Raw genomic sequence first — 115343 nt, 5'->3', positions numbered from 1 at the left:
GTATATACATATTTGGAAATACCTTCTTCGTTTACCTGCTTGGTAAGCTTAAGTTTCCTGATATCTCTTGAGACAGTAGCCTGCGTAACCTTGTATCCCTCCTGATTTAAAAGAGATACCAGCTGTTCCTGCGTCTCTACCACGTTTTTAGCAATGACTTCGATAATCTTATCTTGTCTGTTCTTTTTCATCGTCGGACAATCATCCCCCAATCTCTTTTTTATTACATACTGAATTTTTTACCCAGAACTTCCAAAAAGCTTACTCTGTTAAATTTAACAATCTTGGTTATCTTCTTTGATTTATTGATCACCATCTTATCTCCGGCATTAAGCTCGATTGCTCCGCTGCCGTCATAAGCAGCGACCACCTTGGGATTGCGTTTGCCGCGTCCCGGAAGGAGTTCAACTTCAATCTTTGCATCTGCCGAAAGCACCATACTTCTCGAATTGAGCGTATGCGGACATATTGGTGTTAAAAGAATCATATTAGCCGAGGGCTCCACAATAGGGCCTCCTGCTGACATATTATATCCTGTAGAACCGGTCGGAGTCGAGATGATAATTCCATCGGCATGGTAGCTGTAAAGCAAAAGGTCATTTACATAAATATTGTAATCTATGGCCTGTATATCCGAAGCCCTGCTTATTACAATGTCATTCAGAGCATAATCTTTTCTGTCTCCTATGACACCACGAAGCATCATCCTGTCTTCAACATAATAATCGCCTGCCAAAAAACGTGACATAGCCTCGTCAATGCCGCTCTTTTCAACTTCGGCAAGATATCCCAAAGTTCCGAGATTGACACCCAGAAGCGGTATATCCTGAAACGCAACGCTTCTTGCCGCCTGGAGCATGGTTCCGTCTCCTCCGAGAACAATACAGCAATCCGTATCTTCAGGAATATAACTCATAAATTCTCTGCCGATGGCATTTGATTCTTTTGAAAGCCCGGTGGCACAATCCGCTACAACGCACTGTTTACCGTGACTAATAAGATAGTCCTTGATATGACCGGTAACTTCAAGGTTCAGGTCTTTACTCTTATTCGTAACAATACAAAACCGTTCCATATCTTCTCCCGCCGCATAACTTGATGACTTAATTGTCTAATTTGCCATGCGCCCTCATGACAGTCTCGGAAATAAGCTTCTCCATCTCAGGAGTATGTGAGAATCCATCTCCTCTTACTTCTGTCTCTTTTAAGATTTTTTCACCCTCTGCCTCCGTAAGTTCCATAACTCTCTCATCGGCATCGGGATTTTTTCTTATATGTATAAGATACTCAATATTTCCCTCAGGTCCCTTTATAGGGGAAAAATCAAGATGCAAAACTTCAAATCCCGCTATATCCACAAAATCCGTGATCCTGTGAACCACTTCTTCGTGTACCTTAGGCTCTCTTACAACACCTTTTTTACCGACTTTTTCCTTGCCTGCTTCAAACTGGGGCTTAATAAGGCATACCATTTCGCCCCCGTCTTTCAGAAGCTTTCTGGCAGGAAGAAGTATTTTCGTAAGTGAGATAAAAGAAACATCACATGACGCAAAATCAAGATCGTCATCAATATCGTTTCTTACCATATATCTGAAATTGGTCTTCTCCATGCAAACGACTCTGTCATCGCTTCTAAGCTTCCAGTCAAGCTGTCCGTGTCCGACATCTACGGAATACACCTTGCTGGCGCCGTTCTGGAGCATACAATCCGTAAAGCCGCCTGTAGAAGCACCTATATCCATGCAGATCTTCTTTTCCAAAGAAAATCCGAAATTATTGACTGCTTTCTCAAGCTTCAGTCCACCTCTGCTGACGTAAGGAAGAGTATCACCCTTTACTTCAAGAGTCTTTATCTTGCTCTCCTCAAAGGTGGTTCCGGGCTTATCCTCCCTCTGTCCGTTTACAAAAACGTCACCTGCCATTATAAGTGTTTTTGCTTTTTCTCTGGAAACTGCAAGTCCTCTGTTTACAAGAAGGACATCCAGTCTTTCCTTTTCTTTTGCCATATATCATTACCTGTGCAATTCATTCATAATTCTTTCTGCGATAGAATCTGCATCTATCTTAAGCTCACTTCTGAGCTTGTCGACACTTCCGTGTGTAACGAACTGATCGGGGATCGCAATATTAAGCACACTCGCATCAATTCTGTTTGTATCGACATATTCTCTGACTTTCTCACCAAAGCCGCCTGTAAGGACATTCTCCTCCATTGTGACAAAGAGCTTGTGGCTGTGTGAAGCCGCCTTGATGTAATCAGTATCTATAGGCTTGTAAAAGCGTGCATTTACAAGACTGCAGTTAAGCCCTCTGTCTTTAAGGATCTTACGCACTTCCTCGCCTATCTTTACCATAGATCCGAGTGCAAGAAGACAGATGTCTTTCTCTTCATAAAGTGGTTCGCACTTACCAAGCTTTACGGGTGCCCTGAAATCTTTGAGCCCGTCGTAAGCATTTCCTCTCGGATATCTGACTGCGATCGGCATATCAAAATCTACCGCAAACTTAAGCATATCCGAAAGCTCCCATTTATTCTTGGGCGCCATTATGTGCATATTCGGCATCGATGAAAGGAATGCGACATCAAAAATACCCTGGTGGGTCTCTCCGTCGCTTCCGACAAGTCCCGCTCTGTCAATTGCAAAGACAACCGGGAGTTTCTGAAGACATACATCCTCAAGTATCTGGTCATACGCTCTCTGAAGGAATGATGAATAAACCGCAAATACAGGCTTATATCCTCCTGCTGCCATTCCTGCCGCAAATGTTACCGCATGTTCCTCTGCAATTCCCGCATCGATAAATCTGTCGGGATACATATTTCTGAATCTCTTAAGTCCGGTTCCGTCCGCCATTGCCGCAGTGATCGCTGCAACCTTGGCATTTCTCGCACCGAGCTTACACATTACAGTGCTGAAAATGTCCTGATAATTGGCTGTGGTTCTGGGATTTCTCGGAAGTCCGTTCTCAACGATAAACGGCTCGGTTCCGTGGAATCTTGCAGGATGTCTCTCTGCAGGGCCGTATCCCATACCTTTCTTGGTCATAACGTGTATCATAACCGCTTTCTTGACCTTTTTAGCCTCTTTTATGGTCTTCTCAAGGCTTGCGACGTTATGTCCGTCTACGGGGCCCAGATAAGTAATTCCAAGATTCTCAAATACCATTCCCGGTACAAAGAGCTGTTTGAAACTGTTCTTAGCCCTTCTGATACCGTTTACAACCTTGTGATTACTGCTAAGCTGTGCATAAATATCCTCTTTGAGGTTAAGATATCCGTCTGCCGTACGAACGCTGTTGAGGTATTTCTTCATTCCTCCGACGCTCTCCGAAATGGACATCTCATTGTCATTTAAGATAATGATAAAGTTTGTCTCAAGTTTTGATGCGTTATTGAGCGCTTCATAGGCAAGTCCGCCCGTAAGCGATCCATCGCCGATAACAGACACAACGGTATAATCCTCTCCCATAAGGTCTCTTGCCTTTACCATACCAAGTCCGGCCGATATGGAAGTCGAACTGTGTCCCGTATCAAAACAATCTGTGCTGCTCTCACATCTTTTGGGAAATCCGCTGAGTCCCCCAAACTGCCTGAGTGTATCAAATTTATCTTTTCTACCGGTAAGAATCTTATGTGTATATGCCTGATGGCCTACATCCCATATAATCTTGTCCTTTGGAAGGTCAAGTGCCAAATGAAGTGCCATTGTAAGTTCGACCGCACCCAGATTGGACGCAAGATGTCCACCTGTTTTTGAGATGCTTTCGATCAAAAAATGGCGTATTTCCCCTGCTAGTTCCTGATATCTCTGCTGGGGTATTTTCTTTATATCACCGGTTTTATTTATTAGTTCAAGTAACATAACATATCATTTCCTTCTGTGGATCAGAGAATCAAACAGATTACCCAAAAAAGAATCCTCAAATCCCTGTTTTTTCAAAATCTCCTCTGCCATTTCAGACAGTTCTTTTACCTTTGCCGATGCAGCCTCCATGCCGTTAAGGCTTACATACGTGCTCTTATTGTTCTTCTCATCGGAGCCCACAGGCTTTCCAATCTCTTCCTGATCTCCGATTATATCAAGAATATCATCCTGAATCTGGAATGCTATTCCGACGCAGCTTCCGGCTTTCTCCATAGCTGCAACGGAATCCTTTGAGGCTCCGCCCAGGATCGCGCCGACCATAAGACTGCTCTCAATAAGCGCTGCAGTTTTATTTTCGTCTATATATGAAAGTATATCACTCATCTCGTCTTTTGGAACACCGGTCGCATTCTCAGCCATTATATCCGCACACTGACCGCCGACCATTCCATATATTCCGGCCTTTTTTGACAAGACTTTAAGCGCCGCAAAATATCTGTTGTCTGTATCTCCGTCATAAGAGGATAGCTTTTCCCCTGCAACTGCGCCGTTTATCGCTGTCTCAAAAGCAAAGTTGAGCAGCGCATCGCCCGCAAGCGTTGCCATTCCCGCGCCATATACGGCGTGTGTTGTCTTTCTTCCCCTTCTGTATTCATCGTTATCCATTGCAGGAAGATCGTCATGTACAAGAGAATACGTATGTATCATCTCCATTGCCGCCATGAAAGGCTCTACCACCGCCTCATCGGCATCTTCACCTGCAAAAAGTTTATATGATTCAAGCATCATGACAGGTCTGAGTCTCTTTCCGCCTGCCAAAAGACTGTAATTCATAGCCTCGATTACTTTCTTTGCATATCCTTCTTCTTTCGGAAGAAACTTCTTTAATATCTCTTCCACATGCTCAGCTCTCTTTGAAAGCTCGGCATTAAAATCATTTTGTGACATTAATCAAAATCCTCCAGACTGCCATCCGTTGCAATTTTCTGTACTTTTTTCTCTACGCTCTCGATCATCTCATGGCACTGCTTTATAAGTGTCATTCCTTCCTGATATTCTTTAAAAGAATCATCAAGAGATATATCATCTTTTTCAAGCGCCTGTATCTTTTCTTCTATCTTGGAAAAAGCCTCCTCGACAGATATGTTGTTTTTTTCTTTCTGTTCCTTTTTGGCAGCCATAAAACATCTCCCTGTTATATGTTACTTCTGTCTATAGCGGTAGTTTCTGTAGCCTCCGCCTTTATAACTCCGTCGGTTACATATATTGATAATTCATCGCCTTTCTTTACCTGATTAATGCTGCGAACATTCTTACCGTTTTCATCCGCTGTGTACGAATATCCTCCCATAAGCCTTTCAAGCGGCGACAAACCCTTTAATTTCTGTGCATCGACCATGAATCTGTTACGCGCTTCCATGATCTTTCTGTCCATGAGAGTCTGAATCGCATCCTGCAACTTATCCATTCTGAGAAGCTTTTCCTTTATTCTGCCCATCGGACTTAAGTGCCTTAAACTGTCGGCGTACTTTGCCTCTTTTAGCTTAAGTGTACCGATTACCCTGTTCATACTCTTTTGCAGCGTATAAGAATAGTCTTCGAGATCCTGCACAAATCTTCTATACTCAAACACTGCAATCTCAGCTGCCGCTGAAGGTGTAGGTGCTCTTCTGTCCGCCACGTAATCGGCTATTGTTGTATCAGTTTCATGTCCGACTGCTGAAATGATTGGAACAGGGCAATTAAATATTGCTTCCGCAACAATTTCCTCATTAAAAGCCCATAAATCTTCGATAGAACCTCCGCCACGTCCGACAATGATAACATCAGTCTGCATTTCCGATAAAGTCTCGATTCCTCTGACTATGCTCTCGGCAGCCTGATCTCCCTGTACGATGGCAGGATAAAGAATAATCTGAATATGTGGATTTCTGCGGGTGGCAACATTGATAATATCCCGCACAGCCGCTCCCGTAGAAGCAGTAACTACGCCAAGAGTTTTTATATATGTCGGAATGGGCTGCTTGTATTCATCAGCAAACATTCCGGATTCCGCCAATCTCTTCTTTAACTCTTCATATTTCTCAAAAAGAGCTCCTTCGCCGTCAAGTTCGATATTTCTGGCATAGAGCTGATATTTGCCATCTCTTTCATATACATCAACAGTTCCGGAAACTTTGACCTGCTGCCCTTCCTTCATCTGAAACTTAAGGCCGCCCCTGTCTCTGTCTCCGCGAAACATTACACAAGAAATGGCACCACCCGAATCCTTCATCGTAAAATAGATGTGTCCCGAAGAGTGGTACCTGCAATTACTGATCTCCCCTTTGACTGTGATTGATCTCAAAAGGAAATCCTGAGTAAACATGTTCTTTATATAGGCATTAACTTGTGTGACTGTATATTCACTCCGCAAATTTAGCTAACACTCCATTCACAAAGGCGGGTGAACCGTCCTGTCCAAACTTCTTTGCAAGTTCAACTGCCTCATTGATAGCAACTCCGGTAGGAACAGAATCATCGTGCTTAATCTCGTATACGGCAAGCCTTATTATTGTAAGCTCAACCTTGGCCATACGATCTGTGTCCCAGCCCTTTGTCTTCTCATTGATAGCCTTGTCGATATCATCGAGTTTCTCGGCTATCTTCTCATATTTTTCTCTGATATAATCAGCATCTTGTTTGGAAAAATCGTCGTCACTTGTTGAGGTAAAAAGCTCCTCCTGTTCAGGCATTTCTTCCATAGGGTTAAATTCAACACGAAAGAGCAGTTTAAATACCTGCTCTCTCAGTAAGCTTCTGTTCATCATTCTTCTCTCACTCTGATATTTTTTATGCTTTTGGCATTGTAATGCCGGCAATCCTAACATTTACGTCAGTAACTTCAAGACCTGTCATGTTCTCAATAGCTGTCTGAACACGAGTCTGAGCCTGCTGACATGTAGCAGGAATATTGTATCCGTAAGACATCATAAGGGAAAGATCAACTTTCACCTGAGTCTGTCCCACTACAACCTTGGCTCCCTTCGCAAGATTTTTGCGACTTACCTTTTCAAGTACATCGCTTGTATAATTACCTGCCATGGCGGATACACCGTCAACTTCAAGAGCTGCAAGGGCTGCTATTCTGGCTAAAACGTCATCGGCAATCTTTACTGCTCCGATTTCCGCAAGTTCTTTTCCCATATTACTTTCACCTCATATTAAGTCTTTCTACATAGTATACCACACTTCTCAGTTAAATAAATAATTTCCTACGATATTAAAGCACAGAAAAACATTGTTGGCATTAACGATATTACCGCTAATACCAACAATGTTATAGTTTACCTGTCACAACCAGAAAATAATTGTCTTGGTTTCTTCAAATGTCGTATAACGAACATTTTTCTTGTTATCTTTGTCGTAACCGCCTCTGAGATAATCAAATACGGCTCCTTTAGATACCAATTTATCCAATAACAGATTATATACATCTTCCGTTGCGCATTTTATCGTAACATTTTCGCTTCCTTCACTGTAGCGTCTGTCAAACAGTTCTCTGACATGTTCAAGATCGTCATTATTAAAATAGGCGCCTTCTCTCACATAGTAGTTGTCCTCCATGCTATTACATTCAGGAAGTGCAATAACATCCGAAAACTTATGATTGCTCAATATATTCTCTGTTGTAACACAAAGATATTCGTAATTTACTCTCGGAAGGTTTGTAACATTTTCACTATCGCTACTTACCGTCTGATATGAAGAATCACCCCATGTAGTGTCAATATAATAATATTTTCCATTACATTGCACCAGATTCCACGAGTGTTTTGCATCTGAAGTTGTTCTTGTATCTACCGTTCCGGAAACAGTTATGCACTCAATACCAAGCTTATTCAGCAAATACTGCGTAGCCTTGGCATATCCGCTACATACACTCTCTCCTCCGATAAATACAGAGCAAATATTCTGGTTATCAGGCGCTCCGGACACATAGTCCGTTTTCGCGATAATATACTCATAAATATACTTGATCTTTAAATAATCATCGTCGGATGAAGGTGCACCCGAAATGCACTCATTCACGTATTTATCAATCTTTTTCTTTCTTTGGGCAACTTCCTTAAGGTCATAGGTATATTGACCCGAAAAAGCCATTTTCTCAGTGACATCACCAACAGTATACCTTTTAAAAGAATAGCCTTCCACCCAGAATATTTCAGGATGGTCGATCATCAGATAATTAAAAACTATATCTATTGCCTGTTCACTTGTTGTGGAAACATATACCTCTTCGGACTCTTTTGTAAGAACCAGATACAGTTCGGCATAAAGAGTTCTGCCCGCCTCGGTAAGCTTGTCATAAGCATAGTTTCCTTCCTGCTCTTTCATAACCTTTTTTAAATTTTCATCGGTAAGTCCCGCTGCTTCACGAACTTTTTTTACATCACCGTCCGTGTCCGTATCAAAGAACTTTTTGTAGAATGATGAAAAGTCGAAGTTTTCAGGGTCTTTTATCTTACTGGATATCCCTGAATCCAAAGAATCACTACCTTCTTCCGCTGCTTCGTCGGCGGCCTCTTTATCCTCTGAAGCAGTTTCATCTGACTCTAGAAATGTCGAATCGTCATAATCGTAATCCGACAGATCAAATGTTTTCAGTAATTCATCAATGTCAAAATACTCACAACCACACAAAAATGTAGATGCTATAGCAACCGTGGCAATAACCACAACCATTTTTGCATGTATGCCTTTAAACTTTATCTTATTAACCAAGATATTTTTCAAAATGTCCCCTCACCTACGCCATATTATTCTGCTTTAATTAAGCCAGATGGCAATAGTATTACTATCTTCGAAAAGCGTATATGAAAGCTTCTTATCACCCTGAAGGTAATCATATACAGCTCCATCTTTTATAAGCTGTTCATACAGTGAATTATATGTATCCTTAGATTCACATTTTACTGTAACATTATCGCTTCCCGATTCATATTCCTGTGCGAAAATTTCTTCCACCTGAGTGAGATTCGGGCTTTCCATGTAACGGTTTTCCCTTACATAGTAGCTATCCTTTGTACTTGTACAATCAGGATAATCAATTCTGTCAGAAAGCTTGTGATTGACACTCATTGCTGCTTCTGTAGCGCACAGATAATCATAATTGATTCTGGGCTTTCCATCGCGTGAAGTTATTCCTGTATCTCCCCAGGTTGTATCCATGTAATAATAATCACCGTTACATCTTACAAGGTTCCACGCATGAAGTCCAGAACTTCCGGATCCGTTATCAGCCATTCCTGTAACGTATGTACACTTAATTCCAAGTTTATTAAGCAAATACTGCGAAGCTCTTGCATATCCGCTACAAACTGTCTTTCCGTTAAGGAATACAGAGCAAATATTCTGATTGTCAGGAGCTCTGAGATCATACTCAGTATTAGCTATTAGATAGTCATAAATATATTTTACGACAAAATATTCATCTTCAGTTGAAGGTGCACCTGCAAGACATGTATCGATATATCCCTGCATCTTTGCCTGCCTATTTGCAACTTCATTTAAATCATATGTATAAACTCCTGTAAAAGCAAGCTTATCAATTCCTCCGTTATTTGTAAAATGTTTTACATAACGGTAGCCGTTCACCCAGAATATCTCCGGATGATCCATCATTAGATAATCAAAAGCGAGCTGTATTGCATTTGGATCTCTTGTAGAAACAAATATTTCATTTGCCTCTTTATTGATAATCTGAAGAAGTTCAACATAAAGAGTCTTTCCCGCATCACTTAATCTGCTGTATGCGTAATAACCTTCCTGCTGCTTCTTAAGCTCGTCAATGCTTGCATCGGTAATTCCTGCAGCTTCACGATTCTTTCTTGTATAATCATCGTCAAAGCCTCTGTATGAAGCTTCATACGCTGCATCCATCTTAGGTCTTCCGTCATCCGGAAGCGGTTCGCCACCATTCTGGTCGCTGACATTGCCCTTGGAATCGTCAGGCTTATCTGAGCTATGCTCATTGTTTGCACTGTCAGTGTCTTCTTTATTGGCCTCATCATTATTATCAGTGTCTTGTTCACTGTCAGTGTTTTCTGTAGAATCTTTGTTCGGATCGCAATCCTTATTTTTATCGGTATCTTTCTTCCTATCGTCACCGGTATCTTTTTCTTTGTCTTTGTCACATTCTGTGCTCTGATCACCGGCATCATCCTTGTTACAATCTTTGTCTTTGTTACAATCTTTGTCTTTGTTACAGTCGCTGTCTTTATCACAGGTACTGCCGTCATTGCAATCATTGTTATTGCAATCTTTGTCTTTGTTGCAGTCAAAATTAAGATCTAAATCGGAAAACTTATCATCATCAGAATCATCTTTCTTCCCCTCGTCAGAATTATCTTTAGATGAATCATCGAGCTGATTCAGGAGATCACTTATATCTTCCAGATCATCCGTAGATATATCATTCTCGTCAAGAATCTTTGAAATATCAATGTCTTTATCTGTGTCGATATCTTCAAGCAGGTCATAATATGCTTCCATATCACTGTAATCACATCCACATAAAGACATTGATGTTGCTACTACAATTCCGAACACTGTTGCGTATCTTAATAATTTGCAACTTATTTCTTTCGTCCATATTAAGTTTTTCTTAACTATTAAATCATAATTTTCCTCATTTTTTCTCTTTCCTCTTAAGCGTATCCTCAATAAATTACCCCCGTTGCGTTGCTTGTACTACTTAGTTTCTCTTAAATTCTGAAAGTTTTAATCCCTCATTTCTTTCCATTGTCATTCCAACACTCCATTCGTTAACAAATAAAAGGAGTGGTCTGTCATGCATATCTTTTATCTTTTTCATGTCAGAAGTGCCGATAATAGAGGCCATATCTATGTTATCGTTGTCCACCCATCTGATGTGTTCGTATGGAAGATTTTCTAGAATGATATCTACATTGTACTCGCTTTGTAACCTAAATTTCAAGACATCAAATTGAAGAATTCCTACAACTCCAACAATTATTTCTTCCAAACCCGTGTTAAACTCTTGAAATATCTGGATTGCACCCTCTTGAGCAATTTGTGAAATTCCTTTAACAAATTGTTTACGTTTCATTGTGTCGACCTGACGAACTCGTGCAAAATGTTCCGGAGCGAATGTTGGGATACCCTGATAAACAACATTATCCTTAGGCATGCAAACAGTATCTCCGATAGCAAATATACCCGGATCGAATACGCCCATGATATCTCCGGCATATGCCTCGCTAAGAATTTTTCTCTCGTCAGCCATAAGCTGCTGAGGCTGTGAAAGGCGCATAACCTTTCCACTCTGGACATGCTTAACTTCCTTATTTGCATCATATCTTCCCGAACAGATTCTCATAAATGCCACTCTGTCTCTGTGAGCTTTATTCATATTGGCCTGAATCTTAAATACAAATGCAGTAAAGTCTCTTTCAAGCGGATCGATCATTTCGCCGTCTGCAGACGAACGTCCCATAGGAGGAGTAGCCATCTTAAGGAAATGATGCAAAAAGAGTTCAACACCGAAGTTCTGAAGAGCAGATCCGAAGAATACGGGGGTAAGTTCTCCCTTTCTGACTCTCTCAAGGTCATATTCAGCTCCTGCCCCATCCAAAAGCTCAATCTCACCCTGAAGTTTCTCAAATGCATCGTTTCCGACAAGTGATTCTATTCCTGCCTTATCGGTAAGATCTATAATTGTCTCCTTGCCTTCTTTGGTACCCTTCTGGGTATCTGAGAAAGTAACGATATGTCCTTCTCTTCTGTCATATATTCCCTTGAAGTTCTTACCTGAACCGATTGGCCAGTTCATAGGGCAAGTTGCGATTCCAAGGTTATTCTCGATATCATCGAGAAGATCGAATGTATCCATTGCATCACGGTCAAGCTTGTTGATAAAAGTAAAGATCGGAATATGGCTCATAGCGCAGACTTTGAAGAGTTTTCTTGTCTGTGCCTCAACGCCCTTACTTGCATCAATTACCATGACAGCAGAATCCGCAGCCATAAGTGTTCTGTATGTATCCTCAGAGAAATCCTGGTGGCCCGGTGTATCAAGAATGTTTATGCAACATCCCTCATAATTAAACTGAAGTACGGAAGAAGTAACAGAAATACCACGCTGTTTCTCGATTTCCATCCAGTCAGATACGGCATGTCTGGCAGTTGCTTTTCCCTTAACGCTTCCCGCCATATTGATCGCACCACCGTAGAGAAGGAATTTCTCCGTAAGTGTTGTCTTACCTGCGTCAGGGTGAGAAATAATCGCAAATGTACGTCTCTTGTTTATCTCATTGATTGTTTCTTTTGTATTGCTCATCTTTTCCTCTACTCAACATGAGGTCGGCATGAATTAACATCCCGACCTCATAAATCTGTTTATTCTATAGTTTCTTTTTACAAGGACATAAGGAGGTTCTGCTCTCGCACGAAGTGCTCGCCAGAACAAGCTTCACACTAGACTCGATAATACCTTGTCAAGTGTTCAGTCTTTAGCGTCCTTGATCGAGAAGCTGATTCTTCCCATCTTATCCTTGCCAAGGCATACAACCTTAACTGTATCACCAAGTGTAAGAACATCCTCTACGCGGTCGATTCTCTCCTTTGAAATCTTGCTGATATGGACCATACCCTCTTTTCCGGGAGCGAACTCAACGAATGCACCAAACTCTTTAATGCTGATTACCTTTCCTGTAAAGGTCTGGCCTTTCTCGAAGTCAGTAACAATGATATTTACCATATCGATTGCCTGCTGAAGCTTCTCCTGATCCTCTCCGCATACAGAAACCTTACCGTCATCGGTAATATCGATCTTAACGCCTGTACGAGCGATGATCTCGTTGATTGTCTTTCCTCTCTGTCCGACAACATCACCGATCTTCTCGGGATCGATCTGAATAGATACGATCTTGGGAGCATACTTTGATACTTCCTTACGAGGCTCAGCAATAGCCTTGCTCATGCACTCGTCCATGATGAAGAATCTTGCCTCGCGGCACTGCTCGATAGCTGTCTCAACGATAGGCTTTGTAAGACCGTGAATCTTGATATCCATCTGGATAGCTGTGATACCGTCTTTTGTACCTGTTACCTTGAAGTCCATATCTCCGAAGAAGTCTTCAAGTCCCTGGATATCTGTAAGTACGATGAAATCATCGTCTGTATCGCCTGTTACAAGACCGCAACTGATACCTGCAACCATCTTCTTGATGGGAACACCTGCAGCCATAAGTGACATACATGATGCGCAAGTTGAAGCCATTGATGTAGATCCGTTTGACTCAAATGTCTCTGATACGCAACGGATTGCATAAGGGAACTCTTCAGGACTTGGAAGAACGGGAAGAAGTGCTCTCTCTGCAAGTGCACCGTGTCCGATCTCTCTACGTCCGGGTCCTCTTGAAACCTTTGTCTCACCTACTGAATAAGCAGGGAAATTGTACTGGTGTACATATCTCTTATCTGAAGCGAACTCATCAAGTCCCTCAACCTTCTGTGCCTCTGAAAGAGGTGCAAGTGTTGTAACGTCACAGATCTGTGTCTGTCCACGAGTGAACATAGCACTTCCGTGTACCCTGGGAATGATGTCAACCTCAGCTGCAAGAGGTCTGATCTGCTTGATATCACGTCCGTCAGGTCTCTTGTGATCCTTAAGGATCATCTTACGAACTGTCTTCTTCTCATACTGGTAAATAGCCTCACCGAGAATTGCAAGCCATTCTTCGTTCTCTGCAAACTTCTCTGTAAGCTTATCTGTAATCTCTGCGATATTGTTCTCTCTTGTCTGCTTATCGTCTGTAAATACAGCCTTTTCCATCTCCTCGGGAGGAACAACCTCTTTGATTGCGGCAAAGAGCTCTTCGGGAACAGCACAGCTTGTATACTCATGCTTGGGCTTACCGATCTCTGCTACGATTCCCTTGAAGAATTCGATAATCTGAAGGTTTACATCATGAGCCTTGTAGATGGCTTCCTTCATCTTCTCTTCAGGAATCTCGTTTGCTCCGGCCTCGATCATGATAACCTTCTGTCCTACTGATGCAACAGTAAGCTTAAGATCACCTGTATTCCACTGCTCCTGTGTAGGGTTGATGATAAGCTCACCGTCAACCATACCAACCTGCGTCATAGCACAAGGGCCGTCGAAAGGAATATCCGAAATTGATACAGATACAGATGCACCGAGCATAGCTACAAGCTCAGGTCTGCACTGATTGTCAACTGCCATTACCATAGTCTCGATCGTAACGTCGTTTCTGTAATCCTTAGGGAAAAGAGGACGCATAGGACGGTCGATAACACGGCTTGTAAGGATAGCATTCTCAGAAGGCTTACCCTCTCTCTTGTTATATCCGCCGGGGAACTTGCCCACTGCATAGAATTTCTCACTGTATTCAACACTCAGAGGGAAGAAATCGATTCCTTCTCTGGGCTTTGCAGATGCTGTAGCTGTACAAAGAACTGTTGTGTCACCATACTGCATAAATGCGCATCCATTAGCTTGTTTACCTACTTTGCCGATCTCTACTTTAAGAGTACGTCCGGCAAGATCCATTGTGTAAGTCTTAACCATTTTAATCTCCTTCACTCACATTAAATAATAATATGATACGTGGGTTTCAAGGTCATAATATGCGCCTCGCAAGAATCGAACCGTATATTATAACTTTGAAAGCCCTAGATCATATTACAACGCATGTACCAAACATTAATAAAGACGGAATAAGCCGATTTGCATCAGCCTCATCCCGCCTTTCTGTTTTACAGATTACTTTCTCAAACCAAGATCTGCGATAAGCTTACGGTAAGCTTCGATGTCCTTCTTCTTAAGGTATCCAAGAAGGCTACGTCTCTGACCAACCATCTTAAGAAGACCTCTTCTTGAGTGGTGATCCTTAGGGTTCTTCTGAAGGTGAGCGTTGAGCTCCTGAATTCTCTCTGTAAGAATTGCAACCTGAACTTCCGGTGAACCTGTATCTCCGGCTTTTCTCGCAAACTTGTTGATAACTTCTGTTTTCTTCTCTTTTGTGATCATTTTTTCACTCCTTAAAATATTTTATGAATCCGCCCGATACACAGACAAGGGTTGGAGTATCCCATATCCGAGTATAGGTAGTTCTGTTGATGTGCCTAAGATTGGTAGGCAACTAAGTTATATTAGCATATATATTCTTTTATGTAAAGTCATTATCGGATTACAGACGAGTTGTCCACTTTGAACAGTCTAAAACCTCCGTGGCAAGCCCATCGTAAAAATCAGGCTCATGGCATACCATCAGAATGCTGCCCTTGTACTCCGAAAGTGCTCTCTTAAGCTCTGTCTTTGCATCAACGTCAAGATGGTTCGTAGGCTCATCAAGAACAAGAAGATTTGATTCCCTGTTTATGAGCTTACAAAGTCTTACTTTCGCCTGCTCTCCTCCGGAAAGCACCTTACACTTGCTTTCTATGTGCTTGGTCGTAAGTCCGCATTTTGCAAGAGCCGAGCGAACCTCATACTGCGAAAATCCCGGAAATTCGTTCCAGATTTCCTGCATACATGTAGTTTCGATATCAGGTGACATCTCCTGCTCAAAATAGCCTATCTCAACGTTTTCTCCAAGTTCTACGGAGCCTTCAAGCGCAGGAATAAGACCGAGAATACTCTTTAAAAGAGTTGTCTTTCCGATTCCGTTTGCACCCGTAAGAACAATCTTTGAATTGCGCTCCATAGTTATGTTAAGAGGCGATGAAAGAGGATCGTCATAGCCTATAACAAGGTCTTTTGTCTCAAATATAACTTTACCCGGAGTCCTTGCAACCTTGAAATTAAACTCAGGCTTCGGCTTTTCTTTTACCATCTCGATTATATCCATATTATCGAGCTTCTTCTGCCTTGCCATCGCCATATTTCTGGTAGCGACTCTTGCTTTGTTTCTCGCAACAAAGTCCTTGAGGTCGGCAATCTCCTGCTGCTGTCTGTTATATGCAGCTTCTCTCTGAGCTTTTTTCATCTCATAGACTTCCATGAACTTGTCGTAATCGCCCACGTATCTGTCAAGAGAATGTGTCTGACCGTCCATGTGGTAAATGATGTTTACCACGCTGTTAAGGAACGGTATGTCATGGGATATGAGGATAAAAGCGTTCTCATAATCCTGAAGATATCTTGTAAGCCATACGATGTGCTCCGCATCAAGATAGTTCGTAGGCTCGTCAAGAAGAAGAATATCGGGCTTTTCAAGAAGGAGCTTGGCAAGAAGAATCTTTGTCCTCTGTCCTCCCGAAAGTTCCGTTACATCCCTGTCAAGGCCAAGGTCAAGAAAGCCCAGTGCCCTTGATACCTCTTCTATCTTGGAATCTATCAGGTAAAAATCATGATTTGTAAGAAGATCCTGAATTGTTCCAAGCTCTTCCATATACTCTTCAAGTGTCTTTTCATCCGCTTCAGCCATTGCATCGCAGATCTCATTCATTCTGCGCTCCATCTCATAAAGCGGCTCATATGCGGAAGCGAGAACGTCGCGTATGGTCATTCCCTGCTTTAGCTCCGCGTGCTGGTCAAGATAACCTACTTTCACATTTTTTGCCCAATCTATCTTTCCGGCATCAGGCATAAGTTTTCCGATAATAATATTCATAAAGGTGGACTTTCCCTCGCCGTTTGCTCCGACAAGTCCAATGTGCTCACCCTTTAACAATCTGAAAGACACATCATCAAAAATGGCTCTGTCTCCGAAGCCATGTGTGAGATGCTCAACATTTAAAATACTCACTTAAAAACTCCTCACTGCATTTTTTATATCTTGCTGAATCTGTAATTTCAGCTGCTCCATATTTTCAAACTTTATCTCGGGTCTTACAAAGCTGTGGAGCACAACTTCTATATATTCCCCGTACACATCGCGGTCAAAATCATATATATATGTCTCGACGCCAACCTTTTCTTTTTCCGAAACCGTTGGCTTGCGCCCTATATTTGTCATTCCTTTGAACTCATTCTTCCCTATCTTGACCGTACTTGAATACACTCCGTAGGGAGGAAGAAGTTTCATTGAAGGAGGAAGGATATTCACCGTAGGCACGCCAATCGTATGTCCCAGATGATTTCCGTGTTCAACGATTCCGGAAATCGAATACTTCGTTCCAAGAAGCCTTTCGGTGAGATCCATATCCCCGTCAGATACGGCATTTCTGACTCTTGTAGAGCTCACTTCTTCGCCGTCGACCTTCACCTTATCGATAATGCAAAGTTCATACGAAAGCTCTTTTCCAAGTCGCTCAAGGAGCTTACTGTCGCCTTTTCCCTTATTGCCAAAAGAAACATCACTTCCCGCCGCGATAAAACCGGCATTAAGTTCATCCACAAGTATTCTTCTGACAAACTCCTCAGGATCCGTCGCAGCAGTCGCATCATTTAGCGGAAACATCACAAGGATGTCCACTCCAAGCTCCTGAAACGCCTTAAGCTTTTCTTCACGTGTAAAAAGCTGCGGTACGGAGTGTCCTACAAAAAACTCCTCAGGAGAAGGATCGAACGTAAACACAGTTGCCTTAAGTCCATCCTTCTTCTTTTCAAGAATCCTGGAAAGAAGTTCCTTATGTCCCACATGTATACCGTCAAATTTTCCTATTGCTACCGCAGTTTTTTCGCGGATATTCAATTTATCAAGTTCAGTTATTATCTTCATTTCGATCCGATATCCGTTCCGATTATTTTTCAAAAAAGAATTTATCTACGTTAAACATACCCGTCTTGGCACTGAATGTATATATCCCAAAGAAAACATCATCCTCCGAATATACTCTGAACTTATTGCCCTCGGAAAACATCTCTTTTTCAAATTCCTTGTCATTTACGCCCTCGGGATCTTCATTTACGATATTATTCCTCCTGAAGCTGTTTCCGTTCTCTAAAAGCGTTCTGGCGGCGTTTTTCACATGTATTTTATCAAGATCCCTGAAAATATATTCAGGCGACTGTATGATCTCGGGAAGCGTTCCCGCATCCCTCATATTCTCAATCTGAGAAAGGGTCACAGCGGTATCAAGAGTAAATGCTCCTACTCTCGTTCTTGTAAGATGCTGCATTGCCGCACCGCATCCGAGTCTGAGGCCGATGTCATGGCAAAGAGTCCTTATATATGTTCCCTTGCTGCACTTAACTTCTATTGTGAAAAGGCCGTCCGAATCAATATGCGAATCATCAAGAACCGATATCGCGGATATGTGGACTTTTCTAGGTTTACGTTCAACCTCAATGCCTTCTCTCGCAAGCTCATAAAGCTTTCTTCCGTCTTTCTTGATAGCGGAATACATGGGGGGAATCTGATCGTAATCGCCGATAAATGCTTGCACCGCTTCGTGTACCTTTTCTTTTGTAACTTTGACGTCCAATGTCTCCAAGATGTTCCCTGACATATCCTGGGTATCAGTGGTTACTCCGAGCCTGCAGACGGCAATGTACTCCTTGTCATGATCTGTAAGCATCTCGACAAGCTTGGTGCCCGTTCCGAGGCATACAACAAGAACGCCCACCGCATCAGGATCAAGAGTCCCCGTATGGCCGATCTTTTTTTGCTTAAGTATTCCTCTTAACTTTGCAACCACGTCATTTGAAGTAAATCCGGGTTCTTTATAGATATTTATAAGTCCGTTGTAATTACTTTTCATATTCTCCCGTGCTCTCAAAAAGGTACCCCTAAATGTAATCTTTATGGGTACCTTTTTCGTTTAATACAATATGTTCTCACTCTTCAAGCTGATGCTGAACATATTTCATTATATTGTTTATTACATCATGATAAGTTCCGTTTACGCTGCATCCTGCCGCTCTCTGATGACCACCGCCACCAAATATCGCTGCAACCTTGGCTACATCGACAGCGCCGTTACTGCGAAGGCTGACCTTATATTCCAAAGGAGCCAGCTCATAAGCAAAAATCGAACAATCAACTCCGATGGTGAGAAGCATCTGACTTACTATACCATCAAGATCGCTTGATTCAGCGCCGTAGAAATCCATTGTCTGCTTAGAGATAACAGATACGATACATCTTCCGTCAAGAAGACGAATGCTCTCTAAAAGCGCTCTTCCAAGTATCTGGTTCTGAAGATAAGTCTTTTCATAAAAAACATGGTCGATAAGACTTCCGAAATCAAAACCGTAAGCTATGAGTTTTGCCGCAATCTCCATTGTCTTCGGAGATGTGTTTGAATATTTGAAGACTCCAGTGTCAGTAACCATTCCGGTATAAATAGCCTTAGCTATCTCAACATCCATGCGCTCTTTATCAAGAACGTCATAAACAAGCTCACAAGCAGAACTTGCTGTAGGAACAACGTAATTTGCATCACCTGTTCCGGGATTACTGATGTGATGATCTATATTTACCGTCTTTTTTGCATAATCAAAAAACTTCTCCGCGCCGCCTGTGCGCTCTTTTCCGCAATCAAGCGCAATAAACAGATCGTAGCTTTCAACTTCCGAAACAAAATCATTGTTTATCTTGTCGGAATCTTTGATAAATGTAAGCTCCTGAGGTATTTTTTCAAGAAAAACATCCACCTTGATATTCGGATAATTCTTTCTGAGGTAAAGATACATACTCATACATGACCCAACACAGTCTCCGTCAGGTCTCACATGTCCGCTGATTCCAACTGTACCGACATTAGTCAAATAATCATCAATCCTCATCGATTTCCTCTCCGCGAGCAATCTTTGCTTCATTATCCTTTGCTGTTACTTCATCAATCTTCTTGGACATATTGATTGCATATTCAATGGAGTCATCCATGATAAAGCGAAGCTCGGGCGTATATCTCATATTGAGCTCTTTTGCCAGAGTACTTCTGATATATCCCGCTGCGCTCTTAAGTCCGGCTTCGGTTCTCTCCCTATCCTCATCATTTCCCATTACAGTGACCCAGACCTTACATGTCTTAAGGTCCGGAGCAAGTTCAACATCCATTACGGATGTCATGGGACTGATTCTGGGATCTTTGCTATATCTGATAGCTTCGGATATAACTTTCTGAACCTCACCGTTTATTCTTTTATTTTTATTGCTGTTCTTTCGCATTTTTACCTTTCTTAGGTTCTGGGTACTTCCACCATCTCGTAAGCTTCTACAAGATCACCTTCGTGAATCTGATCAAAGCCGTCAAATACAAGACCGCACTCGAAGCCTTCCTTAACTTCCTTGACATCGTCCTTGAATCTCTTAAGGGATGCAAGATCACCTTCGAAGATTTGCTCACCATCTCTGGAAATACGAACCTTGCAATTTTTCTTAATGATACCGTCCTTAACGAAGGAACCTGCGATATTTCCGACCTTAGAAGCCTTGAATATCTGTCTGACTTCGGCATGTCCGGTAACTCTCTCTTCGAAGATAGGAGCAAGCATACCCTTCATGGCAAATTCGATTTCTTCGATTGCCTGGTAGATAACCTTGTAAAGCTTGATCTCTACGCCTTCGTGCTCTGCCATGCTCTTTGCTGTCGCATCGGGACGAACGTCAAATCCGATGATGATAGCACTTGAAGCTGCGGCAAGAGTTACGTCAGACTCATTGATGGCACCAACACCGCCGTGAATAACCTTAACAACAACTTCCTCGTTTGAAAGCTTAAGGAGGCTCTGCTTAAGTGCCTCTACGCTACCCTGAACGTCTGCCTTGATAATAATATTGAGTTCCTGAAGTCTTCCTTCCTCAATCTTGGAGTACAGATCGTCAAGTGACATCTTAGCCTTTGTCTCTTCGATAAGGTCTTTCTTATGCTGCTGAAGGTATGTGTTGGCATACTGCTTAGCCTGCTTGTCAGTCTCATGTCCGAGGAATACTTCACCTGCGTTTGGAACATCTGAAAGGCCAAGAATCTCAACAGGCTGTGAAGGAAGTGCTTCCTTGAGCTTGTTGCCCTTATCGTCAACCATCGCTCTAACCTTACCTGAGCTTGCACCGGCTGAAATGAAGTCACCAACGTGAAGTGTACCCTTCTGAACAAGTACGTTTGCAACAGGTCCGCGACCCTTATCAAGTCTTGCCTCAAGTACGAGACCTCTTGCTTCTCTGTCAGGATTAGCCTTGAGCTCGAGAATATCAGCTGTAAGAATGATAGTCTCAAGAAGCGTCTCAATTCCCTCTCCGGACTTAGCTGAAACGGGAACAAATTCTGTTGTTCCGCCCCAATCTGTTGAAATAAGGCCATATTCAGTCATTTCCTGCTTAACCTTATCGATATTTGCATTAGGCTTATCTATCTTATTAACTGCTACGATAATCTCAACTTCAGCTGCCTTGGCATGGTTGATAGCCTCAACAGTCTGTGGCATTACACCATCATCGGCAGCAACAACAAGAACTGCGATATCTGTTGATGTAGCACCTCTCATACGCATTGCAGTGAATGCTTCGTGACCGGGAGTATCAAGGAATGTGATCTTCTGGTCATTTACAGATACAGTGTAAGCACCGATTCTCTGTGTGATACCGCCTGCCTCTCTGTCTGTAACGCTTGTCTTACGAATAGCATCAAGAAGTGAAGTCTTACCATGGTCAACGTGACCCATTACGCAGACAACAGGAGGTCTCTTCTTAAGTGTCTCTTCTGCGTCCTCATCCTCTTTAAGAAGCTCCTCGATAATATCAACGGGAATCTCCTTCTCACAGATGATGTCATATTCGATAGCTATATTCTCGGCCTCTTCATAAGTAAGCTCTGTATTAACGGTAGAAATCTGACCTGCCATAAAGAGCTTCTTGATGATTACTGAAGGCTGCATCTTCATCTTCTCAGCAAGTTCCTTGATGGAAACCTTCTCAGGAATTGAGATAACCTTGATCTGCTCTTCGGGTTCTTCAACCTTCTTAACTTCAGGCTTGATGAATCTGCCGACTCTCTTACTTCTCGGCATCATCTCTTCCTGCTCGTATGCAAGATCCTTCTTGTTTCTCTTATCCTTTTCCTGACCGATTCTTCTTCTCTCGTCGTCTCTGCGACCTGAGTTTTCTTTCTGAGGTGCATCGGCAAATCCGCCTCTTGCGCCCTTATCAAACTTATTTCCGGCAAACTTATTGTTGTCGCCCTTGCCCCTGAACTTACCGTTCTGAGCATTGTTTCCGTTATTGTTGTCCCTGCGTGGACCGTTACCCTGAGCATTGTTGTTTCTGGGTCCGCCCTGTGCACCGTTTCTGTTCTGGAATGAATTTCTGTCTCCGTTCTGACGAGGACCTCTGTTATCTCTTCTATCGGCACCGTTTCTGTTATTGTTCTGTGCAGGAGCCGCATTTCTCTCTGCGGGTCTTTCTGTTTTCTCCTTAACGGGTGCCTTTACCGGCTGCTTATTCTCAACAGCAGTCTCCTTAGGCTTAACAGCCTGTGTCTCCTGTTTTGCGGGAGCTTCCTGCTTGGCAGGTGCCTGCTTCTGAACCGGAGTCTTGGGAATAGAACTGTTTCCGTAGCTCTCAAGCTGAGAAGGTGCAGTTAAAGGCTTAATGGGATGATAAACATTCTGTGACTGAGCAAAAGTTCCTCTTCTGTTGTTCTGATTACCGGAATTTCTGTTGTCACGTCTCTGGTTGTTATTTCCCGCATTATTGTTATTCTGGTTCTGATAGCCGCCCATCTTGGAATTTCCGGCATTTGTAACCATTATGATCTTTTTCTTTTTCTTAGGTGCATCACCTGAAGCACTCTGATCAGACGCGCCTTTTGCAGATGCGTCTGTCTTAGCAGGCTTAGCTTCCTTATTGGCATTGGAGGGTGCATCATTTGCACTCTTTTTGCCGAAATGCTTTCTTGCAATTTCCGCCTCATTGTCATCAATCGAGCTGTTCGAACGCTTCGCCTCTATTCCCTTTTCCTGCAAAAAGCTAAGCAGTGCTTTTCCTTCACACCCAAGCTCTGTTGCAAGTTCAGATATCTTAATTTTTGCCATTCACATTTCCTCCAACTAATCTTCTTGTAGTAAGTTCTTTAAAAGCGATTGCGCCAGCCCTTTGTCGGTGATGACAAGGCTTGTTCGAACTCCTTTACCAACTGCATGCCCGAGGCTCTCCATGTCTCCAAAAAAAGCAATAGGCACATTATAATAACTACATTTATCTTTGAACTGCTTCTTTGTATTATCAGAAGCATCTTCACTCACTATCACGACACATGCTTTGCCGCTGCGGATCGCATCCAATACGGAAAACTCTCCGCTCTTTAATTTCCCGGCCCTTGCACTAAGGCCAAGCAAAGAATAAATCTTTTTACTATCCAATTTACTCTCCGAGCTCCTTATTCATCTGCTCAAGTATGTCTCCGGGAATCTGAGCTTTCAAAGATTTCTCAAGTCCCCTGTTCTTAACTGCTTTTTTTAGACATTCGGCACTGTTACATATATATGCGCCTCTTCCATTCGCCCTGCCTGTGACATCAAGACATATCTCACCTTCGGGAGTCTTGATAACTCTTATCATGTCCTTCTTGTCACGCATCTCTCCGCAGCCTACACACTTTCTTGTTGGAATTTTCTTCTGCATCTTATTCCTCTGCGTCAGTGTCCTCTTCCACTTCAATTTCAACATCTTCTGCTTCTTCGATCTCAGCGTCGTCTACTTCAACTTCTTCTACTTCTTCGATCTCAGCGTCGTCTACTTCAACTTCTTCTACTTCTTCGATCTCGCCTTCTTCATACTCCTCATCGTAATCTTCTTCATCATCAAGATAATCTTCCATACGGAATCCGGGAGCATCCTTAGCCTGTGTTTCGCTCTTTATATCGATCTTGTAACCTGTAAGTCTTGCTGCAAGTCTTGCATTCTGACCTTCCTTGCCGATTGCAAGTGAAAGCTGATAATCGGGAACGACTACCTTAGCACTCTTCTCATCGGGATCAGCAAATACGGCAACGATCTTTGCGGGTGAAAGAGCATTCTGAATGAGGTTACCGGGGTTCTCATCCCAGTTGATAACATCGATCTTCTCACCGTTAAGCTCATCTACAATAAGATTAACTCTTGCTCCGTTGACACCTACGCAAGCACCTACAGCATCAACATTCGGATTGTTTGAGTATACGGCGATCTTTGTACGGCTTCCTGCTTCTCTCGCGATACTCTTGATCTCTACTGTTCCGTCCTGAATCTCCGCAACTTCCTGCTCAAAAAGTCTCTTTACAAGATCGGGATGAGTTCTTGAAACAAGAATTCTGGGTCCCTTCGAACCGTTCTTTACTTCGAGGACATAAAGTCTGATTCTTGATGTAGGTTTGTAGAAACCTGATTTTGCCTCGCTCTCAACCTGCTCGTTCTCATTGAGAATAGCATCTGCACGACCGAGGTTGATGCTGATATTCTTTCCGACATATCTCTGAATAACACCGGTAACGATATCATGCTCTTTCTTGTAATACTCGTTATATATAGCTCCGCGCTCTTCCTCACGGATCTTCTGAAGAATTACGTTCTTGGCATTCTGAGTAGCAATACGGCCGAACTCTTTGGAATTGAGGGGAACATTGACAATATCATCAACCTTGCTCTTCTTGCTGATCTTCTTGGCATCATCAAGAGAGATTTCAAGCATAGGATCCATAACATCATCTGCGGTTTCAACAACTGTTTTCTCAGCATAGCACTTGAAATCACAGTTCTCTCTGTCAACTTCTACCCTGATGTTCTCAGCCTTTCCGAAATTATTCTTGCAGGCTGTGACAAGAGAATTCTCAATAGCATCAAACAGAGAATCCTTGCTGATGTTCTTCTCCTTCTCCAAGAGGTCAAGGGCATCCATTAATTCTTTACTCATCGTAGTCTCCTTCTTTTTCGCCCGGATTAAAAATCCAGAGCAAGCTTAATAACTGATATTTCTTTTCTCAAAAAAGTTTCGTCTTTGTCATTTATAGTTACGGTAACCGAAGTGCTATCGTAGCTCTTAAGTGTACCGGCAAACTCTTTTATTCCGTCAATTGCCTTGTATAGCTTAAGCTCAACTTCCTTACCGAGACTGTTCTCAAAATGTCTGTCCTTCTTAAGCTGCCTTCCCAGTCCCGGACTGCTGACTTCAAGTGTATATGCATCCTCAATGAAGTCATCCACGTCGAGGGCATCGGATAAAGCATGATTTACATTGACGCAATCGTTGATATTAACCCCTTCGTCCTTGTCAATATATGCTCTGAGGTACCACTCTCCGGCTTCCTTCACATATTCGACATCATAAATCCTTACACCGTTTGCCTCCGCAATAGGTGCGAGCAGTTCTTCTGTTTTCTTCTCGATATCTTCTTTCCTGGACATTCAATCTCCTTAAATTCAGATATTTCAAATTTCACTTCTTTATTTTTGCCGTCAATGAAATATGAAAAAAATCCGAAACATGCAAAAAGTGGACTCGCGAAAGTCCACTCCTAAAATCAACTACATTATAACTTGCGTCGCGCTGTTTGTAAACAGCTACTTCAAAGAAAAAATCAAGTCACAAAGGACTTGATCTCGGGTTGGGCTGTTAAAAACAGTCTTGCGTACCTCGTAGCGGAATCGAACCGCTGATTCTGCCGTGAGAGGGCAGCGTCTTAACCGCTTGACCAACGAGGCTTAGTAGCTTTGTGTCAGCCGCTGTATCGCGGCGACTTGTTTATATTATCTCATAGTTTGAAATAATGCAAGCACTTTTTTAAATTTTTTTCAAAAAATTTTAAAAAAGTAGCCGTCACTGCCCTTTTTGCGCTGTATATATATGGAAAAAGCCGCATGGAAAGCGGTTTTCTCTTGAACACATCATCCTCTATCATGGTGAAAACGATTGATGCTGTATAACATCACAATCTACAAGAAATCTTAAGATTTTTCGTAGGTATTTCTTAAGATTTATATGATATCCTATCTAAGTCAGCAGGTTTTTCAACAACCATTCTTTGCTGAATTCATGGCTTATCGCCAAATCTATACAATTGAAAGGTGCATATGGGAAAGAAAGATATTGCAGAAAAGCATTTTGAAGAAATCAATAAAATCTTCGCAGACATTGTAAACGGAACATTATTTGGAGGAAATCAAACCATCAAAGAGGACGAACTAATCGACCTCCCACATAAATCACAGTATAAAGCTGATGACGGCAAGTTACACGAACAAGAACGTGATATTGTAAAACGATGGTCAAAAGAAAATGTCATATTTTCCATAATAGGAATTGAAAATCAGACCACAATAGATAAAGACATGGTCTTACGCGTGATCGGTTATGACGGAGCATCATACAGAAGCCAGCTTCTGGAAAAAAATCAATCCAAGCGATATCCGGTTATAACTATTGTGTTATACTATGGAAAAGAGGCATGGAATGCTCCCAGAAATCTCAAAGAAAGATTAGACATTCCAAAATGTCTTGATAAATATGTAAGTGATTATCATATCAATGTATTTGATATCTCTCACATGACCAATAACGAAATCAACACTTTGTTTCATAGCGATTTTAAAATACTTGCCAAATACATGAGTGGGATTACCGACACAGCTGATTATAATGAACAAATCGAGTTTCCTGATCCACTACTAAAAATAATATCTGTCTTAACAGGTAATAACCATTTTGAAATATTACGAGAACGCTTTCCAAAAGGAGGTACTACAATGAATTACTTACTTGATGATGCAATAAACAAAGGTCTGCTTGAAGGAAAAAATGAAGCCAACCGTCAAACAGCAATCAATCTTATAAAAAACGGAGTTTCTTTAGATACAATCATTGCTTCAATTCCGGATCTTCCAAAAGATGAAATTCAAAAGATTTTTGATAGCATCACCCAAAATGAAGCCAAATAATTTCAGGCACCATCCCTAATTGTGGATGGTGCCTGTTTTCTGCTTATTTACTGAGTTCTGCAAGCAGCGTCTCATAATCCATATCGCCGCACAGCTCTTTGTAATCATACTTGCTGTATTTTGTGGTTATTTTTTTAATTTCTTTTTCGGACATTTTCTTGTCAGTATTGTTATGATATTCGACAAAGCAATCATCTCCATCGGACGCAGCAAGTTCTTCTTCAGAGGGATTTCCGTCACCGTCAAGATCTTTGAAATAGATATATTTTATATAATAATCCGTCGCAATCTCACCTTTATCGCGCTTTGACATAAATGAAGTGTAATGAACGTTATAATCGGAATTATCATTGATGAAAACATTTTTTCTTTCGGCATAGTAATATCCGGAATTAGCGCCTGCTCCATATGCCCAACCATCAATAAGCCTGTGAATATGGCCGTCTTCATATGCAAAAAGCGACACCCAATATCCGGGCCGTCCGATTACAAATTCAGGAATATCGTCATCATCAGTATATGCAAGATCAAACTTATAGCCGTCATCTGCCACATGATAGATCTTTGCCATTTGAGCATATACCTCTTTATAGTTGTTATACACTCCGTTTTCATTGTCACCAAGAAGATATTTTTTTGCTCCTGCTATTGTTAGATTGCCTTTTAGCTCAGGTACATTTTCTTCATCCAGCTCTGCAATTCCACAGAAACCATTTGATTCATAATCATATTCATGCAAAATAATCTTTTTTCCGCAATATGAAATACACAAAACAGCAATATCCTGATAGCCGTCTGCGTTAAAATCAAAAAAGCCTATATCGTCAATAATTACCGGATATTGTGCATCATCAGATGCTTTGACATAATACCGAATGGTTGTAAGATATTTCCCATCTTTTACGATTTCTAATTCCGTCTCTTCAGGATCAACATTATATGTATAAAAACGCAGAGGACTGTCAAACTGTGTCAAATTCGCATCGAATGTTTTGTCTTTGACGCAAAGATCGTCCCACTGAATCTCATTTGATATCATTACAAGTTCATCATTTTCTTTAGTGAATTTCAAAACTCTGTCGGCGTCTTTTCCATAATGATCATCTGTAGCCATCTTGAATCTGATAGTATATACGTTTCCTTCTTTTTCTCCTGAAACACAACTGCAGTATTTTAGTTCCTTCCAACATACATTCATAAAATAATATGAATCATACTTCTCCAGATAGATCCAATGATTATAATCGTCTCCCCATGTATCCAGATCATCTTTATCGGGAGCATACTCATATCCTGCATGTTTTTTCGTGAAATTCATCATATCAGTCTTTCTAATAACTATAAAAGTGTCAATATCGTAAAGACAATCTTGATGTGTTGCCTCCAGATAGGCTTCTTTCTCGTCCTCACTTATATTTTCTACATTTATTCCTGCACCGTTTTGAAAAACATCTTCCCACTCAATATCCTTGGGGCTGTTAAATCCGTCATCTAAAAAACCGCTATATTCACAAGTCCAGAACAACTGAGCAAATTCAGCCAGTTCTTCATTTGTCAAAGCGTTTTCCACAACCTCGCTTTGGGCTTCGGATGCCGAATCAGCTTCAGATCCGCTTTCCACCGCAGCTGTAGACTGCGCATCACCGTTCGATGACTTGGCACATCCTGCAAGCAGAAATGCCAGCGCAGCTAACGCAAATATTTTTTTCTTCATTGATTGTCCTTTCGTTGCCCATTACCTAACCCAAAGCATATTATACATAGGTGCAGGCATTTGAACTGTGAAATGTTTGTGTAGTTTGCACCGGCGCCAGGCTGACGGCATACAGCTGTATCTGCTGGTGTTCGGCTGTGCGCGGATTTTATTAATTTCAAAAAGCCCGAAAATGCTTCCTTCGACGTTGCTCATAGAAGTCAGCATTTTCGAGCTTTTTTCTATCATTTCATCAGATCGAAAATACTGATCTGATTGGAGTCGGGAATATCGCCAAGGAGCCCCATGTCTGCCATCTTGTCGATAACTGCCTGAGGGCACTTTGTTCTTTGTTTAAAATCGTCCTTTGAAAGGAACGGACCGTCTTTGGCCGCTTCAACAATCTGATCTGCGGCTTTTTCACCCATTCCGTCTATACTGTTAAGGGCAGGCATAATCTTGTCGCCTATAACCTGAAATTCTCTGGACTTAGCCTTAAAGATGTCGATGGGAAGAAATTCAATTCCTCTCTCATACATCTCCTCAACAAGTCTCATATCGCCGTACTCAGCCTGCTGGGCATTTGAAAGCTCATCCTTCCTGTTTTTGTAATCATTCATAATGGCATGAAGGTGATTCTCTCCCTGGCACATATGCTCGTAGTTAAAGGCTTTCGCTCTTATACTGAACCACGCAGCATAGAATGCCTGTGGAACATAAACTTTAAAATACGCGATTCTCCACGCCATCATAACGTATGCGGCCGCGTGAGCCTTAGGGAACATGTACTTGATCTTTTTACAGGACCAAATATACCAATCGGGCACTCCCGCCGCTATCATCGCTTCTTCCATCTCAGGCTTAAGGCCTTTTCCCTTACGTACGGACTCCATGGTTTTGAAGGAAAGAGACTTATCCATGCCCTTCTGAATGAGATAGATCATGATATCGTCTCGACAGCAGATACATGTATCGATTGTCGCCTTGCCTTCCTGAATAAGCGTCTGCGCATTTCCGAGCCAAACGTCCGTACCGTGTGAAAGTCCCGAAATCCTTATAAGATGGGATAATGACGTAGGTTTGGCATCGATAACCATCTGCATGGCAAAGTCTGTACCGAACTCGGGAAGTCCAAGGCATCCCAGCTTTGTTCCTCCGAGCTGCTCAGGAGTAACGCCAAGAGCGGTCGTATTCATAAACAGACTCATTACATTTTTATCATCCAAAGGAACCAGCTTAGGATCAAGTCCCGTACAATCCTGCAAGAACCTTATCATCGTAGGATCATCGTGTCCCAGAATATCGAGCTTAAGCAGGTTGTGGTCGATCGAGTGATAGTCGTAATGTGTCGTTATCGTTGCGGTTGTCATATCGTTCGCGGGATGCTGAACAGGACAGAATGAGTTAATATCCTCTCCCACCGGCAAAACTATGATTCCGCCGGGGTGCTGACCTGTACCTCTTCTGATACCCGTACATCCCTGGACAATTCTGTTAATCTCGCATTTTCTCTTGCTTGAACCGATACCGTCGTAATATTTCTTTACGAAACCGTAAGCCGTCTTATCCGCAAGAGACGCGATTGTTCCGGCTCTGAAAGTCTGTCCGTAGCCAAAGATAACCTCTGTGTACTTGTGGGCCTTTGACTGATACTCACCTGAGAAGTTAAGGTCGATATCGGGCTCCTTGTCTCCCTTGAATCCAAGGAATGTCTCAAACGGGATGTCAAATCCATCTTTGTACAAAAGAGCTCCGCACTTGGGACACCTTTTATCAGGCATATCACATCCCGAATTACCGCCGTACTTAAGCACTTCTTCCGAGTCAAAATCGCTATATTTGCACTTAGGGCACACATAGTGCGGGCTAAGCGAATTAACTTCCGTAATTCCCGAAGTAAAGGCAACGAAAGAAGATCCTACAGATCCACGCGATCCAACGAGATATCCGTCCTCATTTGACTTCCAAACGAGCTTCTGCGCGATAATATACATAACCGCGAAACCATTCTTGATAATGGAATTAAGCTCTCTTTCAAGACGCTCCTGAACTATCTCGGGAAGATCGTCTCCATAAATCTCATGAGCCTTGTCATAACAGATCTTGGTAAGTATCTCATCACTGTTTTCAATAACAGGCGCGCACTTATCGGGTCGTACCGGCGATATGCTGTCACACATATCAAGGATCATCCTGGTATTGTCTATTACTATCTCTTTTGCCTTGTCACCGCCAAGATAATCAAACTCAGCCATCATCTCATCTGTCGTTCTTAGGAAAAGAGGCGATTCTTCCTCGTCATTCATTCCCTTTCCGGCCATGATGATGGTTCTGTATATCTCATCCTCGGGATTAAGAAAGTGCGCATCACAAGTAGCGACAACAGGCTTATTAAACTGTTCTCCGAGTCTTACTATCTCTTTATTTATATTCTTGATATCATCTTCACTGTTTATATCTTCATATCTCTCGGAGTCAATCATAAAGCGGTTGTTTGCGACAGGCTGAATCTCAAGATAGTCATAGAAATCAACAAGTCTTGCGATCTCTTCGGGAGGTCTTCCTTCTACAACCGCGCCATAAAGTTCTCCCGCACAGCAGGCACTTCCGATGATAAGACCCTCCCTGTGCTTTATAAGTTCGCTCTTTGGCACAAGCGGAAATCTTCTGAAATAGTCTACATGCGACTCACTTACAAGTGTATAAAGATTAACCCTTCCAAGCGTATTCTTCGCAAGGATAATACAATGATTCGGGCGAAGGTGCCTGATCATCTCCTTTGTGGGCTTTCCGAGTATGTTTACATCCGTAAGTGTCTCTGCCTTCTGTTCTTTTAGCATGGGCACAAATTTATTGAATATAAGCGCCGTACACTCCGCATCATCGACCGCTCTATGGTGATGTTCAAGAACAACTCCCAGAGTCTTTGCGACAGCATCAAGCGTATGCTTTGCCTGAAGCGGGAAAAAATATCTTGAAAGCCACAAAGTATCGACTGTCGTGTAATCTACGTCTATTCCCAGCTCTTTGCAATTCTGATTGATGAAGCTTATATCAAACCCTACATTATGTCCTACAAGTACCGCATCCTTACAAAATTCAACGAATCGCGGTATTATGACCTCTCTTGTAGGGGCATCGATGACCATGTCATCTGTGATACTTGTAAGCTTGGTGATCCTGTACGGAATCGGAACCTCCGGATTTATAAACTCAGAGAATCTCTCAAGTATCTCGCCGTTTCTTACCTTTACGGCACCGATCTCGATTATCTTATTCTTAATGGGTGAAAAACCTGTCGTCTCAATATCAAATACAACAAAGGTTGTATCCTCGATAGGCTGTCCCTTATCATTTACAACTATCTCCTTAAGGTCATCAACAACATAAGCCTCAACGCCAAGGATCAGTTTAAAGAAATCTTGTCTCTCGATAGGAGGCTCTCCTGCCTCTTTTCTTCTCTTTTTCTCGGCAGAATAAAGATCTTCCCAGACATGATTTGCATCCGTAAGCGCCTGAACAACGCCGTGGTCTGTGATGGCAATTCCGGGCATTCCCCATTTATAGGCCTGTTTAACTATATCTTTAACTTCGGAAACACCGTCCATATCACTCATCTTGGTATGGCAATGAAGTTCAACTCTCTTTACATCCGCTCTGTCGACACGTTTACTTGTAAAATCGGGAATCTTCTTAACTCCCGCAACAGACTGGATAGAAAGTTCATGGTCAAACTTATCGACCGCCGCGATTCCCTTAAGTTTAAGGAATGCGCCCATCTTGATATCTTTGGTTATCTCGGGAACATCCTCCGTCCTTACGAACATCTTTACAGTGATCGAATCAGTAAAGTCGGTTATATCAAAGATAAGAATACTCTTCTCGTTTCTGATATCTCTCTTATCAAAAAGAATTACCTTACCGTGAACACAGACTTCTCCAAGTTCTCCGACAAGATCCGAAAGTTTCATCGTCTCATCGTCAAAGTCTCTTCCGAAAATAACATCAGGATTATCCGACCTCTTGAAGCTTCCGCCAAAATCTCTTTTTCCGCTCCATTTGCCTTTGGAGAATCCGCCTTCTTTTCCGGCAGGCTTTCCTGCGGGCTTTTCGGCGGCACCCTTCTTTGCAGAAGCCGCAGCCTCTTTTGCCGCCTCCTGCTCTTCTCTCTGCTTTTTCTTTTCCTCAGATTTTTGCTCAGCCGCCTCAAGTTTCTTGGCCATCTTAGCAGATTCCGCAGAGTAATCCGGTTCCTCGGTTTCTTTTACAACCTCTATGAATTCGGGAGTTATGGACGCAGAAAGTCCGCATCTTTCATTGATGATCTTAGAAAGAACTCTTACAAGATCGGGCGCTTTCTTCTGTCCAACGACGCTGTCTTCAAGCTGAATAACGATATTTCCGTCCTCAGGATAAAGAAACTGCGCAGAACGAAAAAGACTATATTCCATATGGTCATAGTCTTTTAACTCAAGCTCGATACTGTCTTTGTAAATATCGATAAGATTCTTTGGCGTATACTGCGCCGAAAGAGAAAACTTCTCGTAAATCTTGACCGTAAGATCCTGATTTCCGAAAAACTGCTTCTTAATTCCGGTCTCGGCCTTTAAAATATCCGCCTTATCTATCAGATTTTTGCTTGATATATATACTCTTATAAAATCCTGCTTCCTTGTTGTCGAGACCTTATCGACCACGGTCTGTTCCATGATCTCTTTGGTCTTGGCATCAAGTTTAAGCGTAGGAAAAACCTCAAAAAAACTTTTTGACATCTACTCCCTCACACGGTTATTACCGGTTCCCCAAAAACTTCTTTTACTTCGGATTACTTCCAGTTATCAAGTTCTTCCTTGAGAACGGCAAGAAGTTCATCTTCTTTGACTTTCTTAATGATCTCGCCCTTCTTTATAAGGAGTCCCTCTCCTATTCCGCCGGCAATTCCAAGATCGGCTTCTTTAGCTTCTCCGGGGCCGTTTACAGGGCATCCCATAACAGCAACCTTGATATTAAGGTTGGGATAGTTCTGAACAAGAGTCTCTGTCTGATTTGCAAGAGAAATAAGATCAATCTTTGTTCTTCCGCATGTAGGGCATGAAATAACTTCTATTCCGCCCTCTCTTATGCCGAGCGTTCTGAGAATTGCCTTTGCCGTCTTGATCTCTTCCACGGGATTACCCGAAAGAGATACTCTTATGGTATCTCCGATTCCCTGATTAAGGATTATTCCAAGTCCCACTGAAGACTTGATATTTCCGCCCCACAAAGTTCCGGCTTCAGTAATTCCCACATGAAGAGGATATCTGCATCTTTCAGCAAGGAGCTCATGTGCCTTTGCACACAGCATGACGTTTGATGACTTGATACTTACAACCATGTTGTCATAACCAAGTTCTTCGATTATACCGATCTTATCAAGAGCGCTCTCTACAAGGCCTTCTGCTGTTACACCATGATATTTTTCCACAAGATCTTTTTCCAAAGAACCGCTGTTAACACCTACTCTTATGGGAATATTTCTCTCTTTTGCACAGGAAACGACTGCAGCGATACGGTCTTTTGAGCCGATATTTCCGGGATTGATCCTTATCTTGTCAGCTCCGTTTTCCATGGCCGCAATAGCCATCTTGTAGTCAAAATGAATATCTGCGACAAGAGGAATGCTTATCTGCTTCTTGATCTCTTTTACAGCATCTGCGGCTTCCTGTGTGGGAACGGTACATCTTATGATGTCGCATCCCGCAGCTTCAAGCTCATGAATCTGGGCAACGGTCGCCTTTACATCCTCTGTTCTTGTATTTGTCATTGACTGAATGAGAATAGGATTTCCTCCTCCTATTACTCTGTCGCCTATTTTTATTACTTTAGTATTATCTCTGTATGCCATAATAAGTCTCCTAACAATCATTATCTGGTGAACTTAGCTATATCGTTAAATAACACAAATACCATAAGTGCAATAAGAAGCATCATTCCCACCATGTGAACAATACCTTCTTTCTCGGGCGGAACGGGCTTTCCGAATATAACCTCGATAAACTGGAATACAAGTCTTCCGCCGTCAAGTGCAGGGAAAGGAAGAAGATTCATTACTCCGAGGTTTACGGAAAGAAGTACCGTAAGCGACAGCATCACGACAAAAACGGCCGAAACGCCGTATGGCTTAACTTCTTCATAAGTTTCGTCGACTATCTTGACCATTCCGACAGGTCCCGAAACATCGTCCTTTGAAAGCTTGCCCCTAATCAAAAGTGCAAGACTTCTGTAAGTCGCCTTAAAATTATATCTTACCGTGTACCATGCATACTTAAGCGACTCAGGCCCCTTAACGTCTTTATAATCACCGAGATACACGCCCATATAATAGCGCTTATTTTCATCGCTGTACTTAGGAGTGAGCACGGTCTTCTTAACTTCACCGTTTCTGTCATATACAATGTCCATCGGTGAACCTTCGGCAAACTGGGAGATAAGCATTACTTCAGATGACATATAAACTTTCTCGCCATCAATGCTTATAATCCTGTCACCCGCTTCCATTCCGGCTTCCTGAGCAGCAGAATCTTCAGTAAGTGCCTTTACCGTAGGCAGATCCCACGGAGATAAGTTAACCAGAACAACCGCCAGAATATATGCAATTACAAAGTTTGCAACAGGTCCCCCGAACAAAGTTGCAATCCTGCGCCACACAGGTGCATGTAAAAAAGAATGTTCGTCATATCCTTCTTTTTCTTCTTCAACGGGATCCATACCGTCAAAAACGCACGCCCCGCCTATAGGAAGAAGCTTTATACTGTATAGAGTTTCTCCTTTTTGTTTCTTCCAAATTGTCGGCCCCATCCCGATAAAGAATTCATTTACACGAATTCCTCCGGACTTAGCGATTATAAAATGTCCGAACTCGTGAGATGCTACCAAAACTCCGAATATTATAAAAAATATTATTATACTTGCTATCATTATCTATCCTCAAATTCCGTATTTTGTACCGAGGAAGTCATATGTTTCTTTCTCGGCATCAAGTATTGCCGCCACATCGGGATTCTCGATCTTATTGTGATGTGTCATGGCTTCTTCTATCATATCGTATATTTCAAGGTATCTGATATCACCCTTTAAAAATCTGCGAACTGCCATCTCATTTGCCGCATTAAATACAGTCGGCATGCTACCTCCCGCATATGCGGAATCAAACGCAAGCTTAAGCCCCCTGAAAGTATCCGTATCGGGCTTTTCAAAAGTAAGGCTACCAAGTTCAAATAGATCAAGCCTCTTTTCCGCCATAGGACGTCTGTCCGGGTAAAAAAGCGCATACTGAATCGGGAGTTTCATATCAGGAACTCCGAGCTGCGCGATAACAGCGCCGTCTACATACTGAACAGCACTGTGAACTATACTCTGAGGATGAACCAGAACTTCGATATTATCAAGACTCACATCAAAAAGCCATCTTGCTTCCATAACTTCAAGCCCCTTATTTACAAGAGACGATGAATCTATTGTTACCTTGGGTCCCATATCCCAGTTGGGATGTTTCAAGGCATCCGCTGCAGTCATTGCTGCAAGTTTTTCTCTCTTCTTTCCTCTGAAAGGCCCTCCGCTTGCGGTAAGAAGAATCTTCTCAACCTTATCTTTCGGCTGTCCCACAAGAGACTGGAATATAGCGCTGTGCTCGCTGTCTACGGGAAGAATCTGTACATTCTTCTCCTTGGCAAGTGGCATAATGATATGTCCTGCGCATACCAAAGTCTCCTTGTTTGCAAGTGCAATGTCCTTGCCACACTCAATCGCCTTTATAGTGGGTCTTATTCCAATCATTCCTACAACTGCCGTAAGAACAGTATCCGCTTCGGGAACGGAAACCATCTCAAGAAGTCCGTCCATTCCCGACATAACCTTAATTCCGGTATCCGCGATCTTCTCAGCTAGCTCTTTGGCCGCTTCGGGATCAAACATGCAAACGTACTTGGGATTAAATTCCCTCACCTGCTGTTCTACTTCATTAACTCTCTTATTTGCCGCAAGTCCCACAACTTTAAGTTCATCTTTATTATTTCTTACAACATCAAGAGTCTGTGTTCCTATAGACCCTGTGGATCCAAGTAATACTATACTACGCATTTTTTCTCCTATAATAAACGAATGGATTTTATCGCATTAAATCAAATATTTTCTATCAACGAACAAAGAGCCGCTTTGATATCCTGCGACTCTCTGATGTCTTCTTATTCAATAAGCGGCACTAATACTGCGGCCAAAAAATATACACAAGGTATTACGAATATTACACTGTCAAAACGATCCATAATACCGCCGTGTCCCGGAATAACATTTCCATAATCCTTGATCTTATGATCTCTCTTTATTCCGGATGCAAGAAGGTCGCCCAACTGCCCGATTATACTTCCGACAAAAGTGATGATTATCATCACCAAAAGGAATTCGATACTATATATCTTTCTAAGATAAATTACAAAACCAATAACGAATCCGACAACAACCGAGCCGATAACGCCACCTATAGCGCCTTCAATCGTCTTCTTAGGTGAAAGCTCGGGTGCAAGCTTGTGCTTACCAAATGCTCTTCCGGAAAAATATGCACATGTATCGCACACCCAGGCAATAAAAGGAGCCCAGGCAAAAATCCATCCATAATCGGGACGAATTCTCAAAAGAAATACAAAAGACATATTTACAGGAGCATAAACAAAGCTAAAAAATGCCGACATTGCCTGCGTTGATGTAAACCTTGGGAATGTCAGAACATAACATGCCATTATTAAGAAAAAAGCAAACATCAAAGAAAAAATATAATACCTGTAATCTCTTATCATTATCATTTGAAGATAATGCACTACTATCGATATGTATCCGCATATTTCAAGCGGATTATATTTGGTTCCGCAGTCATGGACTCCGGTAGCTTTTGTAAGTTCGTTATAACTGATAAGTGAAACAGCAAACAAAACTGCTGCCAGAAAATACCCCCCGGAAATCAGAACCGCTGCCAGCACAACGGCAATAACGATTCCGCTAATCACTCTCGTTTTCAATACACTAACCCCGCCTATTCATTCAATTCCATTGGGATCACAGTACACTGTACTAAATCTGATCCTGCTTGAGACCTCCGAATTTACGGTTTCTGTTTCCATATGCTTCCACTGCTTTTTCAAGCTCGGCCTTATTAAAATCAGGCCATGCCACAGGAGTAAAATAGAACTCCGTGTAAGCGAGCTGCCACAATAAGAAGTTTGATACTCTCTGCTCGTTGCAGGTCCTTATCAAAAGATCCGGATCGGGCATATATTCGGTATCAAGATTGGAAGCTATCATTTCTTCTGTAATATCAGAGGGATCAAGTTCTCCATTTTTTACCTTGTCTGCAAGTTTGATAAAGGATCTTCTGATCTCGTCTCTGCTTCCGTAATTGATAGCAATTGTAAATGTAAGTCCGGTATTTTCTGCGGTTGTCTTCTCAAGATTCTCGATTGCCTCGATGATATCCTTTGCGAGAAGACTTCTGTCGCCGATAACACGGCATCTCACATTGTTTTTCATTGACTTCTTTATACTTGTCTTAAGGTAATTACGAAGGAGCATCATGAGAGCAGAAACCTCTGCCTCAGGACGACTCCAGTTTTCTGTTGAAAAAGCATAAACCGTAAGATATTTGATGCCCATATCCTTGGCATCATACAAAATATCCTCAACGGCCTTTGCCCCCTGCAAATGTCCGGCATTTCTGGGAAGACCCTTTGCCTTGGCCCATCTTCCGTTTCCGTCCAGAATTATCGCAACATGTGCAGGTATATTTTTATTTTCTTCCATAACTAAATTTCCTATTTACGGGAAATCACACTGTCATGACTTCCTTGTTCTTATCTTCTACAGCAGCATCAATATCCTTGATAAACTTATCTGTTACTTTCTGAAGTTCATCATTAAGATCGTTGATCTCATCCTCGGATACATCTGAGCCCTTAAGCTTCTTAAGAGCATCGTTGCCGTCACGTCTTACGTTTCTGACTGCAACCTTGGCATCTTCACCCTTCTTGCGTATATCCTTTGCAAGCTGTTTTCTTCTCTCCTCTGTAAGCTCAGGGAAAACAAGTCTGATAACAGCACCATCGTTGCTTGGAGTAATTCCAAGATCAGATGTCATGATTGCTTTCTCGATATCCTTAATAAGTGTCTTATCCCAAGGTGCGATCTGAATGATACGCGCTTCGGGAACTGATACGTTACCAACCTGCTGAAGAGGTGTAGGTGTTCCGTAATAATCAACCTTTATCTTATCAAGCACGTGGGGATTGGCTCTTCCGGCACGGATAGAAGCCAGCTCCTCCTTGAGAAAATCATAAGACTTCTGCATCTTATCACTGTATTCTTTAATTCTTTCGTTCATATTATGCCTCCGTTATTTCATTAGACCAAAACGTCAAACAGTAACTGTTGTACCGTTAAAGTTGCCGCTGGCGGCGTTTACAATACTTTTTTCCTCCTGAAGAGCAAATACTCTCATAGGAATCTTGTTATCTCTTACCATTATCGAAGCTGTCATATCAACAACCTGCAGATTCCGGGCAATAACTTCATCGATAGAAATCTCGGTATATCTCTTTGCATCCGGATTCTTGGCAGGATCGCTGTCATATACACCGTCAATAGCCTTGGCAAGTAATATATAATCCGCTTCTACCTCGATCGCACGAAGCGCAACACCCGTATCCGTTGAGAAATAGGGATGTCCCGTACCGCCGGCAAAGAATACCACCATTCCCTTTGCGAAATATTTGTTTGCTCTGTCTTTGGAAAAGAGCTTGGTAAATGAGCCACATTCAAAAGGAGTCAGTATATTTGTCATCATTCCTTCACTTCTGAAAATCTCAGAAACATAGATGCAGTTCATTATGGTTGCAAGCATACCGATCTGATCCGCTTTTACACGGTCGATATTTTCGCTGGTTCTTCCTCTCCAGAAATTACCGCCTCCGATAACGATTCCAACCTCTGTTCCTTTCTCGGTAAGTTCTTTGACCTGAAGAGCAACCTTTCTGACAGTTTCCTCATCAAATCCTGTCTTCTTGTCGCCTGCGAGTGCTTCACCACTAAGTTTTAATAATATTCTCATAATCTCTCCATATGCTTTTATTACTTATCTGTTTTTAAGTCCCTCGAAGAACTCTGAAGGATTAACATCAGCATATGCCTGTGAGCACATACCTTCAATAACCGCTCCGTTATTGATCTGCACTGACTGAGACTTGATGTTACCCATAACAATTGCAGTTGTATCAAGTACAACCGGTCCGTGAACGTCGATATCGCCCTTAACGGCACCTGCGATAACAGCACTTGAACCGAAGATGTTTCCAACGATAACGGTACTCTGTCCAACCTTTACACTGCCCTTACTCTTAACCTCACCTGTAATTCTTGCTGACTCTGCATAGATCTCAGCTGCATCTGAATCACCTGTGATCTCACCTGTAACATTAAGCTTTCCAAGGCACTTTACATTACCGTTGATCTTACCGATAAGATCAAGAGAACCTGTTGTCTGCAAATCTCCCGTAAGTATCATTCCTTCTGTAATGCTGGCAGTTTCATCTGTAGGTGTCTGCTGATCAAATTCCATAGTTTCTTCTCCCCCGTTATTAGTATTTTTATCTGTAGCATTGCTCTCTGCAATGTACTCGTCGATATTAGAATTATTGATTGCCTCAAGCGCGCTCATCGGCTCACCCTCTTTTACCTCTGACGCCGTCTGTGCTTCGATAAGCTGTTCAAGCGCACGCTCTTCACTTATCTCTTCAGTCTGTTCCTCAGAAGCCCCTTCATTTAAATTTTCATTGTCGGAAGTTTCCGCATCGGTATTTTCTTCCTCTGCGCCTGCTCCCGTTTCTTCAGAATTATCAAGAGTCTGCTCCGACTCTTCAGATAAACCCTCTTCCTTGTTCACCACATCATCAAGCTTGATTTCATCAAGACGATCAAGCATACTGTCAAGATCGACATCTTCCGGTCTTACAGTTCCCCCATCAACACTTTCCTTATCAAGAACCCTTGTTTCGTCAGCCTTATCATCAGGCATGAGTGTGTTAACTGCTTGGGATAAATCGCTCTTTAGCTCAGAAAAAAATCCCATTGTTTCTCCTCCGTTCACTTTTTCTTGTTAATACTTTTATTTGATATGTTGAACCGGTAACGTATTATCTGTTATCGGAACTATCACGGTATCATCCATAGCCTTGATATCTCTTATGATATCAGGCAAAGCGTCAACGGTACTACGCTTGTCTGCAGCGTCATGCATTAACACGATGCAGTGTTTGAATTTTGGGACATTATCTACTATATTAGCATAAATCGACTCTTTGGTGTTGCCCGCTTTGTCATCTTTCGCAGAAATATTCCAATCATAGAAAGTGGCATCGGTTCCTTCCAAAAAATTCTCAAGCTCCTTGATATCAACCTTACTGACAGCATTGGAACTTCCTCCGGGAAATCTGTAATACTTAGCCCAGACCCCCGTGGTCTCATATAAAAATATTCTTAGTTTGTCAAAATCCTCTTTAAATGAATCCAAGGATGAGTAAATCTCACCGTATTTGTGGCTGTAAGAATGCATTCCCAGCGTATGCCCTTCATCGACTATCCTCTTATAGGCATCAACATACTTGGCATCGGGTTTTCCGCACACAAAAAAAGTGGCCTTTACATCATTCTCTTTTAAAATATCCAATATCTCTTCGGTATAAATACTGGGACCGTCATCGAAAGTAAGATATACATATCTTGTACCCTCGATATCCTCGGGATTAAGAGCTCCGCTGGTATCTACATCGGCATAATCCTGCTCAAAGCCTCCCGTCTCGGCATCCGGAACATTATCTTCATTAACATCCGGTTGCACGGCCGAAAGTATTGAAAGCTCGCTTCCATACCTCTGTCTGTACCATTCAAGATCTGCAGTGCTCTGTTTATACTTGGCATTTAACCTGTCATACCTTACTGAAAGAATAACACAGATACACGTGGGAATCAGACACGCCGCTACAACGGTTATCACAATCCCCCTGCGAAGACGTTTTATCTTTTTACTATATACTTTCTTCTTACGACTCCTATCCAACATCCGTGTGTGTCTCTTTCATACCGTAAATGTATAACCAGTGAATAGTATAGCATATAAACGCCGCCGCAAAAAGAGAAAAAATAAGAGCCTCCCAATAAATGAAAGGCTCTTTGTTATCATATTTTATTGAATTCTTCCGCGATCGCGTCGAGGAATTCTTCGCTTCCAAGTTTTACAGGATTGGGAAGTGATGTTATAAGCGCCAGATCGCCTGTCATGCGGCCGGACTCGATAACTGAAAGTGTTGCCTTCTCCATCTTGTCAGCCCATGCCATAAGCTCAGCGATTCCATCAAGTTCTCCTCTCTTACGAAGAGCACCTGTCCATGCAAAAATCGTAGCAACAGGATTTGTTGATGTAGGCTCACCCTTTAAGTACTTGTAGTAATGTCTCTGTACAGTTCCGTGAGCAGCCTCATACTCATATACACCTGTAGGTGATACGAGAACAGATGTCATCATTGCAAGTGAACCGAACGCAGATGATACCATATCACTCATAACGTCTCCGTCATAGTTCTTACATGCCCAGATGAATCCACCCTTAGACTTCATAACACGTGCAACCGCATCATCGATAAGTGTGTAGAAATATGTGATACCGGCTTTTTCGAAATCAGCCTTGAACTCATTTTCAAATATCTCATCAAAGATTTCTCTGAATCTTCTGTCGTAAGTCTTGCTGATAGTATCCTTTGTACCGAGCCAAAGTTCTTTCTTCTCGGCAAGTGCATACTTAAAGCAGGCTCTTGCAAAGCTTCTGATAGAAGCATCTTTATTGTGAATACCCTGGATGATTCCGGGCTCGTTAAACTCGTGAATTGTCTCTCTGATCTCTTTTCCGTCGGCACCTGTAAATACAAGCTCTGCCTTACCTGCACCGGGAACTCTTATCTCAACGTTCTTATAAACATCGCCGTAAGCGTGTCTTGCAAGTGTAATGGGCTGCTCCCATGTTCTTACGTTGGGCTCGATTCCCTTAACCATGATAGGTGTACGGAAAACTGTTCCGTCGAGGATCGCTCTGATTGTTCCGTTAGGGCTCTTCCACATCTTCTTGAGCTTATACTCAGTCATTCTCTCGTTATTGGGAGTTATTGTAGCACACTTAACGGCAACACCGTATTTAAGTGTAGCATTTGCACTGTCTACAGTAACCTGATCGTCAGTCTCATCTCTATATTCAAGTCCAAGATCATAATATTCGCTCTTAAGATCGATATATGGAAGAATAAGCTTATCCTTGATCATCTTCCATAAAACTCTGGTCATCTCATCGCCATCCATCTCAACGATGGGGGTAGTCATCTGAATTTTTGCCATGTTCGCCTTTCCTTTCAATCAATTTAATTATTCAAACATTTCAAGAAGTCCCTTGTCCACCATATTCTCATATGCATTGATCATATGCTGGTTTGCAAGTTCCTCCGCTTTATCAGGATTATTCTCCTTAATGGCTTCCATTATATATTTGTGCTCAACATTGGAAACCGCACCTCTGCTGCTTGAAAGAGTCTTCTGTCTTACTCTCCATACATACTGGTGATAATCCTTAAGAAGATGCTCAAGCATCTTTGAATTGCATGCTTCATACAAAATATTGTGGAAACGGTTGTCGAGTTCAGCCATCTGCTCCATATGACCTCTTGCAGCATGGAACTCCGCAAGATATATGTTCTCTTCCATTTCCTCAAGCTGTTCTTTTGTGATATTCTCACAAGCCCATCTGGCGCAGAGTCCTTCGAGCTTTGATCTTATCATGTAGATATCTTCTATATCCTTGACTTTGATTCCCGTAACATAAGCGCCCCTGTTGGGAATTATCTGAATAAGACCCTCAAGTTCAAGCTGCCTGAAAGCCTCTCTTACGGGGGTTCTGCTGACGCCAAGTTCCTGACCGATTGCAACTTCCTTAAGTTCCTCATGGTCCTTATACTTTCCGTTCAGAATGTCCTCACGAATTCTGTGAAACACTCTTCCTCTCAGGGAATACTTGTCCGTAACTTCATGTTTTAAGTCTTGCTTTTCCATATTTTCCCTCATTATTTGGAGATTTCGGTAATTTCTCCATCCTTGACAACAACGCCAAGCTCATCACTTACTTTGCCAATTTCTCTTACAAGCTCATCATCGGTCATAACTGTAACTCTGCCGCCCGCATACTCGCTGTCAACCCACTCTTTGATCTTTGTAACGATGGGTGAAGTCTTAGAAAGAGCATGCTCTTCTTTAAGCTTGTAATGTATATTGATCCAGTGAGCAATTCCCGCAAGTCCCGATGTATTGGAAACCGCACTTACAGGCGGTCTACCCAGGAACTTATCCGTATCAAAAATGTTGTAGATCTCCTCGTTTTTCAAAAGACCGTCCGCATGGATACCTGCTCTTGTAACATTAAAGTTCTTTCCTACAAAAGGTGTATTTGCAGGAACCGTAAATCCAATCTCTTTTTCATAATACTCGGCAAGTTCTGTTATTACCTGAGTATTCATGCCGTTGAGTGTGCCCTTAAGCTGCGCATACTCAAATACCATAGCTTCAAGAGGTGTATTACCTGTTCTCTCACCGATTCCGAAAAGAGATGTATTAACGGATGAACATCCGTAGAGCCATGCTGTTGTCGAATTGGTAACAGCCTTATAGAAATCGTTGTGTCCGTGCCACTCAATGAGTTCGCAGGGAACTCCGGCATTTGTATTTATCGCATAAATGATTCCCTGTACACTTCTGGGAATAACCGCACCGGAGAAGTTAACTCCGTATCCCATTGTATCGCAGGCGCGGATCTTAACGGGAATTCCGTACTCATCCTTGAGCTTCATAAGCTCTACGCAGAACGGAACAACAAATCCGTAAATATCTGCTCTTGTAATATCTTCGAGATGGCATCTGGGGCTGATTCCCGCCTCAAGACACGATCTTACCACACTGAGATAATGATCGAGTGCCTGTCTCCTTGTCATCTTAAGCTTTAAGAAAATGTGATAATCCGAGCAAGAAACGAGAATTCCCGTTTCCTTCATTCCTATCTCTTTTACAAGCTTAAAATCTTCTTCGCTTGCTCTGATCCAGCTTGTAACTTCAGGGAATTTGTAGCCTCTCTCCATACACTTATAAACCGCATCACGGTCGCTCTTACTGTATAAAAAGAACTCACTCTGCCTGATCATTCCGTTCGGACCGCCAAGTTCGTGAAGCTTGTCATATATGGTAACAATCTGCTCTGTGGTATACGGCGCCCTTGACTGCTGCCCGTCACGGAAAGTAGTATCCGTTATCCATATATCCTTTGGCATATTATGAGGAACGATCCTGTCATTGAATGGAATCTTGGGAATCTCCTCATAAGGAAACATATTTCTGAAAACATTTGGCTTTTCCACGTCGTCAAGAATGTACATATGCTCTTCAATCTGGAGCAGATTATTCTTGTCATTCATAGTAACCGGTCTGTTCTGAAATGCACTTGTATCGTTCATAGTAAAGTAAACCTCTCTCATATAAACAAATAGCTAACCTCGTATAATTGTATACAATCATACGAGGAGTGTCAAGGCGCGTATTTAAGCAGATTTTTTCATTCCGGTTGATGTTTTTTCATCAATAATCTTATATGACAGAAATAACTTCTCTCTTTGGTTTGTCACATGGACGTATGTTTTCGACAATGCATACAGGGAATTCCACATCATACTGTTTGACATACTCTTTATCAACGGTTCCGGTTATTTCCACCCAGTCATAGTTTTCAATTGAAACGCTGCCGCTGTAGTGGCAGATTATACCAAACAATGAAATATCCTGCTCGCAGCATGTCATTGCAAATCTGCCGGCAAGGAATATGTCTTTTCCCGCTTCTTTTGCCTTCATTATCTGAGCCGTAAATACTATCTTTTTACCGAGGTATCTGTCGAGATTGTCCAGACTGTCCAGATAAAATACAGAAAATTTGTCGTCCCTTACATCAATTACCGCATCATCAAGCGAATAAGGAAGATCGTCTTCGAATTTCTGAAGGATGTCCTCTCCGTGCTTATCCTTGCAGACTATATTAAGACTGGGATTTACAGCCTTAACACTTCGTCTGTAAGATGCCATCTTATCCATAACGTCATCGCAGTTATTAAAGATAGTAAGATACGCTTTTCTAACGTGCTCAGACATAAAAGATTTCATGTTTGCCGCAAAGATTTCAAACGTAGAAGCATCTATTATTACAATTTCCATGATATCGTCCCAGTGTTCCGGAAATACAAGGTTCTTGCGATCCCACATTCCGTTAAACTCAACGATTATTCTTTCGGGCATGACTTCTTTTTCAAATTCAACGATATGCCAGGTATCAAAGTCTTTCTCATTCTCAATCTTCTTTACGGTAACTTTCAGATGATTCAAAAGATAATCATCATATTCAACTTCGCCTTCTTCGCATTGAATAAGAAGTGTTTTTCCTTTTATCTCAAAATAATCTTCCTCAATAAGATCTTGTATAAAGGTTGTTTTTCCTGCATCCAGAAATCCGTTTACGAAATATACTTTTCCCAATATTTTATCCGCCTTATTATTATGTCATTTTTATTAGCAATATATCTGGCAAGAACGCATAGTCTCAAGCGCCGCAAGGTGCTTTTGGACCGTTACACCCGCGCAGCAGTCCTTATCTACGCTGATCTTAAGCTCAGGCATATTTGCTTTGAGTAAAAGAGCATTTGAAACAACACAAATATCTGTGCAAAGGCCGATAAGCTCTACTTCGATCTCTTCTTTTTCATATATATCCTTAATAGCTTTTACAAGATCGACGGAACCGAATGTAGGCTTGTTGATAAATGTAGCGCCCTCAACTTCTGCGGCAACGGTCTTATCAAGCTCCCATCCTTCGGTATTTTCAATACAGTGAACTACCGGAAGATTCTTTCCTTCCTGAGTGTCCATGTAGTTCTCCTGATGAGTATCTCTTGTGACAAAAATATCCTTTTTGTCGTATTTCCTTATCTTCTCAACAACGGCGGGAACTATTGCTACCGCTTCCTTTGTTCCGAGCGCCCCATCGACAAAATCCTTTTGCATGTCAACAACAACAAGTATTTTTCTCATATCAATTTCCTCTTTTCCTTTAAAACACTATATAGTCCCGGCATTTGAGGTCGCGACAATATCACTCCCCGTATCCGCAACATTTTTTATTATAACATCTCCGATCGAAACAGGGGCATTCGCATGGCTTTTATTGATCTCATCCATAACGGCAAAAATCTTATCCTTCGGAACATCGCTGTTTGTCTTAACAGAAACCCTGCTCCTGTCTCCTCCCGTAACTTTCACGGTACTTGTAACTATCCTCGTGGGATTTACAACTTCTTTTCTCGCATAAATATCGCCTTTTTGACAGGTGTTTCCGGACACCGAAACTACTTCGTCGTTCTCAAGCTCTACAGTCAGAAAACATCCCATCGGACAACCTATACATGTAAGTTCCCTTTTCTCCATAGTCATAGCCTCCGTATTATTTTAATGAAAAACGTCTCCCTGTACTTATTATACAGAGAGACGTCAATATTTTGATCTTTTTATTCAGTTTGCATATCTTTGAGCTTATTTGCCTGCATGAATATTTCGCCCAGAATTCCCTTAAACTCGTCAAATTTCTCTACCGCATCATCCGAAGATTTAACTCCCTGGTTAGAAAGCGAGGCAACTTCTTCACTTGTTGCGGACAGATTTGAGATGGAATCATTAATCTCTGTGGTAGAAGCCGCGATTGACTTCATTCCCTCGCCGATCTCCTCAAATCTCGAAAGCATTTCGGTTACGTTTACATTGATGCTGTCGAAATTTTCGCCCACTGTGCGGATCATCTCATTCTGCTCCGATACGCTGTTTACCGTATCATCAATGCTTGCCATCGCTTTCTGAACATCCTCGACAAGCTCGGTAATAATGCCTTTTATCTCATTTGAAGCCGTATTTGTTTCTTCCGCAAGTTCACGAACATCATTTGCAACAACCGCAAATCCTTTACCGGCGTCTCCCGCTCTTGCCGCCTCTATGCTCGCGTTAAGTGCAAGTAAGTTTGTCTGCTTTGAAATAGACATGATCGATCCGACAATTTTCTGCACTTCCTGAACCTTGTTGATAACGGCCTGAGTAGCTTCAACAGTAACTTTACTTGCTTTTTCAACATTGGCCGATTTTTCTTTCAACTCGGAAATGACCTGTACACCTTCTTTGACAGTCTTCTGTGTGCTCTCGGAAGCCTCGGTCATCTCTTTTCTGTGAGTCTCTGTTGCCTCAGTCTCTTCCTGAATCTGCTGAACCTTCTGCGCCTGCTTGGTCACGGACTGTGCCGTACTCTCCATGCTGCTTGCGATATCCTGCATTCCCGAATGCTGGGCATCCATGATATTCTGAAGATCAACCATATCTCCCTGAGATTTATTAAAAAGATCCGTGATCGCATTTGCAATGTCTGCCATTGCATTACCCGTCTCAAGCGTCTTTTCGGCATTCTCGGTAATCTTGGCATTATTCTCTTCATTAAATAAAGTAAGGAGTGTAACCGTGCACAAGCTCGCAATAAACGCAAGTCCCAGCGTGATACCGGCCGGAATCAACTCAAGATTGAACTTTCCTGTTAACACGGTATTTTTTATACAGGTGATAATAAAAGAAATTATTATTGCACTTATTCCGAATTTACAAAGGCGAACATTAAGATAAATAATACTGCAGATAAGTATCGGAAGTCCGAACGCAAAGTATATCAGTGACTCCTCCGCAATAAGAATCACAAAATAGAATATGGTTGCTCCGCCCATTATCATGATGGAACCCTTCTTTTCATACGGATACTTGTAATTTCCAAAAGCACATATTCCCGCACAGAAGAAAGCGTCGATGATAATTGATATTCTGCCTACGGTCGCACCGTATTGGAATAAAGAAAAAACTGTGAGTAAAAGACCGCTCAATATGATGATGATTGTTACGTAAAAACTGTTATTATTAGCTCTCTTATACTGTTCAGAATTCATAAAATATCCCTTTCACATACAATCTCATTGTTTTAGTCGACACACTAAAATTGTAACATGAAAGGGATTTGAATAACGTTTTTTCGAATATTAAATTATTATTAAAAAGATTGTTCCTTGTTTGAATTTTTCACAATAAATAATCCGACGATCACAAGCACCAATCCGATAATTCCGAATATAGGATTAGTGAGCATATTCGCTGTCTGCTCAGATACATATTTTGCCAAAATTACCGAAATAAAATTCACCGTAAAGTGTGCAAACATTGAAGGAAATATGCTTCCGCCATAGTATACTATGAGGCCAAAAATTGCCCCAATAAATCCTGTTGTAAAGAACTTAAGCAGATCCATATGAAACAGTCCGAACAATACAGATACAATAAGCACTGTATAAACAGGTTTTACTTTGTCTTTTAATGCACTTAATAATACTCCTCTAAACAACATCTCTTCCGCTATTGCGGGAGTAAGCGCTATGCACAGGGTGGCCATGACCGCATTGTGTGAAAAGAACTCCTTAAATGCATCTGACAATCCTTCACCAATCGTTATTCCGGTCACCTTCATAATAATATCTCCAAGAATTGCCGCCACAAAAAACGCGCCGATTCCTGTAATTACACCGCCAACCAAACTAAGCGGCTTGCAATTATTAAAGCTGTACACCTTCTTTATATCTTTCTTTGCATATATAAAAAATGCAAGAGGTATACCTACCAGTATCAAAAACTGGCTTATAGGAAGTCCCGCCAATTCATATTTCGCCTGAATCAGTGTCCCGAACAAAAGATAGACCAATATAACAAAGGGATAAATAAAGCATGCATCACCTATTGTTACAGACATGCCTTTCTTTATATTGCTTCTCTTTTCAAAAAGAGAAATTGCGTTTTTACCGTCACCAAACAAAAGATTCTCACTGTTATAAGCTTTGGAAAGAAACAATATCGACAACACCGAATAAAGTACCATGCTGCACAAAACCAAAAGAAGCATCGTATAATCAAGCTTAAAATTCAGTGCATCCCTCAAAAGGATAGATACGTTAAGTACCGGAACAACCGCAACGTATTGGTTGAGTTCAACTGTCGGTATCATAGAACCGTAAGCAAGGAACATGAGCACCATCATTACAGGTGACATATAGCTGTTTGCTTCTTTGTATGATTTTGCAAAACATGTAAAGCACATGAAGATTGCGCTCATAAACAATGCAGTTACGATTATAACGGGAAACGTAAGTAACATTGCCGAAATAAAAGATGAAAAATCTATATTAATACCGTCAATCAATCCTGCCGCCTTATTCTGTTCAAACAAAACGCCGAAGACAACAGACATCGACAATATATTAAGGATTGCCGTAACCACTCCGCACAATGCCGCTGTGAGAGTTTTTGCCATAACAATATATTTGCCCGAAACAGGAAGCATCAAAAGTGTCTCAAGAGTTCCCCTCTCTTTTTCCCCGGCAGTCAGATCTATACTCGGATGCATAACACTTATAAGTATTGATAAAACTATCATCATCGGCAATATCATTCCAAGTATTTGTCCTGCAATCTGTTCACTGCTGGAAAGTCCCTTTTTCTCAAAAGAGATAGGATACAAAAAGCTATCTTTATCAAGCCCGGCTTTCTCTACATTCTCTTCAACAATGCCGTCAGAGAGGTTATCAACGGCTCTCCTGACTTTGTCCATTGCCTCTGAAGACTCATTTACGGATTCCATGTAAAAAGCTTTAACCTCTACTTTTTCGCCATTATCGGCAATTTCAAGATATGCATCAAGATCTTTATCACTTATCATGCTTTTACATTGATCTTCGCTTATCTTCTTATCGGACACGGTACAGATCACATTATATAACTGCTCTTTGCTACCGTCTTCTTCATCCGTTTCAACAGCATTTTCTTTTAAGGCATTTTCAAGATTCCCAACATCAAATCCGGTGCTCTCATTATATACGGCAATATCATATGTTGTATCTTTGTCATTCGCAAGCATACTCGATACCATAAGCGATACCATCATAATAAGAGGATATACGATCACGGGAACCAGAACCATCATCATTATCGCCTTTTTATCTCTTAGAACATCACGTAATTCTTTTAAAAACAGTGTTTTAAAAATCTTCAGTTTACTATTCATTTGCCGCACTCTCCATCTTGTTTTCTATCAGCTTTCTAAACACTTCTCTTAAATTCTGTGATCCTGTTTCTTTCTTTAGATTATCGGGCGAATCATTACATACAACCTTTCCCTCATGTATCATGACTATCCTGTCGCACAGATATTCCGCTTCTTCCATGTAATGTGTCGAATAAATTACCGTCTTGCCCTTTTCTTTTTCCGCCAGCATAAAATCTATGATTGCGGATGAACTGAGTATATCAAGACCAAGCGTAGGCTCATCGAATATATATATTTCAGGGTCATGTATTAGGCACCTGGAAATGGAAGTTCTCTGAACCTGACCTGTTGAGAGCCTGTCAATCCTGTTGTCGGCAAACTTATCCATATTCAAAACTTTTATTATCTCATCCGTTCGTCTTTCTATATCCGAATCTTCCATTCCGTATACCTGACCGTAAAACTTAAGGATCTCTCTTGCAGAAAACCTTCCGTAGAGTTTTGTATTTGCTGACATATAACCGATATGCCTTTTAAGATCTTCATTTCCTGTTATCTCGCCGCTTCCTGCCGTAACTGATACTTCTCCGCCCGTCGGCGTCATAAGCCCCGCAAGCATCCTAAGAAGCGTAGTCTTTCCTGCACCGTTCGGCCCTAGAAGTCCCACTATTTCTCCTTTTTCCGCCTCGAAGGAAATACCGTCAACCGCATTAAACTCAACCTTTTTATTCTTCTGAACCGTTTTGGTAAATGTTTTTACAAGATTTTTTGCTCTGATCATATTTGCCCCTTCTGTCTTCTTTTAAGTAAAGTATTCTTAAGCAACAGCACTGTCTTTAACCGCTTCAACATTATTACCTTCACGCTTTGCAATTGCTTTGATAATAATTCTTGTAAGGAAAAAAGATCCGACAGACAAAATACCTGTCACAACAATGAGCGTGATCATCTGCTTAATGTCAGACCTCGAACTCTCAGCAACCTCTGCAAATTCTTTTCCCTGACTCTTGTAAAAAGCGTTTGTAATATACAGCATAACGCCTCCAAAAGAATTAACAACAACATGCATGATCATTGATGTCAGGATACTTCCGCTTGCCCTGTTAACATAAGCAAAAATTATTCCCAATACCCACGCATAGCAGAACTGGTTGATATTAAGATGAAACACTCCAAACCAAAAACCTGACAAAATTGCCGCAGCTGTAAAAGGAATAAACTTCTTTAATCTGTTATGGAAAAATCCTCTAAGCAAAATTTCTTCACAGACAGGAGCCAGTATTGCCAACGCGATCATGTAAAGCACCGGTGTATCACCAATCATAGCATCAGTAGCCTGCGCCATCGTATTCTTAACAAAAAGCTGGGAAAGAACATTGGTAAACATAACCATAGGATAAGTAACTACTGTAAGAAGAATTGTAAGAAAAAAAGTACTTGCCTTAATCTTATTAAATCCGCATTCCTTCCATAAATTATCGCCCTTCTCGCGCAAATATAAGAATGCGATCGCGATCATCGGAATGTAAAGTGCCAACGAATAAACTATAAACGGAGCAGATATACCTGCAATTGCCGCAACTACCCCAACACCTATATCCAGGCCGTATCCTACGATCATCATAACGATCAATACCCCCATCAACTTAAGCGCATCTTTCTTGTTAACGGTTTTGTTTGTCATTTTATATCCCCTTTCACCCAACATTTCTTTATTTTTTGATACATATTATTACATAATCAATCTCATGCCTATCCGTTACATAACGCGAAACACACATACTGATAACAGACTGCACTATAATTGCATGTAAGATCAATAAAGTAATTACCATATTTCTAACTATCTTCTTCATAACTAACCCTCTTATCACTTATATGGTTAATCACTCATGCAACTAACCATACCACCAACATAACCACATGTCAAATAAATGTTGCTAAGATTATAGCTGTGCATTTTTTAAAAAATCCTTAAAAAAAGAAACAAGCAGTACAATAATCCGCTTGTTTCTTTTTAGCCAATACTCTTATTCATGTTCAATCTTTACCGTTATTATCTTAAGATTACTTCTTTTAATCAGCTCATCCTTTTTTAGAACAATCTGCTCCATCTCACCCGGAGACATTATACGCTTCTTGGTGTGAACAACTCTTTCACCGTCAAAATATACCGACACATAAGAATCTTTGTATACATCTCCCACTCTGAATCTTACGGTCAAAAGATCTTCCATTCTACCCGGATCTATTGTCTTTGGCACGGTATATCTCGCTCCGCTTTCTGCGACAATTTCAACCGCTCCCGCTGTACTTCCTTCCCTGCAGCCGTTTTTTATGAATTTCACCGCATTCTGCCCCGCTCTCATCGCTTCTTCCGAAACATAGTCTACAAGATCATGTACGTGGAGTACATTGCCACACGCAAATATTCCGGAAATATTTGTCTCAAGTGATTCATTAACTATAGGCCCTCCGGTCACGGAACTCATCTCTATTCCCGCAGAAACAGACAGCTCATTTTCGGGTATAAGTCCGCATGATAAAAGAAGTGTATCGCATGTATATCTCTCTTCCGTTCCGGGAATCGGTTTTCTGTCAGGTCCCACCTCTGCTATAGTGACCGCCTTAATATGCTCTTTTCCCTCAATATCAACGACCGTGTGCGAGAGCTTAAGCGGGATCCCATAGTCATCAAGACACTGCACGATATTCCTCTTAAGACCTCCCGAATATGGCATGAGTTCTGCAACAACCTTGACATTCGCTCCTTCAAGCGTCATTCTTCTGGCCATGATAAGTCCGATGTCACCCGATCCGAGGATGACAACTTCTTTTCCCGGCATGTATCCTTCAATATTTACAAGACGCTGCGCGCATCCTGCCGAAAAGATCCCCGCAGGACGGAATCCGGGTATATTAAGCGCTCCTCTTGCTCTCTCCCTGCATCCCATAGCCAGGATAACCGCCTTTGCAGGTATCGTAAACATACCGTCTTCTCTGTTCATGGCGGTCACGGTTTTGTCATGTGCTATATCCATGACCATGGTTCCAAGTTTATAGTCTATACCAAGGTCTGATACTTTCTTCTTGAACCTGTCGGCATACTCAGGGCCTGTAAGTTCCTCCCTGAAGGTGTGCAGACCAAATCCGTTGTGAATGCACTGATTTAAAATGCCCCCAAGTTCTTTATCTCTTTCTAGGATCAGAATGCTGTCATTTCCCGCTTCTTTGGCGGCTACAGCTGCGGCAAGACCTGCAGGACCGCCTCCGGCAATAACTATATCGTATGACTTCATGGTCTTTTCACCTCCCCTTGGTTCTCGTAGCCACAATGTTCGAATCACCTCCGGACTTTGTGATATCTTCATACAAAAGTCCAAGTTCTCTTGCGAGTATCTCCATGGTCCTCGGCATACAAAATCCGGCCTGACATCTTCCCATTCCGGCTCTCGTCCTTCTCTTTATTCCATCGAGAGTCCGTGCACCAAGCGGCCTGTGTATGGCATCAAGTATCTCTCCCTCCGTTATGGATTCGCATCTGCATATCACATTGCCGTAAGCAGGATTTTCCTTTATAAGAGCATTCATCTCTTCTGTGGAAAGACCTTCCGTTCTTCTTACACCCTTGCGCTTCGTGATTATATTTTCTTTTTTCTTAAAATTCATACGACTCTTTAAGATATCGCAGACTGCTTCGCCTATTGCGGGACAGCTTGTAAGTCCGGGAGACTCTATGCCTGCGCAGTCTATAAATCCCGGAACATCTCTTACCTCTTCAATAATAAAATCATTGTTGTCTTCATGCGCACGAAGGCCTGCAAAAGACGTTATGACCTTATTCATAGGAATATTTTTTACATGATTTCCTGCTTTTTGCGTAAGTTCGCTTATTCCCTGCGCTGTCGTCGCAGTTCCTTCTTTATCTTCCGTCTCAATTGCCGTCGGTCCGACGATCAGATTGCCATGAACCGTAGGCGCAACAAGTACGCCTTTTCCAAGTTCTGTGGGCTGGGGGAAAATAACATGATTTACATATGCTCCAGCCTGCTTATCAAGAAGACAATAGTCCCCACGCCTCTGTGTTATATGCATTTTCCCGGAACTTACCATGTTGTGAATGACATCGGCGTATACTCCGGCTGCGTTTACCACATATCTTGCCTTGTACTCTCCGTTATTTGTAAAGATCCGAAAAAGGCCGTCATTGTCTTTTTTGATATCCTGAACTTCCGTATTCAGCTTAAACTCTGCGCCGTTCATCGAAGCAATCTCCGCCATTGCTATATTGAGCTCAAAAGGACAGATTATCCCCGCACTCGGCGCAAAGAGTGCTCCCTGCGTCTCATCTGAGAGATTTGGTTCCGCCAAAAGAGCTTCTTCTCTAGATAGTAGCTTTAGGCCTTTTACTCCGTTTTTTTCACCTCTCTCACAGAGCTCTTTAAGCCCCGGCAGTGCATCCTTGTAAATGCAGACAACCAGAGAACCTATGCGTTTAAAAGGAATATCCAGATCCTCGCAAAGCTCATCCATCATCTCGTTTCCCCTTACATTGAGCTTTGCCTTTAAAGAGCCCGGTTCAGCATCATATCCGGCGTGTATGATAGCCGAATTGGCTTTAGATGTACCTTCGCACACGTCACTGCATTTTTCCAAAACGCAAGTTTTAATATCGTATTCTGCAAGTTTCCATGCAACAGCGGCTCCGGTCACGCCTGCGCCTATTATCATCACATCGTACATAGCCATTCTCCTTTTTGCAAAGAATCATTCTTCCTTATCCCACAAAAGAGTTGCTTTAACCGCTTTATGCCAGCCTTTAAGCTCTTTTTCTCTTTTTTCCGAAGAAATCTTTGAAGTAAATGCTTTATCTATAGATCTGTTCTTAATGACGTCATCTTTACTCTTCCAATATCCAACTGCAAGTCCCGCAAGATATGCTGCGCCCATTGCCGTCGTCTCTACGCAGGATGGCCTGAGTACATTTGCATCAAGAATATCAGCCTGAAACTGCATCAGGAAATTGTTATTCGATGCACCTCCGTCAACATTAAGCGACGTTATCTTTTTACCCGTATCAAGCTCCATTGCATGCAAAACGTCGTAAGTCTGAAATGCCAGCGACTCAAGCGTTGCCCTGACAATGTGATATTTATTAACGCCTCGTGTAAGCCCCATGATGGCGCCCCTTGCATACGGATCCCAATACGGAGCACCAAGCCCCGTAAATGCAGGAACGACATAGCAGCCGTTCGTATCGTCAACTCTCGTTGCAAGATACTCCGAATCCGGCGATGAATCTATGATCTTAAGTTCATCCCTAAGCCACTGAATCGCGGCACCTGCCACAAATACCGAGCCTTCGAGCGCATATTCGACTTTGCCGTCTATTCCCCATGCTATAGTTGTCAGCAGATCGTTTTGGGAAAAAATGGGCTTATCTCCCGTATTCATCAGCATAAAGCAACCTGTTCCGTAGGTATTCTTAGCATCGCCTTCCTTAAAACAAGTCTGTCCAAACAGTGCCGCCTGCTGATCTCCGGCAGCTCCCGCAATCTTTATCGGACCTCCGAAGAACTCGGGATCCGTCTCTGCGTATATGCAGCTTGACGGCTTGACTTCGGGAAGCATAGACATCGGAACTTCAAGGATATCACACAGTTCTTCATCCCACTTAAGTGTATTTATATTAAAAAGAAGTGTTCTTGATGCGTTTGAATAGTCAGTGACGTGGACTCTTCCCTTTGTGAGTTTATAGATAAGCCATGAATCAACCGTTCCAAAACACAGTTCGCCGTTCTCGGCCCGTCTTCTTGCTCCGACAACATTTTCAAGTATCCATCTTATCTTGGTTCCGGAAAAATACGGATCGAACTTTAGTCCCGTTTTTTCCTGAAATTTCTTTACAATCTGCGGATCTTCCTTCATTTTTTGTGCCGCATAGTCCGCAGTACGTCTGCACTGCCAGACAATCGCATGATTTATGGGCTGTCCCGTCTTTTTATCCCATACAACAACCGTCTCACGCTGATTGGTTATGCCTATCGCTGCTATATCTTCAAAAGTTGCTCCGACATTTTGCATTGCCGTTCGCGCCACGGATAGCTGTGTCTGCCATATTTCATTCGCATCATGTTCCACCCAGCCGGGCTTTGGAAAAAGCTGAGTAAATTCCTTTTGAGAAACACTGCACATCTCCCCTTCTTCATTAAAAAGTATGCATCTGTTACTGGTAGTTCCCGCATCCAGCGCCATAATATATTTAGCCACGCGTCAATCCTCCTTATGTGCAATCTCAATTATCAACATATATTCCTGTTTTTTTGATAACTATATCATTGTAAAAATCTATTAATTCAATTATACTTAAAAAGCTGCGGTATTGTGTAAATACTGTTAAATAAGATATAATTTAGAAAGGAACAAACGAATATGGGGAGGGCGAGTATTATGGCAAACGAAAGAGAAGATCTCATTCATTCACTTGCAAAATCCATGGGCGTTGGCGATGCACAAAAAGCACGTGGTACATCCGGCAAATATAATGCAGAAACCGGAACAATGTACTGTAACGGCCACATTATTTCCCGTACCACCATTGAACAGGCAAGCGCTTACTTCAATTCACAATACAGACGCCTTGCCGAAATTGACGACGAGAATGTAAAACAGATGGCTTCAATCTATGAAGTCGCAAAAGAAGCAATAAACATGATAGTTGCTCCGACAGATATGACAGAATAAGCGGATCCCTAAGGACCCGCTTTTTTATATTTCATATTTGAATTTGTTTTATGCTGCTCTCAACTCCTGAACCTTCTTCTGGTGCTCATCGCGAACCTTCTTCTCTGTTATAAGAAGAATTGCGATAATAAGGAGCCATAACCAGTTGATCTTTATTCCGCTCTCTGTATCCATCTCAGCAAGAGCTTTCAAATTATTTGTTGATCCGATTCCTGCAAAAGCTGCCTGATTGTTCTCCATTCCAACAATTCCACTTGTAAACTCCTCAAATGCCTTGTTGTACTTGTTGTATCTCTTTGCTCCGAGAATCTGTCCGATCATATCCTCTGAAACAGCATGTGCCTGCTCTGCAATCTGCTCAATTACTGATACTGCTCCGTTTGATCTTTCTGTTACAACATTCTGTGCTGCATTCTCGCTTACTGTATTTCTCTCAGCTGCGATAGCTGTTTCTACAGGTGCAACTGTGTTCTCAAAAATCTCTGCAAGTGTTGCAACTACTGTCTCAACTGCATTCTCTGCGATTGTCTCTTTTGCAACTGTCTCTGTGTCGTATCTATTTCCTTCGATGTTCTGCCCTACCATGTTGTTAACTGCTACAGGGATTGATGCAACTGCAGGAACTTCTGCTACTTCTTCGATCTCTGCTGCCTCAACTGCTTCTGTAACTTCTGCAACCTCAACTGCTTCTGTAACTTCTGCAACCTCAGCTACTTCTGCGATTTCCTCGATTGCAACTGCTTCTTCTGCGATTTCTGCAATTACCTCTTCCTGATCTGCTGTGTTCTCTGCAAGAACCTCCTCTTCCTGAACACTTAAGCTCTCTCTGATTTCTTCGCGCTTCTCGATGAGCTCATCAAGCTCTGCTGCCGCATTATCAAGATCCTCTTTTGCATTTGCAAGGATTCCTTCAAGAACTTCTACAGCCTTCTTTGTTGATCCTGCATTAAGAACTCTCTCAATTTCCTCTTCGCTTACATAATTTCTAAGCTCTGCAACGATATCTGCTGAAATTCTTACTCTGTTATCTTCGATCTCATCGATAGTTTCCTTTAAAACCTCAACCTTATCTGATGCTTCCTCTACCTTATCCTGTGTATCTGCAATGATCTCACCGTACTTCTCATACTTCTCAACAAGCTTTGAAGCATTTTCGATAAATGCCTTAAGTCCTGCATCATCCTTTGTTGAAATTCTGATTCCTTTTGCATTTCCACTTGTTGTCTGAACGATCTTGCGAGCTGCTGTGCCGTTCATATAGTAAACACCGTCTACAAACTCGATTTCTCCGCTCTCTACGCCTGCCTCAAGCTCATCAATGCACTTAAACTCATTTGTTCCGTCAGCATAATCAAATGAATATACATCATATTTTCCTGAATTTACATCTGCCTTGAACTGGTTTGTAACACCAAAATTTCCGAAGTGATTCTTCTGATATACTGAAGATGTGATATCCTCTTCAGGCTTCTCGTACACTACGATTTCTCTTGAACTTCCAAGTCTGTACCACTGATCGTTTTCCTTGAACTGTCTGTCTGTTCTGTCGATGTTGAAATAACGCTTTACTGTGTTGTTGTTCTTATCTAAATATGTAACAACAGTATATGAACTGTTCTGACGGTCAAATCCTCTGAGCATCTCTGTGTACTTGATATTTGTTGCATCCTTGTCGATAAAGTTAGGAATGATATATCCGCTTATAATGCTCTCCATGAGCTTATCCTGAGTCTTCCAGTCTTTGTTCTTGTCTGAAATTTCTTTCTTAGCAAGAATATCTTCAACTGCTGCCTGCTCTTTCTCAAGATCCTCTTTTGCATTATTGCAAGCCTCTGAAAGAACTTCTACATTCTTCTTAGCCTCTTCAAGCTTCGCTGCTGCCTTGTTTACATTGCTGTCATCACTCTTAAGGTGCTTAACTGTCTCATCATATACCTTCTGTGCACCCTCAAGCTGTCTCTTTGCCATCTCGAACTTTTCGCTAAGTGCTTCGAAAGTAGCTTTCTTTGCCTCAACATTTCCTTTTGCATCTTCTGTGATCTGATCAAGCTTGTCCATAGCCTCGCTTACCTGCTCAGCATCTGCATCTTCACTTGAGATTATATCGATAAGGCTGTTTGCCTGCTCTTTTGTCTCTTCAACTGTATTAACTACGCTGTTAGCGATTTCCTGAGCTGCTGTTGCAGTTTCAACCGTCTCTTTTGCGCTCTCATCTGCAATGCGGTCTGCTTCGTCAACCTTTACGAGCTCTTCTGTTACTTCGTTGAGCTCAGCTACTGCCTCATTGAGGTTTTCTTCTACCGGAAGGCTCTCTACTGCTTCAACAAATGCATCAACGCTCTCCTGTGCAACTGCTCCGCCGTCTGTAACATCAGCTGCCTCAATTCCTGCTTCCTCGTTTCCTTCTGCAATTGCCTCGATTGTCTCAGCAGAGATCTCTACTGCCTCTTCAACTGATTCCTCAGCTGCTGTCTCTGCTTCAACTGCCTCGCTTACTGCTTCGTTGTATACTTCTTCATTTGTAACTTCTTCGTTTGTATCTTCCTGATTGTTCTCTGTATTCTCAAATACTTCGCCGTCCATGGCTCTTACATTTACAGTTACTGTTGTTGCTGTGATCATTGTTGCAAGTGCAATTCTGATTACTTTTAAAACTGTATTCTTCTTCATTCTTTACCTCCAAAGTCATATTCGGCGTTTATTAAAATTCATTTCTCTCTCACACACTATTTTTATCGGTGCAGAATTTTTTTTCTTAAACGAAATTTTCTAAAATAAAAATAAACACCTTAAAACGCTCTTGTTTTAAGGTGTTTACGTTGTCTATTCAATATATGGTCCATGGGGACGGGGGTTGTGGCTTGTCCATCAGTCTATCCCCCGTGGGGACGAGGTTTGCTCCCCATCTATCAGTCAAACAAACCCCAGAACTTTTTGACAGTCACAGACTTAGGCGCTGACTCATCGGAAAGGTCTTGTTTATCGCCGCTTCCTCTGTATGCAACCAGCTTATAGTAGTAGGTCTGCCTGTTCTCAACCGAAAGATCCAAATATGTTGTAAGAAGGCTTAGTTTCGCAACCTGTACGTACTCTCCCTTCTCTGATGTACTGCGGTACAGATAATATCCGTCAGCATCACCGTCTTTTTTCCATGATACATAAACGCCAAGTATAGACTGCGTAATATCTGAGATCTCAGGCTTTTTTAGCTTTGATTTTCCTGCAGAAAAAGTATCTGACAGTGAAGTATTTCCAAGAACTTCCTCATCTTCATTGTTGATGCTTATAATCTGCGTATCAATAGCTGTATCTTGCCTAAACACTTCATCCTTAACCTTGAATTTAAGTGTAATAAGCGTGCCGCCCGCAGACTTCTTTTCATCATTGACAAAAGCATATGAGAACAGCTCTTTTCCGTTTTCTTTTTTCGTATTTATATCTTCCTCGCTAAAGCCTATTCCCTGTGAATCATTCTCAAGCTCCAGGATATCTCCGTTATATCCTATAACCACTCGTCCATCCGTTACTTCAGTCTTATCAAGAGTAAGCTTATAGGTTATATACTGGTTTCCGCCCTTTTTGGAAGTATCAATGTTTGTATGAACAGGTGCCGCATCAGCTGCTTTAACGCTAATTGCCGGAGCGAATATAAACGCAAGAACCGTCATTATGCTTATTATAAAAAAGTGCCTTGAAATTTTAATCGTCATACTTTCCTCCTGCCTCAACTTCTTTGGAAGTTTCTTTTGATGCCACATCATCCGCTATGCCCGCCGTTGCTTCATCGCTCGATGAATCTGATGTTTTTTTGGTATCTGATGTCTTTGCCACTTCCAGATCACCTGAATCATCCTCAGATGATTCATCACTTGAAGAATCCGATGCCGCATCATCCGACTTATCAGCCGTCGCATCATCCGATACTTCTGTAGAAGCACTGTCAGACATATCTGAAGAAGCTACAGAAGCCGCATCGCTCGACATATCTGCCGCGCTCTCTTCACCTATAGACTTGGCCGTTCTGTCATATTCATAGACTCTGTTGTTGTCTGCATAATCCACAAGCGCAACATAAGAGAATTCTTTATCAATGTCCACTTCCATTTCGACGTCTTCTCCGGCCTTGGTCTGATTTACCGCATATAAACCTACAACATCAGCATCTTCGTTTAAAAGAATCACTGCTGCCGTATATCTGTTGTCATGCATCTTGATCTTTAATTTATTGTCTTTCGTCTCACTGCTTACGATAGAAGGCTTCTCATTATCGATCACAAAAGGTGTTCTTATAAACATTCCGTCAGCATTAAGCTCAGACACATCTTCAACATTGTTGTAGTAGCTCGGAATAGCCTGAAGAACGACTTCCACTTTGGTTCCGGTAGGCAAAGGATTGCCGTCTGCATCGGTTCCTGCCCAGTTAAGCTCAATTTCTCCTTTTGTATTCATCCATTCGCCGACTTTAACATGGTAATATTCCGCCAAGGCATCCTTATCAATTTTTTCAAAATATTTCTCGCCGGTATCAACATCTCTTATGGTTAGGATCAGCCTTCCGGCGTTTCTTATAAGGCTGTAATACTGTTTTGCAATAAATGTCCCGTTTTCAGAACTAAGTGCATTTCTGTCCGCAATGTACTCATCCTCTTTTACATATTTGTTCGGAACATACATTTTTTCCTCATTGGTTCCAAAAAGACTTGTAGACAGCCAGTTGGTCTTTTCAACACCTGAGTATGTAATTACATTATCTGCATAGTCACTGTCATATACAGCTTTCATATAGTCATAATCTTCAAACATCGGAGAATCCATCCAGTTTCCGTAGAAAGCAAGGAAAGGAACCGACATTGGTACAGGTCCGTTTACGTAGATATATCCGTCGACATACATCCCGTTCTCGTAGCCCTCAAGATATTTCCTGTCGCTGTCTGAAAGAGTGATCTTTACATTTACCTTCGTGCTGTCTTTTACTTCAACCACGCTCAGCGCAAGATCTGCAACTTCCGCTTTGCCTTTTAGTTGTCTTGAAAGAAGATACACATCTTTTGTACTTATTACTCCGTCTTTATTAAAGTCGTAGTATTCATAATTTCTTTCAATCAAAGGAACCGATCTTGAACCGTTCACATACTGCAATAATATTTTTCTGTCCTTACCGTTTACTTTTCCGTCATCATTAAGGTCATAAACAAGTTTGGTATCATCTGCCGTAAACTCTACCGAAGGACTGAGCCTGTATGATTTACCCATAAAATAATTAAGCCCGCCCGCACTCATCAGTTCTTCCGTAAGGACTGATGAATCAAGCACATAATACTGAGGATCCACATCCATGTTATATATATCAAACGAAAATTCATAGCAGCCTGACTTTTCGGGATCGTCTCCGATAACAGCTTTGACCATACCGTCGTTATTTTCTTTATTGCCCAAAAGAATGTATGCAGGCGACGATATTGCATTTTGAACATTGGAAAGTCCTGCTCCCTGAACACGAGGAGTATACTCCGGATTTTCCGGATTGTTGTTTCCCTTAAGCGGCATAGCTGTACTCATCATAAGTGACTGAGAAAGCGTCCTTACCGAAATGTCATTTTTGTCCGCAAGATTATTCTCTTTTATATACTGCTGAACAAGTGCACTCTGACCGGCAATTGACGGTGCCGCCATTGACGTTCCGCTTGAAAGACCGTATTTACCGTCATTAAGCGTCGAATACACATTGCTTCCTGGTGATGTGATCTCAGGTTTTAAGTCAAGACTGTCCGGAACTCCGAATGAAGAGAAGCTGCTTATTGTGTATCCATCATCAGTATTTTTATGCACTTCGGGAATTGAATGCACAGTTATCTTTCCCTCATATAACCCATCGCTTCTTTGAGTGCTCTTTTCCTTGATTGCCTCTGCTTCTGCCAACGTTATCGCACATGCCGGAATCTTGGCGTCATTTCCGCCCATTGACATGATGATTGTTCCCAATGTGTTATTGTAGACTACAATCGCTATTGCCCCTGCTTCCTGTGCATTTAACTGTTTCTCAGAAAAAGACAACACTCCTCTTGATACGAATACGACCTTGCCCTTAACATCAATATTCTCATAATCCCCGGCTGCACCGAGCGAATCCAGAAATACATAGTCATATTCTGTTCCGTCGCCCCCGTTTGTTTTATCAAACGTTTCAAACTTCGGTGCCTCTGTTCCTGTTGGATCCGTATAGAACACCTTTTTATCGTTGTCAAATGTGAAAAAACATGAGACAATGCCGCTGTTTACAACGCTTGCTACCGTAAATGCTTTTTCATAAGAGCCCGGAGTCCCTATCGTATCCATATTCACATTTCCGCTTAAATTTGCGCCAATCAGGCTGCTTTCACTCCAGCGACCTGAATTGCCGGCAGCCACAGATACAACTGTACTTGTTCCCTGAAGCTTGTCAAAAATCTCATTTACATACTCTTCGGAATCATATGTATTTCCTGCCTCCGGAGAACCCAGGCTCATATTTATGGTATCGACCTTAAGAAGAATCGCATCTTCTATTGCAGCCATATAATCATCGGTAAATGGCGAACCGTTTTTACCAAATACTTTCATTGTAAGAAGCTGCGCATCCGGCGCTATTCCTACAACTCCCTGAGCCTGAGTTGCATAGCCTTCCTCCGCATTTGAATTCGGCACATAATAATTTGCCGTTGCTATACCCGACACATGAGTTCCGTGATCCCCCTCCTCATCATTGTCATGCGTAATATCCATATCTTTGTCTATATAATTAAATGCATATGGGATTTTTTCACTCTGATAAAGGTCATCTGCGCTTACGTTTTCATCATCTTTAAAGGCATTCAGATGCGGAAGGACGTTCTGAATCTCAGCTTCATCCAATAAGCCGTATTCTGAAATCTCCTTACTCGAATCTTCCGCAGTCTCCTTTAAATGAGCCATAAACGCGCCCGCATCAAAAGAAGGATGATCAACATCTATACCGGTATCAATTACAGCAATACGCTGTCCCGCACCCGTATATCCAGTTGCCCATGTCTGATAGCTTCCAACCATCTCGCCTGAAGATATTGTTGCAGGATCGGCCATTTCAACAGGTTCGTGTCGCCTTGCCGTGTAAACAGCCTCAACTCCGTCCACCTTCTCTATGGCTTCTATATCCTTAAATGTAACATCTGCAGATATGGCATTTGCAATAATGGAAAAAGAATAATTGACCTTAAGCTCATTTCCTTCAAGAGCTTCCTCTGAGATCTTTTCAACAGTCGTTTCCTGCTTGGATTCGATTTTGTCCACCTCGCGTATCGCAGACGAACTGTCGGCAATTTCTACGGTGTCATATCCTTTATCAAGGACACTGTCACCCTCCATTACAATGATTACCCTGACTTCTTCGTCAGGATCCTTTTCTTCTTCAAGCTTTTCGCTCTCATTATCGATTTCAACGCCAAGATCATTTAGATCCTCATCGATAAGCTTAACTTCGCCCGAAGAAGCCGGCATAGAGCCATCAGTTTGTATCTCAACCGGTGTGGCTGATATTGTAATAATCTGAAAAAAAACAATAGCTAAAGAAAGAATTACAGAAAGAACATGTTTGTACCGCAAGATTTTTTTCATTGAGTTATACCTGTTCAGAAGTGATCTTCATAAGAAAATCACAACCCCTTTTCTTTTGTTTTTTTGATGAAAATAATTTTGAAAATAAGAACTTTAAAAGACTTTAAAAGAAATAAAAGATGAGCAGACTTTGCACATTTCGCTAATGTCTGCCTGTAAATAGCAATATCTAATTGCACCTCCTCCCCTGATTTGACTTAATTCATACCTTCCTCTCCGTCTGCGGGCTCATCGAGCTCTATACTCTCAATGCGCTCCGTAGTGGTATGCCAAACAGTAGTAAATGCAAAAAAGCTTACTACCATCAGCACAATATATAGAGCCACAATAACAAGTATTGTGATTCCAATCGTTTTCCAGAGCTTCTTACTGCGCCTGTTCTTTATGGCCAGCTGCTCGCTTATCTTGGCAAGTTGCTCCGCAATCTCGTTTTTATCAGCCGCTTCGTTTATTTTTTCTCCAAGGAGCCTGCTTACAGGTGTTTCCAACACATCCGATATCATAGCCAAAAGATCTGCATCAGGAACCGACAATCCCTTTTCCCACTTGCTGACTGTCTGCCTTACCACATTTAACTTTATCGCAAGCTCCTCCTGAGTATAACCTTTTTCTTTTCGCATTGCTCTTAAATTTTCGCTGAACATAGTTGTGTCCTCCTCGTGTGTTATAGTATCAGCCTAGTAAAATGTATTCATTGCATCAAGCAACGCAGATTAACATTGTGATTATTCCTACAATTCTAAGTTTTATAGATTACTTTCGCGTAAAAGCATCTTCGCAAACTGCTTATGCCCTTCAATAGTAAAATGAACACCATCATATCCCATCTCTATGTTCCATTTAGACGCATCAATAGCTTTAATGCCAAACTCTTTTGCAAGCTCCATAAAGCATTTAATCATTTCAATGCTTGCATCATTATAAATTGGCAACATCCATCACTTCTATATTGTTATCTTTTAGTAATTCCGCAAATACGCCCTGCCCTGGAATAATCTTTCCGGTAAAAGAGCCGTCATAAATTGTATTCACTCCGCATGATGGGCTTCTTGACTGCAATATCACAAGTTCAGCACAGTTCTTTATTATCATGTCCAAAGCCAATTCAGCTCCTCTGCGAAATTGCTTATCAACTGATGTACCGTCTTTATTCTTTACATCACCATCAACAATCTCTGCCGGTTCTCTTGGTGTAGACAATCCGCCCAAAACTTCAGGGCATATCGGTATAACCTCATGTCCCTCGACAAACTTCATAACCTTCTCGCTATAATTATTGCCTCCGTTATATTTGCAGTTTTCTCCCAGCAAGCACGCGCTCACAGCTATTTTCATTATATCATTCCCTCCGGTGCTACTTATTCCTTCTCTATTCTTTACCATCGACAGCTTCATAAGCTGTGTAATATGTCTCAATCCTATCAAACTTATAGTAAGCGTCGCCGGTTACGGTTCCGACGCTCGCAGGCTCTACATATACGTTGCTGTTGCTTCCCGGTATAAGCCATATACAGTCTACAAGTTCGTTCCCGTCAAAAAATAAAACGAATGCGTCAACTTTAACCTTTTTATCGCAGGTATTCTCCGCAGCAAGAAATACCGAATTTCCTTCCGTCTTGGAATATACGGCAACATCGTCGAGTCTGTCAGTCTCATAGGGATCACGCTTTGTAACGGAAAACTCGTACATTGACGGGAGTTTTCCTTTTAAGTCCTTCTTGTCAAACCGTCCCTCAAAGACAAACTTTGCGTCATTTTGAACCACTTCAACAGTCTTCTCGGAAACCGCTAGCTCGTTGCCGTCATCGTCCCTTGCGATAAACTTGCACTCATATCTGCACAATTTTCCTGACTTGTTCTGAAGAACAAGTACCGGATTACAGTTATGGTCATCTTCCCTGAAGTACCTGGCTATTAGTAGCGTCCCCACAGGAAGCCCTCCGTAGCAGGACATATTGTCATCCGATGCTCCAACCTCAGTACTGGTCGGTTTATGCTTATGTGTATGCATCTCATGATCGATTACATCTATAATATCAAGCTCATACTCATCATCAAGACTTTTCTGCTCTTTGGTATTCTTCGAAGATTCCAACTTTCCCTTACTATCGCTATCACCTTGTTTTTCATCATCACTTGCAATCACATCTTTTCTATCAATATCACCGAATGTTGCCTCTTTGCCAACGCTTTCCGCCAAATCTTCATGGCTCTCTACCTGCTCTGCATCCTCAAAAACATCAAAATCAAGTTCTTCCGCCTTGTCCTTGACCATCCACTCCATATTAAGGCCGAGATTCGTATAGTTATCGTAAATAATCTGTGATAAAAAAGAAAGCCCCGCGCTCTTTTTGTATGGTAAAGAAAACCCGAAACTGTTAAAGTACATGATAAAAGGCAATAGAACTCCTACAACAGAAATAGCAAGCGCTCTTGCCCCGTTTATGGATTTCTTTTCCAAAAACCATTTCAAACTGAGCACAAATCCAGCAATTGACGGTATTATTCCCACTGCCGCAAAAGAACTGATAAGTCCCAGCAACGATAAAACAATAGCTGCAATCTTCATCTGAGCCAAGCTCCTATAAATCTCCATTTTTTTACAAATGTCAATACTTGTATCTGAATTTTTTTGAGCTACAATATGTTGTAGGATATAATATATTATATCAAAAATATGTGATTATATGTTATATTCTATTGTCAATGGAGGAGGGTATGATTATGAATAACGCCGCAACTATTGAGGCTTCTGATTCTCGTGTCATTCGCAGCATTCTTCGCTCGATGGTAAACGAACATTGGTCTGTTGCCGAGGCTTTGGATGAGTATGACATTCCGGGAGATCTTCGCGACTCCTATGAGGCACAGATTGCGGAATATTTTGTAGACTGATTTATTGACCCAAATTATAAGGCTTTAAAAGAGTTTGAAACAACTCTAAAATCAATATCCAACCAACATTAAAGGTCTCTATGATAAAACACATCATAGAGACCTTTTTAACAGCTACAAAACGCATCATACTTCCCCGCTATAATGGTAGCGTAATTTAACGGCATTATATTCTCTATATGAATCATTGACTACGATTCCAGCAGTTCCATTCCCACATCATAAACTTTACCGTCAACTGCATCTTTAAGCCACTGAGCCATAGTCACTCCATCCTGCGTAAAACTTGCAAACTGCATATCTCTTACGCTCGTATGGACTGTTCCGCCCTGCGTGATAAGTGGAAGTTTCCAGTTGTTTATAAAGATTCCGAACGACGGATTCAACTCTTTTAACTCATGAACCATCTCAATAAGCTGTCTTTTGTACTCTTCCTGCACCTGCTGATCTGTCTTGTACTGCTTGTTTATTATGTCATTATAATAAGCGCTCAACAGGAAATCCCTGTCAGAACTTGAATACAGATACCTGAATCTGTTGCCGTACTTCGAATATAACGCTCTGTACCAGTCGAGCGTAATATTCTCGGTATTGATGCTCTGCCAGATTTCTTCCTTGGTCTTCCAGATATTCTTCGCGGTTTTTCTCCACTTGTTGTAAAGAAGCTGTCCGCTGTCGGAAAAAAGAGTTATATCTTTTGCATCCGGATAATAATCATCCACAATCTCTCCCGAAAGAGCCGGAATCGCAAAAGCACCGGCTGAATTTCCCGCTATAAGGATATCTTCAGGTGACGGAAAAAGTCTTTTTGCAACTTTCATGCTCTCAAGGAAATTGATGTATCCGTGAAAATGAAGAATTTCGTCCTTTCCGTCTTCTGAAACATAAGGATATTCGTTGTTTCCCACATGGAAATCTCCCGTCGCGTAGGTCACAACAACAAAGCTCCAGTCTCTGAAAGGATTCTTTTCAAGCGATACATCTGTTATACCGATATTTATATTTTTTAGCTGGGTAACAGGTCTTAGATTATTCCAATAATAGTTTGGCAGACCGGCGGCAAGCTTGCCCATCGATGAAGGTCTTGCAGCCGTATATTCGTTCCAGGCTACTCCTCCGCCGGAAAAGAAAATGCAAAGTTTCTCGGGATCGCCTATTTTCACATAAATGTAGTATTCAGAGCCGTCTCCGGAGAGCCCGTTCTCCAAAGAGACTCTGTACCACTTAAGTTTCTCGGGATTTTCAGGGAGTTCTTCCGCCAGGTGATTTCGCTGGATAATTGCCTGTTCAAGCTTATTCTCAACAAAATCTCCGAATTTTGTGGCAAAAACCACGCCGTGCCTTATGTTCTTTTTAGTGTTTTTGCCTCGCACTCCCATACACTCCCTGATTCTACGTACTAATACGTGATATACGAATTGCTCCGTTGCTAAAGCAACTCTCGCAATTCCATCACAATACCAAGATACGTGATATACGAATTGCTCCGTTGCTAAAGCAACTCTCGCAATTCTATCACAATACCAAGATACGTGATATACGAATTGCTCCGTTGCTAAAGCAACTCTCGCAATTCCATCACAATACCAAGATACGTGATATACGAATTGCTCCGTTGCTAAAGCAACTCTCGCAATTCTACAGACATTCGGAATCCGCACTATCGTGCTACTTCCTCATGTCTGTTCGCTTTCTAAGGTCTCAAGCCGCTTTACATGCAAGCATGTACGCGGCTTGGACTTTAGAAAGCTATATCACTACATGTTAAACATCTTCTCCGAAGCCTTCTTCAGATCGCGGAATCTGAATATCAAGACACCTGCCAGGAGGATCATGTAAAGCATGATGCTGATGCCTGTAGGCCAGAAATTCTTTGTGATTCCCTTTGTGACGCATATTATCTGTAATACAGTCATAATAAGGTCAAATAAAAGGTAAAAAATGTATTCGTCAAATCTAAGCTTTATGCAAATAGCAATAACAAATGTCAAAACGCCGAGTGCCATAAGTGTGATCGGCACAACCCAGTCTATGCTCCAGCCGTAAAAGCCTGTGTTGTAATCGATATAAATATCTGCGATTATCGCAACTATAGCTTCCCACGTTATCAGTTTAAGGATATTGTTTCTAAAATAAACCGTCGCAAGAACCGCTATCCATGCGCCCAGAATTCCAAGGAATAACGGTCCCAAAAATTGAAGCGCATCTCCCATCATAATATTCAACGTTATCAAAATTATCTCAAGCACAGCACAAACGAAAGTTGTCATCTTCATTATTGTGATGTGACTCATCTTTTTCTTTTTAAGAGTGGGAAAAGAAGCCGTTACGTTCTCCCCGCCTTCAACTTCCTTTAAAGTTCCCTGGCACATGGGACAACACGTCTTTTTTCCTCTTATCTTTATCTTACATTTCTGACAATACTGCATATAAATCACTGCTCCTCATCGTAGTCGTTGGTTCCAAGTTCTACTTCCATTCCCATTTCCGTAAGTAACCTGAAGAAATTAAGCATTACCTTGTGTGTCTTGAAAGGTGAAACCTCTCCGAATACCATTTTATCCATATATGAGCAGACCGTGATCTGTTGTGACTGTGCAGTCATAAATGCGCTGAATCTGTCTATATAATCCGCAACAGCATCAGGCATCTTAATCTGACCGAGGTTCGACATTGAGCTGGTGATACCTCGCTTCGCATTTTTGTCAAAAAATCCTATTCCTATATTCTTGATTGGAAGCGGAATAACCTTTATTCCTATGTTGTGCTCCAATGCAGAGTAGGAATTCATGGTTTTTTCAATGCTTTCCGGCGAGAGCTTTTCTTTGAAATTCTTATCAACGAAATTGATGATTGTTTCAAGCTCACCGTCATATTCAACAGGATTGTAATCGATGCTTATAACACCGAAAAAGTTTCTTGCCGTTCCGCTCTTAAAAAAGTTTCTTAAGTTAACCGGGACACTGACTACTATGTGCTTTCTCTTCTGGCTTCTGTTCATTCCCATAAGAACAGCCTTTATATAAACCGCAACGCACATAACTCCCACAGTTGTATTGTGGCTCTTTGCCGCCTCGTAAAATTTCGATGAGGAAACAGTGCCCTCCACAAGGTGCGGAAGAAGATCGTCGTCAATCTCTCCGCTAAGCTGATATGCCTTTACCGAAGACATCTCTTTTAACTGCTTAAGACCTTTTTGCTTGCTGTAAAAATCTCCGAAAGCGTCCACATTCTTTTCTTCAAGAGAAAACTCATCTACAGGCTTAATATCGGCATCAATTCCGTGCTTTTCCTGAATATATCTTATGATGAGATTTCTAAAGAACATAAACGCCCCTGTTCCATCCGCAAGCACGTGGAACATCTCAAGGTTAATTCTCTTTTTGAAATAATTTACTCTGTATAAAAGATTTTTTCTGCCCGGATAATAAAGAGGCATACAGGCGGGAGTCTTCTCTTCCTCCACTACCGCCTTAAGATCACTGTCTTCAAGATAGTACCAAAAAAGACCTCTGTGAAGCACACAATTAAAAAATGGAAACTCTTCAATCGTCTCATCCAGCACTCTCTGAAGTATCTCTCCGTCAATATTCTCTTTTAACTCACAAGTTATTCTAAATACTCGTGTATTTGCTCCACGTGCGGTTGACGGAACAATTTTCGCCGCATTGTCGAGCTTATACCAGTTGCTGCTTTTATTCATGTAAAAATTCTATCCTCAAAATTTAAGTTAATTAAGGTGCTCGATCCGCTCAGTAACAACTTCCATGGTACCCCTGCTAATCCTGTAAAGAACATCTTCAAGAGAGATAAATTTCTTCCCCCTTATGAACTTAAGATTTTTTGGAGTAAATCTCATGCTGATGCCCTTGTCACCAAGGCCGTCATTCACCTTATTCTGAATGGTTTCGCAAGTGTCTGCCGCATCGTGCGCAAGACTCTTATTGAGTATGCATAGAAGCGTACCTGCTGTTCTTGCAAGCCCTTCGGCATTAGCATCCTCGCTCATATCAAGAGACTGCAATGCACCAATGGACCATTTCTTGATATTATGATAAATTCCGTACTCACAGTCAAGTTCTACCAGTTTGTCAGCCAAACTATCGTAGAGCCAGACCTCATTTCCCTTAACAAACATATCGCTCACTTTGAAGAGCTCTCCGTCAAACGGGAAGCTTATTACGGCATTCATTCCACCCGTGAGCACAATATTTGCATTGATCTCACTCACATCAGATTCTTCTTTGGTATTGTCAAGATCCGCTTTCCACTTATCCTCAATTCTTATCTTTTCATCATGACCGATCTTGGACGACGCATCATCGGGAGTCTGAACGGTAAATCTGTCTGTTCCGCACTCCTCAAAAGGTCCCGAAACAGGGAATCTTCCCCTCTTTCTTCCAAAATAGTCTCTGTCAAAAGAAATACTGCTGCCGTCAGGATTCTCAAAGCGCTGCTCAGGTTCAAACGCAAGCCCCAGCACCTCAGAATTAACAGGCATGGCAAGTCCCCTCGGAAGGAACTCGTAAAGATTGGTGTGTATGGTATATCTTCCGTCACCTTCATCGATATAAAGGCTGATCTTATGATCTTTGTCAACGTGAGCCGCAGGCTCGTGGTCACAGGCCCTCGCACCGTTATAATATGCATTTCCCCCGAAATATACAGGAAGATGATCGTAATAAGGATCTGTTGAACCGTATTGCCTGATGACATTCTTCCCAAAGCGCGAGAAATACTCCGGAGCCAGCGGATAATCGTTGTAAGGAATCGTACCGCAAATAAAGTTATTTTTATCCATGGTATCGGAATTCTGCGCAACGCAATAATCCACAAGATCTCTTCGCACTTCCTTCTGGATGAAAATGTTGTTAAAAAATCTCGCATCGCCGTGAAGAATCGTCATGAATCCTGCGATCTTGGTAGAATGCGGAACATGATACGGCGTAAATCTCGGCGAAGGGAATTTTTTACTCATATCACCGCAGCCCTCTCCCACATAGGTAAAAGAGCCTGCGATAAGGTTATGAACAAACGCTATTCCCTGCGTCGATATCCTTGCTGCAATATCTGACAAAAAGAGATTGTGATCAAGGAGCGTCGGTCCGTGCGAGACCTCAACAAAAATATCTTCTCCCAAAGACAATCCATTTTCTATTATAGTACCTTTCGGCGGAACATTGTCATGCAAAAAATTCTGCGACACTCTTGTTCCCTGAGCCTCCCAGTCAAGCCAGATTCCTCTTGTGCAGTGATCGATGTGATTTCTTCTGATGCAGGTATCTATCGCAGCATGAAGCTTGATTCCGGCAATCTCAGCCCCGGCAAGGTTGTGCTTTATATTGATATGATGGATGTGGTTATCCTCGATAATACTGAAAGCACCGCCCATATGACCGACGATTCCCGTCTGTCCGCAGTCATGAATATCACAGCGTCTTACAATATGCGAGCCGACCGTTTCTTTGTCCCAGCCTTCATTTACCGCCTGACACACGGTGTCTCTCTGAGTCTGCGATCCCAGCTTCAAATTATAAGTTGACCACTTGTTGTTATTGCCTCTCTGGAAATACTTACCGAGACTGATTCCGCAGCACTTTGACTCCGAGATCTCACAATCTTCGATTATCCAGCCCTTAGCCCAGTTAGGTCCCACCATTCCTTCCTGAAAAGCGGTCGGAGGCGCCCACTGAGTAGCTGCCCTTGTTATGCAAAATCCCCTTAAAGTAATATAATTTATCCCACTCTCCTCAGGGAAAAAGCATGACCTTCTCACAGAAATCTCAACATTTTCATAATTGGGATCTTTGCCCATAAAGTTCGCATAGATAACGGTAAAGTTATCCTCCTGCGCCGTATACCATACATACTCGGTGAAGTCCGGCTCCCATGACCTGTTGTCTTTTTGCGGATGCATGCAAAAAGAAAGGTCGAATACCTCAAGCATGGACCTCTTGTTTAAATATATCTCTCCTGTGTGTGATGGATTCTTGGGATCTTCGATAAACCAATCCCCGTGAACTAACGTTGTGAACGGATTATAATCTCCGAAATAGCTGTTTGGTATTCTGACACGCCAGACGTTCTCGAAAGCCTCCCAACCCTTTATTTCCTCAGAGCCCGTGATTACGGCTCCGCCATGTTCTGTACTTAAATATGTTATTCGCTTATCTTCCGTTCCTGAATAACGGGGTTTAACCCACTCTCTGTATACTCCGGGGGCAACCACAACCGTATCTCCCGGACGTGCCTTTTCGGCAGCCTCCGAAATAGTCATGAACGGATGGTCAAGCGACCCATCCCCACTTCTGGACACATTACCGGCAACGTAAATCTTCATACTCCCTCCAATCCTGAATTGATATTCAGATGTACATGTCATTTCGGTTGTATCCTCAAAAAAGATACAATATAATTATAGCATGATTAATTAAAAGGAGTATGCCATGGCAAGAATGAAATTTATTTATGCAATCGCCATTTTGGCAGGATTTGTCCTCGCCGGTCTTGCAATCAACTTTATTTCCTCGCTCTTTTAAATATTATTCAATTTTCTCTGCTTGTACAGATCCGAATCTGCCCTTGCAATAAATGACTGAATAGATATAGGAGCTTCGTAGTCGTATTGAGCAATTCCTACACTTACCGAGAGGTCATAAGCGCATCCGGTAAGTTCGGGAATTTTTTTTACGTTATTCTTTATCTGATCGGCAAGCCAGCTTGCTTCTGCTCTGTATGCCATCTCTGCAACAACCACGAACTCATCTCCGCCGTATCTTGATATAAAAAATCTGCTTCTCGGCCCCTGACATGCATCCTTAACGGCATTTGCAACTCTGACAAGGATCTTGTCACCTTCGCTGTAACCATAGGTATCATTTATGGACTTAAATCTGTCTATGTCGATTATCAGCATAAAAAGAGAAAGTCCCGGATTTTGATTTCTCATCTTCTGCACAAGATATTTGTACATCTGATTCTTGTTATTGATCTGTGTCAGAGGATCTATAGACACAAGATTATCCATATAAGTTATGTATACATACAAAACCGCAGCAAGGCTTCCGTAGCATATAAACGGAACTCTCCAATACATTGCCTGCAATATTCCAAGCAAAATAGGCGTTATCGGGAATATACCGATCATAAAATAGATATATCTCTCTGCATATCTATCCTTGCTGAACGCACGTGACAAAGCCTTTATCGACGCCGCAAGAAGGTATCCGAAAGGAACGATTATAAGTATCAGATACAGTTTTCCTCCCGTGAGATTACCGTTTTCATCAAGGTAGTAAACAAGACCTGTTCTGTATGCAGTCACACACAAAAGAGCCGATATCCAAACCGGCACACTTATAAATACCCTTGTAAGATCACTCTCAATATACTTCTCCTTCTGCATGATCTCTGACAAAATATACCAAATATATGCAGCTACATTTATTAAAAGGTATGTGAAAACATTAGATAAATATAACAGAGTTTTGGATGAGCCCAAATAACCGCCATCCACCAATGCCCAAAAGATTTCTGCAAAACAGTAAGCTATAAGTACTATTATCAGATTACCGAGATAAATCTGTGAAAGTTGCTTATTTACACCTTTTCTGATTTTGAACAGCAGAAATGCCATCAGAAAAATGCAAGCAAGATGCGCTTCAACGTAATAATAGACGTATGTCAAAACCAGACCTCCAATCATCGTACATAGAAGTAATTTTATCACGAAATCCTCAAAAATGCCCACGAAATTACACTTTTTTATACAATCTTAATAAATGAAGTCCATAAGCTGTCGAAAGCGGAAGTCTCACTCTAAGACTTCCGCTCATTATCCTCTGTCCGCTATTGCTTTCAGCGCATCAAACTCCGATTCGTACACTCCCCCCATCGCCTCCAGATCATCCCACGTATACCATGCTCCGCTAAGTTGTATTCCCTTAAGCGATATATCCGTAACTATAACCATAAACGGTTTCTGATTAACCACAATATATGCAGTTCGGTTCAAAGCAAAAGGTGTAATAAAAATATGCCCTGTATCAGCGAGATGATTTAATTGATCCAACGATAAACTCTTTGATAGAGGTACTGTTCTCATCATAAGCTTCGCCCACTTCTGTCCAAATACTTACAACAGTAACATTACTTTTGAATCAGCTTTACAAATTCATCGATTACAACCGGCTTGGAATACAGATATCCCTGGAAAGATGTGGCACCGTAATTCTTCATTATCTCTTTCATGCTCACGGTCTCTATTCCCTCAATCGTTGAGCTTATATTCATATTCCTTGCGCAAGCAAGAATCGCATCAACCACATATTGCTTTTCTTTTACATTCTCGATATCCATGACAAAAGATCTGTCTATCTTTATCGCATCTATAGGCAAAGTAATAAGCAGTTCAAGCGCCGAGAAACCTGTTCCGAAATCATCAAGTGCGATCTTGATTCCTTTTGATTTAAGGAAGATCATCTCGTTTCTCAAAAATGATTCATCAAGAAGCTTGCACCTCTCCGTAAGCTCAAGGCACAGGTTCTTCGGAGGATATCCGACTTCATCGATTATCCTGAGAAGATCGGTCCTGAAATTCTGTCTTTCAAGCTGCATATATGAAAGATTTATGTTGAGAAGGAAATCAGGCATGATCGGTAACACCTTCTCTTTTATTGCGGTCATTGACGTCTTCATGATCCAGTAACTAAGGTCATAGAAAAGAGGATCGTTTTCAAGCCATGCAACAAAATCTCCGGGAGAAATGCTTCCAAAAGGTTCCATGCTCCATCTGACAAGCGTCTCTGCTCCCACCAGTTTCTCGGTATTTGCATTGACGATCGGCTGATAGCACATATAGAATCCCTTGCAACCGTCATTTATGCAGTTTCTGAGCGTATTTATGACAACAATCCTGTCATGGTTATTTACATAATTGTCATTTCCAAATTTAACGAGTTCTCCGTGTCTTTCATGAATCGACTCATCAAGTCCAAGGAGCACGCCCGTTACTATCGTATGTACATCGACGTCAAAATTCCTTACTTCCGAAAGACTTCCGCCGATATTTATCGCAACTTTGCTGTCTTCTATCTCAATCGAATTTCTGGCATATTCAGAAACTTCTTTGTATATGGCAGCCATTTTTTCCTCGGTGAAAACAGACGATACTATCGCAAACTTTGTTCCACCCGCATGGAAAACAAAGGCTCCGTTAAGATAATCAAGAAGCTTCTCCGCAAAGTTCTTAAGCACTTTATTTCCGACTTCATAGCCGTAAATATTGTTGATCTCATGAAAGTTACACAGTCCCACCATAAGGATCATGTACTTCTCTTTTCTCTCCTGATATTCTCTGAGATCGTTAAGAAGCTTATATCTGGTATATAAATTGGTTATGGGATCGTATTCGGTTGCAATTCCGTGATTATCGATCGTACCGGCAAAATATACCGGATGACCATCATCATCATCAATAAGAAAGCCCTTGCATGAACAAACTACATACTCTCCCGTCTTATCAAGAGCCCTGTAGCTCATATCATGAATCTTGGTATTACCGGTGATCAGATCCTGTAAAGATTTCTGAAATCTGAACCTGTCGGCAGGATTAATTATAGAAGCCCAAACCTCTCCGGCATTATCTACATACTCGCCGGGAAGCCCAAATCTATCGACGCAACTCTGGGAAAATCTACAGACATTCTTTTCAACATCAAACAAAAATACATATCTGCTCTCCGAAGAGTTCGCAAATGCTTCAAAAACCTTACTTAAAAGTCCCATCTTATCCAATATATTACCCTCTCAGAAAAGCTGAATCGTATAAAATCATTATACTATCCCCTGATATTTGTGTAAATTCGTTTATATATATTTAATATTTCCACAAATATCAATTGAATTAATATGGGCTGTCATTCTTCATGTTTTCGCGCATATAGTTCCAGTATTCATCGTTTCTGTCAAAATCTGAATATTTTTCAAGTTTCCAAACTATATAGCTTATATTGTATTTCTCAACGATCGGCATCCACTGCTGTATCGTCTCCATATCATAATAATCTTCCTGTTCGGCGTCCGTTCCGGCAACCTCTGTCATAAACACAGGAAGATGTACTTCCATAGCTTTATCTATCTGCTCTATCTCGCTTTGAAATTTGCTGTTATGTCCCGTATACTCATGAAAAACATACATAATGTTGTCGTATTCAAGCGGATCGTTCATAGGAGCATAAAGATCTGCCGAAAAATCAGGTGTTCCGACAAGTATAAGCGAATCCGGATCGTTGTTTCTGATAAGAGGTACGATCACAGAGCAATACTCCTTAACATTATCCCATGTCGCCTCACCGTTGGGTTCATTGCAGATTTCGTAGATAATATGCTTGTCATCCTTGTATGTCGAAGAAACATATTCCCAAAACTTCTTCGCATATTCAATCTCTTTCAAAGGATTCTCTTCTTCAAGAACAACCCACTCAACTATCGCATACATGCCCGTTTCTCTCGCCGCCGCGATTGCCTTATCAAGAGTGGCCGTAATCCTTGCTCTGTCTTCATCAGAACCCGATGCATATCCTTTCTCGGGTGTCCCCCAGAACGATGTATCGACGTTAACGGGAAGTCGCAGTACATTTGCTCCCCACTCATCTTTCATTCTCTTAAACACACTCTTTCGTGCAAGCTGAGGCTGGACGCTCAAGTAAAAATTTGCAAGTCCCTTTAACTGAATCGGATTGCCCGCTTCATTTACAAGTTTTCCGTCAGATACATGTAAAAGGCCGTTTTCTTCAGTAAAGAGCGGCCCGGAGCTCTCGCTTTCTTCTATCATTTTTCCGGTGATCTCCACTTTATCAACAAGAACATTATGTCCGTACACATATACGTACCCTTCATCGATTATGGAATTTTTCTTTTCCTCTGAGATTTCAAAAGAAATGCTGTCTTTTCCTTTTTTTACTTTCCTGTTTTCACCGAATGACTTATCGTCCCAATTAAGTCTCAGACCAATTTCATGCGACGAATCCTTCGTATAATTATTGGTCTTGTAATAGGCTGTAAGCACCACGTCTCCGTCAAAACGTTCAAATTCTTCGGCAGAGATTTCCGCATCTCCGAGATTATCCCAGCGAAGCTGCGCTCCTCCAAGATCGATAGTCACCTTTTCTCCATCGACTGTACTCTCAACAGCCATGTCACCTTTATCGGCTTCACTTTCTGCTTTCTTGCCGTTCTTTCCGCCACATGCGGTAACGATCAAAGAAATGACAAGCATAAGCGTCAATACACTTCTCTTTTTCACAATTTTAATCCCCTATATTTTTTTGCTGTAAACAGCATAAAGAGCAGTTATTTTATTAAACAACTGCTCCGTCTTTCCTTTAATAAATTTAGATATTCCTAAGATCAAGAAGACTCTCGATCTCACGCCTTTCATCAGCCATCTTCTTTTCTTTATTCTTTCGGAGAATTGCCATATCATCTGAATCCGCACTCTCTTCCATATCTTTAAGATTCATCTGTTTTCCCGACCTTATGGTAATGGTCGCGGGTCTCTCCGGAATGATATCCCTTGCAACATCCTCTTCAACTTCCAGAATCTGCTGCTGTTCGGTTATCTTAGGATTGAGATCTGTCGCAGGAGCTTCATCGAGTTTCGTCTGTTTCTCATTTTTCTTTGAACTCAACAGTCCGATGAGATCGATATTAAGATTCGATATACTGCATCCTACGGCATTCTTTTTGCCAAGTTTAAAATTTCTTACTACTACAGTGCTTAATTCATAATTATGTAGTGTTGCCCCGTATCTGAACATTACGTCAATCTTGTCTCCGGGCACACACTCTGTGTCGTCATCTACAACAAGAGAGATTCCTCTCATAGATATATCATGGACAAGGCAGTTTCTAAGCTGCATGTTATTTCCGTTAACGGAAATGAGACCGAGCTTCTCAATATAGAAGCGCTCTGCTCTTCTTGAGTTTTCAGGTTCCAGCATAGATGAGCACCTGATCAAATGAAAATTCCCGTACCTTGTCTTTACGGGTGAAATTGCTGTAGACATGAACTTGTATACGCGTCCGTCACGCTTGTTCCTGATCTGAACATTGGATGGTTCTAAAAACTGAATGTACTTACCGAAATACTCCATCGGTCTTACCAGAAGTCCAACATTCACACCAAAAATAGCCTCCGTCATAATCACAACTGAGTGTCCGTTAATGGCCGCATAAATCTTTACCTCTGATCCGTTTGCGATCTCGCTAACCTTCATATTCTTTTTTCCCCACTTGAATCGTGTTACACCACCACATCATATGATATACTATTAAGGGCAAAAAATAAAGAAAAACACGGTAAATGAGTTATTATCGGGCAAAAGCCCCATACAATTGCAAATGACATTAAAGGAGCGACAGATGATAAAGGAAAACCTTAAATTTGTAGAAGAGAACATAAAAAAGGCCTGCGAAAGAGCCGGAAGAAAAAGAGAAGACGTAACTCTCATCGCAGTAAGTAAGACAAAACCCGTAAGTGACATCCGCGAAGCAATGGCCTGCGGCATCACGGTATTCGGAGAAAATAAAGTTCAGGAAATAAGAGATAAGACAGCAGAGATAACAGAGCCTCTCTCATGGCACATGATAGGCCATCTTCAGGCAAACAAAGTAAAATACCTTCCGGGCGTTGCCTGCATGATACATTCCGTAGATAACAGAAAGCTTGCAGACGAGATTGAAAAACAGGCCGCAAAGCACGACCTTGTAATGGACGTCCTCGTAGAAGTAAATATGGCACACGAAGATACAAAATTCGGTCTCTCACCGGATGAAGCAATTGATTTTGTAAAAGAGATCAGTACTCTCCCGCACCTTAACATCCGCGGATTTATGACAATCGCTCCCTACACGGAAAATCCCGAGTCAAACCGCGTATACTTCAAAGGTCTTCGAGAGCTCAAGGATCAAGTTAATTCGATGTCCATTCCGAACGTTCACATGGACACACTCTCCATGGGCATGACGGGCGACTATGAAGTTGCCATCGAAGAAGGCGCAACCTTCGTCCGCGTCGGAACCGGCATCTTCGGCGAAAGAGACTACAGCAAGAAAGCTTGATTTTAAATTAGTACATTGAATATCCTAAGATAATTGATGAGCTGAATAACGGTAAGATTACCGTTATTCAGCTCGTTTTTGGCTATACATAATCCCGTTGTTGACGTCAAGTGTACCGGCAAGATGACAATTAGATAATTTACTCATGAAATAATCCATGTACTGCGTTGTCGTCAATCGTCGATGTCCACATCGACGATTGTCTCCGCCTTGTACTTACCGCTTTTCCCTAAGTATTTCTTTCAGGTAGTTTGCTCTTTAATCCATACTTCACAATAAGTGCCTGTATGATTTTATCGCTTAATACTGTTTTTTTGGATTCAAAGGATAATATTAAATTATCCCCCGGAAATATGCCATTTAACATATAAGAATTGATCTTCTGAATTGCCTTCTCTGCGTATCCGGGATCATCCATTCTACCATCATGCTCCCAATAGACCTCTTTCCCGTCTCTCTTTCTTAAAAATGTAAAATCCGGATATATTGTTCCTATACCTCTTAGTTTCAACGGGCACTCATACTTATATTCAATACCATTATCATAGAAGTAATCTGCAAGTATCTTTTCTGTCTTTGAACGAACCCGTTCCCCTTTCTTTGTACATATTACAGGTATATTATCCGCAAAATCTTTTCCGTTATAAGGGACACTTTTCCATCTCTTGATTCGCTGATCCCACGGAATCTCAACTGCTTCTACGATACTTTTTCTAATAGGATGCAGTTCCCGGTATATATCCTCAATCTCGTTGTCCTTGTATTCCTCAGCAATCGTTGCAAGTTGCTTTAGCCTTCTGTCAACAAGCCTTTTCACCTTGCTGTCATAGGACTTCTGAGCAAGTTTATAAGCCAGTTTCACCTTATCTTTCTTGATATAGGAATTTTTATTATTGCCGGAGCAATAGATAAACTGAGTATTATTCTTGGATGTAGTTATTTTCAAAAAGCCATCCGGTGCATCAGTCAGCCTGTCCTCAACTATTCTGCTTATCCTGAGTAATCTGTCTCTTTCCCTTTTTAACAATTCTTCAAGGCTGTTCATATAACGTTATTCTCCTTTGTATTCCTTTATTTTTCTTTGCTTCCCTTGTTTTCCCTTTATCTTTCGGTGTTATCCTATCTTTTTTACAATGATTGCATTTTGGGACAGGGTTATCTTCTGCCTTTTCCCTGTCTATTTTCCGTTGTCTGCATTTTTAGACAGGGATATACCCTGTTTTTTCACTGTCTATTTTTCGCTACCTGCATTTTTAGACAGGGACATACCCTGTTTTTTCACTGTCCATTCTTCGCTACCTGCATTTTTAGACAGGGACATACCCTGTTTTTTCACTGTCCATTCTTCGCTACCTGCATTTTTAGACAGGGACATACCCTGTTTTTTCACTGTCCATTTTTCGCTACCTGCATTTTTAGACAGGGACATACCCTGTTTTTCACTGTCCATTTTCATAAAATAGCAAATAAAGACAGGGGGTTCTAATTTCATTCCATCCATTCAATAGTTCAATTTCAGTTATATATGAGATTTGTAACAAGAAATAAAAGAATCACCGGGCTGTTTACTTTATGCCAGCTCCGGTGATCATAGATTATTTAGATACTATCAGAAGCGAATCTGCTTCTCTACCATTCTTACGAACTCTGTGTTGTTTCTTGTCTTGGAGAAGAGGTTGATGCACTGGTCTACAGCGTCATCTGCCTTCATGCCGTTAAAGCCTTTTCTGAGGTTATTGATGGCTGTGAGTTCTTCTCTGTCAAGAAGCAGGTCTTCTCTTCTGGTACTTGACTTCGGAATATTGATTGCAGGGAAAATTCTCTTTTCCTGAAGCTTTCTGTCAAGAACCATTTCCATGTTACCTGTTCCCTTGAATTCCTCGTAGATAACATCGTCCATCTTGGAACCTGTCTCTATAAGTGCTGTCGCAAGAATTGTAAGGCTTCCGCCCTCTCTCATGTTTCTTGCTGCACCGAAGAATCTCTTAGGCATATGAAGAGCTGCGGGATCAAGACCACCCGAAAGTGTTCTTCCCGAAGGAGGAACAACGATGTTATAAGCTCTTGTAAGTCTTGTGATGGAATCAAGAAGGATAACAACATCCTTGCCGTGCTCAACAAGTCTCTTAGCTCTCTCCATTACCATCTCGGCAACTCTCTTGTGATGCTCTGGAAGCTCATCAAATGTAGAGTAGATGACTTCTGCGTTAGGTCCCTCAATTGACTCCTTGATATCTGTAACTTCCTCAGGTCTCTCATCGATAAGAAGAATGATGAGATGGATCTCAGGGCTGTTCTTAAGAACAGACTTAGCCACTTCCTTAAGAAGTGTTGTCTTACCTGCCTTGGGAGGAGAAACGATCATTCCTCTCTGCCCCTTACCGATAGGGCTGATAAGATCCATGATTCTCATTGCAACGCTGGCTCCCGGCTGTTCAAGTCTGATTCTTGAATTAGGGAAAATAGGTGTCATATTCTCAAAATTCCATCTTCCCATAGCAACCTCGGGCTTGTATCCGTTTACGGTATCAAGGCGAAGAAGTGCGGCAAACTTATCTGTCTCTTTCTTTGCCCTGCATGTTCCCTTAAGAATATCTCCCGTCTTAAGATTAAATTTCCTAATAAGACTCGGTGCTACATATACATCATTTTCACCGGGAAGATAGTTCTCACATCTGATGAATCCATATCCATCCTGCATTATCTCAAGAATACCGTCGGCAGTATCACCGTCAAGCAGTTCATTTTCAGTTTCTTCTTTTGCCGATGTATCAGACTTCTTTTCCTGCTTCTCTTCGGCAATGTCATTCTTGTGTCCAAAATCTTCTTTCTGAGATTTAACCACTATATTCTTTTTGCGAGGCTTTGAAGATGCTTCAGTAGCATCATCGGAATCTGCTAAAGCTTTCTCTTTCTCGTCAAGTTCACACATAAGATCGATGATCTCTGACTTCTTCAAAGTAGTTGCGCCCTTGATTCCCCTCTTCTTGGCAATATCTCTAAGGTCATTTAGTTTCAATGTTTCATATTTCTCTCTCAAATTTAAACTCCTATCCTCTGCGCACTCAATCGCAAGACTGTAAACTATAAATGTTAAAATAATTAAGTGGGATAAACAAACGAATGCGTAATACTACGCGTTTGCTTACGGAATATTTCATTTTCGATATATGTACCATACACCATATTTTTTTCTAATGCAAGAAAAAAAATCAATTAGAAATATTAAATAAACGGAAAGCGACCACACTATCAAGTGTGGCCGCCGCAAATCCCCGATGTTTATTTAATTAAAATTCCCGTAAAGAATCTTTGCGAGTTCTGAATTCTTATCAAGGATAAGTGTCTTATTGTCTCCTACAAGTGATTTCTTGATGGCATCAAGACCTCTTATATAGCTGTAAAACTCTGACTTTTCTGTTGTATCATATGCCTTGGAAAGTGTCGACATGTAAGCTGACTCTCCTTCAGCCTCAAGCACTGCCGCATCTTTCTCGGCATTTGCTTTTACGATCGCAACTTCCTTATCTGTCTCGTTATGGATCTTCTGAGCTTCGGCATCACCCTGAGCTGTGTAGGATGCTGCGATATTATTTCTCTCTGAGATCATTCTCTCATAGACAGCCTGCTTGTTGTCATCAGGAAGATCCAAAGCTTTGATCTGAGCCTGTACGACTTCAATTCCGTATCCTGTCATATCTGAATTGGCTTCATCTGAAATGAGCTTTGTAAGCTGCTCACCTCTTGCCTCAATAACTTCATCCTGAGTCATTGAAGAAATGGCGTTCTTTGTAGCATTGTAAACAGATGCCTCAATTCGCTCTTCAGCCCTTGCATCTATCGCATTAAGAGTCTGGATGTACTTTACAGGATCTACAACCTTCCATATCACATAAGTATCAGCGATCATAGATTTTTTATCCTTAGTGATAACATCTGACTTAGGAATATCGTAAAGCACTATCTGTGCGCTGATCGACTGTGTATCATCAATGAAAGGTGTCTTAAAATAAAGTCCCGGCTCTTTTGCAAGGCTGATGATCTTACCGAATCTTCTTACGGCAATGTACTCTTTCTGATGAACAACATAAGTCGCGGATAATGCAAGGAAAGCAAGTACACAAACAATCAGGGCTATTACTGTTCCGATAATCTTTCCTTTATTATTAATTTTCTCCATCTTTTGCCCCTCCTTCAACAGAATTAAAACTTTCCAGAGGAAGCATTTCCTGTGTTTTTCCGTCTGTAATAATAACCTTAAGTTCGGGAAGAATGTCTTCCATTGTCTCGTAGAACAGTCTCTTCTTGGTTATGTATGGCTGAAGCTTGTACTGCTCATACATCTCATTGAATCTTGCAACCTGTCCTTCGGCTTCCGCTATTCTGGACTCTTTCTTTGCAACAGCATCCTGGACGATCTTATCTGCTGTGGCTTCTGCCTTGGGAAGCTCTTCACTCTGATACTTCTTGGCATTGTTTATAGCTGTCTCTTTGCCCTGCTTGGCTGTTTCAACAGACTTAAATGCCTGAACAATCTCCTCTGTGGGCGGCTCTGCATCCTGTACAGAAAGGTTTACCACCATAAGTCCTATATCCTTATTGGTCAGTTCGCCCTGAAGTTTTTCTTTTACTTCTGCCTGGATCTGTCCCTTTGCTGTTGTAATCACATCATCAACAGGATAATTTACAACCGTGTTTCTGATGCATGACAGAGCCATGTTCTTCATTACAACTTCGGGATTCTCGCAGTTATAATATGCTGCTACGGGATCACTTACCTTGTATTCAAGGTAGAAGTCAATATCTACAAAGTTAAAATCTGAAGTGATCATGATTCCTTCATCCTCTACAGTAATGTTCTGTCCATCCTGTATAGTGTAGCCGATACCCACACCATGAGTGGTCATATCAATGTGGTGAACACTCTGAATAAAAGGAACTTTAAAATAAAGACCTGCGGTGTCAACTCTGACAACCTTACCAAACATTGTAAGGATTGCCTGCTCCTGCTCCTTAACGGAATAGAAGCTTCCCGTTACCGTAAGCAGTACAAAAACAGCTATAATGCCTACGAGTATGAGCTTGGGATCAAATTTTCTTTTTTTCTTGATCATCATTTTCTCCATTCTCATCAAATAATAATCTATGACATAAACAGGCACCGTCACAAAAAGCATTGGCGGTGCCCGTAGTCAATAATATTATGTCATCACTGGAAGTTGGTAATAAGGGCAATTATCCTAAGTACAAAAAGTACAAATACAATCCACATAACAGGGCTTACATCCTTAGCCTTCTTAACGATAACCTTAAGGATTACCCATGCAAGAACAGCAAACATAATACCTGTAGCGATTGAATATGAAAGAGGCATCATTACTACCGCGAGGTAAGCACCTACAGAATCAGCGATGTCTCCGTCAAACTTAACCTTGGTAACACTCATAAGCATAAGCATTCCGACATAGATAAGTGCGGGAGCCGTTGCAAATGAAGGAATAGCAAGGAATAACGGGCTAAGCACAAGTGAAACAAGGAACATCACACCTGTTGTAAGAGCCGTAAGTCCTGTTCTTCCGCCTGCAGCAACGCCTGCGCTTGACTCTACGAAACTTGTGATGGTTGATGTACCAAGAACGGCACCTGCTGTTGTTCCTACGGCATCGGCAAGAAATACCTGTCCGACTCTGGGAAGATTACCGTCCTTATCAAGAAGGCCCGCCTTATCGGCAACACCTACGACTGTTCCAACCGTATCAAAAAGATCTACATACAGGAAGCTGAATGTAATTGCAAGGAACTGAATGAGATGTGATGCAGCCCAGCCGAAATTAAGCTTAAACGCTGTTTCAGAAATTGCTCCGAGCTGAAGTCCCTGTGAAAAATCGGGGAAAAGATTTCCTGCTGTATAAATTCCTGCTGCCTGAAGGATCATACCGATTATCCATGTTCCGATAATTCCGATAAGAACGCCGCCCGTTACTTTGTAATGAACAAGCGCAGCTATCAGGATAAGTCCCACAAGCGCAAGCACCATGTCAAGATCGCTGAAACTTCCGAGTCCTACTACCGTAGCCTCATTTGCAACAATGATATGCGCGTTCTGCATTCCGATAAATGCAATGAAAAGACCTATTCCTGCGGAAATACCGAACTTAAGGTTCTGAGGAATACTATTTATAATCTGTTCACGGAATTTGAAAAAAGAAAGAATAATAAACAAAAGACCTTCTACAAAAACCGCTGTGAGTGCGATCGTAAAAGGGTTCTCTTCGGCGGCCAGTTCCGAAAGACAAACCGTATATGCAAAATATGCATTAAGTCCGAGTCCCGCGGAAAGTCCGATAGGATAATTAGCTAAGAAAGCCATGATAAATGTTGCGATTGCCGATGCGATCGCCGTAGCGACAAATACACCGTTTGCATTCATTACAGTTCCCAGGATATTAGGGTTTACGGCAAGGATATACGCCATAGTAAGGAATGTCGTGACACCTGCAAGTATTTCCCTCTTTACCGTGGTGTCATGTTCTTTGAGCTTGAATAACTTCTCCAACATACTTTTTACCTCTCCTTTGCATTATAATGACTATAGCCTTTATCAACCCGCATTATCTGAAATAGATTCTTGCGAGATCATAAACTGTCTCATATCCGGTGTTATAAACCTCAAAAAGAAACTGTGCCATTATTGAAACATATACATTCTTTGTAACAAGGTAAGCAATTGTAACGGGAAGCGCCATCAATATGATTGTCGTTATTCCGACCACCCCGTGTGCCAATGTTATAGAGCAAAGTAGAAGGCTTGCTATTGTCAAAAGTACCATTTTTTTCTTATTGTCAAATAAAATAATCGCTTTTCTATAGAAAAGTCCTTCCGCAACAGGCTTAATCACCATAAACAAAAGGCACTTAAACAAGAGCGGAGCAAGCTCATTTCTGATAGGTAAATGAACTATGCTGTCATAATATTCACTGTACATTCCGACAATTATTTTTTCCTGAAAAAAATATGCCAGCACCATGGCCGCAACCGTCATCATAACGGGAATCCAAAAATTTTTGACTTCACTGAAATTACTGCCCAGTTCTCTGAATGAGAACTGTTTATTTATAAAGTAAAAGTATACGATCAGTCCAACGTAAAAAACAAAGAAAAAATAAAATGACTGTTTTTCCCAGATAATTGTTGAAATAATCAGGACCAGTTCCCAAATAAACGGTATGTATAAGCGTTTCACAGCTGTGCTCCTTTGAATGTACAATCAAGCTATATTATAAATATTCCGTATATTTAGGTCAATTTATTTTTTCTGCCACGATTATGCAGTTCGAAGCAGGGTATTCAATTGCATCTCCGTTCTCGTCAAGAAGGTCGAGATATCTCTCAAGTCGCTCTGCGTTTACGTAAACATTGTCCGTCTCTGTCAGGAACTTAAGCCACTTGTTGTCTGCAAGCACTCCTTCCCTGATATTTCCGTCACCGTCAAAATATTTATCAAAGCTGATTCCCATATAATCTCCTAACCGGTCACGAGCCTTCCGATTCGGTCCGAGACACCAATTGTAATTTCCATTCCCGCATTGAAATCAATAGTGTCATCGATAACGCCGTCAGAGAAAACAACTCCGTTTTCACTCATGTTTGACGTGATCACCAGCTTCTCATTGTCCAATATCTTCCCGAATACTATATCCGCCTGTGTAAATTTACTCGGATACGGCTCTCTTACTTGGAAAATTAGTTGTCTTGCTCCCCAGTCCGCATGAAGTTCAGTGACGTAATTAAGGCCAAATGCTTTGGCAATTCCCACAAACTCTGCCATGATCGACTTGTGCCAGCCTGTCATTCCAAAGCCTGTTGATATGATTATTCCCGATGATGATTGATTTTCAACCCGGTTACGATAGTTAATGTTATATCTTGCCGAGGTATGATTGGATACTCCGATAAAAAAATCATTTACCGCATATAATACCTGACCATCTTTAGTCTCCACTTTTCCCATTGTAACATTTTTAATGTCAAAATTTCCATTAATTACCTTTGGAAGAACTTTACCGATATCTCCCGTTTCAAAGGGCAAAAGAACTCCGTCCCACCTTGCGGGATCGGGATTTACGCCGATCAGAGGCTGCCCGTCCAGATACTTCATGGCATTTGCGACAAGCCCGTCCTGACCGACCGCTATCACGATGTCATCTTTTCCAAAGATCATGTTGGGAAGATACTCTCTGTCGATCTCCTGAAGTCTTGCACAGGGACGAATCAGGTTTCTGATATTTTCAAGAGCCGCATTGTAGGTCTTATCTTCTCTCTCGTAGTCGGAGAAATCGGCGCCGAGGTGCTCAATGTAAAACCTTGCCTGCTCTACTGTGTTATATCTTCTCTTAAGTTCTTCATATCTTGTGCGGCGTTTTATCAAAACAACCTTATTCATTCCCCTGTCCATAGTGACCTCCTAATTCTTATTAAAAACGCTTATTGATGCGCTTTCATCAGTTTTTCTGAGCAAGTCCGTTCGTTATTGTCTGTAAAAGATCCGGTGTGAGATTGAGCGCTCCGATCTTGTCCGCATTCTCACCGATGTTCATGAATGCCTTAGCCATGAGTGTGCTCGGATCTGTCTGTGCCATTGCGCAAGCTTCGACGAGAGCCACATTCAGGTTGTTGTAAGCATCCACAAGTCCCTTAAGTGCATATGCCTGCTGGTCTGCCTTTACTCTCTCATTTTCTGCTTCAAGAGCGGTGTACTCACTGTTCTTCTTTTCAAGTTCAATCTTTCCGAGCATCTCGTTATTCTCAATTTCAAGCTTACCAAGCATTTCCTTGTTCTCAATCTCAAGTTTCTTGGTTGCAGCCATCTCTTTTAACGCAAATTCTTTTTCCTGCTTCTCGGTGCTCATCTCAAGCTCACTTCTGAGAGCTCTCATGCGCATTTCCTGTTCTCTTTCTTCGCGTTCCTTCATCATGTCAAGGTCGCAGCGCTGTACATACAGTTTCATTTCCTGCTCTTTTTCTTCCTTCTCTTTTTCCTTCTCAGCGACCTTGATCTCTGTGTTGATCTCGTTTTCCTTGATCGTGCGTTCCTGCTCTATTGCTGCATTGCGACGCTTATATATCGCATCATCCTGTTCTTTTAAGATCTGCTCTCTGGCTGCTGCCTCAAGAGCCTTTCTTGTCTCCGTCTTTGGATTGATGCCGAGGATATTGATCGCTACGATGCTTACTCCAAGCTTTTCTATCGCCTCATCATTTGTAAGCGCATCCTGTATTGTCTGGGCCATCTCATCCGCAAGTCTTATGATTGTCCTTACATCTTTCTTGCTGACTTCGCGGATGATTATAGCTTTGATTATGTTGTTTATTCTTTTCTCCAAAAGAGCCATCTGCTCAGCTATCTTCTGCTCCGTCGGAACATTTGTCTGATATGCGAAATCAAGCATCTTGGAAGCCTTGCTATAATCGGTGATCATATATGTCGTAACACCCTGAACGCATACGCTCTGGTAATCGCTTGTAACCACATCATCAAATGCGAATGCTCCGTCAAAAGCAGTTGATGGCGCTACCATGATGCTGGTCGTCAGATTGTTATATAACACCGACAATCCCAAGCCTTCCTTGATCACCTTTCCGTTCTTGATAACCATTACATAATCGTTTGGCTTAAATTTTCTGAGTTTCATACTGCTTTCTCCTTCCTTGCTTTAAGGTTTTTGTAACTGTGTTGCTTGTGCGTTTGTGTGTTGCGCATTTGCTTTGAGTTTTATGCTTTTGCATTAGTAGTTTTTTGCTACTTTTATCTTTGAATATATAATAGTAGCTTTTTGCTACTTTGTCAACATAAAAAATAAAAAGCATGAAAACGCCATTTAAATAGGCATTTCATGCTTTTTTTGATCATTCTTCTCTATATTTACAAGAAGTGTCACATATCTTCTTTTATATCTTAATCCCCTTCCCCCTTATACCGATACTCGGCGGACATCTTTTTGCTGCTGATGGACTTCATCTTCTCGCCGGTAGCCTCGACCTTGGGGGCGATCATTGCGCGGAAGTTTGTCTTGTAGAGTTTTTTGCCGAGCACAAGTTCATACAACACCTGAAGATCGGGCAAAGTGAACTTCTCTCCTATCATATTAAAAGAAAGGTCAGTATGCTCAAACTCAGCCTTGAGCTTAAGGATTGATTCTATGATTATCTCTATGTGATCGAAGGCAAGCGTCTCTTTGCTAGCAGGGCTTGAAACCCAGTTTTCATAATAGATTCTGCCGTTCTTAAAGCGCTTATTCACGATAGAATATCTGATCTCGACATTTCTCTCGGCATTGATAAAGCTAATACTGTCTGCATCGATCACAAGATCAAACCATGCTGCGTCCTGTACTCCGCCTTCACTTTCTCCGACGCCCGCACAGGTTATTCCGTGGAGCACATCGTCGCTTGTATCGGAAACCAAGGCAAGGTATGCGATTGTCATAACCCAGGTTCTTGGATCTCTCGCAGGATTGGTAAAAGTATATATCTGATCAAGGTACACTCCTTCAAGCCCTGTCTCCTGAGAAAGCTTCCTCTCTGCTGCCTGATAAGCGGTCTCATCCTTACGAACAAAGCCTCCCGGAAGAGCCCACTGCTCCAGATACGGATGCTCTTCTCTTTTCACCAAAAGAATCTTCAAAGTCCTCAGATCCGCACTTGTTCCAAGCACCAGAATATCCGCAGTCACAGACGGTCTCTCATAATCTCCCGCCTTGTAGTCCTTAAGAAACTCTTTTTCAGTTAATCCATTCTTGTCTTTCTTCTGTGTCATGTGCGCTCCCTTGCACGTATATTCTTAAATATCTTGATACGAATTGCTGTTATTTCTCAGAAAACCTCATGGTTCTGCAAACAACTATATTTTATCACCTGTCATGCTCGCAATAAACAGCGAATTCAAGCATACCTTTTCATATCGCCGCGCGCATGCTAAAATGTGGTGTTGCAAAAAGTAGTTTTTTGGAGACAGATCATGATTTTATCAGTACATAATATAAATAAGAGCTTTGACGGAAAGGACATCTTAAGAGATGCTTCTTTTCATATTGAAAATAATGAGAAGGCTGCCATCGTCGGGATCAACGGCGCCGGAAAGACAACCCTTCTTAAGATAATTATCGGACAACTTGCGGCAGACAGCGGTGACGTAACATTTTCCAAGGATGTCACATGGGGCTATCTTGCACAGAACCAGAACGTTCAGACAGAGAATACCATCTTTGAAGAACTCATGGAGGTAAAAAAGCACGTAATCGAGCTCGAGGAAAATATCAGGGCCGCCGAGGAAGAAATGAAGCACGTCACAGGTGACGAGCTCACACGCCTTATGGACAGATACACATTTATGAACGAACAGTTCCAGAGGATGTCCGGTTATTCATGGCAGAGCGAAGTTACAGGTGTCGCAAAGGGTCTCGGATTTTCGGAAGATGAACTCAATAAAAGAATCTCTACCCTTTCGGGTGGACAAAAGACAAGAGTTGCTCTGGGTAAGCTTCTTCTCAGCTCCCCGGATCTTATCATCCTCGACGAACCCACAAACCACCTAGATATGACTTCGATCAGATGGCTTGAGAACTACCTTCTCAATTATAAAGGAGCCGTACTCATCGTATCCCACGACAGATATTTCCTTGATAAGATCGTAGGAAAAGTCATAGAAGTTGAGAACACGCTCGTTTCAAGCTTTGTAGGTAACTACAGCGCTTACTCCGTCAAGAAAGAACAAAAAAGACTTGCACAGTGGAGCGCGTACATGAAACAACAGCAAGAGATCAAGCATCAGGAAGAAGTAATCGCCAAGTTAAAATCTTTTAACCGCGAGAAATCCATAAAGCGCGCCGAAAGCCGCGAAAAGATGCTGGATAAGGTTGTGCGTCTCGATAAACCCATAACGATTGACGACAGCATGAAAATTTCTCTTAAACCTTCATGCGAAAGCGGAAAAGATGTCCTTGAGGCAGATAATCTTTCAAAATCATTCGGAAGTCAGGAGCTCTTTTCCAATATAAGTTTCGAGATCAAAAAGGGCGAGCACGTTGCGATCATCGGCGACAACGGAACTGGTAAGACCACTCTCCTTAAGATGATCAACGGACTTGAGAGCATAGACAGCGGTAAGATCACGCTCGGAACCAAGGTCGAGATAGGCTACTACGATCAGGAGCACCACGTACTTAACGATAACAAGACTTTGTTTGACGAGCTTCAGGATGCATATCCTTCTCTTAACAATACAGAGATCAGGAATACTCTCGCAGCATTTCTTTTTACCGGCGATGATGTATTTAAGCGCATTGGCGACCTTTCGGGTGGAGAAAAAGGAAGAGTCAGCCTTGCAAAGCTTATGCTCTCCGACGCTAACTTCCTTATCCTCGACGAGCCCACAAACCATCTTGATATAACAAGTAAGGAAATCCTTGAATCTGCTATTTCAGGCTATGAGGGAACTGTTCTCTATGTTAGCCACGACAGATATTTCATAAATAAGACAGCGACCAGAATCCTTGACCTCACACGTAAGAGCATGGTCAATTACATCGGAAACTACGACTACTACATCGAGCATGTCGAGGAAAAGATGCAGAACACTTTCGGAACATCAGATACGGGCACAAGTTCAATCGGCGCTCCCGCAGCCTCATCTTCCGCTCCTTCAGCAGCTACGGCGCAGTCATCCGGAAGTAACGATTACAAAGCTCAAAAAGAAGCCAAGGCAAGAAGGAAAAAGATTGAGGCCGCGCTCAAAAAGTGTGAAGAAGACATCGCAAAGCTTGAATCAAGAGACAATGAGATCACCGAGCTCATCTCCGATCCCGCTGTCGGTTCAGACCTTGCAAAGCTCAGAAAGCTCTCCGACGAGCAGACCGAGATACAAGAAAAGCTCTCCGCACTCTATGATGAGTGGGAAGAACTTTCATCTGAGGAAATCTAAAAAATAAACATAGCAAAACTGCTCCAAGGCTATGCCAAGGAGCAGTTCTATTTTTAAACACGCTCATTCGCCGGAACCATATACCACTGAATATCTTCCAAAGTTTTCTACTGTACAGTCCGTAGCTCCGTTAATAGCCTCCAGCTCCGAACTTCCAAGTATAAGCACCGCATCTTTACCGGCATAACTAGCATAATCTTCGGGAAGGCCGAACTTGAAATTCCCGAAACTCTCGGCAACTCTGAATTCATCCGTTTCATCTTTGTATACTACGGTATCTGCAAACTTTACCGGATTGTAGTCCGTATAATAAAGAGCAAGAACAAACGGTGCGGACAAATTCTCATAAGTTGAATAAATCTCTGTATCATCCCCTGCTATCTCGTAAGCTCTCTTAGCCGCTTCGCCATATCCCGGCATGAAAAGATCCGAAGTCCTATCATTAAATCCGCCAAAATAATCTTTTATAAACAGTCCCGCAGCAAGAACAATAACCGTCATCACAGCATATGCACCAACTGCACGTCTGTCCCATATAAAAGAAACTCCCTTTACAAGAAAATATATGAGTGGAAGGAATATCATTACCATCCTGCTTACATCCGATCTGATTCCGATTGCCAGCAGAACGCATGAAATTAAAAGCGTCACAAACACCGCATCCATCGCCGATCTCTTATCTTGATCAGTTGCGCTTTCGCTTTTTCTTGTATCTTCCATTCTTTCTTTATTTTCAGAAGCCATATTTTCAGATGTTTTATTTACAATATCTTTTTTGCCCCAAAAGTCTCCAAGAAAGATTCCCAGGAAAGTTATAGGGAACGTAAACTCAAAAAGAGTCGCATAGCCCGGAATGAAATGGCACAACATCTCATTGTTGTCGCCTATCGTAAGCGTAATGATAAGCTGCCTGATATTCTGCCAAAGCGCTCCGGGAAGACTTGAGTCAAGACGAAGGAATACTTCATCCGACCTTGAAGCGGTAAACTTATTAAACGAAAAGCTGTCCGTCACTATCTCGGGAAGTCCGAGGTAATTTACCGCATAGAAAACAAGGAGCGGTGCAAAAACAATGACAAACGTTAGCACAGCCATAAAAAGCTGCTTTATACTTATAATCTTTTTCCTCAGGCAATAAATGCTGATAAGAAGCAAATGAACGGGAACCACTATCGTCGCAGAGCCGTAGCTGTACATACATACCGCGTATGATGCGGCGCTAAGGCAGTAAATATATGTCTTTCCGGTCTTTATCCCGAGTATAAAAAGATATACGGAAAGCCCGAGTGTAAATGGCATTATGTTGCTGTCCAGACTCCACCTTGAAAGTATGATGTGCCAGGGACACAGCGCAAGAAACGCAGCTCCAAAGAGAGATTTTTTATAAGATAAAGTGATTTCTTTTAATATCAGATAGAAAATATAAACCGTGGCGATTCCGAGAATTGCGGGAAGGAGTCTGAGCTTCACGACACCTGTTCCAAACAATTTGATCGTAAGAACGTTTATATAGATCATAAGAGGGCTTCCGCCACCGCACCCCCATGTTATCGGATATATCGGGTATGCGAACCCATTTCTGTCAACGCCGTATTTTGCGATTGCGAAGGCATCATAGCCAAGAGAAGCCTCATCCTGCTGAAGTCCGGCAGGTACGCTTCCAAGCCCTATAAGCCGCAATGCTGCCGCAAAAAGAATTATCCCAATAAGAATAATATGCGCTGTTTTTGCGGAAATATCCGCTGTTTTTTTATCAGTATCTAAATCTGTATTCTTGCCCTTCTTGTAAATAAGAACGGCTGCTGCGCCTATAAAAGCGCAGGCAGCCGTAGCTATATAATTGTAGTAATCAATTATTCTCATATTCGATTTCCCATACCGATCATTTCATTTTATGATTATCTTGCAAACATAGCAGCATTCCAGTCAGCGATTCCGGCATTTGCGGCAGCTCTTTGAATATAAGCTCCGGCGTTGGGACTGCTCATTTGCTGATAGAACTCAAAAGCAAGTTTTCTTGATCCGTCCTGGCCTGTAAGTCCGACAGAAAGTCCGTCGGCAACCTCAACAGGATAATCCGTCTGTCTGTTAAAGACGATCATATTGATATATCGGTTTGTCATAGCTCTCTGATATGCATAAACAATAGCCGATGCCTGTTCTTCCTGTCCCTGAGTGGATGTATATCCAACTTCCGTAAGAAGTATAGGTCTTACCGCACCCTTAGTGTTACGCATCGCAGGCTGGCACATATAATCCGTAAGCTGCTCTATATTCTGCATAGACATATAAGGTGTGTCGATATCATGTCTTACCATTGCCGCTGCAGCCTCGTTCTTAGGTGACCAGAACGCTGTCCATACCATGGGATAATTGTAAGGGTGCTCTGCAAGCGCCCAGTCGAAATTACCCTGTGCAACAATGCACGCGTTCATCGCCTCTATAAGGCTTCTTGCCGAGAAATATGAAGGTGTGTTCTTATAAGTCCAGTTATGATCAAAGCTTGCACAAACATGTGCATTGGCATTTTTGCTTTTTATAGCATTGTAGCACACTCTTAGCTCATCGGCATAGAGCTGTGCATACAACATCTCATCGGAAACATTCGCAATATTCCACTCATTCTTGGCATTTACTTCATTCCCGATTACCCAGTTATCTACCTGTCCAAATCCGTTCTGTCCGTTATATCTGTATGCAAGATATGTAACTACGGCTTCGAGGTTCTCAAGTCCCACATCATCCGATGTGTTCATCATGTAATAACGTGAATGCGCACCCCTTGAATAAGGAGAGATCATGAACTCTTCACCCGGAACATAAGGATTCAAAAGAACTATCGTAACGCCCATTCCCTGCTGTGTACATGTTCTTACAGCATGGTCGTACTGACTTAAATATGATGAATCATAGTTGTAAGTCTTTCCGTTATACTCAAAAACAACGCCTCCGTTGCCGCCTATGATATCTTCAAGATTAATATTGTACGCAGCCTGCTGAACTCCGAGCTGGGTAGCCTCTGTATTTCCGTTACCGATCTTTGCTCCGTCAAGGATAAGACCTTTTTTACCGTTGTTTTTTCTCTTGGGAGATGATTTGGCAAGCACCTCGGGATTGGTTATATAGCGGGTTCCCGAAACAGGAACGAACACGCCTCCCGAAAGCACTGCAACCTGAAACTTGTCATATAACTTACACTGAGTAGTTTTATAATCAAGCGGAAAAGAAAAAGTAACCGCCGAATTCATCGGAACTGACGCCACAGGTGCTCCCGCAGGTTCGTTCTGATAAACTTTCTCTGCGAAAAGATATAACATACCGTTATCGCTCTGAGGCATCGCCTGAACAGAAGCGGTAACCGTTACTTTTTCGCCGTCATTGTTGATACTTGCCGATGTGATCGCTACAGATCCGTTTCCCTCCGCCTTAGCGTAGAGCGTAGCAAAAGAAAAGACGCTTAGTGCCGCTAACGCAGAAAGCGCAGTACGTGTTAGTGCAGAATAGATTTTGTTTGTCATTAGTGTCCCCTCATATTAAAATTTTGATAAACAATAATACTATATTATGCTAAAACCTATGCACTTATCAACGTATTTTTACTAAATTTAGTTATTTTTAATAGTCTACTTTCATAAGACATAATCCGAGCGGAGGCGCCGTCGGTCCCGCCTTCTGCCTGTCGCATGACTCCAAAATCTCTTTTACCTCGGAAGGCGCTATATTGCCGTATCCGACTTCAAGCAAAGTTCCCGTAAGTATGCGGACCATGTTCTGCAAAAAGCCGTTTCCGTGAAAATAAAGCCTTATGTAGTTTCCGCTCTCTTCTATCTTTATGGAATCGACACATCTGACCGTGGACTTCTTCATGCGGTTGTTTCCGCAAAAACTCTTAAAGTCATGCGTTCCCTCAAGGATTGCAGCAGCCTTTCTCATCTTATCCGCATCAGGCTTTTTCTCCAATACGGTCACGTATTTTCTGTCAAAAACAGGCTTGGAAGGGCCATACCAACAGGTATAACGATATGTCTTTCCAAGTGCGTTATATCTTGAGTGAAATCTGTCCGAACAGATCTTAACGTCATTTATGCTTATATCCTCAGGGAGATACTTATTCATATACTCACGTATCTCATCTTCCGTCATATTGGTATCAAGAGCGGTATTTGCAGTCATTGCCCTGGCATGCACGCCGGCATCCGTCCTGCCCGCACCAATTAGATTGATCGTTCCCTCAGGGAGATTTACCATCTTATTAAGAACACTCTCAAGCTTGCCCTGTATAGTCATATCCTTACCGGGCTGCCTCTCCCATCCGTGAAATCTGGTACCGTCATAACTAATCAAGAACTTGTAGTTTCTGCTCATATATTCCGCAATCCCCCTGTCATTTTTTCCAAAAGATGATAGTATTATTATGTCAGTTCGAGACCTTCCTGACAATAAACAAAACTAAAGGAGAATTCAATTGAATAACAAAAAGACTCTATTTATCACTCATGCTGCCGCAATCGCAGCTCTTTACGTTGTGCTTACGCACTTTGCAAACATGCTTGGTCTTGCAAATTACGCGATCCAGGTACGTTTTTCGGAGGCACTTACAATTCTGCCTTTCTTCACACCCGCCGCAATTCCGGGACTTTTCATCGGATGTATAATCGCAAACATAACAACAGGCTGCATGCTGCTCGACATCATTTTCGGCTCAATCGCAACGCTTCTCGGTGCACTCGGAACTTACTTCATTGCACACGGGTTAAAAAAGACATCAGCCCCCGACTTCTATAGCACAAGCAAACTCAGGACATGGCTCACCCCACTTCCTCCCATCATAGCAAACACACTCATCGTTCCTTTCGTACTCATTCACGTGTACCAGCTCGAAGGAACTCTTCCATACTTCATGCTCACAGTATGCATCGGCGAAGTCATCTCATGCTTCATCCTTGGCATGATCTTACTCTTTGCCCTCAACAAAAGAAAAAGCGCCATCTTCAAAACCAACTGATCCAAACTCCCCTCATAGTAAAAGGGGCGGGCTGCACTTACTATATAGAATAAAAAATCCCGATACCATTCAGTATAGGGATTTTTTATATAATCATAATAATGAATATCTGCTGATAACTCCATATAATTCTTGGCGATCATCAATGATAAGATGTAATGTGACTCTCTTTCGTAAATAATCAACTGTATATATAACATAATTATGAGGAATCACCAATACTTTGTATCCTTTTCTGGAAAGTGCCGGAAATTTGTCACTGCCTATTTCCGGATTTGATAATTGAGAAATATGCTCCTCAATCATTTTTAAACTTTCGTCCATTACCTCATAATCAAATTTTTTTGCAATCATAATTGCAATTTCTAAAAGCGATTCTTCGAATGTATCTGTCTTCTCAATAGCAAAATCACTCATTGAGATTCATACCTTTTACCTTGTCTCTTATTCTGTCAAACATTCCCTCGATAGGAGCAACTCTATCATTTCTGAGGTCATTTTCTGACTGAGCCAGCAGTTCATACAATCTCAATTCATTCTTCAACCGCTTATAATCTTCATAGCTTAAAGACACGGTATCACCTTTACCATTTACAGTAATAATAACCGCCTCTCCATTTTCTCGACATTGTCTTGAAATCTCGTTATAATGATTTCGCAGATCAGCAGATGGTCTAATATCTTCTCGAAATATCATAATTATCGCCTCCGTAGACAAATTGTATCATAATATGTATATCTCATCAATAATGTCTGCGTAACCACATAAGATAATACTTTTCTCACTAATTCTGCTTTCATTCTGCTATTCCTCCAATTTCTATAATTTCATCCGCATAATACTATCAGGCTATTGACATCCAAAAAGTATTGTGCTATAAGTGTACTAGTATCACTAATACACGTAACACGTGTATTTGTTTTAACAGGAATTGAGGAGAATGTCTATTATGAAAAAAAGAAATTTATCAGCAATTATCATTGCATCATCAGTTATGATGCTTACACTTGCAGGATGCGGTGTTACAGCAGAATCGGATGCGGGAGTTTCAAAAGGATCTGAAGCAGAAGTTTCAGCCGAAGCTAAAGCAGATGCTCCCGAAGCAACTGAAGACGAAGGCGACTACACTGACGGAGCCATTGCCAATAAGCCTAGTAATCCCGATGCTGCAGATTTATCTTTTGAATATAACGGAACCACAATATCTATTACCGACGCCCCTGATAAAATCAAGTCTGCTCTCGGCAAACCAAGTAATGAAGAGGAAGCTCCAAACAGCGACGATCCTGCAGACAGGATGTATACATACGGTACCGATCCCGATACTATCGACCTTACAGTAATCGCCGGAAAGACAGACGCAATAATAATCTATGATTCCGCTATTAAGACATCAAGAGGAATATCAATAGGAAGCACCGATAAAGATGTTATTGCCGCTTATGGTGAAGCTGAGGCGACCAAGCTTGACGGCATAAATGATATCGAGTATAACTTCGACGGTTACACACTTACATTCTTTTTAGATAAAAACAGTAAAGTTGATGCAATCGGATTCATTAACGAAAACTAATAACCAGTTTCATAAAGATAAGTTTAAACCAGAGGAAAAATGATGAAGAGAAGAACAAGTTTTTTATTGATATTTGTTATAGCACTTGCACTCGTAGGATGTGGCGTAACTTCACCCGACAGCGTTTCTGCTGCCGAAGAAGCATCTGCCATCGAAGTTATCGCTGACAAAGCCGAAACTATGAATGCCACTAAAGCAACTACAGTTAATGAAAAAAGTTCGGACGAAATACCCGTTGAGCCTGAAAAGATCACCAATTCAGAAGATGCAGTTTTTGAATATAACGGAAATACAGTCTCTATTCTCGATGATACCCAAACAGTCCTTGCAGCTCTTGGTACGCCCACAAGCAGCGAACCTTCAGCATACAATAATTCTGAGACCTACCTCTTCGGAACAGATCCCGACATCATTGAGTACTCTGCCTTTAAACTAAGCAACGGCACCGAAGCCCCTGACTATATTCTTGTCCATGATAAAAGTATTAAGACCTCAAAGGGAATAAGTATCGGAAATACTGAAAAAGAAATAATATCAGCCTATGGAAAGCCCAGTGAGATTGCTGATTTTCCCGAGGTAAATATATACGATCTTGATTATGATATGGGAAGTTTTTCAATAACTTTCAGCCTGGATAACGACAAAAAACTTACATCCTTCTCATACTTAAACAACGATAACGGCAACAAGTACAGCTGTGCGCTCAATTAAAAAAGCAGTATTATCTTAGTTAATGCAATGAGGAGACCCTATCATGAGTAAACGAATCGTAACATCAATCATTTCAATATCTGCAATAGTCCTAACACTTATGGGCTGCGGCAACATTTCAGACACCGCTTCAAGCGCTGCCACACTTTCGTCTCAACCACAGACCAAAGAAAAGAACTTAGCCGATGCAGCTTTTGAATATAAGGGAAATATGCTTTCTCTTTTCGACGATCCGAATACAGTCATTGATATATTAAGTACATGTGATACCGGAGAGGTCTCTACCTACCTCCACTTCAACAAAGAATACTTCGATGGTTATCACTCTCCTACCATTGATTATACTATGTCAAACGATGCGACATTTATGTACACCATATCCGACGAAAGCGTGCGTACTTCAAACGGCATAAGTATAGGAAGCACCCAGGACGAAGTCATCGCCGCCTACGACAATGCCGGTGAGCGAATCGGGAACTGGATTCTTTGTGATTTTGAAGATTACTACATCATCTTCTATTTTGATGATGATGATAAGGTTTACAAGATTGAATATGTAATAAATGACACCAAATAAAACCATGAAAAACGGAGGAAAACAACATGAAAAAAAGTTCGACATTACCTATCCTTTTGGCGGCATCTATTATTCTTTCGCTTATGGGATGTAGTGCTCCATCATCTGATGCTTCCGAAGCAGAAGGCGAGTTGCAGCTTTCCGAAGTAGCTCCCGAAGAGACCGGAGAAGCCGGCGAAACAGAAGAAACTACTTCAGCTGAAAGTGAAGAAACCACAGATTCAAGCGCATCGGAAAACGGAGACGCCATCACTGAAACAACAGTCACCGTGAACGGCAAAGCCGTTTCAGTTCTTAACGACGCAGAAAAAACATTGGCAGACCTTGGCACCCCTTCAGATAAAGACATCGAGTTTTGGGGAGAAACAATGCCTATATACAAATTTGACTCCGGCGTTAGTCTGTCAACTTATGTTAAAGACGGAAAAGAATATGCATACAAGATGAACATAAACAAAGAAGGCATAAATACAGCCCGTAATATAGGCATTGGAAGTACAAAAGAAGAAATGATCGCTGCTTACGGCGAACCGTTTGGAGACAAGGAAGAATATGAGCGCGGTGACGGAATCAAGGGCAAAATGAATTGGTATGAATTCGATTCATATTCTATATCCTTCGGAATCGAGAACGGCAAGGTAGGTTTTTACTCTTTTACTAATAAAGCAAATAATGAAACCTTCAGTAACCTGGTTGAAGCACAAGTAATGTCAGGCACATAAGGTTACTCATAAATTATTACCAAAATGAAAAGGAGAAGCACCATGAAGAGACACACAACAGCAGCAGCCCTTTTGGCATCTGCAATGATGTTATCGCTTGTAGGCTGCGACGGAACATCAATGAGCGCTACTGAGGGAAGCAGTGAAATGGAAATGACTGAGGAAGCAAAGAGAGAAATCGCAAAGGCTGAGATGGTTGCCGGTGAAGACGCTTCTTCCAACGCATCTTCTGCAGAAGCAGCAACTGCAGCTTCATCAGAAACATCTTCAGCAACAGCCGCATCTTCTGAGGTATCAGACGCAGCTACTACTGCTTCATCAACCGATAAGTCCGAGGCCAAAACAGATGCCGCAGCTACCGCAACCTCACAGCAAACCCAGACAAAACTTGCTGAGAACGAGATTATTTATAACGGTAAGGTTCTTTCAGTATTGGACGATTCAGCAAAAACACTTGCCGATCTCGGAACTTACGAAGACAAAAAGACCTATTCCCTCAACGAATATAACTATTCTTATGATTCAGGAAACATCCACTACTCTACCTATCTAAGTGAGGGCAAGGAACTTCCGCTCAGCCTTTCCGTATATAACAGGAAAGATATAAAGACATCCCGCAATGCAGGTGTCGGAGACACAGTTGATCAAATAACATCTTTATATGGAAAGCCTGTTGAGAAGGGATATTTTGAAGGCGGTACCGGCACAGAATACAGTTATAAATATAAGTTCGATAAATTCAGCTTATACTTCTGCTTTAGCGAAAAGACCGATAAGGTAGCATGGTTTGCATTTGATCACAATGCCAACGTAGATAAGTCCAATAAAGAGGCTTTGGCTAACGAAAAAGCCAATACCGCAGCGGCAACCACTTCTACTACACCTGCTGCCCCTGAAGAAAACAAGGCTACCGCATCTTCTAACACAGCTAATAAGGGCGACGTCAAGGATTATCAGTTTACTTATAACGGAAACGTTGTATCCATAATGGATAGCTTTGATGCGGTGAATAAAGCAATGGGCGGATATGTTCCTGCAGATTCAAATATACAGAGCCTGCAATCCTATTATGCATATGGCAAAAATCAGGCAGTCGGTATGATATGTAGAAGTGATTTCGGAACAGAAACTCCTATTACAATATCCACACGTGTAGCAGGAATGACAACCGCACGTAATATCAAGGTTGGAAGCTCCAAGGAAGAACTTATCGCCGCTTACGGAACTCCTAACGGCAAACACAACCAGGTATTTGACGGTCCTACAGGAAGAGAATTGACAGAAGAAGAATATATTGCCTATTTCGGTGAATCATTCGTCTATGAGCTTGGTGATGTCAGAATCAGTTTTTCCGTCGAAAACGGAAAGGTTGCTTCTATCGAGTATCAGAATAATGTAAATTACAAAAAGTTCCAGTGGAGCTAAACAGTTCTAAATAAAAACATAATAGAGAAAAGAGAGAAAAGATGAAAAGGGATAAAATAAAAGCTTTTTTATTTACTTCTGCTATTGTATTTACACTTATAGGATGCGGCAACAGCGCCGAGAATTCATATGTTGACCCATCCGCTGATAATTCTGCAAGCGTTTCATCTACGAACGAGGCGTCCGACGATGCCGCTCCAACAGAAGCTACCGAAAGTTCAGGCGAAACAAAATAAAAACTGCATGTTAAACCCCCACTAAGAAAAAAGGACTAAAGAGTCATATCTCTTTAGTCCTTTTCATATTGTTCTATTAAATATCAATCAAATTTAAGCAGTGTTTTCAGCACTCTCTTGGCACTTATACGAATGTTCTCTTCGCTTACGGCGCCGAGTTCAAGTGCTTCCTTGACTCTCTCAGGGAATCCTGTTGCCATCTTAAGGTCATTACCTGCGTTGATCTCTTTATAGTGCTCTCCTCTTGTCCACCAGTCGGACATAACAAGTCCTGTATATCCCCACTCCTCGCGAAGGATACCTGTTATAAGGTCTCTGCACTCAGAAGCTCTTTCGCCGTTAACCACATTGTAAGATGACATTATGGTGTAAGGCTGCTCTTCTTTTACGATCATCTCAAAAGGCTTTAAATAGATTTCTCTTAGCGCTCTTTCAGATACTCTTGAATCGCAGTGCTTTCTGTTGATCTCCTTGTTATTGCAAGCAAAGTGCTTAACACAAGCACCGACATGATTCTTCTGAATTCCGCGCACCATGGCTGCTGCCATCTTACCTGTAAGGTAAGGATCTTCCGAATAATATTCGAAATTTCTTCCGCACATGGGATTTCTGTGTATATTGATCGCAGGTGTAAGCCATACGCAGAGGTTATTCTCTTTAAGCTCTTCTCCGCCTGCTCTTCCCACTTCTTCAGCGATTTCTTTGTTCCATGTACATGCAATTGAAGTAGCACATGGGAATGCCGTAGTCCTGATTCCGGTCTCAGGCATGATACGAACACCTGCAGGTCCGTCAGCTGTCATTGCATTTGGAATGCCGTATTCGTCCATATTACCAAAACCGAATACATTGGCAACACCTGTGTTGGGCTGGCCTCCCAGAAGCTCTATCATATCATTTACAGAAAGCTGTTCCATAAATTCATCAAGACTTATCTTGCCTTCCGCAACATCTGAAAGCTGCTTGGCCCCCTCTATCAACGGCATTGTGTAATAATGTCTCTTAAGTCCTTTTTCAGTAGGAGCAAGCGCTTCCTCCGTACCTGGCTCCATCTTCTCTATTACACTTTCATTCTTGTCAGGTTTCTCAAAAACAGGAAGTTCTTCATATGTTCCGTCGCCCAAAAGTCTCTTTTTAAGCGCTGCGGGAACAGCCTTGTGGCTTAAAGTACATACAACCTTATCAACAAAGTTCTCCCAGAAGAAAGATATCTTTGCCGCATCTCTTACATTGCTTCCAAGGTAGAATTCATATTTTCCCTTTTCAAGAACATAAGATGCATCACTGAACTTTCCGAGATCATCATAAGATGAAAGGCCGTATTCAGTGATCTTAAGTGTCATAAGCTGTGCCTCGCCGGGCTGAAGCTCTTTTGTCTTCTCGAAATCAACAAGGCTCTTTTTAGGTTTAAGAAGTTTGCCGGCAGGTGCCGAAACATAGAGCTGCACAACTTCTTTTCCTGCCACTCTTCCTGTATTTGTAACTTTTACATTGAAAATGATGGTGTCCTCTTTTTTGACGGCACCCAAAACTTCTATATCAAAAGTTGTATATGACAATCCGTATCCGAACGGATAGATAACTCTGTCGGAAGCTCCCTCGAAGGTCTCAAAAAATCTGTACCCAACATAGATATCTTCCGTGTAATCCACGTAATCAAAAGAATCGTGATATCCCTTTGTTGACGGATAATCATCAAGAGTTCCCGCAAATGTATCGGCAAGTCTTCCCGAAGGACAAATGTTTCCAAGAATAACGTCTGCTGCCGCAAGACCGCCTTCCATTCCGCCCTGTCCCATATAAACAGCCGCATCAATCCTGTCATTGCCCTCTATCCATCTGCAGTCCATAACACCGCCAATGTTGAGAACAACAACTACATTTTCAAAGATATCACATGCATTTTGGACAAGCTCTTTTTCCTCAAATGAAAGATAAAAATCTCCATCAGGGAAGATGACTTTCGATAAAGTTGTCATCTTAACTCCGGCAGGCCATGGATTAAACGTTTCGATGTCTCCGTCTATATCGCTTCGATCCCAACCTTCGCCTGAGAATCTGTTGATAACAACGATAGCTGTCTCGGAAAATCTTGTAGCATTCTTAAGAATAACGGAAGGGATAGTCGGTTCCTTGGTCATTCCCGGAACGCAGCCCTTCTTGTACTGCTTATCAAGTTCTTCCTTGTAGTATTCAATAATAGGCTCGTACACCTTGACACCGCGCATCTTAAGTCCGTCGTACAACGATCTTGTATATTCGCAGTAAACGTCTCCGGAACCTCCGCCGCCTTTAACGTACTCATATGACGCTTTACCAAGCAGAGCCACCTTCTCAACGTTTTTGAGAGGCAAAAGCCCATTGTTCTTTAAGAGAACAACACTTTCATCCGCAGCTTTTTTGGAAATACTGATATGTTCCTCGCTTCCCGTAACAGGCACCTTCCCGTTTAAAGGTAGCGCCGGCTGATATAAAAGTCTTGCCCATTTCTGCATTTTTTATGAATCCCTCCGTGAATTATTTGCCTATAATCTCTATTAATTTGTCCGCCACAAGTTCAGCGACGGCAAGCTTATACTCATATCTTGAGTGTTTCGGGGGTATATTCGCATGATAGCTTCTGTTTCCAAATTTGGAAGCAATCGCAAAATAAACCTCTCCCGGAACGCTGTCATCATTTGAAGGATCGGAATTTCCCATCGTTCCGGTTACTCCGATAGCAACATCCGCTTCATAGATTGCGCCTGCGGAGAATGCCATATCTTCGGCAGTCTCATAGGAATATACTCCGTACTTATCGATGGTTTCCTTAGGAACTCCGTGGAGAACCTTGGCTTCATTACTGTAAGTAATATAAGCGCCCTTCATTACGGCCGATGAGCCCTCTGTATCTGTTATAAGCGAAGCGATAAGCCCCGACGTACAACTTTCCATTGATGTAAAAGATAATCCTCTTTTGATAAGAGTCTCTGTTATCCTTCTGTATTTTGCCCTTACGGTATCTTCAGCTCTTACAACCACTGTTTCTTCTTTCTTCTCAGGTGCTGTATCCTTTGATTTTACATGTTCTGCTTCTTTTTTCTTAGCAGCTGCTGTCTCTTTAGGCTTTGAAACTACGGCCTGTTTAACTCTTGAATTCGAAGCCTCTTTAGGCTTTGAAACCACGGCTTCTTTTGCTCTCGAAGACGCTTTTTCCCTGGGTCTTGATTCAACCGACTCTTTTGCCCTTGACGATCTTCTCTCTCTCGGACTTGATTCAGGTTCTTCTTTACGTCTTGAAGCTCTGGAACTTCTTGAGCCGGATGTTCTTGTATCCTCTTCATCGTCATCGATATCATTATCGATATCATTATCGATGTCATTATCAACATCCATATCCATGTCCATATCAAAGTCTCTGTCTCTGCTTCTGCTCTTGCTCTTTCTCGAATCATTGCTCTTTCTCGAATCAGAGAATTTGATCTCATCGCCGCAGTGAACGTACTTTATCTTGTCCTTCAGAATCTTCTGCATCTCTTCAAACGGCTCAACGCCCGTGCAGTGACCTGTATAGAATACCGATTCGTACTCTGTGAGATCTTTTGCGATATTACGGATCTCCTTGATATCTTCTTTGGAGTATCCTCTGTCCCTTGCAGTGTGAAAACCACTTATTACCGCGTCGGGATCGCTCTTAAATATCGACACATACTTATCCATTATATTCTGAATACCGTGATGTGCACAGCCCGAAAATAATATTTTTTTACCTTCGGTTGAAACAACAAGGCACTGCTCATGAGCAAAATCATCCTCTACAAGCTCTCCGCCATCTTTTATAAAAAGAGTGCTGTTCGTCTGGGGGTTCTCATATCTGTCCCCTATATCGGAAAAGATAGTAAGCTCATCGTCAATTTTTGTTACGCCATCCTCTAAGATTTCCAATTGAGGAAGGTCTTTTACCTTTCTGCTAAGACCAATATATCTGGGTCTTCTTCCGCGCGACGTCGAGTAGAACTTCTGAAAAGCATGTTCACTTATATAAATCGTCGCAGTATCATTCAGATCTACAAATGAAAGGATACCGCCGCCATGGTCGTAATGACCGTGTGTGATAACAACAGTGTCCACATCCGCTAAATCTATTCCAAGCTGATCTGCATTCTCTACAAGAAGTCCGGATGCTCCGGTATCTACGAGAATCTTATGTTTCTTGGTCTCTACGTAGAAGCACAATCCATGCTCCGGTATGCAGTCATTTTTACCTGCAGTGTTTTCTATAATATTAATAATACGCATACACATTTCTCCTTAACTGCATATTATTGTATCATAAAGATTGATTTATTGCTTCATTCCGCACATATTTTATACTTCTGCACCATAAATGTGTACGATTTTCCACAAAATTTTACCGTTTCCGTTCGCGGGAACCCCCTATCCATCGGCATCTTCAAATTATTACGTGTTGTAAATTTTTTTTTAATTTACGCTTAATCAACAATTTCTGAGATAATCTTTCTGTTCTTTGGATATCCGATAGCTTTCAATCGCCTTTCTGACAGTCTTTTTCTTAACATCGGGATCAAGTTTATTGTCTCTTATGTACGGAAGCGCGTCGTCATAGCGAAAGCTGAGCGCAGTTGCAAAATACCACGCTATCATCATCTGAATGTAATATTCATCAGACCTGATCAACGATACTCTCTCAAGATATTCCGGTTTAAAATCCTCCTCAAGATAATGCTTCATAAGCATACCTATGCCGAATCGCACTGTATATGTCTTATCCGAATCGAGCCATTCGTATATCTTCTTTACAAGTTCATCTTTGTTTTTCTTAAATGCCGCCGGCAACATCTGATCGCAGGTTGCCCAGTTATCAACGTACGGAAGGAATTTTTCAACTTCAAAAACGCAGCTTTCATATTCTTTTATCCCGGATATTATGAAGGCATGGAGCTGGTTCTCGTCGTAATATCTGTGCGGAAGCTCCTGTAAAAAAGCCGTGCACCCTTCCTCATCTTTTGCAACCTCTTTTGCAAACTTCTTAAGCGCAGGAGTTCTCACGCCGAGCACCTTATCGGGATTGACTGTAGGAATTAGCTTTCTGTGAAATGCTGCGTACTTATCGTCTTTTAGTTCAAAGAGCCTTGCTCTTATCTCGTCTGTTGTCATATTTCCCTCCACATATCAGATTATATCCGATACGCATGCAAACAGTAAAGCGAGGATCATATAGTGACAGGCTATCCATTCTATATGTCCTCGCTTTTCCTTGGGGTATTTACATTTATTAGAGTGTGATCAGATTATTATGTTTTTATACCACCCCCTTTCAACAGCTATCGATTATTTCATCTTTCTTTTGCCAAACTCTCTGCGGAGCTGTATAAAAGCAATTACGGCACAAACAACCGTTACAGAAACAGCATATATTCCTTCGGAAAGTGTTATATCCTCTGTCGCTTTTTGTACCGCAAGTCCGGTATCCGAGTTAATGAAACAATCCCAAAACTCGGATGTAAAGTCAATAAGTCCGTGCAAAACAGAAACAACCCATATGCTATCCGTAATGTAGTACACGCAAGCCAGACAGCATCCGATTGCAATTGCATAGATAACCTGTGAAACAGTCGCGATAACCCTTGCAGGTGAAGATATAAGATTCGAAAAGTGCAAAAGTCCAAATACAATCGATGAGATAAGTATTGCTTTTACTATACCTTTTCTGCTTTCACCAAAACGATATCTGAAGGAGTTAAAAAGTGTACCTCTAAGCATTGATTCTTCAAACATTCCGGTTCCCATATTGCAAACAAATGCGAATATAAGTCTTGGAAGAGCCTTAACAAAAGAAATTTCAGGCTGCGAAAAGTCATCATAAAGATTAAGAACAACCAATGCCATAAGTGTTATTCCCGTACAAAAAACTCCTTTTGCAAATCCTTTACTTCTGAATCTAAAGTCAGTTCCGTATAACCTGTTTGCCAAAAATAGTCCCAATATAGCAATCAGATAGCGCGAAGCCGCTTGCAAAGTATCTTTTAATGTTTCATCACGAACAAAAATACTTGCCAATATTTCCGACGCCACAAATAAAAAGAATAATAAAAACGTTAAAAGTATTCCGTAGATAAATTTTTTTGTCTTCATTCTCAGATAGATCCCTTCATGTCATTTAATTTGTTGCTATACTATGTTTGTCGTAGTACGTCTGTAATAGTATTAATACTACGTCAGTCGTAATATGTCAATATGTTTTCGGAAATTTTGAATTTGACTTCTATGTGTTATTAGTGTATATATAACACATAAACAGTTTCATCTGAATCAATAACACTAACTGTATTTTTAATGAGGAATCATATGAAAATCTCACAGAATTCAGGTGTGCCAATCTACCAGCAGATTGCTGACTATTTCCGCGGTGAGGTACTTGAAGGGCGAATCGGTCAGGGTGAATACCTGCCATCGATACGGGGACTTGCCAAGGAACTTAAGATCAGCGTCATCACAACCATAAAGGCATATGAACAGCTTGAAAGCGAAGGGCTTGTAACAGCCGTCCAAGGAAAAGGTTATTACGTAAACGCCCAGGACACTGAAATGCTCAAAGAGCAGCATATTCGCAAGGTTGAAGACGCACTTCTTGATGCGATCAAATTTGCAAAGATCGCGAAGATGTCAGACAGCGAGCTTATCAGCACACTAAAGACATTGCAGAAATTGGATAATTAATAACGGAGGCATTAAGCTATGAAAGCAGAAGCAGTCATCTCATGTAAAAACATCAGTAAAAAATACCGTCATTTCGAGCTTAATATTGACAGTATCAATTTTCCCAAAGGATTCGCAACGGCACTTATCGGCGAAAACGGCGCAGGTAAAACTACTTTGCTCGAAATGATCGCAGGTATAAAGCAGGTTCATAAAGGCGAAATCACTTACTTTGGTAATTACACGGAAAAAGACAGGGAAAACGATCCTTACGTTAAAGAACACATCGGCTATACCGGTACCGACAAGCACTACTTCCTCCCCCACTGGACACTCAAGCAGACAAAAGAGATTCAGTCTGTATTGTTCGATAATTTCGACGGAGAAAAATACGATCAGATCTTAGAAGATCTTGCGGTAACAAGCAGCTCACGTTCGGGTAAAGACAAAAAAGTAAGTAGTCTCTCAGATGGAAACCGCATAAAACTCATGCTTGCAGGTGTTCTTGCAAGAGATACCAAGCTCCTTCTCATGGATGAGCCCGCTTCTCCGCTTGATCCGCTTATGAGAGAAAGACTGTGTTCAATGCTCCGTGAATACCTCGCTTCTTCAGAGGATAACGACAAATCGGTTATCTTCTCCACTCACAACATCTCTGACATGGAGAACGTGACAGACTATGCGATCATAATCGAAAACGGAACCGTTGTCGAACAGGGCTTCGTCGAAGACCTCAAGGAGAAATATGTATTTGTACGCGGTGAAAAGAAAGACGAAGAATCCGCAAAGCATATCCTTTATGACATAACTTCGAATACCTACGGTTATGAGGGTCTTTGCCTCAGCGAAAACATTGATAAGCTTGCAGGAATGGATGTAGAAACCTCTATCCCCACTCTTTCACAGCTTGCCGTCGGCATTATGCGTGCATACACAAAGCTTAAGTCACATAGCTGATCGGAGGAGTATATAAATGAAACATCTATCAAGAATGATAACTGCGCATAATTGCTTTTGCAGTTTTTTATATAACATTGCAATGCTTGTTGTTATGCCTGCTTTTCTTGTTCCTTTTGCATTGGTAATTATGTCATTTGACAACTATATGGGTATAGCAATCATGATGACGCTTCTTTCATTTTTTACCTTATTAGCTGACTATATGCCTTTTAACGGAATTACCGCAAAAGGATTTTTCCTTGGAATAATAAAAACATCAACTCACGTTGACAGCTTTATAAAGGACGCAATAATTGCAGACCAGATAAGAAGGTTTGTGCAGCTGACCATCCCTCCTACACTAAGCCTGATCATAGCCACAATAATATCAGCCAATAGTATAGATATGCGTTTGCCGGTGTTTGTCTCAACCATAATCTTTCTTGACTACAGCACTACGACAGGCATCATTACATTTACGAGAAATATTCTGTCAAATAATGTACACGCATATATATCACTACCGCTAACCGCAATAATTGGTGCGCTTAACGCATGCATGCTGTTCCTGTTTATTTATGATTCCATTCATATACCGTTTATTATATGGCTTCCGATAAGTTTTATTTTATCTGTAATAATCAGTATTTTGGTTTTTAATTACACAACAGATCGTTGCTTTTCTAACATCAAGGAGTATTGACATGAAAAAAGAAATAAAGAAAATAATAACTATTATAAAAGCCGCTCCACAATTAAAAACACGAATAATCAGTGCATTATTGTTCTTGATTGCAGGAATATGTTTCGAGATAACTGCAAAGACATCAAGTACATATAACATTCTGGGGTTATTTTATCTTTCCAACGTTACCGGACAAATATACCAGACCATAATGTCGGTTAGTTGCACCGGGCTTGGCCAAACCTCCTCATCAGCAAAAAAACTCCAAATTAGTTTTCCCTTTTATATAAAGCTACTTGTGAACAGTATCCTCTTTTTTATTGTTTCCTTTAACAGCGTTTATATTGCAAGTAAACCAGCGCTTGATATGTCTATAAAAGAAAACATCAGCTTACAATGCTTTTATATTCTAATGTTTAGCGCAATATGCTTCTTTTCATCCATATATGAAATTTTAAGTCATAAATTCTTTGGCCTTTCTCTTGTTTGTATGATATTATTTACATTTATTTTTATAACTATGATTTCTTATTCAATAATACATCCTCAATCTTTTTACAATATTACTAATCTCTCATTTCCAATCGCTATTACTTTAGGCTTTCTTATTCTAATAGCAGGTTCACTGCTCTCAACTCTTTTTGCAAACCTGCTATATAAATACCCTATATCCGCACATGTAATGAAGTTTAATAATAAAGTTTAAGGAAAAGACTAAAAAAATTGCCTTCTATCATCAAGGAGTATTGACATGAAAAAAGAAATAAAGAAAATAATAACTATTATAAAAGCCGCTCCACAATTAAAATCCCAGATTTTCATCGGAATATTTCTATTTGTCGGAGGAGTATTTTATGAGTTTTCTTCAGATTTAGGAAATACAGGTATAATTGGATTGTCAACTTGTGTATGCCTGATATATCAATCAATCATGATATCAAGCGGAAGCAGCATAGTTCAATCCTCGGCATCTGCAAAAAAACTCCAGACCCTATATCCATTCATTCTGCAAATGCCATTTCACATTATTATATTTGCGCTACTCTCCTGGCACAGAGTTTATCTTTCAAGTAAGCCAATACCCGATATGTCAGCAGATCGCATCTATGCTATACAATGCGGATTGATTATCTTGTATAGCATTGCGATATTTATCATTTCTATTTCTGAGATTATCACCCGAAAATTCTTTGTTTTCGGAGTAATTTGCATTTGTATTACTTATGCACCAATAATTTTATCAATCTGTTTTATTGGTATACGCGTGCCGTCATTACTATACAAACTTACCCTGACAAATTCTATCACCACAGGATTAGTGATAATAATATTTGGTTCACTGCTTTCAATCCTTCTAGCAAACCTGCTCTATAAGTACCCAATATCAGCTCATGTTATGAAGGCAAACAACAAAGCTTAGCAAATACCTCGCCGGCTTTTGATCAATTATGAAGTGAAATAATTTATGTACAAGAAACCCCAATCTCACCTTGTCATTAAGGAGCCACATGAAAAAAGAAATCCAAAAAATAATAACAATAATCAAAACTGATCCGCACTTAAAATCTCAGCTTATATTATCAGTAGTCGTGTTTTTACTAGGAATGATTGGCGAGCTCTTATCACATAGTAATTTATCAAACATGATATTCTTTACTAATTCCGCAATTTTCTTTTTTATGAGCATTGTGAACACAAGCGGATCAGGACTTGCGCAGTCATCACCGTCAGCCAAAAAACTCCAGACCGTATACCCCTTTTATATACAAATCCCCCTGTATATAATCACTTTTCTATTAATATCAATACACAGGTTATATATTGTAAGTAAGCCGTTACCGAATCTTTCTTTACAAGAAAGCTATGCAAAACACGGAACGCTCATTTTGGTTTTCAGTGTACTTTGCATCAATTGTATGTTGTATGGAATTTTATTTAGCAAACGCACACTATTGAGTATTATATTCATGGTAATCATATTTCTTCCAACAATCATCTTCACATCCATGCTAGATGAATTTTTTAAGATCAACATGAAAAGCGCAATAGCCATCGGTTTTCTGATAATGATAGCAGGCTCACTACTCTCGATTCTCGTTGCAAACCTGCTCTATAAATACCCGGTATCATATCATGTAATGACGGAAAACAACAAAGCATAGGCAGCAACTCTTTTCCCGTGCTATTCTGCTACCATTCATCATCTGTCCTATATAGGCAGTTCTTTTTTGCATTGTTATTCTGCCACTATTTATCAATGCCCCTATATAGGCAGTGCTTTTTTGCATTATCTTTCTGCCACTTTTCAACACCGGCCCTATATAGGCAGTGCTTTCTTGCATAATCATCCTGCCACTTTTCATCGCTTATCCTATATAGGCAGTAAATTCTTGCATAATCGTCCTGCCACTTTTCATCGCTCCCCGATATAGGCAGTAAATTCTTGCTAAATCGTCCTGCCACTTTTCATCGTTCTCCAATATAGGCAGTGCACTTTAATATAAAGCAATAAATCCCTGTCCACACTTGCATTTACCGCATAATGGACAGGAAAATGGCAGTAAATAGCTCTGTCTATATTTCCATTTACCGCATAATAGACAGGGTAAAGACAGCAAATAGCCCTGTCCATACTTGCATTTACCGCATAATAGACAGGGAAAAGACAGCAAATAGCCCTGTCTATTTTTCCATTTACCGCATAAT

103 protein-coding genes and 1 tRNA gene (1 of these 104 running past the window's edge) are annotated in these 115343 nt (G+C 41.5%); 17 read left to right on the top strand and 87 right to left on the bottom strand.

What is annotated here, in order from left to right:
* The 25 genes from argR to G628_RS0100900 form a co-directional block, all read right to left on the bottom strand.
* Positions 1 to 191, bottom strand: partial view of an arginine repressor gene (gene argR / locus G628_RS0101020; RefSeq protein WP_026655163.1) — the 5' end (the start) only. 262 nt of this gene lie to the left of the window's left edge; the window shows 191 of its 453 coding nt (coding positions 1-191); it begins with the start codon at positions 189 to 191; the stop codon falls past the left edge of the window.
* 32 nt (positions 192 to 223) lie between these two features.
* Positions 224 to 1075 carry an NAD(+)/NADH kinase gene (locus G628_RS0101015; RefSeq protein ID WP_026655164.1) on the bottom strand — a complete coding sequence of 284 codons (852 nt, stop codon included), beginning with the start codon at positions 1073 to 1075 and terminating at the stop codon, positions 224 to 226.
* Positions 1076 to 1103: 28 nt separating this feature from the next.
* Positions 1104 to 2006: a TlyA family RNA methyltransferase gene (locus tag G628_RS0101010; RefSeq protein WP_026655165.1), complete on the bottom strand. Its 903-nt coding sequence runs from the start codon at positions 2004 to 2006 to the stop codon at positions 1104 to 1106.
* Between the two features lie 6 nt (positions 2007 to 2012).
* Entirely contained in the window at positions 2013 to 3863 is a 1851-nt protein-coding gene (gene dxs, locus G628_RS0101005) for a 1-deoxy-D-xylulose-5-phosphate synthase (RefSeq protein ID WP_026655166.1), read from the bottom strand.
* 6 nt (positions 3864 to 3869) lie between these two features.
* Positions 3870 to 4814, bottom strand: a complete 945-nt coding sequence (locus G628_RS0101000; protein ID WP_027208253.1) for a polyprenyl synthetase family protein — start codon at positions 4812 to 4814, stop codon at positions 3870 to 3872.
* Positions 4814 to 5047: an exodeoxyribonuclease VII small subunit gene (gene xseB, locus G628_RS0100995; protein WP_026655169.1), complete on the bottom strand. Its 234-nt coding sequence runs from the start codon at positions 5045 to 5047 to the stop codon at positions 4814 to 4816. The genes G628_RS0101000 and xseB overlap by 1 nt, the downstream gene beginning before the upstream one ends.
* Before the next feature lie 14 nt (positions 5048 to 5061).
* Entirely contained in the window at positions 5062 to 6282 is a 1221-nt protein-coding gene (gene xseA, locus G628_RS0100990) for an exodeoxyribonuclease VII large subunit (protein ID WP_026655170.1), read from the bottom strand.
* Complete coding sequence (nusB, locus tag G628_RS0100985) at positions 6272 to 6673, bottom strand: transcription antitermination factor NusB (protein WP_026514247.1); 402 nt, start codon at positions 6671 to 6673, stop codon at positions 6272 to 6274. The genes xseA and nusB overlap by 11 nt, the downstream gene beginning before the upstream one ends.
* A 25-nt stretch (positions 6674 to 6698) precedes the next feature.
* On the bottom strand, positions 6699 to 7052 hold the full coding sequence (locus G628_RS0100980) for an Asp23/Gls24 family envelope stress response protein (protein WP_026655171.1): 354 nt from the start codon (positions 7050 to 7052) through the stop codon (positions 6699 to 6701).
* Positions 7053 to 7199: 147 nt separating this feature from the next.
* Entirely contained in the window at positions 7200 to 8642 is a 1443-nt protein-coding gene (locus G628_RS0100975) for a transglutaminase domain-containing protein (RefSeq protein WP_026655172.1), read from the bottom strand.
* A gap of 33 nt (positions 8643 to 8675) precedes the next feature.
* Positions 8676 to 10457: a transglutaminase domain-containing protein gene (locus G628_RS17820; RefSeq protein ID WP_196803684.1), complete on the bottom strand. Its 1782-nt coding sequence runs from the start codon at positions 10455 to 10457 to the stop codon at positions 8676 to 8678.
* Between the two features lie 145 nt (positions 10458 to 10602).
* Positions 10603 to 12207, bottom strand: a complete 1605-nt coding sequence (locus G628_RS0100965) for a peptide chain release factor 3 (RefSeq protein ID WP_026655174.1) — start codon at positions 12205 to 12207, stop codon at positions 10603 to 10605.
* A 165-nt stretch (positions 12208 to 12372) separates the two neighbouring features.
* Complete coding sequence (locus G628_RS0100960; RefSeq protein WP_026655176.1) at positions 12373 to 14460, bottom strand: polyribonucleotide nucleotidyltransferase; 2088 nt, start codon at positions 14458 to 14460, stop codon at positions 12373 to 12375.
* Positions 14461 to 14655: 195 nt separating this feature from the next.
* Entirely contained in the window at positions 14656 to 14922 is a 267-nt protein-coding gene (gene rpsO / locus G628_RS0100955) for a 30S ribosomal protein S15 (RefSeq protein WP_024864377.1), read from the bottom strand.
* A 160-nt stretch (positions 14923 to 15082) separates the two neighbouring features.
* A complete protein-coding gene (locus G628_RS0100950) occupies positions 15083 to 16642 on the bottom strand; it encodes an ABC-F family ATP-binding cassette domain-containing protein (protein ID WP_027208251.1) in 1560 nt (519 codons plus the stop codon).
* Positions 16643 to 17557, bottom strand: coding sequence for a bifunctional riboflavin kinase/FAD synthetase (locus G628_RS0100945; protein WP_026666611.1), 915 nt, complete (start codon positions 17555 to 17557; stop codon positions 16643 to 16645). It abuts the gene before it with no gap.
* A gap of 22 nt (positions 17558 to 17579) precedes the next feature.
* Positions 17580 to 18539, bottom strand: a complete 960-nt coding sequence (truB, locus tag G628_RS0100940; protein WP_034500491.1) for a tRNA pseudouridine(55) synthase TruB — start codon at positions 18537 to 18539, stop codon at positions 17580 to 17582.
* A gap of 76 nt (positions 18540 to 18615) precedes the next feature.
* On the bottom strand, positions 18616 to 19566 hold the full coding sequence (locus G628_RS0100935) for a DHH family phosphoesterase (protein ID WP_027208249.1): 951 nt from the start codon (positions 19564 to 19566) through the stop codon (positions 18616 to 18618).
* On the bottom strand, positions 19556 to 19951 hold the full coding sequence (rbfA, locus tag G628_RS0100930; RefSeq protein WP_027208248.1) for a 30S ribosome-binding factor RbfA: 396 nt from the start codon (positions 19949 to 19951) through the stop codon (positions 19556 to 19558). Before rbfA ends, G628_RS0100935 begins: the two co-directional genes overlap by 11 nt.
* An 11-nt stretch (positions 19952 to 19962) precedes the next feature.
* A complete protein-coding gene (infB, locus tag G628_RS0100925; protein WP_081670506.1) occupies positions 19963 to 22812 on the bottom strand; it encodes a translation initiation factor IF-2 in 2850 nt (949 codons plus the stop codon).
* 15 nt (positions 22813 to 22827) lie between these two features.
* Complete coding sequence (locus tag G628_RS0100920) at positions 22828 to 23139, bottom strand: L7Ae/L30e/S12e/Gadd45 family ribosomal protein (RefSeq protein WP_026655181.1); 312 nt, start codon at positions 23137 to 23139, stop codon at positions 22828 to 22830.
* Position 23140: 1 nt separating this feature from the next.
* On the bottom strand, positions 23141 to 23401 hold the full coding sequence (gene rnpM / locus G628_RS0100915; RefSeq protein WP_026655182.1) for an RNase P modulator RnpM: 261 nt from the start codon (positions 23399 to 23401) through the stop codon (positions 23141 to 23143).
* A 1-nt stretch (position 23402) separates the two neighbouring features.
* Positions 23403 to 24668, bottom strand: coding sequence for a transcription termination factor NusA (nusA, locus tag G628_RS16005; RefSeq protein ID WP_034500489.1), 1266 nt, complete (start codon positions 24666 to 24668; stop codon positions 23403 to 23405).
* Between the two features lie 26 nt (positions 24669 to 24694).
* Entirely contained in the window at positions 24695 to 25159 is a 465-nt protein-coding gene (rimP, locus tag G628_RS0100905) for a ribosome maturation factor RimP (protein ID WP_027208247.1), read from the bottom strand.
* Between the two features lie 225 nt (positions 25160 to 25384).
* Positions 25385 to 25456, bottom strand: a tRNA-Glu gene (locus G628_RS0100900).
* 369 nt (positions 25457 to 25825) lie between these two features.
* Here G628_RS0100900 and G628_RS16000 point away from each other — a divergent pair.
* Entirely contained in the window at positions 25826 to 26689 is an 864-nt protein-coding gene (locus G628_RS16000; protein ID WP_051198925.1) for an Rpn family recombination-promoting nuclease/putative transposase, read from the top strand.
* A gap of 43 nt (positions 26690 to 26732) precedes the next feature.
* On the opposite strand, the gene G628_RS0100890 is transcribed toward G628_RS16000, so the two are convergent.
* The 25 genes from G628_RS0100890 to glpK form a co-directional block, all read right to left on the bottom strand.
* Entirely contained in the window at positions 26733 to 28403 is a 1671-nt protein-coding gene (locus G628_RS0100890) for a hypothetical protein (protein WP_027208246.1), read from the bottom strand.
* A 224-nt stretch (positions 28404 to 28627) separates the two neighbouring features.
* Positions 28628 to 33154, bottom strand: coding sequence for a PolC-type DNA polymerase III (locus G628_RS15995; protein WP_034500487.1), 4527 nt, complete (start codon positions 33152 to 33154; stop codon positions 28628 to 28630).
* 53 nt (positions 33155 to 33207) lie between these two features.
* Positions 33208 to 34266, bottom strand: coding sequence for a flavodoxin-dependent (E)-4-hydroxy-3-methylbut-2-enyl-diphosphate synthase (ispG, locus tag G628_RS0100875; RefSeq protein WP_026655187.1), 1059 nt, complete (start codon positions 34264 to 34266; stop codon positions 33208 to 33210).
* A 20-nt stretch (positions 34267 to 34286) separates the two neighbouring features.
* The gene (gene rseP / locus G628_RS0100870; RefSeq protein WP_026655188.1) at positions 34287 to 35339 is read right to left on the bottom strand and encodes an RIP metalloprotease RseP; all 1053 of its coding nucleotides are present in this window, start codon (positions 35337 to 35339) and stop codon (positions 34287 to 34289) included.
* Positions 35340 to 35348: 9 nt separating this feature from the next.
* Positions 35349 to 36500 carry a 1-deoxy-D-xylulose-5-phosphate reductoisomerase gene (locus tag G628_RS0100865; protein ID WP_027208245.1) on the bottom strand — a complete coding sequence of 384 codons (1152 nt, stop codon included), beginning with the start codon at positions 36498 to 36500 and terminating at the stop codon, positions 35349 to 35351.
* Positions 36501 to 36604: 104 nt separating this feature from the next.
* A complete protein-coding gene (locus G628_RS0100860; RefSeq protein WP_027208244.1) occupies positions 36605 to 37432 on the bottom strand; it encodes a phosphatidate cytidylyltransferase in 828 nt (275 codons plus the stop codon).
* Between the two features lie 52 nt (positions 37433 to 37484).
* On the bottom strand, positions 37485 to 38210 hold the full coding sequence (locus G628_RS0100855) for an isoprenyl transferase (RefSeq protein WP_026655192.1): 726 nt from the start codon (positions 38208 to 38210) through the stop codon (positions 37485 to 37487).
* Between the two features lie 25 nt (positions 38211 to 38235).
* Positions 38236 to 38787, bottom strand: a complete 552-nt coding sequence (gene frr / locus G628_RS0100850) for a ribosome recycling factor (protein ID WP_026655193.1) — start codon at positions 38785 to 38787, stop codon at positions 38236 to 38238.
* A gap of 33 nt (positions 38788 to 38820) precedes the next feature.
* Positions 38821 to 39513 (bottom strand): UMP kinase, encoded by a 693-nt coding sequence (pyrH, locus tag G628_RS0100845; protein ID WP_034462008.1) that lies wholly within the window; start codon positions 39511 to 39513, stop codon positions 38821 to 38823.
* Between the two features lie 24 nt (positions 39514 to 39537).
* Positions 39538 to 40530: a polymer-forming cytoskeletal protein gene (locus tag G628_RS0100840; protein ID WP_027208243.1), complete on the bottom strand. Its 993-nt coding sequence runs from the start codon at positions 40528 to 40530 to the stop codon at positions 39538 to 39540.
* Positions 40531 to 40566: 36 nt separating this feature from the next.
* The gene (locus G628_RS0100835) at positions 40567 to 41520 is read right to left on the bottom strand and encodes a polysaccharide deacetylase family protein (protein ID WP_026655196.1); all 954 of its coding nucleotides are present in this window, start codon (positions 41518 to 41520) and stop codon (positions 40567 to 40569) included.
* 116 nt (positions 41521 to 41636) lie between these two features.
* Entirely contained in the window at positions 41637 to 42842 is a 1206-nt protein-coding gene (locus G628_RS0100830; protein WP_026655197.1) for an NADP-dependent isocitrate dehydrogenase, read from the bottom strand.
* A gap of 27 nt (positions 42843 to 42869) precedes the next feature.
* Positions 42870 to 43550, bottom strand: coding sequence for a GntR family transcriptional regulator (locus tag G628_RS0100825; protein ID WP_027208242.1), 681 nt, complete (start codon positions 43548 to 43550; stop codon positions 42870 to 42872).
* Positions 43551 to 43561: 11 nt separating this feature from the next.
* Positions 43562 to 44998, bottom strand: coding sequence for a 2-isopropylmalate synthase (locus tag G628_RS0100820; RefSeq protein ID WP_027208241.1), 1437 nt, complete (start codon positions 44996 to 44998; stop codon positions 43562 to 43564).
* Positions 44999 to 45128: 130 nt separating this feature from the next.
* Positions 45129 to 46064 (bottom strand): GTP-binding protein, encoded by a 936-nt coding sequence (locus G628_RS0100815; protein WP_034500482.1) that lies wholly within the window; start codon positions 46062 to 46064, stop codon positions 45129 to 45131.
* A 33-nt stretch (positions 46065 to 46097) separates the two neighbouring features.
* Positions 46098 to 46616: a cysteine hydrolase family protein gene (locus G628_RS0100810; protein WP_026655202.1), complete on the bottom strand. Its 519-nt coding sequence runs from the start codon at positions 46614 to 46616 to the stop codon at positions 46098 to 46100.
* Between the two features lie 27 nt (positions 46617 to 46643).
* On the bottom strand, positions 46644 to 47009 hold the full coding sequence (locus G628_RS0100805; RefSeq protein ID WP_026655203.1) for a DUF1667 domain-containing protein: 366 nt from the start codon (positions 47007 to 47009) through the stop codon (positions 46644 to 46646).
* An 80-nt stretch (positions 47010 to 47089) separates the two neighbouring features.
* The gene (locus G628_RS17815) at positions 47090 to 48553 is read right to left on the bottom strand and encodes a methyl-accepting chemotaxis protein (RefSeq protein ID WP_027208239.1); all 1464 of its coding nucleotides are present in this window, start codon (positions 48551 to 48553) and stop codon (positions 47090 to 47092) included.
* 101 nt (positions 48554 to 48654) lie between these two features.
* On the bottom strand, positions 48655 to 50712 hold the full coding sequence (locus G628_RS0100795) for an ABC transporter permease subunit/CPBP intramembrane protease (protein ID WP_027208238.1): 2058 nt from the start codon (positions 50710 to 50712) through the stop codon (positions 48655 to 48657).
* Complete coding sequence (locus tag G628_RS0100790) at positions 50705 to 51475, bottom strand: ABC transporter ATP-binding protein (protein ID WP_026655206.1); 771 nt, start codon at positions 51473 to 51475, stop codon at positions 50705 to 50707. Before G628_RS0100790 ends, G628_RS0100795 begins: the two co-directional genes overlap by 8 nt.
* A 36-nt stretch (positions 51476 to 51511) precedes the next feature.
* On the bottom strand, positions 51512 to 52378 hold the full coding sequence (locus tag G628_RS0100785; RefSeq protein WP_027208237.1) for a CPBP family intramembrane glutamic endopeptidase: 867 nt from the start codon (positions 52376 to 52378) through the stop codon (positions 51512 to 51514).
* Positions 52379 to 52406: 28 nt separating this feature from the next.
* Positions 52407 to 52550, bottom strand: a complete 144-nt coding sequence (locus G628_RS18620; RefSeq protein WP_155833745.1) for a hypothetical protein — start codon at positions 52548 to 52550, stop codon at positions 52407 to 52409.
* 174 nt (positions 52551 to 52724) lie between these two features.
* A complete protein-coding gene (locus G628_RS0100775) occupies positions 52725 to 53993 on the bottom strand; it encodes an NAD(P)/FAD-dependent oxidoreductase (RefSeq protein WP_027208236.1) in 1269 nt (422 codons plus the stop codon).
* A 7-nt stretch (positions 53994 to 54000) separates the two neighbouring features.
* Positions 54001 to 55437 (bottom strand): NAD(P)/FAD-dependent oxidoreductase, encoded by a 1437-nt coding sequence (locus tag G628_RS0100770; RefSeq protein WP_027208235.1) that lies wholly within the window; start codon positions 55435 to 55437, stop codon positions 54001 to 54003.
* Positions 55438 to 55461: 24 nt separating this feature from the next.
* Positions 55462 to 56964, bottom strand: coding sequence for a glycerol kinase GlpK (glpK, locus tag G628_RS0100765; protein WP_027208234.1), 1503 nt, complete (start codon positions 56962 to 56964; stop codon positions 55462 to 55464).
* 180 nt (positions 56965 to 57144) lie between these two features.
* Here glpK and G628_RS0100760 point away from each other — a divergent pair, with 180 nt between their 5' ends.
* Positions 57145 to 57438, top strand: coding sequence for a hypothetical protein (locus tag G628_RS0100760; RefSeq protein WP_026655213.1), 294 nt, complete (start codon positions 57145 to 57147; stop codon positions 57436 to 57438).
* A gap of 48 nt (positions 57439 to 57486) precedes the next feature.
* Here G628_RS0100760 and G628_RS0100755 read toward each other — a convergent pair whose 3' ends face one another.
* The 7 genes from G628_RS0100755 to G628_RS0100720 form a co-directional block, all read right to left on the bottom strand.
* The gene (locus G628_RS0100755) at positions 57487 to 60108 is read right to left on the bottom strand and encodes a hypothetical protein (protein WP_027208233.1); all 2622 of its coding nucleotides are present in this window, start codon (positions 60106 to 60108) and stop codon (positions 57487 to 57489) included.
* 239 nt (positions 60109 to 60347) lie between these two features.
* Positions 60348 to 61148 carry a hypothetical protein gene (locus G628_RS0100750; protein WP_027208232.1) on the bottom strand — a complete coding sequence of 267 codons (801 nt, stop codon included), beginning with the start codon at positions 61146 to 61148 and terminating at the stop codon, positions 60348 to 60350.
* Positions 61138 to 65067 carry a S8 family serine peptidase gene (locus tag G628_RS0100745; RefSeq protein ID WP_027208231.1) on the bottom strand — a complete coding sequence of 1310 codons (3930 nt, stop codon included), beginning with the start codon at positions 65065 to 65067 and terminating at the stop codon, positions 61138 to 61140. Before G628_RS0100745 ends, G628_RS0100750 begins: the two co-directional genes overlap by 11 nt.
* A 197-nt stretch (positions 65068 to 65264) precedes the next feature.
* Positions 65265 to 65711 carry a helix-turn-helix domain-containing protein gene (locus tag G628_RS0100735; protein WP_026666583.1) on the bottom strand — a complete coding sequence of 149 codons (447 nt, stop codon included), beginning with the start codon at positions 65709 to 65711 and terminating at the stop codon, positions 65265 to 65267.
* Between the two features lie 102 nt (positions 65712 to 65813).
* Complete coding sequence (locus G628_RS0100730) at positions 65814 to 65969, bottom strand: hypothetical protein (RefSeq protein ID WP_155833744.1); 156 nt, start codon at positions 65967 to 65969, stop codon at positions 65814 to 65816.
* A gap of 16 nt (positions 65970 to 65985) precedes the next feature.
* A complete protein-coding gene (locus tag G628_RS0100725) occupies positions 65986 to 66402 on the bottom strand; it encodes a DUF523 domain-containing protein (protein WP_027208229.1) in 417 nt (138 codons plus the stop codon).
* 34 nt (positions 66403 to 66436) lie between these two features.
* Positions 66437 to 67663, bottom strand: coding sequence for a hypothetical protein (locus G628_RS0100720; protein WP_207637982.1), 1227 nt, complete (start codon positions 67661 to 67663; stop codon positions 66437 to 66439).
* A gap of 122 nt (positions 67664 to 67785) precedes the next feature.
* On the opposite strand from G628_RS0100720, the gene G628_RS18615 reads away from it, so the two are divergent.
* A complete protein-coding gene (locus G628_RS18615; protein ID WP_155833743.1) occupies positions 67786 to 67962 on the top strand; it encodes a hypothetical protein in 177 nt (58 codons plus the stop codon).
* 191 nt (positions 67963 to 68153) lie between these two features.
* Here the strand turns inward: G628_RS18615 and G628_RS0100705 are convergent, their stop codons facing one another.
* The 9 genes from G628_RS0100705 to G628_RS0100655 form a co-directional block, all read right to left on the bottom strand.
* A complete protein-coding gene (locus G628_RS0100705; RefSeq protein WP_242827145.1) occupies positions 68154 to 69296 on the bottom strand; it encodes a pectin acetylesterase-family hydrolase in 1143 nt (380 codons plus the stop codon).
* Positions 69297 to 69719: 423 nt separating this feature from the next.
* Complete coding sequence (locus G628_RS0100700) at positions 69720 to 70391, bottom strand: DUF6320 domain-containing protein (RefSeq protein WP_026655223.1); 672 nt, start codon at positions 70389 to 70391, stop codon at positions 69720 to 69722.
* A 5-nt stretch (positions 70392 to 70396) separates the two neighbouring features.
* On the bottom strand, positions 70397 to 71665 hold the full coding sequence (locus G628_RS0100695; protein WP_026655225.1) for a hypothetical protein: 1269 nt from the start codon (positions 71663 to 71665) through the stop codon (positions 70397 to 70399).
* Positions 71666 to 71692: 27 nt separating this feature from the next.
* A complete protein-coding gene (locus tag G628_RS15985; protein WP_081670504.1) occupies positions 71693 to 74302 on the bottom strand; it encodes a right-handed parallel beta-helix repeat-containing protein in 2610 nt (869 codons plus the stop codon).
* A 195-nt stretch (positions 74303 to 74497) separates the two neighbouring features.
* Complete coding sequence (locus G628_RS0100675; RefSeq protein ID WP_027208226.1) at positions 74498 to 75649, bottom strand: GGDEF domain-containing protein; 1152 nt, start codon at positions 75647 to 75649, stop codon at positions 74498 to 74500.
* 147 nt (positions 75650 to 75796) lie between these two features.
* Positions 75797 to 75955, bottom strand: coding sequence for a hypothetical protein (locus tag G628_RS18815; RefSeq protein ID WP_196803683.1), 159 nt, complete (start codon positions 75953 to 75955; stop codon positions 75797 to 75799).
* A 155-nt stretch (positions 75956 to 76110) separates the two neighbouring features.
* Positions 76111 to 77748: an EAL domain-containing protein gene (locus G628_RS0100665; protein ID WP_242827153.1), complete on the bottom strand. Its 1638-nt coding sequence runs from the start codon at positions 77746 to 77748 to the stop codon at positions 76111 to 76113.
* Positions 77749 to 77866: 118 nt separating this feature from the next.
* Positions 77867 to 79267, bottom strand: a complete 1401-nt coding sequence (locus G628_RS0100660) for a glycoside hydrolase family 5 protein (protein ID WP_027208224.1) — start codon at positions 79265 to 79267, stop codon at positions 77867 to 77869.
* Positions 79268 to 79355: 88 nt separating this feature from the next.
* Positions 79356 to 80240 (bottom strand): PilZ domain-containing protein, encoded by an 885-nt coding sequence (locus G628_RS0100655; protein ID WP_026655230.1) that lies wholly within the window; start codon positions 80238 to 80240, stop codon positions 79356 to 79358.
* 145 nt (positions 80241 to 80385) lie between these two features.
* On the opposite strand from G628_RS0100655, the gene G628_RS0100650 reads away from it, so the two are divergent.
* Complete coding sequence (locus tag G628_RS0100650; protein WP_026655232.1) at positions 80386 to 81084, top strand: YggS family pyridoxal phosphate-dependent enzyme; 699 nt, start codon at positions 80386 to 80388, stop codon at positions 81082 to 81084.
* Between the two features lie 229 nt (positions 81085 to 81313).
* Here G628_RS0100650 and G628_RS0100645 read toward each other — a convergent pair whose 3' ends face one another.
* The 11 genes from G628_RS0100645 to G628_RS0100590 form a co-directional block, all read right to left on the bottom strand.
* Positions 81314 to 82129 carry a hypothetical protein gene (locus tag G628_RS0100645; protein ID WP_027208223.1) on the bottom strand — a complete coding sequence of 272 codons (816 nt, stop codon included), beginning with the start codon at positions 82127 to 82129 and terminating at the stop codon, positions 81314 to 81316.
* A gap of 186 nt (positions 82130 to 82315) precedes the next feature.
* A complete protein-coding gene (locus G628_RS0100640) occupies positions 82316 to 82540 on the bottom strand; it encodes a hypothetical protein (protein WP_196803682.1) in 225 nt (74 codons plus the stop codon).
* 153 nt (positions 82541 to 82693) lie between these two features.
* Positions 82694 to 84124: a transcription termination factor Rho gene (rho, locus tag G628_RS0100635; RefSeq protein WP_026655234.1), complete on the bottom strand. Its 1431-nt coding sequence runs from the start codon at positions 84122 to 84124 to the stop codon at positions 82694 to 82696.
* A 246-nt stretch (positions 84125 to 84370) separates the two neighbouring features.
* Complete coding sequence (gene hflC / locus G628_RS0100630; protein WP_026655235.1) at positions 84371 to 85264, bottom strand: protease modulator HflC; 894 nt, start codon at positions 85262 to 85264, stop codon at positions 84371 to 84373.
* The gene (gene hflK, locus G628_RS0100625; protein WP_242827144.1) at positions 85251 to 86198 is read right to left on the bottom strand and encodes an FtsH protease activity modulator HflK; all 948 of its coding nucleotides are present in this window, start codon (positions 86196 to 86198) and stop codon (positions 85251 to 85253) included. Before hflK ends, hflC begins: the two co-directional genes overlap by 14 nt.
* 95 nt (positions 86199 to 86293) lie before the next feature.
* Complete coding sequence (locus G628_RS0100620; protein ID WP_026655236.1) at positions 86294 to 87640, bottom strand: NCS2 family permease; 1347 nt, start codon at positions 87638 to 87640, stop codon at positions 86294 to 86296.
* Between the two features lie 55 nt (positions 87641 to 87695).
* On the bottom strand, positions 87696 to 88328 hold the full coding sequence (locus tag G628_RS0100615; protein ID WP_027208220.1) for a type II CAAX prenyl endopeptidase Rce1 family protein: 633 nt from the start codon (positions 88326 to 88328) through the stop codon (positions 87696 to 87698).
* Between the two features lie 58 nt (positions 88329 to 88386).
* The gene (locus G628_RS0100610; protein ID WP_027208219.1) at positions 88387 to 88602 is read right to left on the bottom strand and encodes a hypothetical protein; all 216 of its coding nucleotides are present in this window, start codon (positions 88600 to 88602) and stop codon (positions 88387 to 88389) included.
* Between the two features lie 8 nt (positions 88603 to 88610).
* A complete protein-coding gene (locus tag G628_RS0100605) occupies positions 88611 to 89540 on the bottom strand; it encodes a sugar kinase (protein WP_027208218.1) in 930 nt (309 codons plus the stop codon).
* Positions 89541 to 89586: 46 nt separating this feature from the next.
* Positions 89587 to 90777, bottom strand: a complete 1191-nt coding sequence (locus G628_RS0100600; protein ID WP_027208217.1) for an SPFH domain-containing protein — start codon at positions 90775 to 90777, stop codon at positions 89587 to 89589.
* 263 nt (positions 90778 to 91040) lie between these two features.
* Positions 91041 to 91901: an NUDIX hydrolase gene (locus G628_RS0100590; RefSeq protein ID WP_027208215.1), complete on the bottom strand. Its 861-nt coding sequence runs from the start codon at positions 91899 to 91901 to the stop codon at positions 91041 to 91043.
* Between the two features lie 201 nt (positions 91902 to 92102).
* Between G628_RS0100590 and G628_RS0100585 the strand changes: the two genes are divergently transcribed.
* Positions 92103 to 94064, top strand: coding sequence for an ABC-F family ATP-binding cassette domain-containing protein (locus G628_RS0100585; protein WP_027208214.1), 1962 nt, complete (start codon positions 92103 to 92105; stop codon positions 94062 to 94064).
* A 63-nt stretch (positions 94065 to 94127) separates the two neighbouring features.
* Here G628_RS0100585 and G628_RS0100580 read toward each other — a convergent pair whose 3' ends face one another.
* The 3 genes from G628_RS0100580 to truA form a co-directional block, all read right to left on the bottom strand.
* Positions 94128 to 95927: an ArnT family glycosyltransferase gene (locus tag G628_RS0100580; RefSeq protein WP_027208213.1), complete on the bottom strand. Its 1800-nt coding sequence runs from the start codon at positions 95925 to 95927 to the stop codon at positions 94128 to 94130.
* Between the two features lie 35 nt (positions 95928 to 95962).
* The gene (locus G628_RS0100575) at positions 95963 to 97582 is read right to left on the bottom strand and encodes a DUF5722 domain-containing protein (RefSeq protein ID WP_026655252.1); all 1620 of its coding nucleotides are present in this window, start codon (positions 97580 to 97582) and stop codon (positions 95963 to 95965) included.
* 97 nt (positions 97583 to 97679) lie between these two features.
* Positions 97680 to 98429 (bottom strand): tRNA pseudouridine(38-40) synthase TruA, encoded by a 750-nt coding sequence (truA, locus tag G628_RS0100570; RefSeq protein WP_027208212.1) that lies wholly within the window; start codon positions 98427 to 98429, stop codon positions 97680 to 97682.
* Between the two features lie 100 nt (positions 98430 to 98529).
* On the opposite strand from truA, the gene G628_RS0100565 reads away from it, so the two are divergent.
* Positions 98530 to 99069 carry a QueT transporter family protein gene (locus G628_RS0100565; protein WP_026655254.1) on the top strand — a complete coding sequence of 180 codons (540 nt, stop codon included), beginning with the start codon at positions 98530 to 98532 and terminating at the stop codon, positions 99067 to 99069.
* Between the two features lie 93 nt (positions 99070 to 99162).
* On the opposite strand, the gene G628_RS0100560 is transcribed toward G628_RS0100565, so the two are convergent.
* Both G628_RS0100560 and G628_RS0100555 read right to left on the bottom strand, forming a co-directional pair.
* Positions 99163 to 99486: a hypothetical protein gene (locus tag G628_RS0100560; RefSeq protein WP_027208211.1), complete on the bottom strand. Its 324-nt coding sequence runs from the start codon at positions 99484 to 99486 to the stop codon at positions 99163 to 99165.
* Positions 99479 to 99766 carry a type II toxin-antitoxin system Phd/YefM family antitoxin gene (locus G628_RS0100555; protein WP_034462014.1) on the bottom strand — a complete coding sequence of 96 codons (288 nt, stop codon included), beginning with the start codon at positions 99764 to 99766 and terminating at the stop codon, positions 99479 to 99481. The genes G628_RS0100560 and G628_RS0100555 overlap by 8 nt, the downstream gene beginning before the upstream one ends.
* A 253-nt stretch (positions 99767 to 100019) precedes the next feature.
* Between G628_RS0100555 and G628_RS0100550 the strand changes: the two genes are divergently transcribed.
* Genes G628_RS0100550 through G628_RS0100525 form a run of 6 tightly spaced genes read left to right on the top strand, consistent with a single transcriptional unit; the run spans position 100020 to position 104314 of the window.
* Positions 100020 to 100643 carry a hypothetical protein gene (locus tag G628_RS0100550; protein WP_026655258.1) on the top strand — a complete coding sequence of 208 codons (624 nt, stop codon included), beginning with the start codon at positions 100020 to 100022 and terminating at the stop codon, positions 100641 to 100643.
* 39 nt (positions 100644 to 100682) lie between these two features.
* Positions 100683 to 101354, top strand: a complete 672-nt coding sequence (locus G628_RS0100545; protein ID WP_155833740.1) for a hypothetical protein — start codon at positions 100683 to 100685, stop codon at positions 101352 to 101354.
* A gap of 43 nt (positions 101355 to 101397) precedes the next feature.
* The gene (locus tag G628_RS0100540) at positions 101398 to 101931 is read left to right on the top strand and encodes a hypothetical protein (protein WP_026655260.1); all 534 of its coding nucleotides are present in this window, start codon (positions 101398 to 101400) and stop codon (positions 101929 to 101931) included.
* A 26-nt stretch (positions 101932 to 101957) separates the two neighbouring features.
* On the top strand, positions 101958 to 102653 hold the full coding sequence (locus G628_RS0100535) for a hypothetical protein (RefSeq protein ID WP_027208209.1): 696 nt from the start codon (positions 101958 to 101960) through the stop codon (positions 102651 to 102653).
* A gap of 42 nt (positions 102654 to 102695) precedes the next feature.
* Entirely contained in the window at positions 102696 to 104078 is a 1383-nt protein-coding gene (locus tag G628_RS0100530; protein WP_027208208.1) for a hypothetical protein, read from the top strand.
* A gap of 41 nt (positions 104079 to 104119) precedes the next feature.
* Positions 104120 to 104314, top strand: a complete 195-nt coding sequence (locus G628_RS0100525) for a hypothetical protein (RefSeq protein ID WP_027208207.1) — start codon at positions 104120 to 104122, stop codon at positions 104312 to 104314.
* An 83-nt stretch (positions 104315 to 104397) separates the two neighbouring features.
* Here G628_RS0100525 and G628_RS0100520 read toward each other — a convergent pair whose 3' ends face one another.
* From G628_RS0100520 to G628_RS17805, 4 genes are all read right to left on the bottom strand, one after another.
* Positions 104398 to 106809, bottom strand: a complete 2412-nt coding sequence (locus G628_RS0100520; RefSeq protein ID WP_027208206.1) for a glycoside hydrolase family 3 protein — start codon at positions 106807 to 106809, stop codon at positions 104398 to 104400.
* 22 nt (positions 106810 to 106831) lie between these two features.
* A complete protein-coding gene (locus G628_RS17810) occupies positions 106832 to 108592 on the bottom strand; it encodes a nicotinamide-nucleotide amidohydrolase family protein (protein ID WP_051198923.1) in 1761 nt (586 codons plus the stop codon).
* A 198-nt stretch (positions 108593 to 108790) separates the two neighbouring features.
* The gene (locus G628_RS0100510) at positions 108791 to 109471 is read right to left on the bottom strand and encodes a DNA alkylation repair protein (RefSeq protein ID WP_027208205.1); all 681 of its coding nucleotides are present in this window, start codon (positions 109469 to 109471) and stop codon (positions 108791 to 108793) included.
* A gap of 174 nt (positions 109472 to 109645) precedes the next feature.
* Complete coding sequence (locus G628_RS17805) at positions 109646 to 110449, bottom strand: CPBP family intramembrane glutamic endopeptidase (RefSeq protein WP_051198922.1); 804 nt, start codon at positions 110447 to 110449, stop codon at positions 109646 to 109648.
* 213 nt (positions 110450 to 110662) lie between these two features.
* On the opposite strand from G628_RS17805, the gene G628_RS0100500 reads away from it, so the two are divergent.
* The 5 genes from G628_RS0100500 to G628_RS0100480 are packed head-to-tail and all read left to right on the top strand — an operon-like array spanning position 110663 to position 114057.
* Positions 110663 to 111034, top strand: a complete 372-nt coding sequence (locus tag G628_RS0100500) for a GntR family transcriptional regulator (protein WP_026655267.1) — start codon at positions 110663 to 110665, stop codon at positions 111032 to 111034.
* 18 nt (positions 111035 to 111052) lie between these two features.
* The gene (locus G628_RS0100495) at positions 111053 to 111970 is read left to right on the top strand and encodes an ATP-binding cassette domain-containing protein (protein WP_027208204.1); all 918 of its coding nucleotides are present in this window, start codon (positions 111053 to 111055) and stop codon (positions 111968 to 111970) included.
* Between the two features lie 16 nt (positions 111971 to 111986).
* Positions 111987 to 112655, top strand: a complete 669-nt coding sequence (locus G628_RS0100490; protein ID WP_026655269.1) for a hypothetical protein — start codon at positions 111987 to 111989, stop codon at positions 112653 to 112655.
* A gap of 1 nt (position 112656) precedes the next feature.
* Positions 112657 to 113343 carry a hypothetical protein gene (locus G628_RS0100485; RefSeq protein ID WP_027208203.1) on the top strand — a complete coding sequence of 229 codons (687 nt, stop codon included), beginning with the start codon at positions 112657 to 112659 and terminating at the stop codon, positions 113341 to 113343.
* Positions 113344 to 113388: 45 nt separating this feature from the next.
* Positions 113389 to 114057 carry a hypothetical protein gene (locus tag G628_RS0100480; protein WP_027208202.1) on the top strand — a complete coding sequence of 223 codons (669 nt, stop codon included), beginning with the start codon at positions 113389 to 113391 and terminating at the stop codon, positions 114055 to 114057.
* 827 nt (positions 114058 to 114884) lie between these two features.
* On the opposite strand, the gene G628_RS0100470 is transcribed toward G628_RS0100480, so the two are convergent.
* Positions 114885 to 115100: a hypothetical protein gene (locus G628_RS0100470; protein WP_027208200.1), complete on the bottom strand. Its 216-nt coding sequence runs from the start codon at positions 115098 to 115100 to the stop codon at positions 114885 to 114887.
* Positions 115101 to 115343 lie beyond the last annotated feature (243 nt).

It is taken from the genome of Butyrivibrio hungatei NK4A153 (genome assembly GCF_000424465.1).
Classification (GTDB): Bacteria; Bacillota; Clostridia; order Lachnospirales; family Lachnospiraceae; genus Butyrivibrio; species Butyrivibrio hungatei_A.
The sequence above is the reverse complement of the archived record's forward strand: the minus strand, read 5'-3'. Positions and strand labels throughout refer to the sequence as shown.

Bases quoted from the DNA above. Each gene is read 5' to 3' on its own strand.
- G628_RS0100640 (WP_196803682.1), bottom strand. From the start codon at position 82,540: ATGAAAATGGACAGTGAAAAACAGGGTATGTCCCTGTCTAAAAATGCA.
- G628_RS0100545 (WP_155833740.1), top strand. From the start codon at position 100,683: ATGATGAAGAGAAGAACAAGTTTTTTATTGATATTTGTTATAGCACTT.
- G628_RS0100755 (WP_027208233.1), bottom strand. From the start codon at position 60,108: ATGAAGAAGAATACAGTTTTAAAAGTAATCAGAATTGCACTTGCAACA.
- G628_RS0100645 (WP_027208223.1), bottom strand. From the start codon at position 82,129: ATGAACAGCCTTGAAGAATTGTTAAAAAGGGAAAGAGACAGATTACTC.
- rnpM (WP_026655182.1), bottom strand. From the start codon at position 23,401: ATGCAGAAGAAAATTCCAACAAGAAAGTGTGTAGGCTGCGGAGAGATG.
- G628_RS0100540 (WP_026655260.1), top strand. From the start codon at position 101,398: ATGAGTAAACGAATCGTAACATCAATCATTTCAATATCTGCAATAGTC.
- hflC (WP_026655235.1), bottom strand. From the start codon at position 85,264: ATGGAGAAAATTAATAATAAAGGAAAGATTATCGGAACAGTAATAGCC.
- rseP (WP_026655188.1), bottom strand. From the start codon at position 35,339: ATGATAGCAAGTATAATAATATTTTTTATAATATTCGGAGTTTTGGTA.
- G628_RS0100725 (WP_027208229.1), bottom strand. From the start codon at position 66,402: ATGAAAATAGCTGTGAGCGCGTGCTTGCTGGGAGAAAACTGCAAATAT.
- G628_RS0100655 (WP_026655230.1), bottom strand. From the start codon at position 80,240: ATGAAGGTTAGCGAGATCGCAAACGGATCAGAGGTAAAGATTTATGCG.
- truB (WP_034500491.1), bottom strand. From the start codon at position 18,539: ATGAAAAGTAATTACAACGGACTTATAAATATCTATAAAGAACCCGGA.
- G628_RS0100535 (WP_027208209.1), top strand. From the start codon at position 101,958: ATGAAAAAAAGTTCGACATTACCTATCCTTTTGGCGGCATCTATTATT.
- G628_RS0101015 (WP_026655164.1), bottom strand. From the start codon at position 1,075: ATGGAACGGTTTTGTATTGTTACGAATAAGAGTAAAGACCTGAACCTT.
- G628_RS0100785 (WP_027208237.1), bottom strand. From the start codon at position 52,378: ATGACAAACAAAACCGTTAACAAGAAAGATGCGCTTAAGTTGATGGGG.
- infB (WP_081670506.1), bottom strand. From the start codon at position 22,812: ATGGCAAAAATTAAGATATCTGAACTTGCAACAGAGCTTGGGTGTGAA.
- G628_RS0100735 (WP_026666583.1), bottom strand. From the start codon at position 65,711: ATGTTCAGCGAAAATTTAAGAGCAATGCGAAAAGAAAAAGGTTATACT.
- G628_RS0100750 (WP_027208232.1), bottom strand. From the start codon at position 61,148: ATGACGATTAAAATTTCAAGGCACTTTTTTATAATAAGCATAATGACG.
- G628_RS0100790 (WP_026655206.1), bottom strand. From the start codon at position 51,475: ATGATCAGAGCAAAAAATCTTGTAAAAACATTTACCAAAACGGTTCAG.
- G628_RS0101000 (WP_027208253.1), bottom strand. From the start codon at position 4,814: ATGTCACAAAATGATTTTAATGCCGAGCTTTCAAAGAGAGCTGAGCAT.
- G628_RS0100555 (WP_034462014.1), bottom strand. From the start codon at position 99,766: ATGATATTTCGAGAAGATATTAGACCATCTGCTGATCTGCGAAATCAT.
- G628_RS0100825 (WP_027208242.1), bottom strand. From the start codon at position 43,550: ATGGAAAAGCAAGACTTAAAACATGAAGTTACGGACAAGTATTCCCTG.
- G628_RS0100720 (WP_207637982.1), bottom strand. From the start codon at position 67,663: ATGGAGATTTATAGGAGCTTGGCTCAGATGAAGATTGCAGCTATTGTT.
- G628_RS0100865 (WP_027208245.1), bottom strand. From the start codon at position 36,500: ATGCGTAGTATAGTATTACTTGGATCCACAGGGTCTATAGGAACACAG.
- G628_RS0100530 (WP_027208208.1), top strand. From the start codon at position 102,696: ATGAAGAGACACACAACAGCAGCAGCCCTTTTGGCATCTGCAATGATG.
- nusA (WP_034500489.1), bottom strand. From the start codon at position 24,668: ATGAGTAAAGAATTAATGGATGCCCTTGACCTCTTGGAGAAGGAGAAG.
- G628_RS0100795 (WP_027208238.1), bottom strand. From the start codon at position 50,712: ATGAATAGTAAACTGAAGATTTTTAAAACACTGTTTTTAAAAGAATTA.
- pyrH (WP_034462008.1), bottom strand. From the start codon at position 39,513: ATGAGAATATTATTAAAACTTAGTGGTGAAGCACTCGCAGGCGACAAG.
- G628_RS18620 (WP_155833745.1), bottom strand. From the start codon at position 52,550: ATGAAGAAGATAGTTAGAAATATGGTAATTACTTTATTGATCTTACAT.
- G628_RS0100935 (WP_027208249.1), bottom strand. From the start codon at position 19,566: ATGAGGATTGATGATTATTTGACTAATGTCGGTACAGTTGGAATCAGC.
- G628_RS15995 (WP_034500487.1), bottom strand. From the start codon at position 33,154: ATGTCAAAAAGTTTTTTTGAGGTTTTTCCTACGCTTAAACTTGATGCC.
- G628_RS0100835 (WP_026655196.1), bottom strand. From the start codon at position 41,520: ATGTTGGATAGGAGTCGTAAGAAGAAAGTATATAGTAAAAAGATAAAA.
- G628_RS0100745 (WP_027208231.1), bottom strand. From the start codon at position 65,067: ATGAAAAAAATCTTGCGGTACAAACATGTTCTTTCTGTAATTCTTTCT.
- G628_RS0100760 (WP_026655213.1), top strand. From the start codon at position 57,145: ATGGCAAACGAAAGAGAAGATCTCATTCATTCACTTGCAAAATCCATG.
- rpsO (WP_024864377.1), bottom strand. From the start codon at position 14,922: ATGATCACAAAAGAGAAGAAAACAGAAGTTATCAACAAGTTTGCGAGA.
- G628_RS0101010 (WP_026655165.1), bottom strand. From the start codon at position 2,006: ATGGCAAAAGAAAAGGAAAGACTGGATGTCCTTCTTGTAAACAGAGGA.
- hflK (WP_242827144.1), bottom strand. From the start codon at position 86,198: ATGATCAAGAAAAAAAGAAAATTTGATCCCAAGCTCATACTCGTAGGC.
- G628_RS17805 (WP_051198922.1), bottom strand. From the start codon at position 110,449: ATGAAGACAAAAAAATTTATCTACGGAATACTTTTAACGTTTTTATTA.
- G628_RS0100585 (WP_027208214.1), top strand. From the start codon at position 92,103: ATGATTTTATCAGTACATAATATAAATAAGAGCTTTGACGGAAAGGAC.
- G628_RS0100730 (WP_155833744.1), bottom strand. From the start codon at position 65,969: ATGATTAAATGCTTTATGGAGCTTGCAAAAGAGTTTGGCATTAAAGCT.
- G628_RS16000 (WP_051198925.1), top strand. From the start codon at position 25,826: ATGGGAAAGAAAGATATTGCAGAAAAGCATTTTGAAGAAATCAATAAA.
- G628_RS0100805 (WP_026655203.1), bottom strand. From the start codon at position 47,009: ATGGAGAAAAGGGAACTTACATGTATAGGTTGTCCGATGGGATGTTTT.
- G628_RS0100590 (WP_027208215.1), bottom strand. From the start codon at position 91,901: ATGACACAGAAGAAAGACAAGAATGGATTAACTGAAAAAGAGTTTCTT.
- G628_RS0100820 (WP_027208241.1), bottom strand. From the start codon at position 44,998: ATGAACGATACAAGTGCATTTCAGAACAGACCGGTTACTATGAATGAC.
- rbfA (WP_027208248.1), bottom strand. From the start codon at position 19,951: ATGCGAAAGAACAGCAATAAAAATAAAAGAATAAACGGTGAGGTTCAG.
- G628_RS0100560 (WP_027208211.1), bottom strand. From the start codon at position 99,486: ATGAGTGATTTTGCTATTGAGAAGACAGATACATTCGAAGAATCGCTT.
- G628_RS0100945 (WP_026666611.1), bottom strand. From the start codon at position 17,557: ATGAAGATAATAACTGAACTTGATAAATTGAATATCCGCGAAAAAACT.
- G628_RS0100610 (WP_027208219.1), bottom strand. From the start codon at position 88,602: ATGGGAATCAGCTTTGATAAATATTTTGACGGTGACGGAAATATCAGG.
- G628_RS0100575 (WP_026655252.1), bottom strand. From the start codon at position 97,582: ATGACAAACAAAATCTATTCTGCACTAACACGTACTGCGCTTTCTGCG.
- G628_RS0100550 (WP_026655258.1), top strand. From the start codon at position 100,020: ATGAAAAAAAGAAATTTATCAGCAATTATCATTGCATCATCAGTTATG.
- xseB (WP_026655169.1), bottom strand. From the start codon at position 5,047: ATGGCTGCCAAAAAGGAACAGAAAGAAAAAAACAACATATCTGTCGAG.
- G628_RS17810 (WP_051198923.1), bottom strand. From the start codon at position 108,592: ATGCGTATTATTAATATTATAGAAAACACTGCAGGTAAAAATGACTGC.
- G628_RS0100500 (WP_026655267.1), top strand. From the start codon at position 110,663: ATGAAAATCTCACAGAATTCAGGTGTGCCAATCTACCAGCAGATTGCT.
- G628_RS0100665 (WP_242827153.1), bottom strand. From the start codon at position 77,748: ATGGGACTTTTAAGTAAGGTTTTTGAAGCATTTGCGAACTCTTCGGAG.
- rimP (WP_027208247.1), bottom strand. From the start codon at position 25,159: ATGTCCAGGAAAGAAGATATCGAGAAGAAAACAGAAGAACTGCTCGCA.
- G628_RS0100775 (WP_027208236.1), bottom strand. From the start codon at position 53,993: ATGAAGTCATACGATATAGTTATTGCCGGAGGCGGTCCTGCAGGTCTT.
- G628_RS0100960 (WP_026655176.1), bottom strand. From the start codon at position 14,460: ATGGTTAAGACTTACACAATGGATCTTGCCGGACGTACTCTTAAAGTA.
- G628_RS0100980 (WP_026655171.1), bottom strand. From the start codon at position 7,052: ATGGGAAAAGAACTTGCGGAAATCGGAGCAGTAAAGATTGCCGATGAC.
- G628_RS0100600 (WP_027208217.1), bottom strand. From the start codon at position 90,777: ATGAAACTCAGAAAATTTAAGCCAAACGATTATGTAATGGTTATCAAG.
- G628_RS0100580 (WP_027208213.1), bottom strand. From the start codon at position 95,927: ATGAGAATAATTGATTACTACAATTATATAGCTACGGCTGCCTGCGCT.
- G628_RS0100810 (WP_026655202.1), bottom strand. From the start codon at position 46,616: ATGAGAAAAATACTTGTTGTTGTTGACATGCAAAAGGATTTTGTCGAT.
- G628_RS0100485 (WP_027208203.1), top strand. From the start codon at position 112,657: ATGAAAAAAGAAATAAAGAAAATAATAACTATTATAAAAGCCGCTCCA.
- G628_RS0100490 (WP_026655269.1), top strand. From the start codon at position 111,987: ATGAAACATCTATCAAGAATGATAACTGCGCATAATTGCTTTTGCAGT.
- G628_RS0100840 (WP_027208243.1), bottom strand. From the start codon at position 40,530: ATGGGATTTTTTTCTGAGCTAAAGAGCGATTTATCCCAAGCAGTTAAC.
- G628_RS18615 (WP_155833743.1), top strand. From the start codon at position 67,786: ATGATTATGAATAACGCCGCAACTATTGAGGCTTCTGATTCTCGTGTC.
- G628_RS0100855 (WP_026655192.1), bottom strand. From the start codon at position 38,210: ATGGAAGAAAATAAAAATATACCTGCACATGTTGCGATAATTCTGGAC.
- G628_RS0100770 (WP_027208235.1), bottom strand. From the start codon at position 55,437: ATGTACGATGTGATGATAATAGGCGCAGGCGTGACCGGAGCCGCTGTT.
- frr (WP_026655193.1), bottom strand. From the start codon at position 38,787: ATGAACGAAAGAATTAAAGAATACAGTGATAAGATGCAGAAGTCTTAT.
- G628_RS0100695 (WP_026655225.1), bottom strand. From the start codon at position 71,665: ATGAATAAAAGCAGCAACTGGTATAAGCTCGACAATGCGGCGAAAATT.
- dxs (WP_026655166.1), bottom strand. From the start codon at position 3,863: ATGTTACTTGAACTAATAAATAAAACCGGTGATATAAAGAAAATACCC.
- G628_RS0100510 (WP_027208205.1), bottom strand. From the start codon at position 109,471: ATGACAACAGACGAGATAAGAGCAAGGCTCTTTGAACTAAAAGACGAT.
- G628_RS0100700 (WP_026655223.1), bottom strand. From the start codon at position 70,391: ATGCAGTATTGTCAGAAATGTAAGATAAAGATAAGAGGAAAAAAGACG.
- G628_RS0100605 (WP_027208218.1), bottom strand. From the start codon at position 89,540: ATGGACAGGGGAATGAATAAGGTTGTTTTGATAAAACGCCGCACAAGA.
- G628_RS15985 (WP_081670504.1), bottom strand. From the start codon at position 74,302: ATGAAGATTTACGTTGCCGGTAATGTGTCCAGAAGTGGGGATGGGTCG.
- truA (WP_027208212.1), bottom strand. From the start codon at position 98,429: ATGAGCAGAAACTACAAGTTCTTGATTAGTTATGACGGTACCAGATTT.
- G628_RS17815 (WP_027208239.1), bottom strand. From the start codon at position 48,553: ATGAATTCTGAACAGTATAAGAGAGCTAATAATAACAGTTTTTACGTA.
- G628_RS0100525 (WP_027208207.1), top strand. From the start codon at position 104,120: ATGAAAAGGGATAAAATAAAAGCTTTTTTATTTACTTCTGCTATTGTA.
- ispG (WP_026655187.1), bottom strand. From the start codon at position 34,266: ATGGCATACAGAGATAATACTAAAGTAATAAAAATAGGCGACAGAGTA.
- G628_RS0100495 (WP_027208204.1), top strand. From the start codon at position 111,053: ATGAAAGCAGAAGCAGTCATCTCATGTAAAAACATCAGTAAAAAATAC.
- nusB (WP_026514247.1), bottom strand. From the start codon at position 6,673: ATGAACAGAAGCTTACTGAGAGAGCAGGTATTTAAACTGCTCTTTCGT.
- G628_RS0100520 (WP_027208206.1), bottom strand. From the start codon at position 106,809: ATGCAGAAATGGGCAAGACTTTTATATCAGCCGGCGCTACCTTTAAAC.
- G628_RS0100830 (WP_026655197.1), bottom strand. From the start codon at position 42,842: ATGGCAAAAATTCAGATGACTACCCCCATCGTTGAGATGGATGGCGAT.
- G628_RS0100890 (WP_027208246.1), bottom strand. From the start codon at position 28,403: ATGAAGAAAAAAATATTTGCGTTAGCTGCGCTGGCATTTCTGCTTGCA.
- G628_RS0100480 (WP_027208202.1), top strand. From the start codon at position 113,389: ATGAAAAAAGAAATAAAGAAAATAATAACTATTATAAAAGCCGCTCCA.
- G628_RS0100650 (WP_026655232.1), top strand. From the start codon at position 80,386: ATGATAAAGGAAAACCTTAAATTTGTAGAAGAGAACATAAAAAAGGCC.
- G628_RS0100965 (WP_026655174.1), bottom strand. From the start codon at position 12,207: ATGAGCAATACAAAAGAAACAATCAATGAGATAAACAAGAGACGTACA.